The organism is Burkholderia cepacia ATCC 25416 (assembly GCF_001411495.1).
Lineage (GTDB): Bacteria > Pseudomonadota > Gammaproteobacteria > Burkholderiales > Burkholderiaceae > Burkholderia > Burkholderia cepacia.
The window spans coordinates 1,804,386-1,914,876 of the sequence record NZ_CP012981.1 but is presented as its reverse complement, the minus strand read 5'-3'; the positions used below and the strand labels follow the sequence as shown (position 1 = coordinate 1,914,876).

The 110,491-nt window shown below is 66.9% G+C and carries 111 protein-coding genes, 6 tRNA genes and 3 pseudogenes (2 of these 120 only partly in view); 69 read left to right on the top strand and 51 right to left on the bottom strand.

Annotation, left to right across the window (positions count from 1 at the left end; genetic code table 11):
• Positions 1-142 carry the 3' portion of a GlsB/YeaQ/YmgE family stress response membrane protein gene (locus tag APZ15_RS08745; protein ID WP_027788093.1) on the top strand. The gene continues 113 nt to the left of window position 1, outside the view, so the window shows 142 of its 255 coding nt (coding positions 114-255); its start codon lies beyond the left edge, outside the window; its stop codon occupies positions 140-142.
• Positions 143-221: 79 nt separating this feature from the next.
• Here APZ15_RS08745 and APZ15_RS42110 read toward each other — a convergent pair whose 3' ends face one another.
• The 3 genes from APZ15_RS42110 to APZ15_RS08730 form a co-directional block, all read right to left on the bottom strand.
• Complete coding sequence (locus APZ15_RS42110) at positions 222-833, bottom strand: hypothetical protein (protein ID WP_027788094.1); 612 nt, start codon at positions 831-833, stop codon at positions 222-224.
• Complete coding sequence (locus APZ15_RS08735; RefSeq protein WP_027788095.1) at positions 821-3,184, bottom strand: TonB-dependent receptor; 2,364 nt, start codon at positions 3,182-3,184, stop codon at positions 821-823. Before APZ15_RS08735 ends, APZ15_RS42110 begins: the two co-directional genes overlap by 13 nt.
• A gap of 126 nt (positions 3,185-3,310) precedes the next feature.
• Entirely contained in the window at positions 3,311-3,700 is a 390-nt protein-coding gene (locus APZ15_RS08730) for a DUF2946 domain-containing protein (RefSeq protein ID WP_027788096.1), read from the bottom strand.
• Positions 3,701-3,940: 240 nt separating this feature from the next.
• Here APZ15_RS08730 and APZ15_RS41695 point away from each other — a divergent pair, with 240 nt between their 5' ends.
• Positions 3,941-4,045 carry a chorismate mutase gene (locus APZ15_RS41695; RefSeq protein WP_162269111.1) on the top strand — a complete coding sequence of 35 codons (105 nt, stop codon included), beginning with the start codon at positions 3,941-3,943 and terminating at the stop codon, positions 4,043-4,045.
• Positions 4,046-4,268: 223 nt separating this feature from the next.
• Positions 4,269-4,862 carry a chorismate mutase gene (locus tag APZ15_RS08720; protein WP_027788097.1) on the top strand — a complete coding sequence of 198 codons (594 nt, stop codon included), beginning with the start codon at positions 4,269-4,271 and terminating at the stop codon, positions 4,860-4,862.
• Between the two features lie 18 nt (positions 4,863-4,880).
• Here the strand turns inward: APZ15_RS08720 and APZ15_RS08715 are convergent, their stop codons facing one another.
• Positions 4,881-6,020: an exonuclease domain-containing protein gene (locus tag APZ15_RS08715; protein WP_027788098.1), complete on the bottom strand. Its 1,140-nt coding sequence runs from the start codon at positions 6,018-6,020 to the stop codon at positions 4,881-4,883.
• Positions 6,021-6,161: 141 nt separating this feature from the next.
• A complete protein-coding gene (locus APZ15_RS08710) occupies positions 6,162-6,365 on the bottom strand; it encodes a cold-shock protein (protein ID WP_011351289.1) in 204 nt (67 codons plus the stop codon).
• A gap of 398 nt (positions 6,366-6,763) precedes the next feature.
• Between APZ15_RS08710 and APZ15_RS08705 the strand changes: the two genes are divergently transcribed.
• Positions 6,764-7,030, top strand: coding sequence for a hypothetical protein (locus tag APZ15_RS08705; protein ID WP_027788099.1), 267 nt, complete (start codon positions 6,764-6,766; stop codon positions 7,028-7,030).
• Positions 7,031-7,528: 498 nt separating this feature from the next.
• On the top strand, positions 7,529-8,674 hold the full coding sequence (locus APZ15_RS08700; RefSeq protein ID WP_027788100.1) for a porin: 1,146 nt from the start codon (positions 7,529-7,531) through the stop codon (positions 8,672-8,674).
• A gap of 83 nt (positions 8,675-8,757) precedes the next feature.
• On the opposite strand, the gene greB is transcribed toward APZ15_RS08700, so the two are convergent.
• Entirely contained in the window at positions 8,758-9,321 is a 564-nt protein-coding gene (gene greB, locus APZ15_RS08695; RefSeq protein WP_027788101.1) for a transcription elongation factor GreB, read from the bottom strand.
• Between the two features lie 129 nt (positions 9,322-9,450).
• Between greB and APZ15_RS08690 the strand changes: the two genes are divergently transcribed.
• From APZ15_RS08690 to APZ15_RS08680, 3 genes are all read left to right on the top strand, one after another.
• Positions 9,451-9,527: transfer RNA gene (locus tag APZ15_RS08690), tRNA-Arg, on the top strand.
• Positions 9,528-9,593: 66 nt separating this feature from the next.
• Positions 9,594-9,670 (top strand) — tRNA-Arg (locus APZ15_RS08685).
• A 60-nt stretch (positions 9,671-9,730) separates the two neighbouring features.
• A tRNA-Arg gene (locus tag APZ15_RS08680) sits at positions 9,731-9,807 on the top strand.
• A gap of 187 nt (positions 9,808-9,994) precedes the next feature.
• Here the strand turns inward: APZ15_RS08680 and APZ15_RS08675 are convergent.
• From APZ15_RS08675 to APZ15_RS08660, 4 genes are all read right to left on the bottom strand, one after another.
• Positions 9,995-12,361 carry a RelA/SpoT family protein gene (locus APZ15_RS08675; RefSeq protein ID WP_021164124.1) on the bottom strand — a complete coding sequence of 789 codons (2,367 nt, stop codon included), beginning with the start codon at positions 12,359-12,361 and terminating at the stop codon, positions 9,995-9,997.
• A 63-nt stretch (positions 12,362-12,424) separates the two neighbouring features.
• Entirely contained in the window at positions 12,425-12,628 is a 204-nt protein-coding gene (rpoZ, locus tag APZ15_RS08670) for a DNA-directed RNA polymerase subunit omega (protein ID WP_006025620.1), read from the bottom strand.
• A gap of 58 nt (positions 12,629-12,686) precedes the next feature.
• Positions 12,687-13,370: a guanylate kinase gene (gmk, locus tag APZ15_RS08665; RefSeq protein WP_027788102.1), complete on the bottom strand. Its 684-nt coding sequence runs from the start codon at positions 13,368-13,370 to the stop codon at positions 12,687-12,689.
• Positions 13,371-13,458: 88 nt separating this feature from the next.
• The gene (locus APZ15_RS08660; protein WP_027788103.1) at positions 13,459-14,382 is read right to left on the bottom strand and encodes a YicC/YloC family endoribonuclease; all 924 of its coding nucleotides are present in this window, start codon (positions 14,380-14,382) and stop codon (positions 13,459-13,461) included.
• 173 nt (positions 14,383-14,555) lie between these two features.
• Between APZ15_RS08660 and rph the strand changes: the two genes are divergently transcribed.
• The 9 genes from rph (at position 14,556) to APZ15_RS08615 (ending at position 21,030) form a co-directional block, all read left to right on the top strand.
• Complete coding sequence (gene rph / locus APZ15_RS08655; RefSeq protein WP_027788104.1) at positions 14,556-15,287, top strand: ribonuclease PH; 732 nt, start codon at positions 14,556-14,558, stop codon at positions 15,285-15,287.
• A gap of 1 nt (position 15,288) precedes the next feature.
• Positions 15,289-15,915: an RdgB/HAM1 family non-canonical purine NTP pyrophosphatase gene (gene rdgB / locus APZ15_RS08650; RefSeq protein WP_027788105.1), complete on the top strand. Its 627-nt coding sequence runs from the start codon at positions 15,289-15,291 to the stop codon at positions 15,913-15,915.
• Positions 15,916-15,949: 34 nt separating this feature from the next.
• Complete coding sequence (gene hemW / locus APZ15_RS08645; protein ID WP_027788106.1) at positions 15,950-17,164, top strand: radical SAM family heme chaperone HemW; 1,215 nt, start codon at positions 15,950-15,952, stop codon at positions 17,162-17,164.
• A gap of 44 nt (positions 17,165-17,208) precedes the next feature.
• Positions 17,209-17,296: transfer RNA gene (locus tag APZ15_RS08640), tRNA-Ser, on the top strand.
• A 142-nt stretch (positions 17,297-17,438) separates the two neighbouring features.
• Positions 17,439-17,834, top strand: coding sequence for a hypothetical protein (locus tag APZ15_RS08635; RefSeq protein ID WP_027788107.1), 396 nt, complete (start codon positions 17,439-17,441; stop codon positions 17,832-17,834).
• Between the two features lie 188 nt (positions 17,835-18,022).
• The gene (locus APZ15_RS08630) at positions 18,023-18,316 is read left to right on the top strand and encodes a hypothetical protein (protein WP_027788108.1); all 294 of its coding nucleotides are present in this window, start codon (positions 18,023-18,025) and stop codon (positions 18,314-18,316) included.
• 334 nt (positions 18,317-18,650) lie between these two features.
• Positions 18,651-19,142: an energy transducer TonB family protein gene (locus APZ15_RS08625; protein ID WP_027788109.1), complete on the top strand. Its 492-nt coding sequence runs from the start codon at positions 18,651-18,653 to the stop codon at positions 19,140-19,142.
• A 294-nt stretch (positions 19,143-19,436) separates the two neighbouring features.
• Positions 19,437-20,747, top strand: coding sequence for an MFS transporter (locus APZ15_RS08620; RefSeq protein WP_021164135.1), 1,311 nt, complete (start codon positions 19,437-19,439; stop codon positions 20,745-20,747).
• Positions 20,748-20,850: 103 nt separating this feature from the next.
• Positions 20,851-21,030 carry a hypothetical protein gene (locus APZ15_RS08615; protein ID WP_027788110.1) on the top strand — a complete coding sequence of 60 codons (180 nt, stop codon included), beginning with the start codon at positions 20,851-20,853 and terminating at the stop codon, positions 21,028-21,030.
• A 19-nt stretch (positions 21,031-21,049) separates the two neighbouring features.
• Here the strand turns inward: APZ15_RS08615 and waaC (APZ15_RS08610) are convergent, their stop codons facing one another.
• On the bottom strand, positions 21,050-22,048 hold the full coding sequence (gene waaC / locus APZ15_RS08610) for a lipopolysaccharide heptosyltransferase I (protein ID WP_027788111.1): 999 nt from the start codon (positions 22,046-22,048) through the stop codon (positions 21,050-21,052).
• 170 nt (positions 22,049-22,218) lie between these two features.
• Between waaC (APZ15_RS08610) and APZ15_RS08605 the strand changes: the two genes are divergently transcribed.
• Positions 22,219-23,778 carry a chloride channel protein gene (locus APZ15_RS08605; RefSeq protein ID WP_027788112.1) on the top strand — a complete coding sequence of 520 codons (1,560 nt, stop codon included), beginning with the start codon at positions 22,219-22,221 and terminating at the stop codon, positions 23,776-23,778.
• 117 nt (positions 23,779-23,895) lie between these two features.
• Here APZ15_RS08605 and APZ15_RS08600 read toward each other — a convergent pair whose 3' ends face one another.
• From APZ15_RS08600 to APZ15_RS08580, 5 genes are all read right to left on the bottom strand, one after another.
• On the bottom strand, positions 23,896-24,297 hold the full coding sequence (locus APZ15_RS08600) for a YXWGXW repeat-containing protein (protein WP_027788113.1): 402 nt from the start codon (positions 24,295-24,297) through the stop codon (positions 23,896-23,898).
• 160 nt (positions 24,298-24,457) lie between these two features.
• The gene (minE, locus tag APZ15_RS08595; protein WP_006486661.1) at positions 24,458-24,712 is read right to left on the bottom strand and encodes a cell division topological specificity factor MinE; all 255 of its coding nucleotides are present in this window, start codon (positions 24,710-24,712) and stop codon (positions 24,458-24,460) included.
• Positions 24,713-24,724: 12 nt separating this feature from the next.
• Complete coding sequence (minD, locus tag APZ15_RS08590; RefSeq protein ID WP_027788114.1) at positions 24,725-25,540, bottom strand: septum site-determining protein MinD; 816 nt, start codon at positions 25,538-25,540, stop codon at positions 24,725-24,727.
• Positions 25,541-25,599: 59 nt separating this feature from the next.
• Positions 25,600-26,379 carry a septum site-determining protein MinC gene (gene minC, locus APZ15_RS08585; protein WP_027788115.1) on the bottom strand — a complete coding sequence of 260 codons (780 nt, stop codon included), beginning with the start codon at positions 26,377-26,379 and terminating at the stop codon, positions 25,600-25,602.
• A 169-nt stretch (positions 26,380-26,548) separates the two neighbouring features.
• Positions 26,549-27,190: a GNAT family N-acetyltransferase gene (locus APZ15_RS08580; protein WP_226113008.1), complete on the bottom strand. Its 642-nt coding sequence runs from the start codon at positions 27,188-27,190 to the stop codon at positions 26,549-26,551.
• A 538-nt stretch (positions 27,191-27,728) separates the two neighbouring features.
• Between APZ15_RS08580 and APZ15_RS08575 the strand changes: the two genes are divergently transcribed.
• Positions 27,729-28,889 (top strand): alkane 1-monooxygenase, encoded by a 1,161-nt coding sequence (locus APZ15_RS08575; RefSeq protein WP_027788117.1) that lies wholly within the window; start codon positions 27,729-27,731, stop codon positions 28,887-28,889.
• Here the strand turns inward: APZ15_RS08575 and APZ15_RS38990 are convergent.
• From APZ15_RS38990 to serS, 3 genes and pseudogenes are all read right to left on the bottom strand, one after another.
• Positions 28,889-29,056: pseudogene (locus tag APZ15_RS38990) on the bottom strand (methyl-accepting chemotaxis protein); the annotation flags it as partial. The gene APZ15_RS08575 and the pseudogene APZ15_RS38990 overlap by 1 nt on opposite strands.
• 210 nt (positions 29,057-29,266) lie before the next feature.
• A tRNA-Ser gene (locus tag APZ15_RS08565) sits at positions 29,267-29,357 on the bottom strand.
• A gap of 136 nt (positions 29,358-29,493) precedes the next feature.
• Positions 29,494-30,795 carry a serine--tRNA ligase gene (serS, locus tag APZ15_RS08560; RefSeq protein ID WP_021163430.1) on the bottom strand — a complete coding sequence of 434 codons (1,302 nt, stop codon included), beginning with the start codon at positions 30,793-30,795 and terminating at the stop codon, positions 29,494-29,496.
• A gap of 263 nt (positions 30,796-31,058) precedes the next feature.
• On the opposite strand from serS, the gene APZ15_RS08555 reads away from it, so the two are divergent.
• Positions 31,059-31,325 (top strand): DUF2164 domain-containing protein, encoded by a 267-nt coding sequence (locus APZ15_RS08555; protein ID WP_021163431.1) that lies wholly within the window; start codon positions 31,059-31,061, stop codon positions 31,323-31,325.
• Between the two features lie 39 nt (positions 31,326-31,364).
• On the opposite strand, the gene APZ15_RS08550 is transcribed toward APZ15_RS08555, so the two are convergent.
• From APZ15_RS08550 to APZ15_RS08540, 3 genes are all read right to left on the bottom strand, one after another.
• Positions 31,365-32,675 carry a replication-associated recombination protein A gene (locus tag APZ15_RS08550; protein WP_027788118.1) on the bottom strand — a complete coding sequence of 437 codons (1,311 nt, stop codon included), beginning with the start codon at positions 32,673-32,675 and terminating at the stop codon, positions 31,365-31,367.
• A 201-nt stretch (positions 32,676-32,876) separates the two neighbouring features.
• Entirely contained in the window at positions 32,877-33,566 is a 690-nt protein-coding gene (gene lolA / locus APZ15_RS08545) for an outer membrane lipoprotein chaperone LolA (protein ID WP_027788119.1), read from the bottom strand.
• A 46-nt stretch (positions 33,567-33,612) separates the two neighbouring features.
• Entirely contained in the window at positions 33,613-35,922 is a 2,310-nt protein-coding gene (locus APZ15_RS08540; protein WP_021163434.1) for a DNA translocase FtsK, read from the bottom strand.
• Between the two features lie 413 nt (positions 35,923-36,335).
• On the opposite strand from APZ15_RS08540, the gene trxB reads away from it, so the two are divergent.
• From trxB to APZ15_RS08525, 3 genes are all read left to right on the top strand, one after another.
• The gene (gene trxB / locus APZ15_RS08535) at positions 36,336-37,298 is read left to right on the top strand and encodes a thioredoxin-disulfide reductase (protein WP_021163435.1); all 963 of its coding nucleotides are present in this window, start codon (positions 36,336-36,338) and stop codon (positions 37,296-37,298) included.
• Between the two features lie 136 nt (positions 37,299-37,434).
• Positions 37,435-38,214: a Smr/MutS family protein gene (locus APZ15_RS08530; RefSeq protein WP_027788120.1), complete on the top strand. Its 780-nt coding sequence runs from the start codon at positions 37,435-37,437 to the stop codon at positions 38,212-38,214.
• Positions 38,201-38,824 carry a trimeric intracellular cation channel family protein gene (locus APZ15_RS08525; RefSeq protein WP_027788121.1) on the top strand — a complete coding sequence of 208 codons (624 nt, stop codon included), beginning with the start codon at positions 38,201-38,203 and terminating at the stop codon, positions 38,822-38,824. The genes APZ15_RS08530 and APZ15_RS08525 overlap by 14 nt, the downstream gene beginning before the upstream one ends.
• An 89-nt stretch (positions 38,825-38,913) precedes the next feature.
• Here the strand turns inward: APZ15_RS08525 and APZ15_RS08520 are convergent, their stop codons facing one another.
• The 4 genes from APZ15_RS08520 to APZ15_RS08505 form a co-directional block, all read right to left on the bottom strand.
• On the bottom strand, positions 38,914-40,032 hold the full coding sequence (locus APZ15_RS08520) for an ABC transporter ATP-binding protein (protein ID WP_021163438.1): 1,119 nt from the start codon (positions 40,030-40,032) through the stop codon (positions 38,914-38,916).
• A gap of 112 nt (positions 40,033-40,144) precedes the next feature.
• Positions 40,145-41,002 carry a carbohydrate ABC transporter permease gene (locus APZ15_RS08515; RefSeq protein ID WP_006476648.1) on the bottom strand — a complete coding sequence of 286 codons (858 nt, stop codon included), beginning with the start codon at positions 41,000-41,002 and terminating at the stop codon, positions 40,145-40,147.
• Entirely contained in the window at positions 40,992-41,930 is a 939-nt protein-coding gene (locus APZ15_RS08510) for a carbohydrate ABC transporter permease (RefSeq protein WP_027788122.1), read from the bottom strand. Before APZ15_RS08510 ends, APZ15_RS08515 begins: the two co-directional genes overlap by 11 nt.
• A 137-nt stretch (positions 41,931-42,067) precedes the next feature.
• Entirely contained in the window at positions 42,068-43,315 is a 1,248-nt protein-coding gene (locus APZ15_RS08505; RefSeq protein ID WP_027788123.1) for an ABC transporter substrate-binding protein, read from the bottom strand.
• 432 nt (positions 43,316-43,747) lie between these two features.
• Between APZ15_RS08505 and zwf the strand changes: the two genes are divergently transcribed.
• From zwf to APZ15_RS08490, 3 genes are all read left to right on the top strand, one after another.
• Positions 43,748-45,217 carry a glucose-6-phosphate dehydrogenase gene (gene zwf / locus APZ15_RS08500; RefSeq protein WP_027788124.1) on the top strand — a complete coding sequence of 490 codons (1,470 nt, stop codon included), beginning with the start codon at positions 43,748-43,750 and terminating at the stop codon, positions 45,215-45,217.
• Between the two features lie 87 nt (positions 45,218-45,304).
• Entirely contained in the window at positions 45,305-45,985 is a 681-nt protein-coding gene (gene pgl / locus APZ15_RS08495) for a 6-phosphogluconolactonase (RefSeq protein ID WP_027788125.1), read from the top strand.
• Positions 45,963-47,891, top strand: coding sequence for a bifunctional transcriptional regulator/glucokinase (locus APZ15_RS08490; protein ID WP_027788126.1), 1,929 nt, complete (start codon positions 45,963-45,965; stop codon positions 47,889-47,891). Before pgl ends, APZ15_RS08490 begins: the two co-directional genes overlap by 23 nt.
• A gap of 99 nt (positions 47,892-47,990) precedes the next feature.
• Here APZ15_RS08490 and APZ15_RS08485 read toward each other — a convergent pair whose 3' ends face one another.
• A complete protein-coding gene (locus APZ15_RS08485) occupies positions 47,991-49,208 on the bottom strand; it encodes a Bcr/CflA family multidrug efflux MFS transporter (RefSeq protein ID WP_027788127.1) in 1,218 nt (405 codons plus the stop codon).
• A 255-nt stretch (positions 49,209-49,463) separates the two neighbouring features.
• On the opposite strand from APZ15_RS08485, the gene APZ15_RS08480 reads away from it, so the two are divergent.
• The 9 genes and pseudogenes from APZ15_RS08480 to APZ15_RS08440 all read left to right on the top strand — a co-directional run bounded on the left by APZ15_RS08480 (position 49,464) and on the right by APZ15_RS08440 (position 57,084).
• Entirely contained in the window at positions 49,464-49,916 is a 453-nt protein-coding gene (locus tag APZ15_RS08480; protein ID WP_027788128.1) for a hypothetical protein, read from the top strand.
• A gap of 191 nt (positions 49,917-50,107) precedes the next feature.
• Entirely contained in the window at positions 50,108-51,391 is a 1,284-nt protein-coding gene (gene hemL / locus APZ15_RS08475; RefSeq protein ID WP_014897811.1) for a glutamate-1-semialdehyde 2,1-aminomutase, read from the top strand.
• A gap of 15 nt (positions 51,392-51,406) precedes the next feature.
• On the top strand, positions 51,407-52,528 hold the full coding sequence (gene ribD, locus APZ15_RS08470) for a bifunctional diaminohydroxyphosphoribosylaminopyrimidine deaminase/5-amino-6-(5-phosphoribosylamino)uracil reductase RibD (RefSeq protein ID WP_027788129.1): 1,122 nt from the start codon (positions 51,407-51,409) through the stop codon (positions 52,526-52,528).
• 40 nt (positions 52,529-52,568) lie between these two features.
• Positions 52,569-52,814 (top strand): annotated as a pseudogene (locus APZ15_RS08465) (riboflavin synthase family protein); the annotation flags it as partial.
• 146 nt (positions 52,815-52,960) lie between these two features.
• Entirely contained in the window at positions 52,961-53,479 is a 519-nt protein-coding gene (locus APZ15_RS08460) for a DUF1993 domain-containing protein (RefSeq protein ID WP_027788130.1), read from the top strand.
• Between the two features lie 186 nt (positions 53,480-53,665).
• The gene (gene ribBA / locus APZ15_RS08455) at positions 53,666-54,808 is read left to right on the top strand and encodes a bifunctional 3,4-dihydroxy-2-butanone-4-phosphate synthase/GTP cyclohydrolase II (protein WP_027788131.1); all 1,143 of its coding nucleotides are present in this window, start codon (positions 53,666-53,668) and stop codon (positions 54,806-54,808) included.
• 53 nt (positions 54,809-54,861) lie between these two features.
• On the top strand, positions 54,862-55,380 hold the full coding sequence (gene ribH / locus APZ15_RS08450; protein ID WP_011351235.1) for a 6,7-dimethyl-8-ribityllumazine synthase: 519 nt from the start codon (positions 54,862-54,864) through the stop codon (positions 55,378-55,380).
• The gene (gene nusB / locus APZ15_RS08445; RefSeq protein ID WP_027788132.1) at positions 55,377-55,814 is read left to right on the top strand and encodes a transcription antitermination factor NusB; all 438 of its coding nucleotides are present in this window, start codon (positions 55,377-55,379) and stop codon (positions 55,812-55,814) included. Before ribH ends, nusB begins: the two co-directional genes overlap by 4 nt.
• Positions 55,815-55,887: 73 nt before the next feature.
• Positions 55,888-57,084: a pyridoxal phosphate-dependent aminotransferase gene (locus tag APZ15_RS08440; protein ID WP_027788133.1), complete on the top strand. Its 1,197-nt coding sequence runs from the start codon at positions 55,888-55,890 to the stop codon at positions 57,082-57,084.
• Positions 57,085-57,212: 128 nt separating this feature from the next.
• On the opposite strand, the gene APZ15_RS08435 is transcribed toward APZ15_RS08440, so the two are convergent.
• A complete protein-coding gene (locus APZ15_RS08435; RefSeq protein WP_027788134.1) occupies positions 57,213-58,322 on the bottom strand; it encodes a lytic transglycosylase domain-containing protein in 1,110 nt (369 codons plus the stop codon).
• Positions 58,323-58,752: 430 nt separating this feature from the next.
• Positions 58,753-58,947 (bottom strand): hypothetical protein, encoded by a 195-nt coding sequence (locus APZ15_RS40800; RefSeq protein WP_124535574.1) that lies wholly within the window; start codon positions 58,945-58,947, stop codon positions 58,753-58,755.
• Here APZ15_RS40800 and APZ15_RS08430 point away from each other — a divergent pair.
• Entirely contained in the window at positions 58,919-60,475 is a 1,557-nt protein-coding gene (locus APZ15_RS08430; RefSeq protein WP_027788135.1) for a UbiD family decarboxylase, read from the top strand. The two genes, APZ15_RS40800 and APZ15_RS08430, sit on opposite strands and share 29 nt — an antisense overlap.
• Positions 60,476-60,533: 58 nt before the next feature.
• Complete coding sequence (locus tag APZ15_RS08425) at positions 60,534-61,202, top strand: LysE family translocator (RefSeq protein ID WP_027788136.1); 669 nt, start codon at positions 60,534-60,536, stop codon at positions 61,200-61,202.
• A gap of 124 nt (positions 61,203-61,326) precedes the next feature.
• On the opposite strand, the gene APZ15_RS08420 is transcribed toward APZ15_RS08425, so the two are convergent.
• Complete coding sequence (locus tag APZ15_RS08420) at positions 61,327-61,629, bottom strand: hypothetical protein (protein WP_021157078.1); 303 nt, start codon at positions 61,627-61,629, stop codon at positions 61,327-61,329.
• Between the two features lie 527 nt (positions 61,630-62,156).
• On the opposite strand from APZ15_RS08420, the gene APZ15_RS08415 reads away from it, so the two are divergent.
• On the top strand, positions 62,157-63,086 hold the full coding sequence (locus APZ15_RS08415; protein WP_027788137.1) for a Rossmann-like and DUF2520 domain-containing protein: 930 nt from the start codon (positions 62,157-62,159) through the stop codon (positions 63,084-63,086).
• A gap of 75 nt (positions 63,087-63,161) precedes the next feature.
• Complete coding sequence (locus APZ15_RS08410; protein WP_027788138.1) at positions 63,162-63,725, top strand: YggT family protein; 564 nt, start codon at positions 63,162-63,164, stop codon at positions 63,723-63,725.
• A gap of 12 nt (positions 63,726-63,737) precedes the next feature.
• Here APZ15_RS08410 and APZ15_RS08405 read toward each other — a convergent pair whose 3' ends face one another.
• The 5 genes from APZ15_RS08405 to APZ15_RS08385 all read right to left on the bottom strand — a co-directional run bounded on the left by APZ15_RS08405 (position 63,738) and on the right by APZ15_RS08385 (position 66,721).
• Positions 63,738-64,088: a DUF190 domain-containing protein gene (locus APZ15_RS08405; RefSeq protein WP_027788139.1), complete on the bottom strand. Its 351-nt coding sequence runs from the start codon at positions 64,086-64,088 to the stop codon at positions 63,738-63,740.
• Between the two features lie 23 nt (positions 64,089-64,111).
• Positions 64,112-64,498 carry a fluoride efflux transporter CrcB gene (gene crcB, locus APZ15_RS08400; RefSeq protein WP_027788140.1) on the bottom strand — a complete coding sequence of 129 codons (387 nt, stop codon included), beginning with the start codon at positions 64,496-64,498 and terminating at the stop codon, positions 64,112-64,114.
• Positions 64,499-64,682: 184 nt separating this feature from the next.
• Positions 64,683-65,555 carry an SIR2 family NAD-dependent protein deacylase gene (locus tag APZ15_RS08395; RefSeq protein ID WP_027788141.1) on the bottom strand — a complete coding sequence of 291 codons (873 nt, stop codon included), beginning with the start codon at positions 65,553-65,555 and terminating at the stop codon, positions 64,683-64,685.
• 189 nt (positions 65,556-65,744) lie between these two features.
• Positions 65,745-66,125, bottom strand: a complete 381-nt coding sequence (locus APZ15_RS08390; RefSeq protein WP_027788142.1) for a TIR domain-containing protein — start codon at positions 66,123-66,125, stop codon at positions 65,745-65,747.
• Positions 66,122-66,721 carry an NUDIX domain-containing protein gene (locus tag APZ15_RS08385; protein ID WP_027788143.1) on the bottom strand — a complete coding sequence of 200 codons (600 nt, stop codon included), beginning with the start codon at positions 66,719-66,721 and terminating at the stop codon, positions 66,122-66,124. Before APZ15_RS08385 ends, APZ15_RS08390 begins: the two co-directional genes overlap by 4 nt.
• Before the next feature lie 81 nt (positions 66,722-66,802).
• Between APZ15_RS08385 and APZ15_RS08380 the strand changes: the two genes are divergently transcribed.
• The 3 genes from APZ15_RS08380 to APZ15_RS08370 all read left to right on the top strand — a co-directional run bounded on the left by APZ15_RS08380 (position 66,803) and on the right by APZ15_RS08370 (position 68,859).
• Positions 66,803-67,558: a DeoR/GlpR family DNA-binding transcription regulator gene (locus APZ15_RS08380; RefSeq protein WP_027788144.1), complete on the top strand. Its 756-nt coding sequence runs from the start codon at positions 66,803-66,805 to the stop codon at positions 67,556-67,558.
• A gap of 150 nt (positions 67,559-67,708) precedes the next feature.
• Positions 67,709-68,320 (top strand): chromate transporter, encoded by a 612-nt coding sequence (locus APZ15_RS08375; protein WP_027788145.1) that lies wholly within the window; start codon positions 67,709-67,711, stop codon positions 68,318-68,320.
• Entirely contained in the window at positions 68,317-68,859 is a 543-nt protein-coding gene (locus APZ15_RS08370; RefSeq protein WP_027788146.1) for a chromate transporter, read from the top strand. Before APZ15_RS08375 ends, APZ15_RS08370 begins: the two co-directional genes overlap by 4 nt.
• 83 nt (positions 68,860-68,942) lie before the next feature.
• On the opposite strand, the gene scpB is transcribed toward APZ15_RS08370, so the two are convergent.
• The 3 genes from scpB to APZ15_RS08355 all read right to left on the bottom strand — a co-directional run bounded on the left by scpB (position 68,943) and on the right by APZ15_RS08355 (position 72,356).
• A complete protein-coding gene (gene scpB, locus APZ15_RS08365) occupies positions 68,943-69,752 on the bottom strand; it encodes a methylmalonyl-CoA decarboxylase (RefSeq protein ID WP_027788147.1) in 810 nt (269 codons plus the stop codon).
• A complete protein-coding gene (locus tag APZ15_RS08360) occupies positions 69,749-70,972 on the bottom strand; it encodes a CaiB/BaiF CoA transferase family protein (protein WP_027788148.1) in 1,224 nt (407 codons plus the stop codon). Before APZ15_RS08360 ends, scpB begins: the two co-directional genes overlap by 4 nt.
• Positions 70,973-71,033: 61 nt before the next feature.
• Positions 71,034-72,356: an MFS transporter gene (locus APZ15_RS08355; protein ID WP_021157066.1), complete on the bottom strand. Its 1,323-nt coding sequence runs from the start codon at positions 72,354-72,356 to the stop codon at positions 71,034-71,036.
• 170 nt (positions 72,357-72,526) lie between these two features.
• Between APZ15_RS08355 and APZ15_RS08350 the strand changes: the two genes are divergently transcribed.
• The 3 genes from APZ15_RS08350 (at position 72,527) to APZ15_RS08340 (ending at position 74,672) form a co-directional block, all read left to right on the top strand.
• On the top strand, positions 72,527-73,456 hold the full coding sequence (locus APZ15_RS08350; RefSeq protein WP_021157065.1) for a LysR substrate-binding domain-containing protein: 930 nt from the start codon (positions 72,527-72,529) through the stop codon (positions 73,454-73,456).
• Between the two features lie 123 nt (positions 73,457-73,579).
• Positions 73,580-73,921 (top strand): DMT family transporter, encoded by a 342-nt coding sequence (locus APZ15_RS08345; RefSeq protein WP_027788149.1) that lies wholly within the window; start codon positions 73,580-73,582, stop codon positions 73,919-73,921.
• A 124-nt stretch (positions 73,922-74,045) separates the two neighbouring features.
• The gene (locus APZ15_RS08340; RefSeq protein ID WP_027788150.1) at positions 74,046-74,672 is read left to right on the top strand and encodes a LysE/ArgO family amino acid transporter; all 627 of its coding nucleotides are present in this window, start codon (positions 74,046-74,048) and stop codon (positions 74,670-74,672) included.
• 11 nt (positions 74,673-74,683) lie between these two features.
• On the opposite strand, the gene APZ15_RS08335 is transcribed toward APZ15_RS08340, so the two are convergent.
• From APZ15_RS08335 to APZ15_RS08325, 3 genes are all read right to left on the bottom strand, one after another.
• On the bottom strand, positions 74,684-75,844 hold the full coding sequence (locus APZ15_RS08335; RefSeq protein ID WP_027788151.1) for an enolase C-terminal domain-like protein: 1,161 nt from the start codon (positions 75,842-75,844) through the stop codon (positions 74,684-74,686).
• Positions 75,845-76,214: 370 nt separating this feature from the next.
• Positions 76,215-76,559, bottom strand: a complete 345-nt coding sequence (locus APZ15_RS08330; RefSeq protein ID WP_027788152.1) for a cupin domain-containing protein — start codon at positions 76,557-76,559, stop codon at positions 76,215-76,217.
• 235 nt (positions 76,560-76,794) lie between these two features.
• Positions 76,795-77,700, bottom strand: coding sequence for an Imm71 family immunity protein (locus APZ15_RS08325; RefSeq protein WP_027788153.1), 906 nt, complete (start codon positions 77,698-77,700; stop codon positions 76,795-76,797).
• Positions 77,701-77,955: 255 nt separating this feature from the next.
• Here APZ15_RS08325 and APZ15_RS08320 point away from each other — a divergent pair.
• Both APZ15_RS08320 and trmB read left to right on the top strand, forming a co-directional pair.
• Positions 77,956-78,030 (top strand) — tRNA-Gly (locus APZ15_RS08320).
• A gap of 133 nt (positions 78,031-78,163) precedes the next feature.
• The gene (gene trmB, locus APZ15_RS08315) at positions 78,164-78,931 is read left to right on the top strand and encodes a tRNA (guanosine(46)-N7)-methyltransferase TrmB (protein ID WP_027788154.1); all 768 of its coding nucleotides are present in this window, start codon (positions 78,164-78,166) and stop codon (positions 78,929-78,931) included.
• A gap of 111 nt (positions 78,932-79,042) precedes the next feature.
• Here trmB and APZ15_RS08310 read toward each other — a convergent pair whose 3' ends face one another.
• From APZ15_RS08310 to APZ15_RS08300, 3 genes are all read right to left on the bottom strand, one after another.
• Complete coding sequence (locus APZ15_RS08310; protein WP_027788155.1) at positions 79,043-79,873, bottom strand: undecaprenyl-diphosphate phosphatase; 831 nt, start codon at positions 79,871-79,873, stop codon at positions 79,043-79,045.
• Positions 79,874-79,954: 81 nt separating this feature from the next.
• Positions 79,955-80,536, bottom strand: a complete 582-nt coding sequence (locus tag APZ15_RS08305; protein WP_027788156.1) for a DUF1439 domain-containing protein — start codon at positions 80,534-80,536, stop codon at positions 79,955-79,957.
• On the bottom strand, positions 80,533-80,850 hold the full coding sequence (locus tag APZ15_RS08300) for a YkgJ family cysteine cluster protein (protein WP_034195806.1): 318 nt from the start codon (positions 80,848-80,850) through the stop codon (positions 80,533-80,535). The genes APZ15_RS08305 and APZ15_RS08300 overlap by 4 nt, the downstream gene beginning before the upstream one ends.
• Before the next feature lie 173 nt (positions 80,851-81,023).
• On the opposite strand from APZ15_RS08300, the gene hemN reads away from it, so the two are divergent.
• From hemN to ureG, 16 genes are all read left to right on the top strand, one after another.
• Positions 81,024-82,415, top strand: a complete 1,392-nt coding sequence (gene hemN / locus APZ15_RS08295; protein WP_027788157.1) for an oxygen-independent coproporphyrinogen III oxidase — start codon at positions 81,024-81,026, stop codon at positions 82,413-82,415.
• Positions 82,416-82,485: 70 nt separating this feature from the next.
• A complete protein-coding gene (locus tag APZ15_RS08290) occupies positions 82,486-82,743 on the top strand; it encodes a hypothetical protein (RefSeq protein WP_021157053.1) in 258 nt (85 codons plus the stop codon).
• Positions 82,744-82,847: 104 nt separating this feature from the next.
• On the top strand, positions 82,848-83,504 hold the full coding sequence (locus tag APZ15_RS08285; RefSeq protein ID WP_027788158.1) for a protein-L-isoaspartate O-methyltransferase family protein: 657 nt from the start codon (positions 82,848-82,850) through the stop codon (positions 83,502-83,504).
• A gap of 14 nt (positions 83,505-83,518) precedes the next feature.
• On the top strand, positions 83,519-83,842 hold the full coding sequence (locus APZ15_RS08280) for a rhodanese-like domain-containing protein (protein ID WP_011351193.1): 324 nt from the start codon (positions 83,519-83,521) through the stop codon (positions 83,840-83,842).
• 437 nt (positions 83,843-84,279) lie between these two features.
• Positions 84,280-85,587, top strand: a complete 1,308-nt coding sequence (gene urtA, locus APZ15_RS08275; RefSeq protein ID WP_027788159.1) for an urea ABC transporter substrate-binding protein — start codon at positions 84,280-84,282, stop codon at positions 85,585-85,587.
• 139 nt (positions 85,588-85,726) lie between these two features.
• Entirely contained in the window at positions 85,727-87,346 is a 1,620-nt protein-coding gene (gene urtB / locus APZ15_RS08270; protein ID WP_027788160.1) for an urea ABC transporter permease subunit UrtB, read from the top strand.
• A 1-nt stretch (position 87,347) separates the two neighbouring features.
• Positions 87,348-88,535 carry an urea ABC transporter permease subunit UrtC gene (gene urtC / locus APZ15_RS08265; protein WP_021161913.1) on the top strand — a complete coding sequence of 396 codons (1,188 nt, stop codon included), beginning with the start codon at positions 87,348-87,350 and terminating at the stop codon, positions 88,533-88,535.
• Positions 88,532-89,389, top strand: coding sequence for an urea ABC transporter ATP-binding protein UrtD (gene urtD / locus APZ15_RS08260; protein WP_027788161.1), 858 nt, complete (start codon positions 88,532-88,534; stop codon positions 89,387-89,389). Before urtC ends, urtD begins: the two co-directional genes overlap by 4 nt.
• Before the next feature lie 4 nt (positions 89,390-89,393).
• A complete protein-coding gene (gene urtE / locus APZ15_RS08255; RefSeq protein ID WP_027788162.1) occupies positions 89,394-90,086 on the top strand; it encodes an urea ABC transporter ATP-binding subunit UrtE in 693 nt (230 codons plus the stop codon).
• A gap of 164 nt (positions 90,087-90,250) precedes the next feature.
• Entirely contained in the window at positions 90,251-91,126 is an 876-nt protein-coding gene (locus APZ15_RS08250) for an urease accessory protein UreD (protein ID WP_027788163.1), read from the top strand.
• A gap of 236 nt (positions 91,127-91,362) precedes the next feature.
• Positions 91,363-91,665: an urease subunit gamma gene (locus tag APZ15_RS08245; protein WP_027788164.1), complete on the top strand. Its 303-nt coding sequence runs from the start codon at positions 91,363-91,365 to the stop codon at positions 91,663-91,665.
• A gap of 8 nt (positions 91,666-91,673) precedes the next feature.
• A complete protein-coding gene (locus APZ15_RS08240) occupies positions 91,674-91,979 on the top strand; it encodes an urease subunit beta (RefSeq protein WP_021161917.1) in 306 nt (101 codons plus the stop codon).
• Positions 91,980-92,007: 28 nt separating this feature from the next.
• Positions 92,008-93,714, top strand: coding sequence for an urease subunit alpha (gene ureC / locus APZ15_RS08235; protein WP_027788165.1), 1,707 nt, complete (start codon positions 92,008-92,010; stop codon positions 93,712-93,714).
• A gap of 24 nt (positions 93,715-93,738) precedes the next feature.
• Positions 93,739-94,416, top strand: a complete 678-nt coding sequence (gene ureE, locus APZ15_RS08230) for an urease accessory protein UreE (RefSeq protein ID WP_027788166.1) — start codon at positions 93,739-93,741, stop codon at positions 94,414-94,416.
• Positions 94,403-95,083 (top strand): urease accessory protein UreF, encoded by a 681-nt coding sequence (locus APZ15_RS08225; RefSeq protein ID WP_027788167.1) that lies wholly within the window; start codon positions 94,403-94,405, stop codon positions 95,081-95,083. Before ureE ends, APZ15_RS08225 begins: the two co-directional genes overlap by 14 nt.
• Before the next feature lie 14 nt (positions 95,084-95,097).
• A complete protein-coding gene (gene ureG / locus APZ15_RS08220; protein ID WP_027788168.1) occupies positions 95,098-95,745 on the top strand; it encodes an urease accessory protein UreG in 648 nt (215 codons plus the stop codon).
• Between the two features lie 63 nt (positions 95,746-95,808).
• Here ureG and waaA read toward each other — a convergent pair whose 3' ends face one another.
• From waaA to APZ15_RS42105, 4 genes and pseudogenes are all read right to left on the bottom strand, one after another.
• A complete protein-coding gene (waaA, locus tag APZ15_RS08215) occupies positions 95,809-97,167 on the bottom strand; it encodes a lipid IV(A) 3-deoxy-D-manno-octulosonic acid transferase (RefSeq protein ID WP_027788169.1) in 1,359 nt (452 codons plus the stop codon).
• A gap of 37 nt (positions 97,168-97,204) precedes the next feature.
• Positions 97,205-98,089: a Kdo hydroxylase family protein gene (locus tag APZ15_RS08210; protein WP_021161704.1), complete on the bottom strand. Its 885-nt coding sequence runs from the start codon at positions 98,087-98,089 to the stop codon at positions 97,205-97,207.
• Between the two features lie 57 nt (positions 98,090-98,146).
• Complete coding sequence (gene waaC / locus APZ15_RS08205) at positions 98,147-99,142, bottom strand: lipopolysaccharide heptosyltransferase I (RefSeq protein WP_027788170.1); 996 nt, start codon at positions 99,140-99,142, stop codon at positions 98,147-98,149.
• Between the two features lie 112 nt (positions 99,143-99,254).
• A pseudogene (locus APZ15_RS42105) lies at positions 99,255-100,040 on the bottom strand (transposase family protein); the annotation flags it as partial.
• Between the two features lie 251 nt (positions 100,041-100,291).
• On the opposite strand from APZ15_RS42105, the gene APZ15_RS08190 reads away from it, so the two are divergent.
• Positions 100,292-101,941: an FAD-dependent oxidoreductase gene (locus APZ15_RS08190; protein WP_080982150.1), complete on the top strand. Its 1,650-nt coding sequence runs from the start codon at positions 100,292-100,294 to the stop codon at positions 101,939-101,941.
• 168 nt (positions 101,942-102,109) lie between these two features.
• Entirely contained in the window at positions 102,110-102,316 is a 207-nt protein-coding gene (locus tag APZ15_RS38975; RefSeq protein WP_080982151.1) for a hypothetical protein, read from the top strand.
• A 2-nt stretch (positions 102,317-102,318) separates the two neighbouring features.
• On the opposite strand, the gene APZ15_RS08180 is transcribed toward APZ15_RS38975, so the two are convergent.
• The 3 genes from APZ15_RS08180 to APZ15_RS08165 all read right to left on the bottom strand — a co-directional run bounded on the left by APZ15_RS08180 (position 102,319) and on the right by APZ15_RS08165 (position 106,811).
• Positions 102,319-103,365 carry an acyltransferase family protein gene (locus tag APZ15_RS08180; RefSeq protein WP_027788172.1) on the bottom strand — a complete coding sequence of 349 codons (1,047 nt, stop codon included), beginning with the start codon at positions 103,363-103,365 and terminating at the stop codon, positions 102,319-102,321.
• Positions 103,366-103,618: 253 nt separating this feature from the next.
• The gene (locus APZ15_RS08175) at positions 103,619-104,497 is read right to left on the bottom strand and encodes a class I SAM-dependent methyltransferase (protein ID WP_027788173.1); all 879 of its coding nucleotides are present in this window, start codon (positions 104,495-104,497) and stop codon (positions 103,619-103,621) included.
• 919 nt (positions 104,498-105,416) lie between these two features.
• Positions 105,417-106,811: a phosphomannomutase/phosphoglucomutase gene (locus APZ15_RS08165; protein WP_027788174.1), complete on the bottom strand. Its 1,395-nt coding sequence runs from the start codon at positions 106,809-106,811 to the stop codon at positions 105,417-105,419.
• Positions 106,812-107,074: 263 nt separating this feature from the next.
• Here APZ15_RS08165 and APZ15_RS08160 point away from each other — a divergent pair, with 263 nt between their 5' ends.
• The 4 genes in view from APZ15_RS08160 to galE are tightly spaced (at most 51 nt apart) and all read left to right on the top strand, a layout consistent with a single transcriptional unit that may run on beyond the window.
• The gene (locus APZ15_RS08160; RefSeq protein WP_027788175.1) at positions 107,075-108,331 is read left to right on the top strand and encodes a lipopolysaccharide biosynthesis protein; all 1,257 of its coding nucleotides are present in this window, start codon (positions 107,075-107,077) and stop codon (positions 108,329-108,331) included.
• On the top strand, positions 108,328-109,152 hold the full coding sequence (locus APZ15_RS08155) for a glycosyltransferase (protein WP_027788176.1): 825 nt from the start codon (positions 108,328-108,330) through the stop codon (positions 109,150-109,152). The genes APZ15_RS08160 and APZ15_RS08155 overlap by 4 nt, the downstream gene beginning before the upstream one ends.
• A gap of 51 nt (positions 109,153-109,203) precedes the next feature.
• A complete protein-coding gene (locus APZ15_RS08150) occupies positions 109,204-110,340 on the top strand; it encodes a glycosyltransferase family 4 protein (RefSeq protein WP_027788177.1) in 1,137 nt (378 codons plus the stop codon).
• A 15-nt stretch (positions 110,341-110,355) separates the two neighbouring features.
• Positions 110,356-110,491, top strand: the beginning of a protein-coding gene (gene galE / locus APZ15_RS08145; RefSeq protein ID WP_027788178.1) for a UDP-glucose 4-epimerase GalE. 887 nt of this gene lie beyond the right edge of the window; 136 of the gene's 1,023 nt are visible here — the first part of the coding sequence; it begins with the start codon at positions 110,356-110,358; its stop codon lies off the right edge, out of view.

Sequence of the window (110,491 nt, the reverse complement as noted above, 5' to 3'; positions counted from 1 at the left end):
CGTCGGAGCAGTGATCGGCGGCTGGCTCGCCGGGCTGCTCGGCATCAGCATCGGCAGCGGTTTCATCGGATCGGTGATCGTCGCGGTCGTCGGTGCGGTGATCCTGCTGTTCGTGATCCGGCTATTCAAGCGAGCGGCCTGACGCTTCTCTCCACGCGCCTTCGGGCGCGTTTTCGCATCAGGCCGGCGCGCGGCCCGTTCGCCGCGCGCCACCGGCCCGTTCAGCGCCTGGCGCGCTGCAACCCGCCGTCGAGCACGTCAGCCGTCAGCAATCCGCTGCGCGCTTCGCGTGCGCCATCGCGCCCGATCCATACGGTGCGCGGCATCTCCCCTCTCCATCCCGCATCGAGCGCCGCGCTCAGCCGCTCGGGCATCGGCTCGGCGTTCGCGTACTGCACGACCTGCGGCAGATGCATCTGCGCGAGTGCCCGGGAGATCGCCACGCCGTTGTCGTCGTACACATCCATTGCGACCATCGCGAGCTGCATGTCCGGACTCGTAGCGATCTTCGGACGATTCTCGGCGCTCGTGTAGATCGGCTCCGGCATCGCGTTGACGGTGACGGGTGCGGACAGCGTGCGGCCGGCGGCGTCGGAATGCGCGACGACGACATGCGCGCCTTCGACCCACGCGCCCCACAGCCGGTGATGCGTGTCGAATGCCGCCCCCGTCGCGAGCGGCTGCTTCTGCTGCGCGGGCGCAGCCTGCATGCTCATGTGCGCGGCGCGCGAATCGGCGGCCTTCGGCACGACGTGGGTGTCGTGCGCCCCGGCAGTCGACAGCAACGCGCACCACAGCGCGCCGCCTGCCGCGAGCGATTTCACAGTGACCATTTCAGTTCTCCGTAGAAAGTACGGCCCGGATATGGGTGGAACACGTAGTAGCGGTGGTCCGTCAGGTTGTCGATGCCGACCGACGCGGTCCAGTGACGGTCGAAGCGGTAGCGCGCCTTCAGGTCGACGATCGTGAACGAGCTCGTCCCGCCGTAGACGTCCGGGTTCACGTCGCTGTTGTCGAGCGTGTTGAACTGGCGGCCCGAATAGCGCACGCCGACGCTCGCGAGCCAGTGTTCGTCGAAGCGATACGACGCGAGCAGGTTTGCACGCATGCGCGGAATACGCGGAAAGCGCGACCCGACGTACGCGGGATTCGCGGCATCGGCGAGGATCTGCGCGTTGCTCGCCGACACGTTCGCGTCGAGACTGAGGCCGCGCAGCCCGACGTTCTCGCCGCTGAACGCAAGTTCGACACCGCGCACACGCACGCGATCGACGTTCGAGATGTTGGTCACCGTCGTCGCACCCGACACCGTCGTCTGGCTGTAGATCGAATCGCGCAGATCGCTCTGGAACACGCTGGCACGCACGACGCCGACACCCACGTCGCGCTCGGCCGCGAAGTCCCAGTCGATCGCCTTTTCCGGCCGCAGGTTCGGGTTGTTGTTGACGATTGCGTTGTTCGAGATCGTGCCCTGGAACAGTTCGCCGACCGTCGGGTAACGCGTGCCCGTCGCGAACGACAGCCGGAAGCGCCAGACGTCGGTCGCATCCCATTGCAACGCGACTTTCGGCGACAGCGCATTCGCGCTGCGATCCGCATAACCGAGCGTGCCGCTCGCGTTGCCGAGCGCGCCGCCGTACGCATCCCAGCGTTCGTAGCGCAGCCCCAGCGTCGCGAGCCAGCCCGGTGCGAAGCGCCACGCATCCTGCCCGAACAGCGCCTGCGTGCGCGTGTCGCCCCGATAGGTGCTCGCGAGCGACGTGGTCGGCCCGGCCAGCCAGTCGGCCGTGTTGTACGTGACGTTGCGCAGGAAGTAGTTGTCGTAGTGATAGCCGAACGTGAACGTGTGGCCCTTCACTTCCGGCGCCTCGGCCTTCAGGTCGAGCGTGTGCCAGCCGGTGCCGTCCCCCTGGAACAGCGTGCCTGCACCGCCCTGCACGGTCGACGCCGAGCGCTGCACGTCGCGCGACACGTCGTACGCGGACACGACGCCCGACAGGCGCCAGCCTGAATCGAGCCGGCCGTTCAGCCCGAGCGCGTACAGCCAGTTCTCCTGGTCGCCGCGCTGCGGCGCGAAGGCATTCGGCGCAACGGTCATGTTCTGGCCACCGATCGACACGTTGCCGCCGTAAACCGGATTGCCGGCCGCATCGCGCAGGAAGGTTTCGCCGTGCTGCCGGTAATGGTTCTCCCAATGCCCGAGCGTGAGCGTCGCATCGATTCGGTCGGTGAACGCGTAGCCCATCCGGATCGTCTCGTTGAGCTGTTCGGTCCGCTCGATCGTCTGCGCGCCGACGATCGTCCGCGGCTTGCCGTTGGGCCCGATGTCGGTCGCGGCGCCGCTCACGGGCACGGCGGCGCCGAGCTTCGGGTTGTACGCCGAATTGGGGCTCGCATATTGCATCGGCTGACCGTTGTTCTCGAGCCGGTCGAGCGACAGCGCGAACCAGAACCGCCCGACGCGGTTGGCGATCCGTGCGGTCTGGTGATTGCCGCCGAGGCTGTCCGCGAATCCGTAGCCGTCGTGGTAGCGCTGCGTAAAGAACTGCGTCGACAGCGACGCCTCGAGCTTTTCCGGCCGGCGTGTCGTGAGCAGCACGGTCGAGCCGATCGAGTTGCCCGGGTACAGCGCGGAAAAAGGGCCATAGAGCACGTCGACGCGCGCGATATCGTCAGGCGGAATCAGCGACCAGCGCGGTGGGTACGCGTAGCTCGAGCCGAGCAGGTTCGACAGCAGCACACCATCGGCGTAGACGAGCCCGCGCGCGCTCTGCAGTTCGTTGAAGTCGCGACCGGCGAACACGCTGTTGCGGTCGCCGATATAGCGCTTGCGGACCATCAGGTTCGGTGCGTACTTGAGCGCGTCCTCGGTGGTGACGTTGGTATGCGATTCGATCTGCTCGCGCGTGATCGATGTGACGACGGCCGGCATATCCGGATCGACCGGTTGCCGCTGCGCGGTCACGCTGACCGCGGTCAGCGTACTGCCGGCCGGCACCGGCGAAACGGCTGCAGCGGTGGATGCCGGCGCGACGGTATCGGCGGGACGCTCGACACCACGGCGGGCAGTGTCGACACGCGTATCGTCAGTTGAAGCCGCATGGGCGACAGGCCACGCGAAAGCGGCCGCGCATGCGAGCGCGAGCCGCCCGCGCGACGGCCGCGCGGCGAAGGAGGAGGACATGAGGGGATTCCTGAAAACGTGATCGAACGCCGCCGGACACGAGCGCGCGCACCACGCACGGACGGCGCGGCACGCGGCCCGGCCGCGAGCGGCACGCGCGCCACCGGGGCGCGCGGACGACATCAATCAGATCGGAGCGTTTTCAGGCGGCGCGCGGGGCTGCGCGAGACGGATACCCTTGCGGGGGCAATCGGGAATGACGGGTGCTGCCGCGCGGTAGGCGAACGTCCGCACGAAACCCGGCAGCGCGGGCAGGCTCGTACCGAGCGCCACGTTCGCCGCGAAGCCGGGGCAGTACACGCAGTGCGGCACGCCGGCATGGTCGAACGACGGCGCATCGTGATCGCCTCCGGCCTGCGCGAGCACGATCTGGCGGGCGCCCGCTGCACTGCACAACTCGAGCGTGAACTCGCCGGAGCCGCTCGAGGCGAGACGCGCATAGCCGACGACGGGCGACAGTACGTTCAGTACCAGCGCCAGCCATACGAGGCCGATCCATCGCGTCGTTCGTTTCATCGCGGTGCAGGAAAAAGTGCGCGCAAGTATAACAAGCGGCCCGATTGTTGCCGATTCCGCACGACTCGATAGTCGGCATCGCAGCGCGCGTCCGAGCGCATGTGCCGTTAATACAACAGAGACAAAATCTAACGATTCGCCACTGGCATAAATCCAAGCGCGAGGATGATAATCGTCGAACCTGCTGGAGAAATGACCATGGACGAAAGACCAACTCGCATGCCACCGCCGGAGCAAGTGATGAGCCCGGATCCGGAACCCGTCGGCGTGGAATTCCTCGCCGAATTGCCTGACCACGTACGGGCATTCTTCGACGAGCAGCACAAGCTGTACTCGCCGAAGTGAACGCCTGTTCGGTTCTGTAACCGCCACGTGTCGATCATCGCTATCGTGCGGTTCATCATTGCGCATCGCGCGCAACTCGCCTCGCACCCGGGCCGCAACAGCCTGACGGTGCCGGATCAGCTCGCCTGCTGATTCCTCTGTCGCGTCGCTACGCCGCGCGACTGTCTTCGTCTATCCTTCTGGTTTTCCACGTCCGGCCCGCCCGGCTCTCCCGATCGTTCCGATGAAGCAAGCCATTCGTGCCAGCGTCGCTGTCGCCGCGCTCGGCGTCGCCCTCTTTTCGTCCCCGCGCATCGCCGTTGCAGACGGCGACGACACCGCCCTCACCAACATCGTCGCACTCGCGTCGCAGCGACTCGCGCTCGCTGAGCCGGTGGCTCGATGGAAATGGGCGAATCACAAGGCAATCGAGGACCGCCCGCGCGAAGCGGCGCTGCTCGAATCGGTCGGGAAGCGCGCGGCACAGGCCGGCGTCGATCCCGCGTTCGCGCGGACGTTCTTCGAGGATCAGATCGCGGCGAGCAAGGATGTGCAGAACGCCCTGTTCGCAACCTGGCGCACGACGCGGCCGCCAGAAGGCACACCGCCCGATCTCGCGACCAGCACGCGCCCGGCGCTCGACCGGCTGACGCAGAAAATGCTCACGGGGCTCACGCAGGTTGCACCGCTGCGCGATGCGCCTGATTGTCAGGCACGGCTCGCCCGCAGCATCGCGAACTGGAAGACACTCACGCGCTACGACTCCACGCAGACGCAGGCGCTCGACACCGCGTTGTCGCACGTTTGCTCGGCCGGCGGCGCAAGCGCGATCGGCTGATACGGCGGTCGCGCCGGGTCAACCCGCTTGGCCCGCAGGCGTGAGTGCGGCGAGCGGAATCAGTTGCAGGCCGCGCGCGAGATGCGTCTGCAGCAGGCGGTGGGTGAAGGGTTCGAATGCGCCGGCTGCCCCGTCGGCCGCGAGCCGCGCGGCCGCGTCGAGCGATTCCGCGACGCCGAGATAGCGCCAGCCATCGATCACATGAAACAGGCGGCGCTCGCCGCTTGCCTCGAACGCAACGGCGCCTTCGAACGGCCAGGGTGCATTGCCGGTACGGGCGGTGTCGGCCGCAGGGCGCCGGTTGTACGACGGACGCAGCCCGGCGATCCATTGCGCTTCCGCGAGCATCGCCCCCAGTTCGTTACCCGTCTCGCGCCATTCAACGCGCCGTACCTGCTGCGCAAGCCGCATTTCCTTCGACGACCGACGCTCTCCCGTCAACAACGCGCGCAGCCGCTGCCGCACGCGTACGCTGCGGCCGACGTACAGTGGCGCGTCGCCCTCCCCGAACAGTGCGTACGCCCCGCACCCGGCCGGCGCGGTATCGAGCCAGGCTTCGGTCAGGTCGCCGCCCAGACGGAAGTGGCGCGTCGTGCGCGCGATCTGATCGCGCAGCCGGTCGAGTGGCACGATGTCGTGCAACTGGCGCCAGAACTGCCACAGGAGGTCGGCATCCGCCAATGCCCGGTGGCGCGCAGCCGGCACGAGGCCGTGGCGTTCGATCAGCGCGTCGAGCCCGTGCCTCGTTTCACGCGGGAACAGCGCACGCGACAGCCGCACTGTACACAGCACGTCGGGATTGAACGCGAACCCGGCGCGCTCGAATTCGGCCCGCAGGAAACCGCGGTCGAAGCTCGCGTTGTGCGCGACGAAAAGCTTGCCGTCGAGCCGCTCGAACAAGGCCGGCGCCAGCGATGCGAACGAAGGCGCGTCGCGCACCATCTCGTCCGAAATACCCGTCAGTTGCTGGATGAACGGCGGAATCGACTGCCCCGGATTGACGAGCGTCGTCCACGTCGACACGCCGAGCGGGCCGATTTCGACCACGCCGATTTCGGTGATGCGGTGTTCGGCGGGCGAGCCGCCCGTGGTTTCAAGGTCGACGAAAACGAGCGGCTGTTCGCTGGCCGGATCGGACGGACGGGGGAAATCGGACATGAAAAGACTGGGAAACGATGCTTCCGTGAGTATGCACCGGCATCCCTGTTCGCGGCCAGCCCGAACCGTATTGCTCCGTCCCCGGAAAATGAAAAGCCCCCGCCATGCGGGGGCCGGACGTGATCGGCAATGCGTGGCGCGTCAGACGGCCTGGATATTCGCTGCCTGCTTGCCTTTCGGCCCGACTTTTACGTCGAACGAAACACGCTGGTTTTCCTTCAGCGTCTTGAAGCCGTCCATCTTGATTTCGGAAAAGTGCGCAAACAAATCTTCACCACCATTGTCCGACGTAATAAAGCCGAAACCTTTAGCATCGTTAAACCATTTCACGATACCGGTATCCATGTCTTCGTTCCCCACTCGATTAGATCAAAGAAGCTATTTTTATAGCCGTTTCCCGAAATCCCGAAACATCGCGCCAGCAACTGCACCAGCACCAGCACGCCGCCCGAGGACGGAGTGCTGACTTTATAAATTGGACAATCCGGGTGCGTCAAGAAAATTTTTGATGCTCGTTTTATCAAAATAGTGCTAATGGCATTGGAATCGGTACACCATCGCCTTTTATTAATTGATTCGAGTCAAAAACCTGTCAACATTACCGGGGCGGGAGCTCCGATAATCTTGGCCACGAAATTTCTACCGGGGACAAATCGCCTCGGTAAAATCCTCGGGTTTTTTCCGGGTTGCAGAAATGCGGGGACATTGCGATGCTCATCCAATGCGGAAGGAAGGAGAAGGTCATGTGGCTGGACGGAATCAAGCGCTTCGCGAGCCGGCTTGGGCGCGTACGCCGCAAGTCCCGCGCCCTGGCAGAGTCCGCGCGCGAAGCGCCGTGCGACACCGAGTTCGATACGACCTGGCACGGCGATCACTGGCAGAACCTGCTTGCATCGCCCCTCGATGCCCGTCACTACGTGATGGAAGACTGGACATACACGCCGCCCCCGAACGAAGCCAAGGAGGCCGCGCCTGCGGCCAAGCGCAAGCGGCGCTCGTACACGCAGTAGTGCGCAGCGGCGGGGCAAAAAAAAGCGCGACTGGGAAGTCGCGCCGACAAAGGTTTGGAGATCTTTTCCGTCAACGAAAAAGTCTGCTTCGGAAAGCAGAGATCGCAGTATAGCGAGAGAACAACCTTTCATTATCCATGCTCCACACAAACCTCTATTGCCGATGTGTCAATAATCGCGCTATGACCGCCGTCGCCTGCTGGTGATTACCTGTCGCGATCGCGCAACGTCCGTTACGCAGTCCTGAGCGCCATTTTCTTTCGCTGCATCGCCGCAAACCCTTGCTGGACAACCGTTTGCGCTCCCCCCTAGATCTTTGCGGATTCCAAAATACATTATTGCTTAAAGCGCGCCCCACCCCCGCTCCACGCACTCCTTACACTGCAGATGGCTTTTTGAAAAGCGCACCGCCGCTCTGCCGGACCGGCCGCAGCGTCAAGCACAACATGCCAGTCCGCAGCAGGTTCGATCGACATCATCCTGTTTGGAGACAGATCCATGAAAAAAACTCTGATCGTCACCGCGTTGTCGGGTGTATTCGTTATGGCAGCCCATGCCCAGAGCAGCGTGACGCTCTATGGCCTGATCGACGCCGGCATCACCTACACGAACAATCAGCACGGCCACAGCGCCTGGCAGGAAACGAGCGGTTCGGTCAACGGCAGCCGCTGGGGCTTGCGCGGCACCGAAGATCTCGGCGGCGGCATGAAAGCGATCTTCACGCTGGAAAATGGTTTCGGCATCAATAACGGCGCGCTGAAGCAGAACGGCCGCGAATTCGGCCGGCAAGCGTTTGTCGGTCTCGCACTCAACAGCTACGGCTCGCTGACGCTGGGCCGGCAGTACGACAGCGTCGTCGACTATCTCGGGCCGCTGTCGCTGACCGGCACCCAGTACGGCGGCACGCAGTTCGCTCACCCGTTCGACAACGACAACCTGAACAACTCGTTCCGGATCAACAACTCGGTCAAATATCAGAGCGCGAACTACGGCGGACTCAAGTTCGGTGCGTTGTACGGGTTCTCGAACTCGACGTCTTTCGCGAACAACCGCGCCTATAGCGGCGGCGTGTCGTACAGCTACCTGGGCTTCAACTTCGCCGCGGCCTACTTGCAGTTGAACAGCGATGTGAACGCGCTCGCGCAGGCCGCGACCGACCCGGGCGCGGTGACCGGCGACTGGACCTTCGCCTCGCGCGTGCAACGCACCTGGGGCGCCGGCCTGAACTACGGGTTCGGCCCGGCCACGGTCGGCTTCGTGTTCACGCAGACGCGCCTCACCGGCATCCGCGCAATCAGCGCGGGGCAGTCCGGCGTGTCCGGTGGCATCACGGGCCTCGGCGGAACCGCGCGCTTCAGCAACTACGAACTCAACGGCCGCTACGCGCTGACGCCGGCGCTGTCGCTTGCCGGCTCCTACACGTACACGCAGGGCCGCCTGGCCGGCGACAAGCCGACCTGGCACCAGTTCAACCTGCAAGCCGACTATGCGCTGTCGAAGCGCACCGACGTCTACCTGCAGGGCGAGTTCCAGAAGGTCAACAACGACGGCCTCGACCTCGGCGCCAACATCAACGGGCTGGGCGCCGCGTCATCGACCAACAAGCAGATCGCGGTCACGGCCGGCATGCGCCATCGCTTCTGAGCGACCGGCACATCCGCTGCATGCCGGATGACGAAGCGCCCCGTCGGGGCGCTTTTTCTTTGCCGGACTGCGCCGGGTATCGCTCAGGCGTTGTCCCGCGGCGGGTAGCGAACGTCGAGCACGTCGATCGGCTGCGGGCCGGCCGGCGTCATCAGCATGACGGTATCGCCGATCTTCGCCTTGATCAGCGCACGCGCAACCGGGGAAATCCAGCTGACGCAGCCGCGATCCAGATCGACCTCGTCGATCCCGACGATCGTGATCGTATGATCCTGGCCGTCCGGCGTCTCGTAATCGACCGTTGCACCGAAAAACACCTGGTCGACATTCTCCTGCCGGCTCGCATCGACGACTTCGGCAAGATCGAGCCGCTTCGTCAGGAAGCGGATGCGGCGATCGATCTCGCGAAGCCGTCGCTTGCCGTAGATGTAGTCGCCGTTTTCCGACCGGTCGCCGTTCGACGCGGCCCAGGACACGAGCCGCACGACCTCGGGACGCTCGACGTCGATCAGGTTCAGCAGTTCGTCCCTCAGCCGCTTGTGGCCGGCGGGCGTGATGTAGTTCTTCGCGCCCGCCGGGATCGCGGGCTGGGCCTGGTCGAGATCGTCGTCGTCGCCGTCCGACTCTTTGACAAACGCCTTGTTCATGATGCGGATTCAACGTGGATGACTGATGCTCCAAGGGTACACGATGGGGGCCCCGGCAAGGTCGCGTAGAACAATTCGCGAATAAGGCTTCCCTTTTTATACAACCCTGCTATAATTTCGCTTCTGCGTGCGGCTGTAGCTCAGTTGGATAGAGTACTTGGCTACGAACCAAGGGGTCGTGGGTTCGAATCCTGCCAGCCGCGCCACTTTTTCGAGGGCCTTCCGAACCGAAGGCCCTTTCAGTTCGAAGCAGTAGAAGTTTTGTTTTGCGTGCGGCTGTAGCTCAGTTGGATAGAGTACTTGGCTACGAACCAAGGGGTCGTGGGTTCGAATCCTGCCAGCCGCGCCACTTTTTTGGGGGCCTTCCCATCGCAGAAGGTTCCGACAGTCAAGCAGTACCGTTTTGCGTGCGGCTGTAGCTCAGTTGGATAGAGTACTTGGCTACGAACCAAGGGGTCGTGGGTTCGAATCCTGCCAGCCGCGCCACCTTAAAAGGGCTTTCCTCCGGGAAAGCCCTTTTTCTTTTCCGCCTCCCCTTCCCTTGCTCACGACACGGCCCGCTTACAGGCGCCCTTGTCCAGCCACGCCGCACGTTCGCTCTTCGTACCGCACAAATGAAAACGGCGGCCATATTGGCCGCCGTCGATCAATCGCCCGCTTGTGCTGGCAAGCGTCAATAATCCTGCCGTTCGCGCTCGATCCGCATGCCGCCGTCATGGCGCGCATGCGCGCCGTCGTCGGTCGAACGCTCGCGCATGATCCGCATCACGTCCGGATTGGTCCGCACGCGCCGCATCACGTTCGCGAGATGCACGCGGTCGCTGACCTGGATCACGAAGCGCAGTACCGTCGATTCGTGCGTCAGATCCTCGTCCATCGCGATATGCACGATGTTCGCGTCGGCCGACGTGATGTCCGCCGCCACGCGCGCAAAGATACCCTTGGTGTTCTTCACGAGCGCCTTCACCGCGACATCGAACAGGCGGCCCGGCTGCGGCGCCCATTCGACGTCGATCCAGCGGCCCGGATCGCGGCGGTGAATCCGCTGCGCCACGCGGCAATCGGTCGTATGAATCGCCATCCCCAAGCCGATGCCGATGTAACCCATGATCGCGTCGCCCGGAATCGGCCGGCAGCACGCGGACAACTGCACGGACATCCCTTCGGTACCGGTAATCACGACCGGAGGCGCATGGTGCGCGGGATGCCGCTCGGACTTCGGCAGATCGTCGTCCGCGTCGCGGCCGCTCATCAGCACCTCGATGCGCTTGGCCATCACCGCGGCAACGCGACGGCCGAGGCCGATGTCCGCGAAGATTTCCTGACGGCTCTTGTTGCCCGTCCACTGCACGAGCTTCTCCCACACCTCCGGCTCGACATCGGCCAGCGCGAGACCATAGCCTTTCAGGCTCTGGTCGACCAGCCGCTCGCCAAGCTGCACCGACTCGTTCAGGCGCATCGTCTTCAGGTAGTGACGGATCGCCGAACGCGCCTTGCCGGTACGCACGAAGCCGAGCCATGCGGGGTTCGGCTTCGAATACGGCGCGGTGATCACCTCGACGATGTCGCCGCTCTTCAGCTCGGTGCGCAGCGGCAGCAGTTCGTTGTTGATCTTCACGGCCACGCACTGGTTGCCGAGATCGCTGTGGATCGAATACGCGAAATCGAGCGCCGTCGCGCCGCGCGGCAGCGCCATGATCTTCGACTTCGGTGTGAACACGTAGACCGCATCGGGGAACAGGTCGATCTTCACGTGCTCGAGGAATTCGCTCGAATCGCCGGCTTCGCTCTGGATGTCGAGCAACGACTTCAGCCACTGGTGGGCGCGCTTCTGCACGTCACTGAGATCGGCGCTGCCGTTCTTGTACAGCCAATGCGCGGCGACGCCCGCTTCGGCAATCTCATGCATCTTGCGCGTGCGCACCTGAAACTCGATCGGTGCGCCGAACGGACCGACGAGCGTCGTGTGCAGCGACTGATAGCCGTTGATCTTCGGGATCGCGATGTAGTCCTTGAACTTGCCGGGCACGGGCTTGTACAGCGCGTGCAGCGCGCCGATGCACGTGTAGCAGTCGAGCGGGCTGTCGACGACGACGCGAAAACCGTACACGTCGAGCACCTGCGAGAACGACAGCTGCTTGTCGCGCATCTTGCGGTACACGCTGTAGATGGTCTTTTCGCGGCCGGTGATCTCGGCGTCGATCTTCGCGTCGGCCATCGCGCGCTGCGCGGCCTCGAGAATCTTGCTGATCACTTCGCGGCGGTTGCCGCGCGCCGCCTTGACGGCCTTCTCGAGCGTCGCGTAGCGATGCGGGTTGAAGTTCGCGAAGCTCATGTCCTGCAGCTCGCGATACGTGTTGTTCAACCCGAGGCGGTGCGCGATCGGCGCGTAGATATCGAGCGTCTCGCGCGCGACGCGGCGGCGCTTTTCCATCGGCACCGCGCCGAGCGTGCGCATGTTGTGCAGGCGGTCGGCGAGCTTGACGAGAATGACGCGCACGTCGCGTGCCATCGCGAGCAGCATCTTGCGGAAGTTTTCCGCCTGCGCTTCCTCGCGGCTGCGGAACTCCATCTTGTCGAGCTTCGACAGGCCGTCGACCAGTTCGGCGACCTTCGGGCCGAACCGTTCGGCCAGTTCGCTCTTGGTCACGCCCTGGTCTTCCATCACGTCGTGCAGGAGCGCTGCCATGACGGCCTGTGCGTCGAGCTTCCAGCCGGCACAGATTTCCGCGACGGCGACGGGATGGGTGATGTAGGGTTCGCCGCTCTGGCGATATTGACCGAGGTGGGCTTCGTCGCTGAAGTGGAACGCCGCCTTGACCTCTTTGATTTCTTCCGGAGCGAGATACTCGGCCAGCACGGCCGTCAGTTTCGCGATCGAAACGACGCCGTGCTTGCGCGGCTGCTCCGGTGTGGCGGTCGGCCCGAACAGATGCCGGAAGGACTGTTCGAGGACCGCGTCGATGTACTGGCGCGCAGGCGACTGGGCCGTGGCTTCGGTGGTCGAATCCGCGGAGGCGGACGATGGGGTGGTGCTCATATTCGCCTCCAGGTCGAGTCGTTGCGCGCGTGGATTACATGGCTGGAACGGGCCGGATGCGCGTTACACCGGCACCTTCTTCAGCATCTCGACGCCGACCTGGCCGGCAGCGATTTCGCGCAGCGCGACGACGGTCGGCTTGTCGCGGCTTTCGATCTTCGGCGTATGGCCTTGCGCGAGCTGCCGCGCGCGATAGGTGGCGGCGAGCGCCAGTTCGAAGCGGTTCGGGATTTGCTTCAGGCAGTCTTCGACGGTAATGCGAGCCATGTTGGTAATTCCTTCTGAATATAGTCCTTATTCTACCTTATGTCCCTCGTCCCCCGCGTCATTCCGCGTGGGGCAGATGGATGCCGAGCTCGATGAACAGCTCCGTGTGTCGCGCGTACTGCGAAGCAAAGCGCAGGCGCGTGGCGGCGACGATGCATTCGAGCTCCGCGAGCGCACGCTCGAAATTCTCGTTGATCACCACGTATTCCGCTTCCGACGCGTGCGCGATCTCGCTGCCGGCGGCGAGCAGGCGGCGCGTGATCACGTTCGGTTCGTCCTGGCCGCGCTTCTTCAGGCGCTCCTCGAGCGCGTCGAGCGACGGCGGCAGGATGAAGATGCCGACCGCGTTGCGGAACTGCTTCTTCACCTGCAGCGCGCCCTGCCAGTCGATCTCGAGCAGCACGTCGTGGCCGTTCTTCATCTGCTCTTCGATCCAGACGCGCGACGTGCCGTAGTAGTTGCCGTGCACTTCCGCGCTCTCGAGGAATTCGTGCGCCGCGTGACGCGCGCGGAAATCCTCGACCGTCGTGAAGTGATAGTGCCGGCCGTCCTGCTCGCCCGGGCGCGGCTTGCGCGTCGTGTACGAGATCGACAGGCAGATGTCGTTGTCCTTCGACAGCAGCGCATTCACGAGCGTCGACTTGCCGGCGCCCGACGGCGCGACGACCATGAACAGGTTGCCGGGATAGACGCCGCCGTGCAGCGAATGCGACGCGTGGACGTCGCGATGGGAATCGGTCATGACAGCCTCCGCCGGGCAGCCCCAAGGAGGCTGGCCGCCCCCTCGGGGGGCAGCGAACATAGTGAGCGTGGGGGTCGTTTCATCTCTGTTACTCCAGGTTTTGCACTTGCTCGCGCATCTGCTCGATCAACAGCTTGAGCGCCATCGATGCGTCGGCCAGTTCCTTCGCCGCCGCCTTCGAGCCGAGCGTGTTTGCTTCTCGATTCAGTTCCTGCATCATGAAGTCGAGACGCTTGCCGACGCGGCCGCCCTTCTCGATCACATGACGCGTTTCGTTCAGGTGCGCGGTGAGACGCGACAGCTCTTCCGCGATGTCGATCCGGATCCCGTACATCGTCACTTCCTGACGAATGCGCTCCGCGGCCTCCTCGCGCGTGACGATCGTCGCGCTGCCTTCGGGCGCCGCGATGCCAAGCGCTTCCTGCAACCGTTCGACGATCTTCTGCTGATGCTTCGCGATCAGCTCCGGCACGAGCGGCGTGATGCGCGCGACGATCGCTTCCATCTCGGTGACGTTCGACAGCAGCATCGTCGCCAGTTGCGCGCCTTCGCGCGAACGCACGACGACGAGTTCGCCGATCGCCTCCTTGCCGCACGCGAGCACCGCGTCGCGGATCGCTTCCCCCGACACGCCGCTTTCGGCGATCACGCCGGGCCAGCGCAGGATCTCGCCCGCGCGCAGGCGGCCGACGCCCGGGAACGTGTCCAGCACCGAGCGCTCGAGCTCGGCGAGCTGGCCGAGCGCCGACTGGTTCAGCGCGCCGGCGCCGATGCTCTGCTCGCCGCGCTGCAGGTTGATGCGGATGTCGACCTTGCCGCGCGACAGCTTGTTCATCAGCATTTCGCGCAGCGCGGGTTCGCACGCGCGCACGTCGTCCGGCATCCGGAAATTCAGGTCGAGGAAGCGCGAGTTCACGGTGCGCAGTTCGACCGACACGCTGGTGCCGCCGTTACCGGTGGCCGTCGCGAGTTCGCGTGTCGCGCTCGCGTAGCCCGTCATGCTGTAGATCATGGTTCGTCTCGCCGTCTGGGTGCCCTCGCGGGCGGGGATATGTCGAGGCGCCCGGCGCATCGGAAAGCGCGGGGCGGGAAGCGCGCATTATCCCATTTTTGGGAACCACCCCGCCGGGCAAGCCCGCCGTTCGGCGCTAAAATCGGGGTTTCCTCTCGTTCCGCGATTCCCACATGACGTCCTCCGTTTCCCGCCCGAGCGGCCGCCGCGCCGACGAACTGCGCAAGGTCGCCCTCACGCGCCACTACACGAAACACGCCGAAGGCTCGGTGCTGGTCGAATTCGGCGACACCAAGGTGCTCTGCACCGCGAGCGTCTCCGAACGCGTGCCCGATTTCCTGCGCGACCGCGGGCAAGGCTGGCTGACCGCCGAATACGGCATGCTGCCGCGCGCGACGCACACGCGCAGCGACCGCGAAGCCGCACGCGGCAAGCAGACCGGCCGCACGCAGGAAATTCAGCGCCTGATCGGCCGCGCGCTGCGCGCCGTGTTCGACCTCGAGGCGCTCGGCCCGCGCACGATCCACATCGACTGCGACGTGATCCAGGCCGACGGCGGCACGCGCACGGCGAGCATCACCGGCGCGTTCGTCGCCGCACACGACGCCGTGTCGACGCTGATCGCGGCCGGCAAGCTCACGCGCTCGCCGATCACCGACCACGTCGCCGCGATCTCGGTCGGCGTGTACGAGGGCGCGCCCGTGCTCGACCTCGATTACGCGGAAGATTCGCGCTGCGATACCGACATGAACGTCGTGATGACGGGCGCCGGCGGCTTCGTCGAAGTCCAGGGCACGGCGGAAGGCGTGCCGTTCTCGCGCGCCGAGATGAACGCGCTGCTCGACCTCGCGCAAGGCGGGATCGCCGGGCTCGTGCAGCTTCAGAAAGACGTGCTGGGCGCCTGACATGCCGGACGACCACACCATCGCACCGCTGTCGCGCATCGTCCTCGCGTCGAACAACGCCGGCAAGCTGCGCGAATTCACCGCGCTGTTCTCGACGGTCGGCATCGAGATCGTCCCGCAGGGCGACCTCGCGGTGCCCGAGGCGGAGGAGCCGTTCGGCACCTTCATCGAGAACGCGCTGACGAAGGCGCGTCACGCGTCGCGGCTCACCGGGCTGCCGGCGATCGCCGACGATTCGGGCCTGTGCGTGCGCGTGCTGCGCGGCGCGCCGGGCGTCTATTCGGCGCGTTATGCGCAGCGCGCGGGCCGCGACAAGGGCGATGCGGCGAACAACGCGTATCTCGTCGAGCAGCTTCGCGGCGTCGACGACCGGCGCGCATACTACTGCTGCGTGCTCGCGCTCGTGCGCCATGCGGACGACCCCGAGCCGCTGTTCGCCGAAGGACGCTGGGCGGGCGAGATCGTCGACACCCCGCGCGGCGAGCACGGATTCGGCTATGACCCGTATTTCTATCTGCCTTCGCTCGGCGCGACGGCCGCCGAACTCGAACCGGCCGTGAAGAACACGCACAGCCACCGCGCGCTGGCGCTGAAGGCGCTGCTGGCGCGGCTCGCGGAGGAGGCATGAGCATGCCCGATACCCCTTCGCTGCGGGAGGTTGCATGAGCCAGGCCGCGGAAACCGGCGCACGCGTCGTCGCGACCTTCACGTCGCCCGGCCAGGTACGGCTCACGTCGCTGCCGCCGCTCGCGCTGTACGTGCATTTCCCGTGGTGCGTGCGCAAGTGCCCGTACTGCGATTTCAACTCGCACGAGTGGAAAGGCGAACGGTTTCCGGAAACCGAGTATCTCGACGCGCTGCGCGCCGATCTCGAGCAGGCGCTGCCGCTCGTGTGGGGCCGGCAGGTGCATACGGTGTTCATCGGCGGCGGCACGCCGAGCCTGCTGTCGGCCGCCGGCCTCGACCGGATGCTGTCCGACGTGCGCGCGCTGCTGCCGCTCGACGCCGATGCCGAGATCACGCTCGAGGCGAATCCGGGCACGTTCGAGGCCGCGAAGTTCGCGCAGTTCCGCGCGAGCGGCGTGAACCGCCTGTCGGTCGGCATCCAGAGCTTCAACGAAACGCACCTGAAGGCGCTCGGCCGGATTCACGACACCGCGCAGGCTCGCGCGGCCGTCGAGATCGCCGCGAAGAACTTCGACAACTTCAACCTCGACCTGATGTTCGCGCTGCCGAACCAGACGCTCGACGAATGCCGTACCGACATCGAAACCGCACTGTCGTACGCGCCGCCGCATCTGTCGCTGTATCACCTGACGCTCGAGCCGAATACCCTGTTCGCGAAGTTTCCGCCGGTCGTCCCCGATGACGACGCGTCGGCCGACATGCAGGAATGGATTCACGCACGTACGGCCGAGGCCGGTTACGGGCGCTACGAAGTGTCCGCGTATGCGAAGCCGAATCATCAGTGCAAGCACAACCTGAACTACTGGCGTTTCGGCGACTATCTCGGGATCGGTGCGGGCGCGCACACGAAGCTGTCGTTCCCGAACCGGATCCTGCGGCAGGCACGCTACAAGCATCCTGCGACCTTCATCGAGCAGGCGATGGCCGGCACGGCCGTGCAGGAAGAACGTGAAGTCGGCGCGCGCGACCTGCCGTTCGAGTTCATGCTGAACACGCTGCGGCTCGTCGAGGGCTTCCCCGTGCACAGCTTCGCCGAGCGCACCGGCCTGCCGATGAGCACGATCGAGCCGGCACTGCAGGAAGCGGAACGGCGCGGACTGATCGCACGCGATTTCGCGCAGATCGCGCCGACGCCGCTCGGCCAGCGTTTCCTCAACGACCTGCAGGAATTGTTCCTGCGCGACGATTGAGGGCATGAAGATCGCGGCATTTCGGTTACAATGCCGCCTCGTGTGGAAGCGTGGCCGAGCGGTTTAAGGCACCGGTCTTGAAAACCGGCGACGGGAAACTGTCCGTGAGTTCGAATCTCACCGCTTCCGCCAGGAAGTTTGCCAAACCCCGTCCATTCAGCGAATGACGGGGTTTTTTGTTGGTTCTCGTACGGCTTTCCCCCACGTTCCGACGCGTCCCGCCGGATGCCGTTACAATCCGGCGCTCCGATTCGCGAAACGGGAAACCCACGTCATGAAGCCCCTCATCGTCTCGTCGCTCGTCGCCTTGCTCGCGGCCGTCAGCACGCACGCGGCAGCCGACACCGCGTCCGGCAGCGACGCGCAAGCGTCGTGCGCGATCGCATACGTGTCCGGCGTCGGCGGCTCGCCGCGCGGCCTGAGCGAATACCTCGCGAGCCCGTCGCCGTACAACTACCTGAAAGACAACGACCTCCAGTGCAAGGTGGGAGACGACGGACGCACGTCGAACTGCACCGGCGTGACCTACCTGCGCAACGAACAGGTGAGCGTGTACGACGATTCCGATCCGGCGACGCTCACCGTCGTGGCACGCGTGGAGCTCGACCACGGCCAGAAATACCCGGTGATCATCGTCGTGCAGCGCAAGGACGCCCGCTGCAAACAATGATGCAGCGCCGCGCGCGAACCCGTTCGTCGAAACGGCACGGGCAGCAGCCCGTCATCGCGCCGCAGCGCGCCGGAAGCCTCCCGGCCAGCCGCTCGATCACCTAGAATTCGATCAACACGGCGACACAACCGCCGCCGCGTACTCGATGCCGCGCGCGCCACCCCTGCGTGCGGTACACGGAGATCGCCATGACCGAACTGTCGATACCGACGGAACACGTCGATTACGAAGGCTTCGAGGTCCATGTCGTGCCGGCTGCCGTGCCCGGCAGCGACACGCGCTATACCTACACCGGCTACGTATGCCATCCCGGCGCGAATCCCGCGTTACCCGGCCACGCGGTACCGTTCCATGCGGACGGCGAGGAAAGCTTCGCCAGCCTCGATGAAGCCGTCCACGAAGCCGTGCATGTCGGCAAGAGCATCATCGACGGCACGCACCCCGACCTGTCGGTCCTGTCACTCGTCACGCACGGTTTCTGAACCGGGCGGCACGCGTCGCTGACGATTGCGCGGGCATCCGCCGCGGTGCTGCCCGCGGCGACGGATGCGCGCTGCCGAACCATCTCCAAGCGCCTGCGCGCCGGTCGCGTTCCTCGCCTTGCTTTCAACCGTGCAACACGCGCACCGGGATGCGGACGTGCGGCAGCCGCGCGAGCGTGCCGTCACATGTCACGTCACATCGCGATACGCGGGCGCACGCTGCCTCGCCATCAGCGATCGCGACACCCGGCATCGCCCGTTATGTGTTTCTCCCGATGCCGGCTCGCGCCCGTGCGCCTATCATTTTTTTATAGTCACTTCTGGCTAGCCTCCCATGCGCCCCCTTTCCCGTTCGCGCGTCGACCGGCTGCGTGCAGTTGCACTGGCCGTCGTCGCCATGCTCGCGGCGTGCACGATCACGCCGCCTCCGTCGCTGCACTCGATCCTGACGATTCCGTCGATCACACGCAGTGGCAGCCTCGACCAATACCGCGTCGAAGTCGCGCAGCGTGTCGCCGAACGCAATCCGTCCGGCCTGCTGCACGGCACGCCGCAGGCCATGCTCCGTTCGCTCGTCGTCGTGGCCTTCACCGTCGATGGCAGCGGCCGGCTCGTCAACGCGTCCGTCTATCGCAGCAACGGCGACAGCGAAGCGGAAGCGCTCGCGCTCGCGTCGCTGCGCCGCTCGGCGCCGCTGCCGCCGCCACCGTCGCGGCTGCTCGACGGCAACGGCCGGCTCGAAATGATGGAAGGCTGGCTCTTCAACGACGACGGCCACTTCCAGCTGCAAAGCACCGCGTCGGCGCAGGCGCAATCGATCGACTGACCGGCCGCCGCACCGCGATTGCCGGTGCGCGGCAGCGCTGGCTATAATTTTCCGCAATCGCGCGGCCATCACGCCGCGCGCGCGTTCGTGCGCCCCACCCGGCATGCGAGCCGACCACGCCGGCACCGGGCGGCGGCGACGTACCCGTCTCCATCGTCGACCGGCGGGTGACGTCCGCGCCATGGCGCGCGTCCACGCCGCTACCGCATCATCCGCTCGGCTGCTCCCCGGCAGGCGTCCGCCTGTCCGACCGCACGCCCAGCCGACCGCCCTAACGACAAAACGGAGACATCCATGTCCGCATCCCCCCCGACCGTTGCACACGCAACCGGTTCGGCCGGCGCCGTCAGCCACCGGCGCATCGTGTTCGCGAGCTTCATCGGCACCGCGATCGAGTTCTACGATTTCTATGTGTACGCAACGGCTGCCGCGCTCGTCATCGGCCCCGTATTCTTTCCACACGGCTCCGCGACCGCACAGGCGCTGTCCGCGTTCGTCACGTTCGGCATCGCATTCATCGCGCGCCCGATCGGCTCGTTCCTGTTCGGGCACTTCGGCGACCGCATCGGGCGCAAATCGACGCTCGTCGCGTCGCTGCTCGTGATGGGCGTATCCACCACCGCAATCGGCTTCGTGCCCGGCTACGACGCGATCGGCACGCTCGCGCCGGTGCTGCTGTGCGTGCTGCGCTTCGGCCAGGGGATCGGCCTCGGCGGCGAATGGGGCGGCGCCGCGCTGCTCGCGACCGAGCATGCGCCACAGGGCAAGCGCGGCTGGTTCGGCATGTTCCCGCAGCTCGGGCCCTCGGTCGGCTTCCTGATGTCGAACGGCCTGTTCTTCGCGCTCGCGTTGTCGCTGTCGGACGAGCAGTTCCGCAGTTGGGGCTGGCGCATCCCGTTCCTGGTCAGCGCGGTGCTCGTCGCGCTCGGCCTGTACGTGCGACTCAAGATCACCGAAACGCCCGCGTTCCAGGCCGCACTCGATCGCAACGAGCGCGTACGCGTGCCGGTCGCAACCCTCGTCACGCAACACTGGCAGCCGACGCTGCTCGGCGCGCTCGCGATGGTCGTCTGCTACACGCTGTTCTATATCTCGACGGTGTTCTCGCTGTCATACGGCGTGTCGGCACTGCATATTCCGCGCCAGAGCTTCCTCGGCCTGCTGTGTTTCGCGGTCGTGTTCATGGGACTCGCGACGCCGCTGTCCGCGTGGGCATCCGATCGCTTCGGCCGCAAACCGGTACTCGTCGTGGGCGCGATCGCCGCGCTGCTGTCGGGTTTCGCGATGGAACCGCTGCTCGGCAGCGGCTCGATGCCGCTCGTCGCGCTGTTCCTGACGATCGAGCTGTTCCTGATGGGCGTGACGTTCGCGCCGATGGGCGCGCTGCTGCCAGAACTGTTCCCGACCAACGTCCGCTATACGGGTGCGGGAGTCGCGTACAACCTCGGCGGGATCCTCGGCGCGTCGATCGCGCCGTACATCGCGCAACTGCTGGCGGCGCGCGGCGGGCTGTCGTGGGTCGGCGGGTATGTATCGGTTGCGGCGGCCATCAGCCTGATCGGCGTGCTGCTGATGCGCGAAACGCGCGACGCGTCGCTCGTCTGAGTCTCCGGGGCGACCCGGGTTGCGCGGTGGCCGGCGCTGCCTATACTCGATCCCGGGTGCGCCGCCGCGCGCCCCCGGATCCCGCCCCGAAGGAGCCGCCGCCATGAACATCCGCCTCGGCAATGCCGATCTCGTCCTGATCCTCGCGCTTGCGCTCGGTGGCGCGCTCCTGCTCGCGCTGCGCTTCCGGCCGAAGACGTGGCGCGGCCTCGTGTTCGAGGCGCTGCTTGCGAACCTGGCGGCGATCACCGCCGTCGTCACGGTCGAGGCGCTGCTCGCCTGAACCGGCCCGCCCCGCTTCGTCAGGCGGTCAGTCGCGCGCGCAGCGCGCCGTAGGCCGGGCAGACCGTATCGATCGCGTCCAGCGCCTCCTCGACCGACGGCATCGCGCCCGGCTCGCCGATGGACAGGGCATTCGGCGCGCCGCCGATCCCGCAATGGTGCCGCGACGTCGCGACGAAAATCATCACGGTCGGCCGCTGCAACGCGTGCGCCATGTGCACGAACCCCGTATCGACTCCCACCACGAGCGCAGCCCGGCCAAGCGCCGCACCGAGTTCGCGCACCGTCATCGCGGGCAGCACGACCGCCCCCGGCGCGCGCGCGGCGATGTCCTGCGCGTCGTCATGCTCGGCAGCCGATCCCCACGGCAACAGCACGCGCACGCCGCGCGCCATCATCTGCGTGGCGAGCGCGGCCCAGTGATCGGCCGGCCATTTCTTGTCGGGGTTGGACGTTGCATGGAACAACAGCATGAACGGTGCGCCGTCGGTCACGGCCGTCGGCAGGTTCGCGTCCTGCGGCGGGACGATGCCGTACGTGGCGACACCCTCGGGCGCGTAACCGAGCGCCTCGCCCGCGCTCACGCGCATCCCGTGCCACGCATCGCAATCCGGCCGCGGGCCGAAGCGATGCGAATACGCGAAGCGTGCGCCCGTTTCGCCGAGATCCTGCGTCTGGTAGCCGACGCGGCGCGCGGCGCGCGCCAGCAGCGAAATGATCGCGCTCTTGTAGACGCCGTGCAGGTCGATCACCGCATCGTAGCGGTGCGCCCGCAGCGCGCTGATCGACGCCGAGATCGCCTTCAGGTCGCCGCGATTGCGCATCTTCTTGAAACGGCGCAGCGGCGCGCAAAGGACATGGCTGACGCCCGGATGCCAGCGCACGACCTCCGCGCACGATTCGTCCACCGCCCAGTCGACCGTTACGCCGGGAAAGGCGCGATGCAGATCCGCGACGACAGGCAGCGTCTGGACGACATCGCCGAGCGACGTCACTTTCACGATGAGGATGCGTTTCACGTTTGCGGGGAAGAGCGAGCCATTTGGGGATGCTAACGACGGATACCCGCCGCGAACATTACTCTTGAATTACATTTGCAACGAAATGCTACAAGCTTGCGAAACCCTGTCGCCCACTTTGCGGCCCCGGTTCCTTTTTATAATGTCTCCTTTGCCCGATGGCCCCGCCGATGCCACGCCCCGCTCTTGCCGCCCTTCCCGCCCTGTTTCCCGCCCTCACCCGACGCTCGCTGAGAATCTGGCGCCAGTACGGCGTTTTCTGGCTCGGCGCGATCGTCGTCGGCCTCGCGGCCGTGCTCTACGCGCGACTGATCGACTGGGGCTACGAAAGCTTCCGCACGATGCGCGATCACGCCGCGTGGCTGCCGCTGCTGCTGACGCCGGCAATCGCCGCTGTGTCGGTATGGATCACGCGCCGCTTCTTCCGCGGCGCCGAGGGCAGCGGCATCCCGCAGGTGATCGCGACGCTGCATGCGCGCCCGAGCGCGTTCGGCTCCCGGCTGCTGACGCTGCGCATCCTGTTCGGCAAGGTGTTGGTGTCGTTCCTCGGCATCCTGGGCGGCTTCACGATCGGCCGCGAAGGGCCAACCGTGCAGGTCGGCGCGGCGCTGATGTTCAACCTGCGGCGCTTCTACCCCCGCTCGAACGCGCAGATCGAACGCCAGCTGGTGCTCGCCGGCGCGGCGGCCGGGCTGTCGGCCGCGTTCAATACGCCGCTCGCCGGGATCGTGTTCGCGATCGAGGAGCTGACGCGCAGCTTCTCCGCGCGCGCCAGCGGCGTGCTGATCACCGCGATCATACTCGCCGGCGTCGTCGCGCTCGGCCTGAACGGCAACTACACGTATTTCGGTACGATCGATGCCGGCCCCCATTTCCCGAAACTGCTGGCGCTCGCGGTGCTGGTCACCGCGATCGTGACGGGAATCGCGGGCGGGCTGTTCTGCTGGCTGCTGCTCAACACGGGACGCTGGCTGCCCGCGCGGCTGCTGGGCCTGTATCGCGAGCGGCCGATCGCGTTCGCCGCGCTGTGCGGCTTCGCGATCGCCGTCGTCGGCCTCGTATCGGGCGGCACGACCTTCGGCAGCGGCTATGCCGAAGCACGCGGCCTGCTCGACGGCAGCCAGCATCTGTCGGTGTTCTACCCGTTCCTGAAAATGGTGTCGATGGTCGCCTCGTACCTGCCGGGCATCCCCGGCGGGATCTTCGCCCCGTCGCTGTCGATCGGCGCAGGGTTCGGCAACCTGCTGCACGTCGTGTTCAGCAACATGAGCCTGCCGATGCTGATCGCGCTCGCGATGGTGGGCTATATGGCGGCCGTCACGCAGTCGCCGATCACGTCGTTCGTGATCGTGATGGAGATGATCAACGGTCACGCACTCGTGATTTCGCTGATGGCCACCGCGTTGGTGTCGAGCCGCGTATCGCGCTTCTTCGCGCCGCCGCTCTACGAAACGCTCGCGCTGCGCTATCTCGCGCCGCCCGTCGCGGCCGCGGAACCGGCCGCGGCAGCCGCGGCGAGCACGACGGTGGCAACCGGCATCACCGAGCCGCAGGATGCGGCCGCCGCGCCCGCCGACCCGCTCGACACGCTGCGCGACGAAGGTGGTGAAGTACCGCCCGCCGCCGCACCGACCGAAGGCGCCGCCGATGCGCCGGCGCCGCACGACAACGAGCCGGCCGCGGCCGGGACCAACGGCGCGGCGCAGCCCGGCCCGCGCGACGCTCAGTAGATCACGACGGGTGCCGGCCGGTAGTACACGGGCCGCGCCGGCACGACGATGCACCCGGCCAGCGTGATCGCGACGAGCGCGATGGCGATTGCGGTTCTTTTCATCGCCCGCCCCCCATCACGCCCAGTGGCCACGGGTCCAGAACCAGTTCGGACCGCGCTGGTCCCAATGGCCCGGCACCCATTGCATGCCGACGCGCTCGGCCTCCCAGTGGCCGCCGATCCACACGTAGCGGCCATGCTCCCAGTGCCAGTGCCCGCGATCCCACACATAGCCCACGCGCGCGGCCGGCACGACCTCGTAGCGCACCGGCGGCGGCGCATTCGGCGCGACGATGACGACTTCCTCGGTGCGCACGGCGACCGGCTCGGCGACGACCACGCGGCCCTGCGGCGCGATCACGGGTGTGCCGACGAGAATCTCGTCCGCATGCGCGGCAAGCGGCGCGACGACGGCTGACAGGCTCGCGGCAAGCACGGCGAGCGAAACGATACGACGTTGAACAGTAGAGACAGCCATCACAACCTCCAGGTTGAACAAGTTACGCGAGCGTATTCGTTCAATGCGGGAGGACCGATAACGGCCGACAGACGCCGTGTTACGGCGTGCCCGAAAGTGCAACAGGGCGTAAGACGCGCACGGCGGCGAGTGCCGCCGTGCGGAGGGACGCGGATAGAACTCAGGCCTGCGGGATCTCGATCTTCACTTCGAGGACTTCGAGATCGTCCTGGCGCTCGAGGCTCACGCGGATGTCATCGTTCGAAATATGGACGTACTTCGAGATGACCGCGACCAGTTCCTTCTGCAGCGCCGGCAGGTAATCCGCCGGCGGGCGGCCGCCGACGCGCTCGTGCGCGATGATGAGCTGCAGGCGCTCCTTCGCGACCGATGCGGACTTCTTCTTCTCACCGAGGAGAAACGAAAGGATGGACATTGGCGGCCTCCGTTACTTGCTGCCGAAGAGGCGCTGCAGCAGGCCCGGCTTCTGGTAATCGGTGAAGCGCAGCGGCTTGTCTTCACCGAGGAAGCGCGCGACGACGTCCTTGTACGCTTCCGCCACGTCGGTGCCGTCGATATGCACGGCCGGCAAGCCCTGGTTCGACGCATGCAGGACGGCTTCCGACTCGGGCACCACGCCGATCAGCTTGATGCGCAGGATCTCGCTGATGTCCTCGAGCGACAGCATCTCGCCTTCGCTGACGCGCTTCGGGCTGTAGCGCGTGATCAGCAGGTGTTCCTTGATCGGATCCTTGCCTTCGGTCGCACGCTTCGTCTTCGACGACAGGATGCCGAGAATGCGGTCGGAGTCGCGCACCGACGACACTTCCGGGTTCGTGACGATCAGCGCTTCATCCGCGAAGTACATCGCGTGCAGCGCGCCCGCCTCGATGCCGGCCGGCGAATCGCAGACGATGTATTCGAAGTCCATCGCGGTGAGGTCGTTCAGCACCTTCTCGACGCCTTCGCGCGTGAGCGCATCCTTGTCGCGCGTCTGCGACGCCGGCAGGATGAACAGGTTCTCGCACTTCTTGTCCTTGATCAGCGCCTGGTTCAGGTTCGCTTCGCCCTGGATCACGTTCACGAGGTCGTACACCACGCGGCGCTCGCAGCCCATGATGAGATCGAGGTTGCGCAGGCCGACGTCGAAGTCGATCACGGCCGTCTTGTGGCCGCGCAGCGCGAGACCGGACGCAAAGCTCGCGCTCGTCGTCGTCTTGCCCACGCCGCCCTTGCCCGAGGTCACCACGATGATTTTTGCCATTTACCCAATACCCTGTGTTCGTCAATGAGAGCCGATCGATCCGGAGCGCACCGCGTGTATTACGTCAGGCGCAGCGGTTCAATCATCAGTTTTTCCTCTTCGAGCCGGATCTGCACCGCTTTCCCCAGTACATCGGCGGGCAACGGGTTCTCGGTTGTTCGATAGATACCCGCGATCGAAATCAGTTCCGGCTCGAGACACGTGCAGAAAATGCGCGCGTCGTGATTGCCGTGCACGCCCGCGAGTGCGCGGCCGCGCAACGGCGCGTAGATGTGGATATTGCCTTCCGCGATGATCTCCGCGCCGTGACTGACCGGCGCGAGCACCACGAGGTCTCCTTTCGCGTAAATCTGCTGCCCCGAACGCAACGGCCGGTCGATCACGAGCGTCTGGCCGCCCGGCTGGTTCGACACCGGCACCGACCCGGACGCCTGCTCGGGCGCCGCCGCGGCTGCTGCTGCGACGACGGCCTCGGCGACCGGCGACGCCTCCGCACCCTCGGCCGGTTTCGCGGCCGGCGCGCGGCGATCGCGCGCCTCGAGCAACGGCAGACCGGCTTCCCCCGCCCAGCCCTGCGTGGCCAGCGCGACGACACCCACCGGGCGCATCCGCACGTCGTTCAGCATCTGGCGGATGTCCGCCAGCGCGACGCGTTCGCCGTCCGCCAGGCGGCGGACGTCGATCGCGACGACATCGTCGGCGAAAAACTCGGGAGTCGCTTCGAAGCGCTTGACCAGTTCGGTACGCAACGCATCGAGATCGGTCGTCTTCACGGTGAACAGCAACGTGTCGACCGATCCGCTGCGCAGCTCGAAGAATGGCGATTTTTTAAGCGACATGGACACTCTGCAAAAATTTTTTGCGTATTTTACAGGCGTCCACGCGCGCGGCCATTATTTTTGGGGAACCGGGTTGCAGCGGCCCGGGCGGGCGCGCAACCGGAAAGCGGGCTGGCAAGCGGGCGACCGGACCTTCATCGCGCCGCGCGGCCCGCGTTCTGACGTCGCGTCAGTGCTTCACCTGCGACACGTACAGCGATTTCATCGCGCCGGGCATCCGCGCGATCGGCGCGTGTTCGCCGGTGTTGCCGAAACCCGCGCGCTCGTAGAAGCGGATCGCGTTGCGGTTCGCATCGGCAATCCACGCGTAGACGTCCTGGGCGCCGCGCTCGGCGAGCCAGGCGGTGGCCGTCTCCAGCAGCAGCACGCCGCCGCGCAGATGGCGCACCGCGTGCGCGACCCACAGCTCGCTGACGAACGCACGCCGATCGGGCGTATTGTCGAAATACGCGCCAATCATGCCGGCCGGATGGCCTTCGGTATACAGCAGGAAAGTCGTCGACTCGTCGGACACGGCGCGCTGCGCGGCAATCGCCGACGCTGCGTCCGTTTCGACGTTCAGCAATTCGGCCTCCGGCGCTTCGCCGGGCGCGTAGGGCTCGCGCAGCGATGCAGCGCGGAGTTCGCGATACACGCCGCCCTGGTCGGCAACGATACGACGAACGGTCAAGGTCGAACTCATGCAGGCACAGCCCCCTTCGGACAGCAAGCTACTAGCTTCAACCGAAAGCGGGGCATGAGTCAAATCGTAATTTTCAAATGGCAGCGCGAATCGAAAGGCGGCAGGCACTGCGGGCGGCCATGCGGCCAGCCCGTGTGCAGGTGCAGCATCGGCGCATCGACGCGGCAAACGGATGACCACCGTGACGGCTTCATTCGACGCCTGGCAGCAGTCGCCTTGCGGCAAGAGGCAGTCGCAGGTCGGGCCCCGTGAATTTCATCATGAAGGGCGTAATGATTCGTAATATTGGTAACGCCGAAGCAAGCGACATGGGTCGCCATCCCGCTCCGCATATTGCGATGCAACATTTGTTGCGAACCTGCAGCGTCGGCGCCAATCCTCGTCACGGCACGCCATCCGTCTGACAAACCTGCCGCCCGCGCGGGCCGATCCGGTCATTCCCGCATGTTTCAATCGGCGTGTGCGGGCCCTTCCCTGCCTGCGCCGCACGCGCGCCGCCGTTTGGAGCCGCACGCCTAGTGCCGGAGTTTGGCAAGCGTGCGCATGGGTCGTATAACAGGCAGAGCCGGACGACGATCCGGTTCAACCGCGCGTGCGTCGCGGGCCAACGAGAATTCGAACAACCGTACAGGCGGCCGCCTTCGGGCCGGCCGGCAGGAGGGAGACAATGGCAATGACCGACGGATCGGCTTCGGGCTGGTCGGATGGCAAGCGTTACCTGTGGCTGCTCGGCGCGCTGACGATCACGCTGCCGATTCTCGCCGCCCAGCTCGCGCTGTCGACGGGCCTGCACGTGTTCTGGTGGTTCGGCCCCCTGTTCGCGTTCGGCGTGATCCCGATCCTCGACACGCTGATCGGCGACGATCGCGACAATCCGCCCGAGGCCGTGGTGCCGCACCTCGAACGGGAGCGCTACTACCGGCTGATCGTCTATCTCGCGACCCTCGTCGAATACGTCGCGTTCTTCGCATGCGTATGGATCGTCGGCACGCACGCGCTCGCCTGGTACGACTACGTCGGCTTCGCGCTGTCGCTCGGCGCCGCGACGGGCATCTCGATCAACACCGCGCATGAACTCGGGCACAAGACCGACCGCTTCGAGCGCTGGCTCGCGAAGATCACGCTCGCGCCGGTCGCATACGGCCATTTCTACGTCGAGCACAATCGCGGTCACCATGTACGTGTCGCGACGGCCGAGGATCCGGCGAGCGCGCGCTACGGCGAATCGTTCTGGGCCTTCCTTCCGCGCACCGTGACCGGCAGCATCCGCTCCGCGTGGCGGCTCGAGAAGGCCCGCCTCGAACGGCTCGGGCATTCGCCGTGGACCTGGCGCAACGAGGTGCTGCACGCATGGGCGATGACCGTCGTCGTGTGGGGCATCGCGATCGCGATGGCCGGCAAGGTCGTGATCCCGTTCCTCGTGATCCAGGCCGTCTACGGCGCGTCGCTGCTCGAAGTCGTGAACTACGTCGAGCACTACGGGCTCGGCCGCCGCAAGCTGCCGAACGGCCGCTACGAACGCTGCACGCCGCAGCATTCGTGGAACAGCAATCACGTCGTCACCAACCTGTTCCTGTACCAGTTGCAGCGGCACGCCGACCATCACGCGAATCCGACGCGCTCGTATCAGGCGCTGCGCCACTTCGACGATTCGCCGCAACTGCCGGCCGGCTACGCGACGATGATCCTGTTCGCGTACGTGCCGCCGCTCTGGTATCGCGTGATGAACCCGCGGGTGGTCGCGCACTACGGCGGCAACATGGCGCAATCGAACATCAAGCCGTCGATCCGCGCCCGGGTGCTCGCGCAATATCCGGCCACAGTTTGACTCTGCTCCTGCGACGCGGACGAGATCTCGCCGACGATCGTCGTGACGCGCTGCACCGCATCGACGATCTCGTGAATCGACTCGCCCGCTCGGCCGATCAGCACGGCGCCTTCGTCAACCCGCTGCGTCGACTGCTCGATGAGCCCCTTGATCTCCTTCGCGGCGGCGACACGCGTCCCCCCGCGATCCGGACAGACTGAACTGCCGACGCTGCCCACTGCGCAGCAAGACGTATGGAACACGGTCGCTATCGCATTCGGCACATTCCGATGCATCGATGGTCGATGCTGTTGCCACCGCAACGCCTTGCGACACACGATTTAGCAAGCCCAAAACGAAAAACCCCTTGATCCTTCCGGATCAAGGGGTTCGTATTTTGGCGGAGAGGGTGGGATTCGAACCCACGGTACGGGGAAACCGTACGCCTGATTTCGAGTCAGGTACATTCGACCACTCTGCCACCTCTCCTTCCTTGCTGCTTTACTGCATTTCGCGTTTGGTCGTTTCCGCGAAAGAAAAGATTATAGAACGATCTCTTCGAATCTCACAAGCCCTTTTTGCAAATTTTTTTGCGAGGGCTTGAAGCGATCGCCGGCGCGCGACCTTACGACGCCTGTGCCGGCGCGTCGATACGCTCGATGCCGCCCATGTACGGACGCAGCACTTCCGGCACCGTGACCGAGCCGTCCGCGTTCTGGTAGTTCTCCAGCACCGCGACGAGCGTGCGGCCGACCGCAAGGCCCGAACCGTTGAGCGTATGCACGAGTTCCGGCTTGCCCTGTGCGTTGCGGAAACGCGCCTGCATCCGGCGCGCCTGGAACGCCTCGGTGTTCGAGCAACTCGAGATCTCGCGATAGGTGTTCTGCGCAGGCAGCCACACTTCGAGGTCGAACGTCTTCGCGGCCGAGAAGCCCATGTCGCCCGTGCACAGCGTGATCACGCGGTACGGCAGGCCGAGCTTCTGCAGGATCGCTTCCGCATGGCCGACCATCTCGTCGAGCGCCGCGTACGACGCATCCGGCGCGACGACCTGCACCATCTCGACCTTGTCGAACTGGTGCTGGCGGATCATCCCGCGCGTGTCGCGGCCATACGAACCGGCTTCCGAGCGGAAGCACGGCGAATGCGCGGTCAGCTTGATCGGCAGCGCGGAGCCTTCGACGATCGACTCGCGCACGGTGTTCGTCAGCGAGATTTCCGACGTGGAGATCAGGTATTGCGTGACCTTGTTCTCCTCGCCGCCCTTCTCGACGCGGAACATGTCGTCCGCGAACTTCGGCAGCTGGCCCGTACCGTACAGGATCTCGGGGTTCACGATGTACGGCGTATAGGCTTCGGTGTAGCCGTGCTGCTGCGTATGCGTGTCGATCATGAACTGCGCGAGCGCGCGGTGCAGGCGCGCGATCGAGCCGCGCAGCATCGTGAAGCGCGCGCCGGCGAGCTTTGCACCGGTCTCGAAATCGAGGCCGAGCGGCGTGCCGACGTCGACGTGATCCTTCACCTCGAAGTCGAACTGGCGCGGCGTGCCCCAGCGGCGCACCTCGACGTTGTCGGCTTCGTCCTTGCCGACCGGCACGCTTTCATGCGCGACGTTCGGCATACCGAGCATCAGGTCGGACAGGCGCGCCTGGATGTCGCCGAGCTTGGCTTCCCCCGCCTTCATTTCGTCGCCGATCCCGCCGACCTCGGCCATCACGGCCGACGTGTCCTCGCCCTTGCCCTTCATCGCACCGATCTGCTTCGACAGGCTGTTGCGGCGCGCCTGGAGCTCTTCGGTGCGGGTCTGGATCGCGCGGCGTTCCGCTTCGAGGGCGGAGAACGCGGCGATGTCGAGGGTGTAGCCGCGATCGGCGAGGCGCTTCGCGACGCCGTCGAGGTCTTTGCGCAGCAACTGGATGTCGAGCATGGGAGGACTTGGAGAATCGTTGTGTAAGACGGGAATTCTAACGCACCGCAGGGCCGCCAAGGCACTGGACGGACGGACTATGCTGCAAACGGGCGATGACCGTGGCGCGATGGCCATGGCAGTATCGCGTTGCCGGCCCGCCCGTCGGCACCCGCGAAATCGCGCGGCATCGAAGCGCCGCGGATCGCGAAACGCCCGCGCGGGCCCGCGGCGGCGCATCGAGCAAGGCGCCCGCCCCACGTCACAGCACCCCAAGGAAGCCGATGGCCATCGAACTGGACAAGGAAATACGCGACCGCGCGATCGCGTCACTGCAACGCTATTTCACAGAAAACATGGATGAGCCGATCGGCAATATCCAGGCCGGCGCGCTGCTGCACTTCTTCGTCGAGGAGATCGGCCCGGTGATCTACAACCTCGCGATCGCCGACGCGCAGTCGAGCCTGCACACGCGCATCGCCGAACTCGACATCGAATGCCATCAGGAGCCGTTCGACTACTGGAAGAAGCAGCCGGCACGCAAGCGCTGACGCGAGCCACGAGCATGCCGGCCGCCCCGGGCCGCGCCGTCAGTCCTTCTTGCCGGCTTCGCGATCGAGTTCGCGCAGCCACGCAAGCTTGTCGGCGATCTTCGATTCGAGCCCGCGCGGCACCGGCTTGTACCAGCGCGGTTCGCGCATCCCGTCCGGCAGGTACGTCTCGCCGGCCGCGTACGCATTCGGCTCGTCGTGCGCGTAGCGATAGGCGTGACCGTAGCCGAGTTCCTTCATCAGCTTGGTCGGCGCGTTGCGCAGGTGCACGGGCACCTCGCGCGACTTGTCCTGCTTCACGAACGCCATCGCCTGGTTGAACGCGTTGTAGCCCGCGTTGCTCTTCGCCGCGCACGCGAGATAGATCACCGCCTGCCCGAGTGCGAGCTCGCCTTCCGGCGAGCCGAGCCGCTCGTAGGTTTCGGCCGCGTCGTTCGCCACCTGCAGCGCGCGCGGATCGGCCAGGCCGATGTCTTCCCACGCCATCCGCACGATCCGCCGCGCGAGGTACTTCGGATCCGCGCCGCCGTCGATCATCCGGCAGAACCAGTACAGCGCGCCGTCCGGGCTCGAACCGCGCACCGACTTGTGCAGCGCCGAGATCTGGTCGTAGAAGTTGTCGCCGCCCTTGTCGAAGCGCCGCGCGTTCAGCGTCATCGCGCTGCTGACGAAATCGGCGTCGATCGTCGCGACGCCGGCCGACGTGGCCGCCGTCTGCGCCTGCTCGAGCAGGTTCAGGAAACGCCGCGCGTCGCCGTCCGCATAGCCGACCAGCGTATCGATCGCCTTGTCGTCGAACGCGAGGCCGTCGAGCGCGATTTCCTGTGCGCGCTTCAGCAACTGGCGCATCTCGTCGTCGTCCAGCGACTTCAGCACGTACACCTGCGCACGCGACAGCAACGCCGAATTGACCTCGAAGCTCGGGTTCTCGGTCGTGGCACCAATGAAGGTCACGAGCCCCGACTCGACGAACGGCAGCAACGCGTCCTGCTGCCCCTTGTTGAAGCGGTGGATCTCGTCGACGAACAGGATCGTGTGGCGGCCGGTGCGGTTCAGCGTGTCCTTCGCCTGCTCCATCGACTCGCGGATGTCCTTCACGCCGCCGAGCACCGCGGACAGCGCGATGAATTCGCAGTCGAACGCGAGCGCGGTGAGCCGCGCGAGCGTCGTCTTGCCGACGCCGGGCGGCCCCCACAGGATCATCGAATGCGGCTTGCCCGATTCGAACGCGAGCCGCAGCGGCTTGCCTTCGCCCAGCAAATGCGTCTGGCCGATCACCTCGGCGAGCGTCTTCGGCCGCAGCGCCTCGGCGAGCGGCCGGCGCGGCTCGACTTGAAACAGATCGGACATGAACCCTCGCTCCACATCAAACAGTCGCGGCCGAACCGGCCGCCGGACCCGACATTATGACAGCCGCGCGACGGCACCGCCGTGCCTGCCGCCCGCGCCCGGTGCCCGCGCCTAGTGCCCGCGCCCGGTGCCCGCGCCCGAAAACAACACGGGCCTGCCGTCGCCGGCAGGCCCGTTGCGAACAAACGGCGTGCGGCGCCGTCAGCCGGTAATCACGTCGGCGCCCTTCGGCACGACGAACTTGAACGTATCGCCCTTCAGCGGCGGATTCGTCTGGATGTTCGTAAACGTCAGCAGCGTGACGTTGCCGAACACGTCGTGCAGCTCCATCGCGGCGAGCGTGCCGTTGCGAAAGCCGATGCCGATCCGCTGGAACTGCGTGTCCTGCGCCTTCGGCAGCATCTCGAGCCACTCGATGCCGCCCTTCTCGCCGGCATCGCGCAGCGTGTAGTTCTTGTCGAGATCGTTGCTGCCGAACAGGATCGCGGCCGGGCTCGCGCCCAGCGCGCCGTTCAGCTTGCGCTCGGTCACCTGGTTCAGGTCGCGGTCATACACGTAGAGCTTCTCGCCGTCGGCCTGCAGCACCTGCTGGTAAGGCTTCTGGTACGTCCAGATGAACTTGCCTGGGCGCGCGAACACGAATGTGCCGCTCGAATTGTCGGTGGGCTTCGGCACGGCCTGCGCGGCGCTCGCGCCCTTCGCCGGCGCCTTGACGATCTGCTGCGTGAAGTCGCCCTTCGCCGAACGCACCTGCGACACGAACGCCTTCAGTTGCTCGGTGCCGCCCGCGAACGCGTGCGTCGCCGCGAGCATCAGCGATGCGCCGGCGAGCGCCGCGCCGAGCCAGCGCCGCGTCGAACGGAGGGACATTGCGAACGAATGTTGCTGCATATTGCGGTTTTCTCCCTGGGTGGCCGGCGCCGCGAACGCCGCGGACTCATTCCGCGTCGCGCGCCGGCACAAGAATTTCGCGGTTGCCGCTCGACGACATCGCCGACACGAGCCCCGACTGCTCCATCTGCTCGAGCAGCCGCGCCGCGCGGTTATAGCCGATCCGCAGGTGCCGCTGCACGAGCGAGATCGACGCGCGGCGGTTCTTGATGACGATCTCGACCGCCTGGTCGTACAGCGGATCAGACTCGCCGCCGCCTTCGCCGGTTCCCGCGCCGGCCGAGCCCTCGTCGCCGTCGGCGGTGCCGCCTTCGAGCAGGCCCTCGACGTAGTTCGGCTCGCCCTGCTCCTTGAGCTTCTCGACGACGCGGTGCACTTCGTCGTCGGCGACGAACGCGCCGTGCACGCGCACCGGCAGCCCGCTGCCCGGCGGCAGGTACAGCATGTCGCCCATCCCGAGCAGCGATTCGGCGCCCATCTGGTCGAGAATCGTGCGCGAGTCGATCTTCGACGACACCTGGAATGCGATCCGGGTCGGCACGTTCGCCTTGATGAGGCCCGTGATCACGTCGACCGACGGACGCTGCGTCGCGAGGATCAGGTGGATGCCGGCCGCGCGCGCCTTCTGCGCGATCCGTGCAATCAGTTCCTCGACCTTCTTGCCGACGACCATCATCAGGTCGGCCAGCTCGTCGATCACCACGACGATGTTCGGCAGGCGGCCGAGCGGCTCGGGATCTTCCGGCGTCAGGCTGAACGGATTCGGCAGCTTCTCCTCGCGCTTCGCGGCCTCGTCGATCTTGTTGTTGTAGCCCGCGAGGTTGCGCACGCCGAGCTTGCTCATCAGCTTGTAGCGGCGCTCCATCTCCGCGACCGTCCAGTTCAGCGCGTGGCCGGCCTGGCGCATGTCGGTGACGACCGGGCACAACAGGTGCGGAATGCCTTCGTAGACGCTCATTTCGAGCATCTTCGGATCGATCAGGATCAGGCGCACCTGCTCGGCGGTCGCTTTATACAGCAGCGACAGGATCATCGCGTTGATCCCGACCGACTTGCCCGAGCCGGTCGTACCGGCGACCAGCAGGTGCGGCATCTTCGCGAGATCCGCGCACACCGGCTTGCCGCCGATGTCCTTGCCGAGGCTGAGCGTGAGCGCCGACGATGCGGCCGCGTACACCTCGGAACCGATGATCTCGGACAGGTGCACCGTCTGGCGGCGCTGGTTCGGCAGCTCGAGCGCCATGTAGTTCTTGCCGGGAATCGTCTCGACGACGCGGATCGACACGAGCGACAGCGAGCGCGCGAGATCCTTCGCGAGGTTGACGATCTGGCTGCCCTTCACGCCGGTGGCCGGCTCGATCTCGTAGCGCGTGACGACCGGGCCCGGATACGCGGCCACGACGCTCGCCTCGACGCCGAAATCCTTCAGCTTCTTCTCGATCAGGCGCGACGTGAATTCGAGGGTATCGGCCGAAATCGCCTCCTGCGCCTTCGGCGCGGGGTCGAGCAGCGACACCGGCGGCAGCGTCGAATCGCCCGGCAGGTCGGTGAAGAGCGGCACCTGGCGCTCGCGCTCGACGCGCTCGGACTTCGCCGGCGTGACGACCGGCGGCACGATCGTCACGGGCTCGTGATCCTCGATGCGCACGCGTTCCTCTTCGACCTTGCCTTCGCGGCGCACGGCCGCGGCCTCGCCGAGCTTGCGGTCGCGCTCGGCCTCGCGGCGCAGCTTCGCGACATTGACGGCGGACAGGATCGCGCCGCCGACGCGCTCGGCGACCGACAGCCACGAGAAGCGGAAATACAGCGACAGGCCGATCGCGAGCAGGATCAGCAACAGCAGCGTGCCGCCGGTGAAGCCGAACGCGTGCGACATCGCGCCCGCCACGGCCTCGCCGATCACGCCGCCCGGCGCGCGCGGCAACTGCACCTTCAGCGACCACATGCGCAGCGCCTCGATGCCGTCGCACGCCAGCACGACGAGCACGAACGCGAAGATTTCGGTGAGCCAGCCGATCGGCCGCTCGGGTTCGTCCACGACCGCCTCGTGACGCGTGATGCGGCGGTAGTTGACGGCGATGCGCCGCGCGAGCGGCACGATCAGCCAGTAGGCCGACAGGCCGAACAGCAGCAGGATGATGTCGGCCGTCCAGGCGCCGACGCGGCCGGCCCAGTTCGAGATGTGGTCCACCTGGGCGGCGTGCGTCCAGCTCGGATCGCGCCGGCTGTAGCTCAGCAGGGCCATCACCAGAAATGCGCAGAGCGCGACCTGGAGAATCCAGCGGATCTCCGTGAGGAGCTTCGACATCCGGTGCGGCAACGCCTGTGCCTGGGCGGAATAAGGAGCTTTTGCCATGAATCCGTATAAAGAGGACGGGCTGCGCGCCCGCCTGTCGTTCGATCCCGCATATTGTAAGCGCTGCACCGGGCCGCCAAGTGTAAATGACGGTTACATAACAGGGCCGGGGTACGGCCGGCGCGGCGCATGCTCTCCGCGGCGGCCCTTTCCGCCCTTTCACTCCGGTGCACGGTCCGGCCGGCCGCCCGCAGCCGCGCCGCCCCGGGCGGGTGCCTCGCCCCGCCCGCCCCGCATGCGCGACCGTTGCGCCGCGAGACACTATCGCCGCGATTGAAACTCTCGTTCGGCAACGCAGCAACGGGGCCTTTATAATGCGCGTCTGATACCCATCTATGACGGCATCCCGGTCAACCCGGATCGTACGGCGAGCCCTACCCCGCCCGCCGCAGCCGACTTTTACGGATTCGCACATGTCCACGCCCAAACACGCCAAAGTCCTGATTCTCGGTTCCGGCCCCGCCGGCTACACGGCTGCCGTCTACGCGGCACGTGCCAACCTGTCCCCGGTGCTGATCACCGGCATCGCGCAGGGCGGCCAGCTGATGACCACGACCGACGTCGAAAACTGGCCGGCAGACGCGAAAGGCGTGCAGGGTCCGGAGCTGATGGCGCGCTTCCTCGAGCACGCCGAGCGCTTCAACACCGAAATCGTGTTCGACCACATCCACACCGCGAAGCTGCACGAGCAGCCGATCCGCCTGATCGGCGACTCGGGCGAATACACGTGCGACTCGCTGATCATCGCGACCGGCGCGTCCGCGCAGTATCTCGGCCTGCCGTCCGAAGAACACTTCATGGGCAAGGGCGTGTCGGCCTGCGCGACCTGCGACGGCTTCTTCTATCGCGGCCAGGAAGTCGCGGTGATCGGCGGCGGCAACACGGCCGTCGAGGAAGCGCTCTACCTGACGGGCATCGCGAAGAAGGTCACGGTGATCCACCGCCGCGACAAGTTCCGCGCGGAGCCGATCCTGATCGACCGCCTGCTGGAAAAGGAAAAGGAAGGCGCCGTCGTGATCAAGTGGGATCACGTGCTCGACGAAGTGACGGGCGAGGATTCGGGCGTCACGGGCCTGCGCATCAAGAACGTGAAGACCGGTGCGACGGAAGACCTCAGCGTGCAGGGCGTGTTCGTCGCGATCGGCCACAAGCCGAACACCGACCTGTTCCAGGGCCAGCTCGAGATGAAGGACGGCTACATCCTGACGAAGAGCGGCCTGCACGGCAACGCGACGTCGACGAGCGTGCCGGGCGTGTTCGCCGCCGGCGACGTGCAGGACAACGTGTACCGCCAGGCAATCACCAGCGCGGGCACGGGCTGCATGGCCGCGCTCGACGCGCAGCGCTACCTCGAAAGCCTGCACGACAAGAAGTAAGCCGCGAGACCGCTCGCGCCGGGCGCTACAATGGCGTCCGCTGCCGCGAAGCGGGCTCGACCGGAAAGCCGCTGCCGCCGTGCAGCGGCTTTTTTTTGCCCGCGCGCCCGAACGCGCCTGCCCTGTGTACCGAATCATGGCGAAGAACCAGCCCCATCCGAGCGATCCCGCGAAGCGGCAGATCGCCGCCCGTCCCGCGAACCCCGCGCCCGTCGCGCCGGCGCCCGCGCCCGATCCCGCCGCATTGCGCGGCCAGGGGCTCGCGGGCCTCGGCGCATTGCGCAAGTCGCTGCAAGGCGAAGCCGATCGCCGCGAACGCCAACGCGTCGAAACGGCCAAGGCCGAGCGCAAGGCGGAAGCCGACGCGAACCTGTTCCGCAACGAGATCGGCGCGATCCAGCCGCTCAATGCCCCGCCGCGCGCGGCAGCCGGCCGCACGCCGCCCGACCCGGTGCCGAAGCAGACGCAGCGCGACGAGGAAGCCGTGCTGAACGCGACGCTGTCCGACGAATTCGATCCCGAGACGCTGCTCGACAGCGACGACTCGCTGTATTACCACCGCCCCGGCATCAGCCGCGACGTCGTGCGCAAGCTGAGGAGCGGCGCGTGGATCGTGCAGGCGCAGATCGACCTGCACGGGATGCGGCGCGACGAGGCGCGCGACGCGCTCGCCGAGTTCATCCGCGAAGCCGGCAAGAAAGGGCTGCGCTGCCTGCGCGTGATCCACGGCAAGGGGCTCGGCTCGATCGGCAAGGAACCCGTGCTGAAGGGCAAGGTGCGCGCGTGGCTCGTGCAGAAGGAAGAAGTGATCGCGTTCTGCGAGGCGCGCGGCCACGACGGCGGCGCGGGCGCGGTGCTGGTCCTGCTGCAGCCGTTCGCGGCACCCGCCGACCGGGGGCCGCGTGCCGCATCCTAGGCTGACGCTCGCGATCGCGGTACTGGAGGCGATCGCCACGCTGGCCTTTGCGATCTCGGGCTTCATCGAGGCGCGCAAGAACCGTCTCGACTCGGTCGGCACGTTCGTCGTGGCGCTCGCCACCGCGTTCGGCGGCGGCACGCTGCGCGACATCCTGCTCGAGCGCCGCCCGTTCTACTGGGTCGTGCACGACGACTACGTGATCGCGATCTTCGTGCTCGCGCTGTTCGCGCCGTTCGTGCTGCGCATGCTGTCGCGGCTGTCGGCCGAGCGGCTGCTGCTCGTCGCCGATGCGATCGGGCTCGGGATCTTCAGCATCTCGGGCACGGCGATCGCGCTCGATGCCGAGATGCCGCGCTTCATCGCGGTGATGATGGGCGTGATCACCGGCGTGGTCGGCGGGATCATCCGCGACGTGCTGTGCAACGACATCCCGCTGATCCTGCGCGATTCGCGGCCGTACGCGACCTGTGCGTTCGTCGGCTGCTGGTTCTACCTGCTGCTCGTGTGGCTGCAGTTCGATTCCGTGTACAGCGTGCTGCTCGCGACCGGCTTCATCCTCGTCGCGCGGCTCGCGACCTTCAAGTTCGACGTGCGGCTGCCGCACTGAGCGCCGCCGCAACGCCGGACGCATCGCCAGAAACAAAAGGGGCCGCTCACGTCGAGACGGCCCCTTCTTCGTTCAGCGCGAACGCTGCCTCACGCGATCCGCTCTTCCGACGCCGGATCGAACAGCACGGCCTTCGACACGTCGAACAGCAGCGACTGCGTCTGCCCCGGCTGCGGGTTCGCGGCCGGATGCACGCGGCTCACGATCCGCTTGCCGTTCACCTGTGCGAACACGTGCGTGTCCGGCCCGGTCGGCTCGGTCACGTCGACGCGCACGTCGATCGGCTGCAGCTTCGACGCCTCGCCGTGGTGTGCGTTGCGCGCATCGGTGATGCGCTCCGGACGCAGCCCGAGGATCACCTCGCGGCCGACGTGGCCGTTCATCCGCTTCGCGTCGAACGGCAGGTTCAGCGCGCTGCGCGCGAGGCCCGTGTCGATCTCGAGCGCGATCCCGCTGCCCTGCTCGACCAGCTTGCCGTTGATGAAGTTCATCGGCGGCGCGCCGATGAAGCCCGCGACGAACAGGTTCGACGGCGAATCGTAGATCTCCTGCGGCGCGCCGAACTGCTGGACCACGCCGTCCTTCATCACCGCGATCCGGTCGCCGAGCGTCATCGCCTCGATCTGGTCGTGCGTCACGTAGACGATCGTCGTGCCGAGGCGCTGGTGCAGCAGCTTGATTTCCGCGCGCATCTCGATGCGCAGCTTCGCGTCGAGGTTCGACAGCGGCTCGTCGAACAGGAACAGCGACGGATCGCGGGCGAGCGCGCGGCCCATCGCGACACGCTGGCGCTGACCGCCGGACAGCTGGCCCGGCTTGCGGTCGAGCAGGTGCTGGATCTGCAGCATCTGCGACACGCGGTCGACGATCTGCTGCTGTTCGCTCTTCGGCACCTTGCGGATGTTCAGGCCGAACGAGATGTTCTCGCGCACCGTCATCGACGGGTACAGCGCGTAAGACTGGAACACCATCGCGATGTCGCGATCCTTCGGCGACAGGTCGTTGACGACCTTGCCGTCGATGCAGATCTCGCCGCTCGTGACCGTCTCGAGCCCGGCGATCATGTTGAGCAGCGTCGATTTCCCGCAGCCCGAGCCGCCGACCAGGATCAGGAACTGTCCGTCCTCGATCTCGATGTCGACACCCTTCAGGACCGGCACCCCGTTCGGGTAGGTCTTGTACACGTCACGGATGGAAAGGCTTGCCATGCTGTGAATCCTCTGTCTCGTCTCGCGCGGCGCACTCCGGCGCCGCGTCGGGTTCGTTTCGATGCGCCGCGCGCGAGGCGCGGCCGGTTCGTCGTATCGGATGAAGCCGCGCTTACCCCTTCACCGCGCCCGCCGTCAGCCCGCGCACGAAATAGCGGCCGGCGACGATGTAGACGAGCAGCGTCGGCAGCGCGGCGATGATCGCGCCGGCCATGTCGACGTTGTACTCCTTCACGCCCGTCGACGTGTTGACGAGGTTGTTCAGCGCAACCGTGATCGGCATCGAATCGACGCCGGAGAACACGATCCCGAACAGGAAGTCGTTCCAGATCTGCGTGAACTGCCAGATCAGGCACACCATGAAGATCGGCAGCGACACCGGCAGCAGGATCTTCGTGAAGATCGTGAAGAAGCCCGCGCCGTCGATGCGCGCGGCCTTCACGAGTTCGGCCGGCACGCTCACGTAGAAATTGCGGAAGAACATCGTCGTGAACGCGATCCCGTACACGACGTGCACGAACACGAGGCCCGGAATCGTGTTGGCGAGGCCGAGCATCCCCTGCAGGCGCGCCATCGGCAGCAGGATCACCTGGAACGGGATGAAGCAGCCGACCAGCATCATCGTGAACAGCGCGTCGGCGCCGCGAAAGCGCCAGTGCGTGAGCACGTAGCCGTTGAACGCGCCGATCAGCGACGAGATCAGCACAGCCGGAATCACCATCTGCAGCGAGTTCAGGAAGAACGGCTTCATCCCGTCGCAGCGCACGCCGGTACAGGCGCCGCTCCATGCCTTCACCCACGGGTCGACGGTCCAGCTGGTGGGCGGCGTCAGCAGGTTGCCGGTACGCAGCTGGTCGAGATCCTTGAACGACGTCGACAGCATCACGTAGATCGGGAACAGGAAATACAGCGCGAACAGGATCAGTGCCGCGTAGATCACTGCCCGGCTGATCGTCATCTTAGGCTGCATTGCGGGTGCTCCTCGATTCCATATACATCAGCGGCACCAGCACCGCGACCACGGTCGCGAGCATCATCACCGAGGATGCCGCGCCGAGCCCGAGCTGGCCGCGGTTGAACGAAAACGTGTACATGAACATGGCCGGCAGCGACGACGACGTGCCCGGCCCGCCCGCCGTCAGCGCGACGACGAGGTCGAAGGTCTTGATCGTGATGTGGCAGAGGATCAGCAGCACCGAGAAGAACACCGGGCGCATGCTCGGGATCACGATCTTGCGGTAGATGGTCGGCAGCGTCGCGCCGTCCACCTGCGCGGCCTTGAAGATCTCGCTGTCGACGCCGCGCAGCCCCGCGAGGAACAGCGCCATCACGAAGCCGGTCGACTGCCACACGGCCGCGATGACCACGCAGAAGATCGCCTTGTCCGGATCGTCGAGCCAGCCGAACGAGAAGCTCGTCCAGCCCCAGTCGTGCATCACCTTCTCGAGGCCGAGGCCCGGGTTCAGGATCCACTGCCACGCGGTACCCGTGACGATGAACGACAGCGCCATCGGGTACAGGAAGATCGCGCGCAGCGCGCCTTCGTTGCGGATCCGCTGGTCGAGCAGGATCGCGAGGAACAGCCCGAGCGCGACGCAGATCGCGATGAACGGAATCCCGAACCACGCGAGGTTCGCGGCGGACGTCCACCACACGTCGTTCTGGAACAGGTCCGTGTAACGGCCGAAGCCGTCGAATTCGTAGTTCGGCAACAGCCGCGAATTGGTCAGCGACAGATAGCCGGTAATCAGGATGAAGCCGTAGATGAACACCACGGCGATCGCGACGCTCGGCGCAAGCACGAGCTTCGGGATCCAGCGATCGGCGAAGGCCGACATCGGCGACGTACGCCGTGCGGCGGCAGCGCCGGATCCGTTTCCGCTAAGAGGGGCAGCCACTTGATTCGACTCCTGGAACGAGGGCGGCGCAGGCCGGGCCGGCGCCGGTACGGCACGGGCCCGCGGGCGAGCCCGTTTGCTGCACATGCAAAAACGCCCGGCCGAGATAGCGTGTCCGGCCGGGCGCCTGTCGCGCGTTACTTGACCTTCGCGGCCTTCGCGAGCGCGGCGACCGCGCTCTTCGAATCCTGCTGCGAGTTCATGAACTTCGTCACGACGTCCGTGATCGCGCCGGCGGTCGCATCGCTCTGCGCCATCCCGTGTGCGAGCGACGGCACGAAGCCGCCCGACTTGATCGCGGTCTGCTCGTCGGCGTACGACTTCTTCGCGCAGTCGTCGAACTTGTCCATCTTCACGCCGAGGCGCACGGGCACCGAACCCTTCAGCAGGCTGAACTGCTCCTGGAAGTCCGGCGTCATGATCGTCTTCGCGAGCGCGAGCTGGCCCGGCGTCGCGGCCTTCTCGCCCTTCTGCTGGAAGAACACGAACGAGTCGACGTTGAACGTATACGCATTCGCCGTGCCCGGCACCGCCGCGCAGATGTAGTCCTTGCCCGCCTTCTTGCCGGCGTTCTCGAACTCGCCCTTCGCCCAATCGCCCATGAACTGCATGCCGGCCTTGCCGTTGATGACCATCGCGGTCGCGAGGTTCCAGTCGCGGCCGTTACGGCCGGTATCGAAGTAACCCTGGATCTTGCGCACCGTGTCGAACACGGACAGCATCTGCGGCGACGTCAGCGTCGCCTGGTCGAGGTCGACCAGCGCCTTCTTGTAGAACGCCGGGCCCTGCGACAGCACGACGTCTTCCCACAGCGTCAGGTCCTGCCACGGCTGGCCGCCCATCGCGACCGGCTGGATACCCGCGGCCTTCAGCTTGTCGGCCACCGCGAAGAATTCAGGCCAGGTGGTCGGCACCTTCGCGCCGACCTTGTCGAGCGCGGCCTTGTTGATGTACAGCCAGTTCACGCGGTGCACCGAGAACGGCGCCGCGACGGTGTGGCCCTTGTACTTGATGATCTTGTCGATTTCCGGCGGCAGGTTCTGCTTCCAGTCGCCGGCAGCGGAATCGATGTTGACGAGCACGCCCTGGTCGGCCCAGTCCTGGATCAGCGGACCCTTGATCTGCGCGGCCGACGGTGCGTCGCCGCTGATCACCTTGGTCTTCAGCGCGGTCATCGCCGCTGCGCCCGCGCCGCCCGCGACCGCGAAGTCCTTCCACACGTAGCCCTGCTTCTGCAGGTCGTCCTTCAGCACGCCGACGGCCTTCGACTCGCCGCCCGAGGTCCACCAGTGCAGCACCGTTACGTTCTCGGCTGCCTGCGCCGCCACGGCGCCAGCCATCAGACCTGCCGCGCAGAGCGCGCCCATGATCGAGCGAACTTTCATTACTTATCTCCTCCAGACTGAATCAACTCGTGAGGTTCCCTGACCGGGAACCGGCTTCTTGATAAACGACGGGGAAATCGAGCCGCGGGACGCATGCAGCGTACGGGGCCGATGACCGGCCGGGCTCTTACAGAAAGCGTGAATCGAGATTCAACGGCGTGTCTCCTCTTTGTGTTTCTGGCCCGCCGCGATGCTGCGGCGCGAGCCCGGGGCCGACGGCGCGCCGACGATGCGCGCCGTCAATGTCCGATAACATTCGGCACAAGGCGTTCCCGAAGGCGAAGCTCGCGCAGTTCATCGACCGCACTTCTTTTTTTCTTCACCCAGGTGCTACCCCTTGCGGCGGATTGTAGTTAAACTACAATTCAGTGTCAAAAATATTTTTATCGCACTACGGATCGCTTCCCAGCACCCCCAACACGGCGGAGACACATGCATACCGATTCCAGCTTTACCTTCGTACTTTTCGGCGGCACCGGCGATCTGTCGATGCGCAAGATCCTGCCCGCGCTGTTCGAAGCGCACCGTGCGAACATGCTGGCGGAGAGCGGCCGGATCGTCGCCGTGGCGCGTCACGAATCGGATCGCGCGGGTTATCTCGAGTGGGTCGACACGCACGTGAAGCCGCACGCGGAGAAAGCCGCCGGCAAGGCGCTCGACGAAACCGCGTGGAAGTCCTTCCTCGATCGCATCGAGTACGTGAAGCTCGACCTCGGCCGCGCGGAAGACTACGTCGTGCTGCGCGACGCGATCGCATCGCTGCCCGGCATCCGCGTGTTCTATCTCGCGACGGGCCCGTCGCTGTTCGTGCCGATCTGCAAGGCGCTCGCGTCGGTCGGCCTGAACGAAGGCTCGCGCATCGTGCTCGAAAAGCCGCTCGGCTACGACCTGAAGTCGTCGAATGCGATCAACGACGCGGTCGGCGAGATCTTCGCGGAAGGCCAGATCTACCGGATCGACCACTACCTCGGCAAGGAACCCGTGCAGAACCTGCTCGCGCTGCGCTTCGGCAATGCGCTGTTCGAGCCGCTGTGGCGCCGCGAATGGGTGGAGAGCATCCAGATCACGATCGCCGAGGAGCTCGGCGTCGAGGCACGCGGCGATTTCTACGACAATACGGGCGCGCTGCGCGACATGGTGCAGAACCACCTGCTGCAGTTGCTGTCGATCGTCGCGATGGAGCCGCCGCATTCGATGGATTCGGATTCGGTGCGCGACGAGAAGCTGCGCGTGCTGCGCGCGCTGAAGCCGGTCGATCCGCGCGACATCGGCAAGGTGGCCGTGCGCGGCCAGTATCATGCGGGCGTGATCAAGGGCGCGCAGGTGCCCGCCTACGCGACCGAGCCGGGCGTGAAGCCCGACAGCCAGACCGAAACCTTCGTCGCGCTGAAGGTCGAGATCGAGAACTGGCGCTGGGCCGGCGTGCCGTTCTTCCTGCGCACCGGCAAGCGTCTGGCCGACCGCGTCGCGGAGATCGTCGTCAATTTCCGCCCGGTGCCGCACTCGGCGCTTGGGCCCACCGCGTTGCGTCCCGGTTCGAACCGCCTCGTGATCCGGCTGCAGCCGAACGAGACGATCCGCCTGTACTGCCTCGCCAAGCAGCCGGGCGAAGGGATGAACCTCGCGAGCGTGCACCTCGACCTCGCGTTCGACCAGTTCTTCAAGGAAGGGCAAATGGAGGCGTACCAGCGCCTGCTGCTCGACGTGATCAACGGCCGTCTCGCCCTCTTCGTGCGCCGCGACGAACAGGAAGCCGCATGGCGCTGGGTCGAACCGATCCTGAACGAATGGGCCCGCACGCTGAAGCCGCCGAAGCCGTACGCGGCGGGCACGTGGGGACCGGCCGCGGCGAGCGCGATGCTCGCGCAGCACGACACCTGCTGGCTCGAAGAAGAGAACTGATGTAAACGTCACCGCGCACGCCTTCGTACGCGGCGACGTGCCCCACGATTCGTACGATTTGAACAGACAAAGCAGTCCGGAGGAGATGTGATCGAGATCCACGCTTTCGACACCCAGGAAGCGCAAAGCGAAGCGCTCGCGCGCGCCGTCGGCGATGCGCTGCGCGCCGCGCTCGCCGGCCCCGCGCGCCCGACGCTCGCGGTGTCCGGCGGCACGAGCCCGCGCCCGTTCCTGCACACGCTGTCGCACGCGGCGCTCGACTGGGCCGGCGTCGACGTGACGCTGGTCGACGACCGCTGGGTGCCGGAGGACGACGCGGCCAGCAACGCGCGCCTGGTGCGCGACACGCTGCTGCAGCACGCGGCGGCCCCTGCCCGCTTCCTGCCGCTCGTCGACACGCGCAGCGCGCTCGACGCGCATGTCGCCGCGCTGAACGCGAACGCCGACTACCGCGTGCCGACCGTCGCGGTGCTCGGCATGGGCGAGGACGGCCATACCGCGTCGATCTTCGCCGATGCGCCCGAATGGGATCACGCGATCGCGACGCCCGAGCGGTTCGTCGCCGTGCATCCCGGCGCCGCGCCGCATGCGCGCGTGAGCTTCTCGCTCGATGCGCTCAAGCGCGTCGACCGGCTGTTCCTGCTGATCGCGGGCGAACGCAAGCGCGCGGTGCTCGACGCCGCGGCCGCATCGCTGCAGAAGAACGCGATTTCCCAACTGGCCAACGACAAGGGGACCCAGCTCGATGTCTACTGGTGCGCAAAGTAAGGCCGTTGTCGCGGGCCAGCATGCCGACGGCCCGCGCCTGCTCGCGGACGTCGGCGGCACCAACGCGCGTTTCGCGCTGGAAACCGGGCCGGGCGACATCACGCAGATCCGCGTGTATCCCGGCGCCGACTATCCGACGCTCACCGACGCGATCCGCAAATACCTGAAGGACGTGAAGATCAGCCGCGTGAACCACGCGGCGATCGCGATCGCCAATCCGGTCGACGGCGACCAGGTCACGATGACCAACCACGACTGGAGCTTCTCGATCGAGGCGACGCGCCGCGCGCTCGGCTTCGACACGCTGCTCGTCGTCAACGATTTCACCGCGCTGGCCATGGCGCTGCCGGGCCTGACCGACGCGCAGCGCGTGCAGGTCGGCGGCGGCACGCGCCGCCAGAACAGCGTGATCGGGCTGCTCGGGCCCGGCACCGGGCTCGGCGTGTCGGGGCTGATTCCGGCCGACGACCGCTGGATCGCGCTCGGCAGCGAGGGCGGCCACGCGTCGTTCGCGCCGCAGGACGAGCGCGAGGATCTGGTGCTGCAGTACGCGCGCAAGAAGTTTCCGCACGTGTCGTTCGAACGCGTATGTGCGGGCCCCGGCATGGAGATCATCTATCGCGCGCTCGCCGCGCGCGACAAGAAGCGCGTCGCCGCGACCGTCGACACGGTCGAGATCGTCGAGCGCGCGCATGCGGGCGACGCGCTCGCGCTCGAGACAGTCGAATGCTTCTGCGGGATTCTCGGCGCGTTCGCGGGCAGCGTCGCGCTGACGCTCGGCGCGCTCGGCGGCGTGTACATCGGCGGCGGCGTCGCGCTGAAGCTCGGCGAGCTGTTCACGCGCTCGTCGTTCCGCGCGCGCTTCGAGGCGAAGGGCCGCTTCACGCACTATCTCGAGAACATCCCGACCTACCTGATCACCGCCGAATACCCTGCGTTCCTCGGCGTATCCGCGATCCTCGCGGAGCAGTTGTCGAACCGCTCGGGCGGTGCGTCGTCGGCCGTGTTCGAACGGATCCGCCAGATGCGCGACGCGCTGACGCCGGCCGAGCGCCGCGTCGCCGATCTCGCGCTGAACCATCCGCGCTCGATCATCAACGACCCGATCGTCGACATCGCGCGCAAGGCCGACGTGAGCCAGCCGACGGTGATCCGCTTCTGCCGCTCGCTCGGCTGCCAGGGCTTGTCCGACTTCAAGCTGAAGCTCGCCACCGGCCTCACCGGCACGATCCCGATGAGCCACAGCCAGGTGCATCTCGGCGACACGGCCACCGACTTCGGCGCAAAGGTGCTCGACAACACGGTGTCGGCGATCCTGCAGCTGCGCGAGCACCTGAACTTCGAGCACGTCGAGAACGCGATCGAGATCCTGAACGGCGCGCGGCGCATCGAGTTCTACGGGCTCGGCAACTCGAACATCGTCGCGCAGGACGCGCACTACAAGTTCTTCCGCTTCGGGATCCCGACGATCGCGTACGGCGACCTGTACATGCAGGCCGCATCGGCCGCGCTGCTCGGCAAGGGCGACGTGATCGTCGCGGTGTCGAAGTCGGGACGCGCGCCCGAGCTGCTGCGCGTGCTCGACGTCGCGATGCAGGCCGGCGCGAAGGTGATCGCGATCACGTCGAGCAACACGCCGCTCGCGAAGCGCGCGACCGTCGCGCTCGAGACCGACCACATCGAGATGCGCGAATCGCAGCTGTCGATGATCTCGCGGATCCTGCATCTGCTGATGATCGACATCCTCGCGGTCGGCGTCGCGATCCGCCGGGCGTCGACGAACGGCGAACTGCCCGAGGCCGTCGCCCAGGCAAAGGCACGCGCGAGCGACGACGAAACGGCCGACGTGCTCGACTGGCTGAGCCATGGCGCGTCGCCGGCGGCGAAGGACGTCGCGCGGGATTGACGCACGGCGCGGCGCAAGCCGCTTCCTGCCCCCCAACGAAAAACGCCACCGGCGCATCGCGCGCGGTGGCGTTTTTCATGGCGCCGCCCGGCTGGAGGATCACGCCCCCGCTTTCACCGGCCGCCCGTGCCAGCGCAGCACGAGACAGCGCCCGGCGAAACACAGCACGCCCGTAACACCGATCGTCACCCCCATCGCGAACGGCGTGCCGTCCGCGAGCGCGCCGATCGCCACGCTCGCGATCGCGCCGAGCGCCAGCTGCATCGCGCCGAACACGGCCGCCGACGCGCCCGCATTGTGCGGATAACGATGCATGAGGTCGGTCGTGCAGTTCGCGGACAGGATCCCGACCACGCCGACGACGAAGAACAGGCACACGACGATCGACCATAGCCCGCCCCACCCGGTCAGCGCGACGAGCGCGACCGCGAGCGACGCGATGCAGCTCACCAGCGACGCGGCCGCGATGATGCGCAGCGAACCGACGCGGCCGACCAGCCGCGTGTTCGTGAAGTTGCCGATCATGATGCCGACCACGTTCAGGCCGAACAGCAGCCCGTAGTGCTGCGGCGACACGTGGAAATACTCGATGTACACGAACGGCGTCGCGGTGATGTACGAGAACATCGACGCGAACGCCATCCCGCCGCAAAGCATGTGCCCCCATGCGACGGGATCGGACAGGATGCGCCCGTACGACGCGAACGACGCGAGCACGGCCGCGCTCTTGCGCCGCTCCTTCGGCCAGGTTTCGGGCACGCGCAGGTACGCGGTCGCCGCGCACACCGCGCCGAACACGGCCAGCACGACGAACACGCCGCGCCAGCCCGAGAAACGCAGGATCTGCCCGCCGATCAGCGGCGCGAGCAGCGGCCCGACCGCGGTGACGATCGCGACCATCGACAGCACCTTCGCCGCGTCGGTCGGCTCGTGCGCGTCGCGCGCGATCGCACGTGACAGCACCGACGCCGCGCCGGCGCCGAGCGCCTGCAGGAAGCGCACGAGGATCAGCATGTCGATCGAGTTCGACACGAAGCAGCCGATGCTCGCGAGCGTAAATAGCGCGATGCCGCCGAGCAGCACGGGACGGCGGCCCCACGTATCGGACAGCGGGCCGTACAGCAGCATGCCGATCGAGAAGCCGGCCATGAAGCTCGTCAGCGTGCGCTGCGCGGCGCCGGGGCTGACGGAGAAGCCGTCGGCGATCGACGGCAGGCTCGGCAGGTACATGTCGGTAGCGATCGGCCCGCAGGCGGCGAGCGCGCCGAGCAACAGGATCAGCCGGGCATCGGGCCGGCGCCGGACGACGTGAGACATGGGTATCCGGAATGAAGCGCCGCGCGCATCGGGGCGCGCGTGGTGGTGAAGACGGGAGACCGCGCCGCGAACGGCGCGCTCGGGCCCATGATTGTACGCGCAACTTTTTTTAGTGCCGCCGGCCCGGAGCGCGACCGGCGGAAAAAACACCGGCACGGCGCCCGCCGCGCGGGATCGCGAGCAAGGATTCGATTAAGCTTGCAGCGCCTCGCTGCCAATTGTCTGATCCATTCAATTCGACACACGACCGAACCGATGACCGCTTTCCTGTTGATCTGGAGCCCCAAGAAATGGCCGTGGCCCGAACTGCCCGACGTCGCCGCGCGCGTGAAGGCCGGCGAGGCCGTGCATGACGTGTGGGGCTGCGGCTTCGCGCGCGGCGTCCTGCCGGGCGACCGCGTGTTCCTGCACCGTGTCGCGAAGGAACCCAAGGGCGTGTTCGGCTCCGGCTACGTGACGCGCGCGCCGTACGAGGTACCCGATCCGGCGACGAAGCGTGGCTACCGGCTGTGCATCGACTTCGTATACGACTGGCTGGTCGATGCGCACCAGGACGTCGTGATCCCACGCGATGCGCTGCGCGTGCATCCGTATTCCGTGCAGACCTGGGATGCGCAAAGCTCCGGCACCGTGATCAAGCCGATGGTCGAAGGCCCGCTCGAGAAACGCTGGGCCGAGCTGACCGGCAAGCGCAAACCGCCGCGATAACCGAAGCGGCCGCCGCGCCGCATCTGCCCCTCCTTTCCGGCCCAGGCCCGCGCAACCCCGCACGCGCCGAAAGGCCGCGGACCGCGCCGCGGGCCCGCCGCGCGCGTCTCCGGTACAATCGGACGATCGTTCCGCCCAGGCGCCGCGGCCCGTGCACAGGCCCCCGCGCCCTTCTCTCGCAGGTTTCGCTCATGTCCAACAATCAGATCCTCTTCGAACGCGCCCAGAAGACCATTCCCGGCGGCGTCAACTCGCCGGTGCGCGCATTCCGTTCGGTCGGCGGCACGCCGCGCTTCGTCGCGCGCGCGCAAGGCCCGTATTTCTGGGATGCCGACGGCAAGCAGTACATCGACTACATCGGCTCGTGGGGCCCGATGATCGTCGGCCACGTCCATCCTGAAGTGCTGTCGGCCGTGCAGAACGTGCTCGCCGACGGCTTCTCGTTCGGCGCGCCGACCGAAGCCGAGATCGAGATCGCCGAGGAAATCTGCAAGCTCGTGCCGTCGATCGAGCAGGTGCGGATGGTGTCGAGCGGCACCGAGGCCACGATGAGCGCGCTGCGCCTCGCGCGCGGCTTCACGGGCCGCAGCCGGATCGTCAAGTTCGAGGGCTGCTACCACGGCCACGCGGACAGCCTGCTCGTGAAGGCCGGCTCGGGCCTGCTGACGTTCGGCAACCCGACGTCGGCCGGCGTGCCCGCCGACATCGCGAAGCACACGACCGTCCTCGAATACAACAACGTCGCCGCGCTCGAGGAAGCGTTCGGCGCGTTCGGCGACGAGATCGCCGCCGTGATCGTCGAGCCGGTCGCGGGCAACATGAACCTCGTGCGCGGCACGCCGGAATTCCTCAACGCGCTGCGCGCACTGTGCACGAAGCACGGCGCCGTGCTGATCTTCGACGAGGTGATGTGCGGGTTCCGCGTCGCGCTCGGCGGCGCGCAGGCGTACTACGGGATCACGGCCGACCTCACCTGCCTCGGCAAGGTGATCGGCGGCGGGATGCCGGCTGCCGCGTTCGGCGGCCGCCGCGACATCATGGCCCACCTCGCGCCGCTCGGCGGCGTCTACCAGGCCGGCACGCTGTCGGGCAACCCGATCGCGGTCGCCGCGGGGCTGAAGACGCTGCAGCTGATCCAGGCGCCGGGCTTCTACGACGCGCTCACCGCGCAGACGAAGCGTCTCGCCGACGGCCTCGCGGCCGAAGCGCGTGCGGCCGGCGTGCCGTTCGCGGCCGACTCGATCGGCGCGATGTTCGGCCTCTACTTCGCCGAACGCGTGCCGACCAGCTTCGCCGAAGTCACGAAGAGCGACACCGAGCGCTTCAACCGCTTCTTCCACCTGATGCTCGACGAAGGCGTGTATTTCGCGCCGTCCGCGTACGAGGCCGGCTTCGTGTCGAGCACGCACGACGACGCGGTGATCGACGCGACGCTCGCGGCCGCGCGCCGCGCCTTCGCGGCACTCGCTGCCTGACCCGGGGCCGCGCGCATGTTCTCGGATATCGATTTCGCCCACATGCAGCGTGCGCTCGCGCTCGCCGCGCGCGGCATGTATACGACGGCGCCGAACCCGCGTGTCGGCTGCGTGATCGTCAAGGACGGCGACGTGATCGGCGAAGGCTTCACGCAGCCGGCCGGCCAGGATCACGCTGAGGTCCAGGCGCTGAAGGACGCGCGCGCGCGCGGCTACGACGTCGCGGGCTCGACCGTCTACGTCACGCTCGAACCGTGCAGCCATTTCGGCCGCACGCCGCCGTGCGCGAACGCGCTGATCGACGCGCGCGTCGCGAAGGTCGTCGCCGCGATGGAAGACCCGAACCCGCAGGTATCGGGGCGCGGCCTCGGGATGCTGCGCGACGCCGGCATCGACGTACGCTGCGGGCTGCTCGCGCATGAAGCCGGCGAACTGAACATCGGCTTCGTGTCGCGGATGACACGCGGCCGCCCGTGGGTGCGGATGAAGACCGCCGCGTCGCTCGACGGCCGCACCGCGCTGCCGTCCGGCGAAAGCCAGTGGATCACCGGCGAGGCCGCGCGCCTCGACGGGCATGCGTGGCGCGCGCGCGCCTGCGCGATCCTGACCGGCATCGGCACCGTGCGCGAGGACAACCCGCTGCTGACCGTGCGCGGGATCGACACGCCGCGCCAGCCGCAGCGCATCCTGGTCGACAGCCGCCTCGACCTGCCGCTCGACGCGCGGCTGCTCGAAGGCGCTCCGCTGCTGATCTTCTGCGGCCGGCTCGACGCCGCGGGCGAAGTGCGGGCGAAGGTGCTGAAGGCGCGCGGCGCGGAAATCGTGCCGCTCGCGAATGCGCACGGCAAGGTCGACCTGCCCGCGATGCTGGCGGCGCTCGGCGCACGCGGCGTCAACGAGCTGCACGTCGAGGCCGGCCACAAGCTGAACGGCTCGCTGCTGCGCGAACAGTGCGTCGACGAGTTGCTCGTCTATCTCGCACCGAGCCTGCTGGGCGCCGATGCGGCCGGCATGTTCGACCTCGCCGCGCCGGCGAGCCTCGACGCACGCACGCGGCTGTCGTTCCACGGGGTCGAGCGGGTCGGCGACGATCTGCGGATCCTCGCGCGCTTCACGCCGACGGACGCCGCGCACTGAACGGGATCGTCGCGATGTTCACCGGAATTGTCGCGGCCGTATCGAATCGATCCGGCCGCTCGGCGCGTCGGCCGACGCCGGCGTGCGCCTGACCGAGCTGGCCGGCGGCCTCGACCTCGCCGATGTCGCGCTGGGCGACAGCATTGCGATCCAGGGCGCGTGCATGACGGTGATCGACAGGAGCGACACCGCGTTCGACGTCGACGTGTCGCGCGAAAGCCTGAACCGTACGGTCGGCCTCGCCCAGCCCGGCGAAGTGAACCTCGAGAAGGCGCTGCGCGCGCACCGGCCCGCCCGCCGGCTCCATCGGCCGAACGGCCAACGACGCGCACGGGTCATGCGGTCGCGCTAAGATGCGTCGACAGCGGTCTCGATACCGCAATGCACGACGCGCCGCGTAGCGGCCGCCCTCTTCCTCAAGGAGTCGCCCCCATGTCCATCTCGATGTACCAGGCTTCGCTGCCCGTGCTGATCCGCGGCCTGACCAATCTTCAGCACATTCTCGGCAAGGCGCAGGCGCATGCGGCCGAAAAGCAGATCGATCCGTCGGTGTTCGTCGGCGCCCGCCTGTACCCGGACATGCTGCCGCTCGTCCGCCAGGTCTATATTGCGACCGACACGGCCAAGGGCTGCGCCGCCCGCCTCGCCGGCGCCGAGATCCCGAGCTATCCGGACGTCGAGCAGACCTTCGACGAACTGCACGCACGCATCCAGAAGACGATCGACTACCTGAAAAGCTTCGACGCCGCGCAGATCGACGGCAGCGAGACGCGCCAGATCGTGCTGAAGATGCGCGTCGGCCCGATCGAGTTCACCGGCCAGTCGTACCTGCTGAATTTCGTGCTGCCCAATTTCTTCTTCCACGTGACGACCGCGTACGACATCCTGCGCCACAGCGGCGTCGAGCTCGGCAAGCTCGACTACCTGGGCGGGCGCGACCAGCACGCCTGACGCGCGGCCGGGCAAGGCCCGGCCTACCACCGCGCGTGCAGGCAACCTGCGGCGGGCCCGGCCAGGCCTGCCGCGCAGGCCGGCCGCGGCGCTTTCCGGAGCGCTTGCCGGCGGCGCGCGGCCCCTGCCAGCCGAAACGCCGCCCGGCTGGCGTAAAATACGCACTTTCCTCTTTCTCGCCCCCTTATGACGCTCGCCTCCACGCTCGACATCATCGCCGAGCTGAAAGCCGGCCGGATGGTGATCCTGGTCGACGAAGAAGACCGCGAAAACGAGGGCGACCTCGTGATCGCCGCCGAATTCGTCACACCGGAAGCGATCAACTTCATGGCCAAGTACGGCCGCGGCCTGGTTTGCCTGACGCTGACGCAGGAACGCTGCAAGCAGCTGCACCTGCCGCTGATGACCTACCGCAACGGCACGCAGTACGGCACCGCGTTCACGGTCAGCATCGAAGCGGCCGAAGGCGTGACGACCGGCATCTCGGCCGCCGACCGTGCGCACACGATCGCCACGGCGGTCGCGCACGACGTGCGCCCCGAGCACATCGTGCAGCCGGGCCACGTGTTCCCGATCATGGCGCAGCCGGGCGGCGTGCTCGTGCGCGCGGGCCACACCGAGGCCGGTTGCGACTTCACCGCGCTCGCCGGCCTCACGCCGGCCGCGGTGATCTGCGAGATCATCAAGGACGACGGCACGATGGCGCGCCTGCCCGACCTGATCGAATTCGCGCAGGAGCACAACCTGAAGATCGGCACGATCGCCGACCTGATCCAGTACCGCAGCCGCACCGAGTCGATCATCGAGCGGATCGCCGAGCGTACGATGCAGACCGCGCACGGCACGTTCCGCGCGGTGCTGTACCGCGACCAGCCGAGCGGCTCGCCGCACATCGCGCTGGTGCGCGGTGCGCCCGCGCCCGACGTCGATACGCCGGTGCGCGTGCACGAGCCGCTGTCGGTGCTCGACCTGCTCGAAACGGGCGTGTCGACGCACTCGTGGACGCTCGACGCCGCGATGCGCGAGATCGCGGAGCGCGACCTCGGCGTGATCGTGCTGCTCAACTGCGGTGACACGAAGGAACACCTGATCGACGTCTTCAAGGCGTTCGACGAGGAAGAAAAGGCCGCTGTGCTGAAGCGCCGGCCGGTCGATTTCAAGACGTTCGGCATCGGCGCGCAGATCCTGCGCGATGTCGGCGTCGGCAAGATGCAGGTGCTGTCGAATCCGCGCAAGCTGGGCAGCATGTCCGGCTACGGCCTGGAAGTCACGGGCTTCATTCCGATGCCCGGCGGCGAAGCCAAGTCCTGCCCGGCGTCCAACGCGTAACCCGCCACGGCGCTTTCGCCCTATAACCGTTCATCCACACCACGGACAAGATCATGGAAATCGGACAATACCAACCGAATCTCGAAGGCGACGGCCTGCGGATCGGCATCGTGCAATCGCGCTTCAACGAGCCGGTGTGCAACGGCCTCGCCGACGCGTGCGTCGAGGAACTGGAACGCCTCGGCGTCACCGGTGAAGACGTGCTGCTCGTGTCGGTGCCCGGCGCGCTGGAAATCCCGCTCGCGCTGCAGAAGCTCGCGGAAAGCGGCCAGTTCGACGCGCTGATCGCGCTCGGCGCGGTGATTCGCGGCGAGACCTACCACTTCGAACTCGTGTCGAACGAGAGCGGCGCGGGCATCACCCGCATCGGCCTCGACTTCAACCTGCCGATCGCCAACGCGGTCCTGACGACCGAAAACGACGAGCAGGCCGTCGCGCGCATGACCGAAAAGGGTCGTGACGCCGCACGCGTCGCCGTCGAGATGGCCAACCTGACGATGGCGCTCGACCAGCTCGGCGATGACGACGAGGACGAAGAAGAAGACGAAGACGACGAAGAGGAGCGCGCATGAAGAAGAGCGCCCGCCGACAATCGCGCGAGCTGGCGACGCAGGGGCTGTACCAGTGGCTGCTGTCGAACGCGTCCTCCGGCGAGATCGACGCGCAACTGCGCGGCGCGCTCGGTTACGACAAGGCTGACAAGGAGCTGCTCGACGCGATCCTGCACGGCGTGATCCGCGAGCACACCACGCTCGTCGAAGCGCTGACGCCGTCGCTCGACCGCCCGATCGACCAGTTGTCGCCGGTCGAACGCGCGGTGCTGCTCATCGCGACGTTCGAGCTCACGCACCACGTCGAAACGCCGTACCGCGTGATCATCAACGAAGCCGTCGAACTCGCGAAGACGTTCGGCGGCTCCGACGGCTACAAGTACGTGAACGGCGTGCTCGACAAGCTCGCCGCGAAGCTGCGCCCCGCCGAAACGCAGGCGCGCCGCAACGGCTGATACCGTTTGGTCCGGAACGGGCGCGCATGCGCCCGTTTTTTCTTTCGTCACGCCCCCTCCCCCTGCCCGCCCGATGAATACCGCCACCGATTCGCTCGTCAAGCTCGCCGCACGCGTCGACGCGATCCAGCCCTTCTACGTGATGGAACTGATGAAGGAGGCACAGCGTCTCGAGTCCTCCGGGCGCGATGTTATCCACATGGGCATCGGCGAGCCGGATTTCACCGCGCCGGAGCCGGTCGTCGAAGCGGCTGCGGCCGCGCTGCGCCGCGGCGTCACGCAATATACGAGCGCGCTCGGCATTGCACCGCTGCGCGAGGCGATCGCCGCGCACTACGCGCGTGCCTACGGCCTCACGATCAGCCCGGAGCGGATCGTCGTGACGGCCGGCGCGTCGGCTGCGCTGCTGCTCGCGTGCCTCGCGCTCGTCGGGCGTGACGACGAGGTGCTGATGCCCGACCCGTCGTATCCGTGCAACCGGCACTTCGTCGCGGCGGCCGAAGGCCGCGCGGTGCTCGTGCCGAGCGGCCCGGACGCGCGCTTCCAGCTCACCGAGGACGACGTCCGCACGCGCTGGGGCGACCGCACTCGCGGTGTGCTGCTCGCATCGCCGTCGAACCCGACCGGCACGTCGCTCGAACCGGACGAGCTGAAACGGATCGTCGAAGCCGTGCGCGCACGCGGCGGTTTCACGATCGTCGACGAGATCTACCAGGGGCTCAGCTACGACGCGGCGCCCGTGTCGGCGCTTTCATTCGGCGACGACGTCGTCACCGTGAACAGCTTCTCCAAGTATTTCAGCATGACGGGCTGGCGGCTCGGCTGGCTGGTCGTGCCGCCCGCGCTGGTCGGCACGTTCGAGAAGCTGGCGCAGAACCTGTTCATCTGCCCGTCCGCACTCGCGCAGCACGCGGCGCTCGCCTGCTTCGAGCCCGCCGCACTCGACATCTACGAAGCGCGCCGGCTCGAATTCAAGCGCCGCCGCGATTTCATCGCACCGGCGCTCGAACGGCTCGGCTTCACGGTGCCCGTGATGCCGGACGGCGCGTTCTATGTGTATGCGCACTGCGGCGGCGTCGCCCACCCGGCGGCCGGCGACAGCGCCGCGCTCACGACGGCAATGCTGCACGACGCGGGCGTCGTGCTGGTGCCCGGCATGGACTTCGGTGTCCATGCGCCGCGCGACTATATCCGCCTGTCCTATGCGACGGCCTACTCGCGGCTCGAGGAAGCGGTCGAACGGCTCGCGACGTTGTTCGGGCAGCACTGAGCCACGACTGGGCCTCGGCCGGCACGCCGGCGGCTTCTCGCGCCGCAAAAAGCAAAAGGCACCCTGATCGGGTGCCTTTTTCATGTCCTGCCGGCCGAAGCCGTGCAGTGCTGCGCTACCGTCGTGCGTTACGCGCCGAGCTCCGAATGGTCGCCGTGCGACTTCGCGGTATCGACGCTCGCGTCGTCCTGCGGCGCGGCTTCCTTCGATGCCGTCGACTTCGCCGACGTCGTGGTTTCGAGCGTCGCATGCACGCGCTTCGCGCCGCCCGCTGCCGCCGTCACGGCGGCGGCCGTGACGATCGGCTTCGCCGGCGCCTGCGGCGCGTTGACCGGCACGCTGCGGCCGTGCGACACGTCGCGCAGGCGACCGCGCTCGGCCATCACCTTCGCGCCGTATGCGGTGTCGTCCGGGTTCGTCGAGCCGTTGTACAGGCGCAGGCCGTTCGCGAGCGAGCCGCCACGTGCAATGCAGTCCTTCAGCACGAGCGCGCCGACCTGGAGGTTCGCGAGCGGCTGCAGTGCGGTATCGGTGCCGCCGAAATACTCGAACTTGTCGGAATGAACCTTCGACATGACCTGCATCAGGCCCTTCGCGCCGACGCCGCTTTCGGCATACGGGTTGAAGCCCGATTCGATCGCCATCACGGACAGCAGCAGCAGCGGATCGAGGCCGACGTCACGGCCGGTCTGGAACGCAGCCTTGACGAGCTGGCCGAGCGGCTCCTGCGCGACGCGGTAACGGCGCGACAGGTAGGTCGCGACCAGCGCCTGCTCGCGATTCGACGCGAGCGCACGGTCGTCACGCGCATCGGCCGCCACGCGCTGGGTCGGGATCAGCTTCGCCAGCGCGACGGGCGACGGGCCGTTGCGGGCCGGATCGGATGCATCGCCCTGCGCGTTGGCTTCCGGTGCGACGTCGAGGCCGACCGCAAGCGCGTCCGTTTCAGGGCTGTCTTCCTGCTGCGGCTGCGCGCCGGCGGGCGCGAAGTTCGGCAGCGGATGGCCGGTCAGCAGACGGGCCGGGCCGGCTTGCACGGCCGCGGATACGACCGGCATCAGCTTCGCGGCGAGCGTGCCGCGCACGGTTGGCAGCAGCCACAGTGCGAGTGCAACCGCGACCGCGAGACAGCCGACAACGCTGAATAGATGGTGACTGACACGCGTCCCGCGACGCAGCATGCTGCGCACGAATTGCGCATGCTGCTCACTAGGACGCCACGATAACCAAGCGTTCATTCAGATCATCTCCCATGAACATGACTCGTGCGGCTCGCTCAGCTCGATGGCGAGACAGGTAACGCGCCGCGGAATCACGACGCCGCACGCCTTGGTTGGGACGTGCAGACATCGGGGAAACGGTATAAGTACCGTTCGAGGCCACGGTGTAAGAGGGCCGGCACCTTCGCACACTGGGCGAGGCGGGCATACGCGGTGGCACCCACGCAAAAAACCAGCGTCTGGTGGCGCTGGCTGAGACTACGACTAAGGCCGTCGGATACGCCGTGCAGGTATCGGCGGACGGTGACGCGCTGCGTCAAAGATCGGTGATTGGCGGCTCGAAGCCTTTTACCCTGCAGCCAATGTGAGCGGATTCTAGCAGGGTTTTATAGATCGTCAACACTATAAAACCTTGAAATTATAACAAAAAGTAATTTACGGACACTCTTCAGATCGCGAGCCCCGTGCCGTAGGGGGTTTGCGCGCGGTCGACTTTTTTCTCCGCCGGGCGGGCATGCGGCGGCGCGGGTAAAATCGTCGGTCGATTCGGGGCCGCAGCCGGCCGCTGCGCCCGCCCATCGCTGCCCGCCACCCGGGTGGCCCGGACCATCTTCATGAAATACAAAGACTTACGCGATTTCATCCAGCGCCTCGAGGCGCTCGGCGAACTGCGGCGCGTCACGCAGCCCGTGTCGCCCGTGCTGGAAATGACCGAGCTGTGCGACCGCGTGCTGCGCGCCGGCGGCCCTGCGCTGCTGTTCAACGCACCGACCGGCTACGATTTCCCGGTGCTCGGCAACCTGTTCGGCACGCCGCGCCGCGTCGCGCTCGGGATGGGCGTCGACGCGGGCGACGACGCCGCGCTCGATTCGCTGCGCGATCTCGGGCGCCTGCTGTCCGCGCTGAAGGAACCCGATCCGCCGAAGAGCCTGAAGGATGCCGGCAAGCTGCTGTCGCTCGCGAAGGCCGTGTGGGACATGGCGCCGAAGTCGGTGTCGTCGCCGCCCTGCCAGGAGATCGTCTGGGAAGGCGCCGACGTCGACCTGAACAGGCTGCCGATCCAGACCTGCTGGCCCGGCGACGCGGGGCCGCTCGTCACGTGGGGCCTGACGGTCACGCGCGGGCCGAACAAGTCGCGGCAGAACCTCGGGATCTACCGGCAGCAACTGATCGGCCGCAACAAGCTGATCATGCGCTGGCTCGCGCATCGCGGCGGCGCGCTCGACTTCCGCGAATTCGCGCTGCGCAACCCCGGCAAGCCGTATCCGGTCGCGGTCGTCCTCGGCGCCGATCCGGCCACGACGCTCGGCGCGGTGACGCCCGTGCCCGATTCGCTGTCCGAGTACCAGTTCGCCGGCCTGCTGCGCGGCAGCCGCACGGAGCTCGCGAAGTGCCTGACGCCCGGCGTCGACACGCTGCAGGTGCCCGCGCGCGCGGAGATCGTGCTCGAAGGCTTCATTTATCCGCAGGAAGGCACCCCCGCCCCCGCTCCGGCCGGGGCACCGCCGCGCCCGGCCGGCAACGCGTCGGCCGCGTACGAGCACGCGCTCGAAGGGCCGTACGGCGACCACACCGGCTATTACAACGAGCAGGAGTGGTTCCCCGTGTTCACCGTCGAGCGCATCACGATGCGCCGCGACGCGATCTACCACTCGACCTACACGGGCAAGCCGCCCGACGAGCCCGCGGTGCTCGGCGTCGCGCTCAACGAGGTGTTCGTGCCGCTGCTGCAGAAGCAGTTCACGGAGATCACCGACTTCTACCTGCCGCCCGAAGGCTGCAGCTACCGGATGGCCATCGTCCAGATGAAGAAGAGCTACGCGGGCCACGCGAAGCGCGTGATGTTCGGCGTGTGGAGCTTCCTGCGGCAGTTCATGTACACGAAGTTCATCGTGGTCGTCGACGAGGACGTGAACATCCGCGACTGGAAGGAGGTGATCTGGGCGATCACGACGCGCGTCGACCCCGTGCGCGACACCGTGATGGTCGACAGCACGCCGATCGACTATCTCGACTTCGCATCGCCGGTGGCCGGCCTCGGTTCGAAGATGGGGCTCGACGCGACCAACAAGTGGCCGGGCGAGACCAGCCGCGAATGGGGCCGCCCGATCGAGATGGATGCCGCCGTGAAGACGCGCGTCGACCGGCTCTGGCAGGAGATCGGACTCTGACGCCACGCGGCCGGCGCCCGCCGGCCCGTGGATTGCCATTGCAACAAGAACAACGAAGATGACCTTTCCGCCCGCCTCCATGCTGTCCGACGGCTTCTTTCTGTCGCTGTCGCTCTGTCTCGACATCGGCCTCGTGAACGTCGCGATGCTGTCGCTGACGCTGTCACACGGCTTCCGGCCGGGCTTCTGGCTCGGCATCGGATCGTGCGTCGGCGATCTCGTCTATGCGGCGCTCGCGCTCGCCGGGATGGCCGTGCTGCTGCAGTTCGAGCCGGTGCGCTGGATCGTGTGGATCGGCGGCGGCGCGGTGCTGCTGTTCCTCACGTGGAAGATGGCGCGGGAAGCGCTGGCGCCGGCCAAGGCGGCGGGCGACGATGCCGAGGAGACGCCGCAGCCGCGCGCGAGCGCGCGGCGCAGCTTCCTGCGCGGCATGCTGCTCGCGATGTCGTCGCCGAGCGCGATCCTGTGGTTCGCGGCGGTCGGCGGCGCGCTGATCGCGAAAGCCGGCGCGACCACGCCGGCCACCGCATCGGTGTTCCTGTCGGGCTTTTTCCTCGGCGGCCTCGCATGGACGCTCTTCATGTGCACGCTCGCGAGCCAGGGCCGCAAGCGCGCGGGCGCGGGGCTGATGCGCGCGTGCCACATCGCGTCGGCGCTGCTGTTCGCGTATTTCTCGTATAGCGTGATCGTCGGCGGCTACCGCGACCTGATCGTGAACGCGGTGTAATCGCAGCCGGCCTGCACGGGCCGCTCACCGAGGCCGGGCGGCGGCCCGAAAAGAAAAACGGCGCAGCGCCCCGCTCGGGACGCTGCGCCGTTTTGCCACGCGCGGTCAGGCCGCGCGGGACGAATCAGCGACGCCAGCCGTGATGGCCCCAGCCGCCGTAACCATGGCGCCAGTACGGGCGACCGTAGTAGCCACCATAGCCGCCGACGACCACGGCGGGCGGCGGCGCGTAGTAAGCCGGCGCCGGCGCGTAATAGACGGGCGGAGGCGGCGGCGCGTAGTACACGGGCGGCGGCGGTGCATAGACGGGATACGCGGGTGCGACCGGGATACCGATGCCGACCCCGATCGACACGTGAGCCTGCGCAGCGCTTGCGGCACCCAGGCCCAGCGCGGCGGCGGCGATGAACGGAATGAGCTTTTTCACTTCGATTCTCCTGCTGGAGCGGTATTTTATGCGCCCCTGTCGGCAACGGCGGGCATGCACGTCGCATGGAAGCAATGTAGCGAAAACGCGCTCCTCACGTATCGGGCATTTGTTGCAAATTGCAATCGCACGCGGCCGGAACCGCCGTGCGGCGCGGCTCGCAGCACCTTCGGCGACCCTTGCGAGCCGCGCGGTTCCGTCCGACGAGTCGGGTCGCAACATCATGGCCGGTCAGTCTTACCGGATACGGCGCGTGCGGCGGGCGCGCGATCGTAATGAACGATTACAAATTTGAGACAAGATGCCGACGTTTCAAGCCGGACGCGGGTGCGATATGTTTCGGGGTCGGATTCCATGATCGTGAATCGACCGTGGCGCCGTGCGCCGATACACGCGTCGATAAATGCGTCGCTCGCGCCGCGTAGCGGCCGGCCACGCACGTGTCCGCACGGAAGTTGCCCTTTCGCGGCCCCGCCGTCATTCCTGCGATACTGGCGGTTGCTTCGTTTTCGCTTACGTTCGCTGCCATGTCCGTCCCCGACACACCCCGCCTCGGCTTCATCGGCGCCGGCCGTCTCGCACGCTGTGTCGCGCAGCGCTTCGCGCAGGCCGGCTTTCCGGTCGTCGCGATCGCGAGCCGCACGCCCGCGTCGGCCGCGGCCCTCGCCGCGCGCATCGACGGCTGCCAGGCGGTCGACACGCCGCAGCAGGTCGCCGATGCCGCCGACCTGATCTTCCTGACGGTACCCGACGACCATCTCGCGTCCGCCGCCGCGGCGCTGCGCTTCGACGCATCGCGCGCCGCGCGGCAGGCCGTCGTTCACTGCAGCGGCGCGTCGGCCGTCGCGCTGCTCGATCCGGCGAAGCAGCAGGGCACGGCCACCGGCGGCTTCCATCCGCTCTACCTGTTCGGCGGCACCGACGCCGACCTCGCCCGCATCGACGGCTGCTCGGTCACGATCGAAGCCGACGGCGCGCTGCATGCGACGCTGATGCGACTTGCCGCCGCACTCGGCTGCCATCCGCTGTCGATTCCGGCCGGCGGCCGGATGCTTTATCACGCGGCCGCGCACTACGCGGCGAGCTTCGCGCTGTGCGGGCTCGCGGAAGCGGTCGAGCTGTGGCGCGGCCTCGGTTTCGACGAGGAAGCCGCGTTGCGCGCGCTGCTGCCGATGCTGGCCGGTACGATCGAGACCGCACGCGACAAGGGGCTCGCGAACGCGCTCTCGGGCCCCGTGTCGCGCGGCGATACGGGCATCGTCGAACGCCAGTTGGCACTGCTTGAAACGCTCGGCGGCGATCACGCGACGCTGTACGCGTTGCTGACGCGCCGCGCGGTCGCGCTCGCGGCGCAGCGCGCGGCGCCGCCGGCGTCGCTGCCGGCACTCGCCGAAGCCGTCGAAACGTCGCTCGCGCGCACGGCCGCGCACCCCTCCCCGTCGCGAGACGAGGCGTGATAAGGTGTCGGCCGATGCGCCGCCATCCGGCGTTGGCGGCCGCACGCTACTGACCGTATAAAAAGGATGCCAACGATGTTCGGCGAGATCGCCCGTTTTCTGCTCAATACCATCTTCACGCTGTTCGGCGCCGCGCTGATCCTGCGCGTCTGGATGCAGGCCGTCCGCGTGCCGCCGTACAACCCCGTCACGCAGGCCGTGCTGCAGGCGACCAACTGGCTCGTGCTGCCGCTGCGCCGCGTGATCGCGGGCGTGCGCGGCATCGACTGGGCCAGCGTCGTCGCCGCCCTCCTCACCGCGCTCGTCTATGTCGTGCTGATGGTCGTGATGGCCGGCTTCGACCCGGCCGCGGTGATCGCGACGCTCGTCGTGGTCGCGCTGCTCACCGTCGTGAAGTGGGCGCTCAATCTCGTGATCTGGATGACGATCCTGATGGCGCTGCTGTCGTGGCTCAACCCGCGCTCGCCGGCCATGCCGATCCTCTACCAGCTCACCGCGCCGTTCCTGAACCCGCTGCGCCGCGTGATCCCGAATCTCGGCGGCATCGACCTGTCGCCGATCCTGCTGTTCGTGATCGTGCAGGTGCTGCTGATGATCGTCACGCGCGCCGCCGTGTCGCTGACGATGTTCGGCATCTGACGCCGTCGCACCCTACACCGCCGGCCCCTGCGCCGGCGGTGCGCCGAGCGTGTCGATCACGCCGAATTGCGCCGGCATCATCGCGTAGCACACGCGCACCTTTTCCTGCGACAGCCTCGCGAGCAAGCGCTGTGCCTCGTCCTCGGTGACGATGAATTCGACCTCGATCGCGAGCGACCCCTGCAGTTCGAAGAAGCGGTCCTCGTGCAGCACGCGATGCTGGCCGAAGCCGGCCATCGCGCGAAACGCGGAACCGCCGGCGACGCCCATCCGGTTCGCCTCCTCCAGCAGCCATTCCCACAGCGGCTTCCAGTGCAGCCGGTGCTGCTCGTGCACGTAGAAGCGCAAGAAGATCCTGTCCATCGCTCCCTCCGATGGCGGCACGCTCAGGCCGCCGCGAGCCATGCGCGCGCGGTCCACATGCCGAGCGCCGTCAGCGCGAACGATCCAGTCAAGTGTAGGGCAGCCACCGCAAACGCCCATCCGAATTCGCCCTGCAACGCATGCGTCATCACTTCGACCGAATAGGTCGAGAACGTCGTGAGGCCGCCGAGAAAGCCCGTGATCACGAACAGCCGCCACTCGGGCGGCAACCCGACGCGGGTCGTGAACACGACGGCGGCGATGCCGATCACGTAGCCGCCGATCAGGTTCGCGGCGAGCGTGCCCAGCGGCACGGCGGGAAAGAATTCGTTGAGCGCGAGGCTCAGGAACCAGCGCAGCAATGCGCCGAGCCCGGCGCCGACGAAGATCGCGACGATCGAATAGAACAAGGGCGCTCCCGTTCGATGAAGCGGCTGGATTCAGCCGCCGGCCCCGGTCGCCCGGGATGATGTCCGGGCCGCACGCGGGCGGCACCGGCTGAACTGTATGCGGATTCGCGTCGCGCCTGCAACGGCCGCCGCCGCCGGGATGCCCGCCCGTTCGCGTGGCGGGTACCCGCGCGTTCACACACGGTCACGCGCGTTGCCAGGCGGCGTCGAGCGCGCCCAGCGTCGCCAGCGCGCCGCCCTTCAGGCCGATCACGTCCGCCCGGCGCGCATGCGCTTCGCGCGCGTTGATGCGGATCACGTCGGCGCCGAGCCGTTCGCTCAGCAGGCGCACGGTCGGGATCGCGGTGCCCGCGCCGATCTCGACCACGGCGACACGCCCGGCCCGCGAGATCCAGTCTTCCAGCGCGCGTTCCTGCGCGTCGTAGCGCGCACCGAGCCAGCCGGTGTCGCCGAACATCAGGATGTTCGGCCGCGCGAGGCCGCCGCAGCGCGGGCAGCGCGGCATTTCGCCGACGAGGCGGCAGGTGGTTTCGTCGACGTCCGGCACGAACGGCGCCGCATCCCACGTGTCGTCCGAGCAGGGGCGCAGGCACTGCATGGCGTGGATCGAACCGTGGATCTCGACGATCCGCGCCGGATCGAAGCCGGCTTTCTGGAACTGGCCGTCGACGTTGCTCGTCAGGACGAAGCCGCCGTTCGGCATCGCGTCGATCCAGCGGCGCAGGATCGCGAAGCCCGCATGCGGCACCGTCGCACGGTAGAGCGCGAGGCGGTGCCCGTAGAAGCCCCATGCGAGCGGCGCACGCGCGCGGAACGCGTGCGGCGATGCGATCTCGTGGAATTCGAAGCGCTCGTGGCGCAGCGCCGGATACGCGCGCCAGAACCCGTCCGTGCCGCGAAAATCGGGCAGCCCGGAATCGACGCCGATACCGGCGCCGGCCGTCACGAGCAATGCGTCGGCGCGCGCGAGCGCGGCAACAGCGGAAGCGACGAGATCGGCGGGCAGTTGCGCGGCGGCAGTCGCGGCAGTGAAATCGGCGGAATCGGAGAGCGGCATGACGGGGCGTCGGTGGCGTCGGACGGTGCGCGGGTGGCGTCGCGATCATACGCCGGTTCGCGCGCGGCGCGGCATGCATGACATGCACGATGCAACGGCATGACGCGACGCTCGCCCGGCCGCGGGCGGTGCGGGCGAGCGACGCGCGGAGCCGCCTGCATCGCCATGGCCGGGCGCCTCCCCGCCTGTTCAGCGATCCGGATCGTCCTGCACGACCGGAATGTCGTCGACCGAGAAGTAGACGGCCTTGCCGAGCTGCCGCGCGAAGGCGACATCCGCGTCGGCGCCGCGCGACGCGCCGTCGATCCGCCATACCGCATCGCAGCGGCGCAGCAGCCGGTGCGCGGCCGGATACAGGAACGCCTCGCTGACTGCATCGCCGACCTGTCGCGACCCGGCCGCGACGGCGAGCGGCAGCGACACCCACTCGCCGATCATCGGCACATGCCCGCGGCGATACACGGCGAGCGCCGCCTCCTCCAGCCGGTGCAGGTTCGCGGCGATGCGCGCGGGGTCGCCGTCCGTGCCGCTGCGGTAAGGGCCGGCGACCAGCACGAGCAGCGGCGTCATGCCGTGCGCGCGCCGGCGGTTTCCCGCAGCGCGACGTACTGGAGCAGCATGATCGTCTTCGCATCGACGATCTCGCCGCGCTCGACCGCATCCAGCGCCGCCTGCAGCGGCATCTCGACGACCTCGAGATCCTCGCCCTCCTCCGCGACGCCGCCGCCGTCGCCGGTGCGCAGCGACGCATCGTATTCACCGACGAAGAAATGCAGCTTCTCCGTCACCGAGCCCGGGCTCATGAACGCCTCGAACACCTTGCGCACGCCGCGCACGCGGTAACCGGTCTCCTCCTCGGCCTCCGCGCGGATGCGCGCTTCGGGCGTCGCGTCGTCGAGCAGGCCGGCGGCGGCCTCGAGCAGCATGCCGTCGTGTCCGCCGACGAACGCCGGCATCCGGAACTGCCGCGTCAGCAGCACGTCGCCGGTATCGGCATTGCGCAGCAGGATGGTCGCGCCATTGCCGCGATCGTAGGTCTCGCGGTTCAGGCGCTGCCACGTTCCGTCGCGGCGCAGGAAATCGAACGTCACCTTCTTCAGCACATACCAGTCATCGGACAGCACCGTCGTATCGACGATGCGGACACGGTCCCGCGTTGCAGCCATCGCAGCCTCCGGTTCGACAAAAGACGGCGCCCATGGTAACGTGCAGATTCGTGCAATTTCAAGAGAATTCGTGCAAACCCGATGCTGACGACACAACGCAAGAAAGCGATCCTCGACGCACTCGCGCGCGACGGCCAGGTGCTGGCGGTCGAGCTGAGCGCGCAATTCGGCGTATCCGAAGACACCGTCCGCCGCGACCTGCGCGAGCTCGCGGCCGAGGGCCTGCTGCAGCGCGTGCATGGCGGTGCGCTGCCGGCGTCGCCGGCCGTTGCGCCGTTCGCGCAGCGCGAAACGCTCGAGACGGCGGAAAAGCGGCGCATCGCGCGCCGCGCCGCGGAGATGATCGCGCCCGGACAGGTGGTGATCGTCGATGGCGGCACCACCTCGGCGCTGCTCGTCAGCCAGTTGCCGGCCGACCTGCGCGCGACGGTCGTCACGCACAGCCCGAGTGTCGCGGTGGCGCTCGCCGCGCATCCGTCGATCGAGGTGATCCTGATCGGCGGGCGGCTCTACAAGCATTCGATCGTCGCCGTCGGCGCGGCGGCCATGGAAGGCATTGCGCGCATCCACGCGGATCTTTATTTCATGGGCGTGACGGGCGTGCATCCGGTTGCGGGGCTCAGCACCGGCGATTTCGAGGAAGCGGCGATCAAGCGCGCACTGGCCGAACGCGCGGCCGAGACCGTCGTGCTCGCGTCGCAGTCGAAGCTGCGCGCGGCGTCGCAGTTCGTGATCGGCGAGCTCACGCTGGCGCACACCGTGGTGGTCGAAAAGGAAACCGACGTCGCGTTGACGAAGCCGATCGAAGCAGCGGGCGTGACGGTCGTGCGCGCGTAGCGTCGGTTGTGGCCGTGCCGGATGGGCCGGATATGTCCTTCGTATCACCTGCGTGCTTTCATCACGCCAACCCCTCGCCGATGTCAGCGTGCTGACAGCGTCCGCTTGCTAACATGGGCGCCCGCCCAATCGCCACGCACCGCACGCCCGATGCCACCGCCCTCCGCCACCTCCTCGTCGGCGCCGCCCGCAGGCAATGCGCCGCCGCCCGGCGTCCTCGCACTGTTCATTGCGTTCTCGCAGATCGGCCTGACCAGCTTCGGCGGCGGGCTCAGCGGCCGGATGATGCGCGACTTCGTGTACGAGCGCCGCTGGCTCGACGAGGAGGCGTTCCTCAACGGTCTCGCGCTGTCGCAGGCGCTGCCGGGCGTCAACGTGAAGAACCTCGCGATCTGGATCGGCTACCGGCTCGCCGGATGGCGCGGCGCCGTGGCCGGCTTCACCGGCATCATCGCGCCGCCGGCCGTGCTGATCGTGTTGTTCGGCATCGCGTTCTCGACCCTCACGCGCTTCCCGCTCACGCACGTCGCGCTCGCCGGCGCGGCGGCCGCGGCGATCGGGCTGTCGATCTCGATGGCGATCACCGCCGTGCGTCGGTTGCCGCGCCGCGCGCTGCCGTTCGCGGTGACGGCGCTCACCTTCATGTCGGTTGCGGTGCTGCACTGGCCGCTGGTGTGGACCGTGCTGGTCGGCGGCACGCTGAGCGTCGCGCTCGAATACCGCCGCGCGGCCGCCACACCGACCGGGCGCGACACACGATGACCGCATCGCAACGCTACGCCGCGCTGTTCGGCGTGTTCGCGCCGCTGTCGATCGCGACGATCGGCGGCGGGCAGGCGATCATCGCCGACATCCAGCGGCAGGTGGTCGACGTGCATCACTGGATGACCGCCACGCAATTCGTGAACGATTTCGCGATCGCGCGAATGGCGCCGGGCCCCGGCTCGCTGCTGGCGACGCTGATCGGCTGGCAGGTGGCCGGTTTCTGGGGCGCGGTGATCGCGACGCTCGCGCTGTTCGGCCCGACGGCGTTCCTGATCTACGGCGTCGCGCATCTGTGGCGGCGGCACCAGGGCGCGCGCTGGCAGATCGCGCTCGAGGCCGGCCTGCGCCCGGTCGCGGCCGGCATGATCCTCGCGTCGGTGTGGGTGCTGCTGCAGGCGCTCGACGGCGGCTGGGCCGCGCGCGCGATCGCGGTCGCGTCGACGCTGTGCGTGATGTATACGCGCGTCCATGCGCTGTTGTTGATCGCCATCGGCGCGCTGCTGCTCGTCGGCGTGCATGCGATCGGCGGCGCGTAACGCACGCCGCCTCGCACCGCGGAACCGCTCGGGCACGTGAACGCAGGGAGCCTGTTCACGCCAATGGCGGGCCTGCGCCGGCCCTACCCGCCGCGAAACACCGGCGCGCGCCGCTCCGCAAACGCGCGCAGCCCCTCGTCGAAGTCCTCGCCTTCGCACGCGTGCCGGCGCAACTCGGCGATCCGTTCGAACGCATCGGCCGGCAACGGCCGCGCGTCCTGCAGCACGCGCAACTGCTCCTTCACCGCGTGCACCGCGAGCGGCGCCTTCGCGGCGATCGTGCGCGCGACGTCGAGCGCCGCATCGTCGACACCGCCTGCTTCCGCCAGCCGGTTCACGAGCCCGTGATGCGCGGCGCGTTCCGCATCGAGCGGCTGCGCGCAGAAGAACATCTCCTTCAGCACGTGGATCGGCAGGTTGTCGTGGAAGCGCAGCAGGCCGCTCGTCGAATACGGCAGGCCGATGTTCGCGGGCGTCATCGCAAAACGCGCATCGCGCGCCGCGACCACCAGGTCGCAGCTCATCACGAGATCGACCGCCCCGCCCCACGCCGACCCCGACACCGCCGCGATCACCGCACCCGGATAAGTCCGCACGCGCCGCAGCGCCCGTTCGAGCGGCTTGCCGTACGCGAGCGGATCGCGATCGTCGGCCAGCTCGCGCAGATCGTGCCCCGCGCTCCACACGTCGCCGCTGCCGTCGTTCGACAGGATCACGACGGGCGGAGGACGGTGTTCGGCCAGCGCATCGAGGCGCGCGACGAGCGCATCGAGCAACGGCGCGTCGAGCGCATGCCGTCGCGCCGGATTCGCGAACCGCACGCGCGCGATCCGTTCGCCGACCATGTCGACCGTCACGCGCGATGCGCCATCGTGTTTCGTCGTGTCGCTCATTGCACGGCCTCCGCCACCGCTTCCGCCTGGAAGATCGCGCGCCCGGCCAGCAGCGTGTCGATCGCGTCGTCGTCGTAGCCCGCTTCGCGCAGCACGTCGACCGTGTGCTCGCCGAGCAGCGGCGGCGCATGACGCGTGCGCGGCGCCGGCACCTCGCCCCCCATCCCGCCGAGCGGCGTGACGACCTGGCGCAGCGTGCCGAGCGTCGGATGCACGACCGGTTCGACCAGCCCGCAATGCGCGAGCTGCGGATCGTTGAACACTTCGTCGAGCGTATTGATCGGCCCCGCCGGCAGCCCGGCATCGACGAAGCGTTGCGTCCATTCGCGCTTGCCGCGCGTGCGCAACCGGCCTTCAAGCAGCGCTTTCAGTTCGTCACGGTGCGCGACACGCGCATCGTTGGTCGCGAAGCGCGGATCGTCCGGCAGTTCGGGCAGATCCAGCAACTGGCACAGCCGCAGCCACATGTCGGTCGTGATCGGCGCAAGGTTGAGCGGCCCGTCGGCCGTCTCGAACACGCCGTACGGCGCGATCACAGCATGCGCATTGCCGGTGCGGCGCGGCACGTCGCCGAGGCTCAGGTAGCGTTGCCCGTGCACGCTCAGCAGCGACACGAGGCTTTCGAGCAGCGACGTGCCGACATGCTGCCCGCGCCCCGTGCGCTCGCGCTCGAACAGCGCCGCCATCACGCCGGTCGCGACCCACATCCCCGAGCTGAGATCGCCGATCGCGGTGCCCGTGCGGGTCGGCTCGCCGTCGGGAAAACCGGTGAGGCTCATCAGCCCCGCGTAGCCCTGCGCGATCTGGTCGAAGCCCGGCCAGTCGCGCAACGGGCCGCGCGGGCCGAACGCGGTGACGCTGCCCATCACGAGCCGCGGATCGCGCGCGCTCAGCGCGGCGTAACCGAGCCCCATCGCGTCCATCGTGCCGGCCTTGAAATTCTCGATCACGACGTCGGCCTGCGCGATCAGCCGGCGCACGACGTCGAGGCCGGCCGGCTGCCGGAAATCCACGCAGATGCCGCGCTTGTTGCGGTTGCAGGACAGGTAGTACGTGCTCACGCCGCGATCGAACGGCCCCCACGCGCGGCTCATGTCGCCGTGCGGCCCCGACTCGACCTTGATCACGTCGGCGCCGAGATCGGCGAGCACCATCGAGCAGAACGGCCCCGACAGCGCGCGGCTCAGATCGACGACCCTGATTCCTTGTAATGCCTGCATTCCGGACTCCTGATATTGATGACTGGGTGTGGCTTGTTTCCGAACGATCGCGGCGCACCGCTCATTCGGGCAGCGTCTGATGGCGCGTTTCGACCGCGAACGGCAGGATCAGGATGCCGAGCCCGAACGCGGCCGCGGTCCATGCGACCGGCACGCCGAGCGATCCGTAACCGTGAATCGCGGCGCCGAGCAGGAAGTTCACGCCTGCGCCGATGAAGCGGCCGACCGATGCGTTGAACGCGAACGCGGTGGCACGCACGCGTGTCGGGTACTGCTCGGGCAGCCACAACGAGAAGATCGCGAAATTGCCGCCGAAGAAACCGAGGAACGCGAGCGACACCATGAATGCCGCGAGCCCGTTCGGCTGGTAGAACGCCCAGCCGAACGCGAACACGATCGAACCGGCCATGCCCGCGAAATACACACCGAGCGCCGTGCGCCGGCCAAGCCGTTCGGAGAGCCACGGCGCAACCAGGCAACCGGCGATCGTCGCGCACGACAGGATCGCCGCGCCGATCGACGCGAGCCGCAGCGCGCCGATGTGATCGATGCCCGCGCGCGCCGCCAGCGTCGTGACCGCGCTCGCCTCGTACACGGAGCCGGCCCACAGCCCGACGATCGCGACGCCGACCAGGCTCGCGCTCGTCAGCGTGCGGCGCAGGAAGGCCGGCGCGAAGATCTCGCGCAGCGGATGCGCGCGCCGCGCGTCGGCCACGTCGCCGTCGCGCGCGTCGTGCCGGCGCCACTGGCCGGGCTCCTTCACGCGCATCACGGTGAACACCGCGAGCAGCGCGGGCGCGAGCCCGCACAGGAACATCGCGCGCCACCCGTAGGTCGCGCCGATCGTGTAGTTCAGGCACGCCGCGATGAAGAAGCCGAAGTAGTAACCCGTCTGCAGGTAGCCGGCGCCCATCTTGCGGCGATCTTCCGGCCAGCTCTCGGCCACGTAGGTGCCCGCGAGCGCCCATTCGCCGCCGACGCCGATCCCGGCGATCAAACGGCACGCGGCCAGTGCCCACACGTCGTGCACGAACGCGGCCGCGCCGGTGAACACCGAGTAGATCAGGATGCTCGCGGCGAGCGTGCGCACGCGGCCGAAGCGGTCGGCGAGCGGCCCCCAGATGAACGACAGCCCCCAGCCGATCAGGAACAGCGCGAACAGGATCGAGCCGTACATCCCGAGATTCGCGGGCGTCGCCGCGATGCCGGACGCCGGCAGCAGTTCGGTCAGCGCGGGAATCAGCACGAGCGCGTAGATCACCGAATCCACGCCGTCGAGCACCCAGCCCGCATACACGGCCCAGAAGCCCTTGACCTGCTCGCGCGTGAGCGGCGTGCGCCGCGGCTTCGCGCCGGCCGCCGGCGCGTCGATCGCCTTGAACATCTTCGTCTCCTTGCCGGCGGGGCCGGCACTTTTGCCGCGTCCGGTCCGGGATGGCCGGCAGGCTGGCTCTTGTGTGAGACGAGTATAGAAACCCCATCGATCGGGGAAAAATATGATATTCATCTTGCTCGATCGGATTGGCTTATGGCTTGAATCGGGAGACGACGGCGATGGACTTGAGGCAGTTGCGCTATTTCGTGAAGGTCGTCGAATGCGGCAACGTCACGCATGCGAGCGAGGCGCTGCATGTCGCGCAGCCGGCGGTGAGCCAGCAGATGCGCAATCTCGAACAGGATCTCGGGATGCAGCTGCTCGAACGCAGCGTGCGCGGAGTCGCGCCGACCGCCGCCGGCCGCACGCTGTACCGGCACGCGCTCGAACTGCTGCGCCAGGCCGACGGCACGCGCGAGCTGCTGCGCCGCGACGCCGACACGCCGCAGGGCCGCGTGACGGTCGGGATGCCGTCGAGCACCGCGCGCGTGCTGGCCATTCCGCTCGCCCGCGCGGTGCGCGACCGCTACCCGGGCATCATGCTGGAACTGATCGAGGCGCCGAGCGCCGATCTCGACACGCTGCTCGAACGCGCGCGGCTCGATCTCGCGATCGTCGTCGACGCGGTCGAGACGCGCGGCATCGCGATCCACCGGCTGCTGACGGAAACGCTGTACCTGATCACGTGGCCCGAATTCCCGGTGCCGGACGATCCCGTGCCGCTCGACGCGATCGCGCGGATGCCGCTCGTCCTGCCGAGCGCGCCGAACACGATCCGCAACCGTGTCGAATGGGCGATGCGCGAGGCCGGGCTGTCGTACGAGATCGGCTTCGAGGCGAGCTCGACCGGGCTGCTGTTCGCGGCCGTGATGGCGCAGCTCGGCGTGACGATCCTGCCGTGGACGGCCGCGCACGTCGAGATCGAGGAGCGCAAGCTCAAGCTGTCGACGGTCGCGCATCGGCTGTTCGCGCGCGACCTGTCGCTGTGCTGGCACGATACGGCGCTCGTCAGCAACGCGGTGCAGAAGGTGAAAGCCGAGATCGTCCGGCTGTTCGACACGCTCGGGCAGCGGCCGGAGTGGGCGGCCGGCAACACCGACCGCGCATGACTGGCGCGGCGCATGCCTTGTATTGCCCCGCCGCGCGTACTAAGCTGCTTTCGTTCTGGGTACCGCTGACACCTCCACTTCTCCTCGCCGCTCGGTATAAGCGTCGGGGGAAGGAGGCCGTTCGTGTCCCCGCTCCAGTCTGCCTGGCTTCTGCTGGGCGTCAGTGTCCTCGCCGAAGTGCTCGGCTCCGTCGGCCTCAAATACTCGGCCGGCTTTTCCCGCCCGCTCCCGTCCGCGCTCACCGTCGTCTGTTATGCCTGCGCCGTCTGGCTGATGGCGCTCGCGACGAAGCGGCTCGAAATGGGGCTCGCGTACGCGAGCTGGGCTGCCGCCAGCACCGCGGCCACAGCCGTGATCGGCATCGTCTGCTTCGACGAAGCGGTGTCGTCGCTGAAGCTCGCCGGCATCGCGCTGACCGTTTGTGCGCTCGTCGCGCTCAACCTCGGCGAGGCGGCGACGCACTGACCGGTGGCCTGCCGGTCGTCGACGCATGGGCGCCAGGTGGCATTGACACCGCCCCCGCGCGCCCCTTAACGTTTCGTTCATCGTAACCATCACCGGTTCAGCTTAAGAGGTTGTCGGCCCGCTCGTGCTCGACACCTCCGCCTTCATCGAAGGCCTGCTGCTTGGCGCCGGCCTGTTCACGTCGGTCGGCCCCAAGGACGCCTTCGTCATCAAGCGCTCGATCTCGAGCCCCCATCTCCTCTCCATCGCCCTCGTCTGCGCAGGCAGCGACGCGCTGCTGATCGCGCTCGGCGCGCAGGGGTTGTCGGCACTGCTGTCGCGGCATCCCGGTGTGGCATCGGCCGCGCTGTGGGCCGGTATCGCCTATCTCGCCGGTTATGGCCTGCTCGCGCTGCGCTCGGCGATCCGGCGGCGGCAGCCGGAGCACGTCGACGGCTCACACGCGCGCCACGCCCCCGCGCTGTCGCGCACGCTGCTCGCGACGGCCGCCGTGTCGCTGCTCAATCCGTATGCGTGGATCGATACCGTGCTGCTGCTCGGCACCGTGATCGTGAGTCACGCGCCCGCCGAACGCGCGCCGTTCGCGTTCGGCGCGATGGCGGCTTCGCTCGCGTGGTTCCTGATGCTCGCCTATGGCGCACGCGCGTGTCGTGCGTGGTTTGCCCGTACGCTGGCGTGGCGCGTGCTCGATTTGTTCGTCGCGACGATGATGCTCGGCTTCGCGGTGCGTTTCGCGATCGATGCGCTTTAGCGCTTCGGGTGTCAACGGCCAGATACCGCGCGAAACGCGCGATGCGCGTCGGCATGCAGTTCGAAACCGATGCCCGGCGCCTGCGGCGTGCGCGCAAAACTTGCGTCGACGGTTTCGCCATCGGCGAGCCCGCTGAACGGATCGAACGCGAACGGATTGACTTCCGCACCGCCGAGCCCGAGCGCTGCGACGACATGCAGCGAGAACAGGTGGCCGCCATGTGGCCAGAACGCGTCGCGCCGCCAGCCGCGCGATGCGAAGTGCTCGACGATCTGCAGGTATCCCGGCAGCCCGTAGCAATGCACCGGGTCGAACACGAGCACGTCGCGGTCGGGACGCAGGCCGCCGTAGCGGTCGAGCAGCTTCGCTTCCGCGAGCGAGAACAGCGCTTCGCCGGCCGCGATCGGCGGGGCGTAGCGCGTGGCGACGCCTGCCTGGAGCGGCAGGTCGAGCGGATCGCAGATGTCCTCGAACCACCAGAGGCCGAACGGCTCGAGCATCGCAGCGGCAATATCGACGGTCGTCGCGTCGTACGTGTTCATCGCGTCGACCGCGAGATGCGAACTGTCCGCCAACTGCGTGGCGGCCGCTTCGATGCGCCTGCTGTCCTGAGCGACGTCCGCGCCACCGATCTTGATCTTCGCGTGCGTGTAGCCAAGGTCGGCAATGCGGCGCATCTCGTCCGACAGGCGCGCGAGATCGTCGTGCGGATAACGATAGCCGCCGCCCGCGTACACACGCACGCGCGGTGCCGCCGTGCGTCCAAGCCGGTCGGCCAGAAAGCGATTGAGCGGCAGGTCGGCGATTTTCGCGGCGGCGTCCCAGATCGCCATGTCGAGCGTGCCGATCGCCACGCAGCGTTCGCCGTGTCCGCCGGGCTTTTCGCCGGCCATCATCGCGCGCCACGCGCGGAACGGGTCGAGGTTCGTGCCGGCTTCGTCGGCGAGCGCGTCGGCGGCGGCCAGCAGGCGCGGCGCGAACCGTTCGCGGATCAGGCCTCCCTGCGCGAAGCGGCCGACCGATGCGTAGCCGTAGCCCGTCACGGGGCGGCCGTCACGCACGACGTCGGTGGTGAGCGCGACGACACTCGTCGTCAGGCCGCCGGATGGAATGGCCGGGTCGGCATAGCGGGAGACGGGAATCGTGCGTTCGCGGATGTCGGTGATACGCATGGTCGGGATTCCGGGGGTGGCGACCGGCGCAAGCGAACGAGGTACGCGATGCGACCGGAACGGTGGGCGGATCGCTGCATCATAGGGGTTTGGGCGATGACGCGCAGGCCGGCGCGGCGATCGCCTTTTCGAATCGGCCGGCGCACCGGCTGGACGGAATGCGCCGGTGTGTGCCGGCTTGAGCGAGCACGCGGTCGACCGCGTCGCCGGGGCTGGCGCTTTGACCGCGCCCCTCGATACGAATGCCCCGGCCCACCGCGCACACCGCATCGGCCACGCTGTCGCGCGAAAACGTGCAGTCGCCCGGAGGGCGCGAACCTCGAAGGTATCCGGACGACGACGGTATGCGTGGTCGAATTTTCAGGCCCGCTCAGGCAAAGACGAAGTACTTGCGCACCGTCTCCACCACTTCCCAGGTCCCCTTCATGCCGGGTTCGATCACGAACACGTCGCCGGCTTTCAGGTGCACCGACTCCTCGCCTTCCGGTGTGATGATGCAGTAGCCATCGAGGAAGTGGCAGTACTCCCATTTTTCGTAGTTCACCTCGAACTTGCCCGGCGTGCAGATCCAGGTACCCATGATCTTGCTGCCGTCCTTGGAGAGGTACGCGTTGAGGTTCACGGTGTGCGGATCGCCGCCGATACGCTTCCACTTGGTCGCGTCAAGGACCGGCGTCGGGCAGGTTTCGCGCAAAACGGTGATGAAATCGGACATGTCAGCTCCAGACTAACGTTCGTGTAAGAGGCTTGTCACGTTAGTGCGAAAGCGTGGTCGGGACTTGCATGCTTCCGACACCGACTCGTCTATTTTCGACACCGGCCCGCGGGCACACGCACGGCCGGCGCGTTTCGTTCGGCGTTGGCGCTGCGGTGCTGCCTGACGATGCGGTCGGGCTTTGTCAGTAACCGGTGCGCGGACAAGGCTCTCCTGGCAGACCCCGTAGCGTCGGTCAGGCGACAGGCTTGGGGAAGTAAGTTTCCTCCTCCGCCGGAATGCTGCCGTCCCGGTAACGCTTGTCTTCCCAAAGCAGCCGCCAGCGCACCTCATGCTCGTCGTTCGTACCTTCCAACAGGTACTTGTGGGCAACACTGCCTTTGAGGAAGTAACTCGGACAGCCCACCTTGCCGGACGCAAACCACGGCTCCCAGATCCCCTCGACAGGAATCTCCTGGTCGCTGCAAACCTCGCCGCTTGCGGATTCGTTCTTCGGTGGACAGGGAGGAAGCGATGCAGGATAGGTACGACCGGGTGGCCAATATCGCCAAGCAGGAAGGGGCGCGTTTTCGAACATGGATTCATAGGTCCAGTGCTCAAATACGCGGGTCCCGCCATCCGCACGTGCTCCGTATGCAAGCATCCCGGTATAACCGAATCCGACCGTGCACTTGAGCGCGTAGCAAATCAATCTCTCGATCCATACCCCCTCCACGAACCCGGTGGCATACACCAGGTCCGAAAAACTGGTGTCCTTCAGTCCCAGCGAATGAAAAAACGGATCGTATTTACGACCGATTTCAAGCGCACTCCGTCCAAACAACAGGTCGCCACCGTGCTGGCTTCCTCTAACCAACGCGTCGTATGCGGCTCGTTTGTCGAGACCTCGGCGCAGTGCATCGATGCCCAGATCCATGCGCACCAGTGCCCCCGAGAAATCATGCGTGTAGGCTTCCTCAAGCTCGACCTGATTTGGGCTCGGTGTGTCCAGTTGTTTGGCGTACGCGCCGAGAAAGTCCCGATAAAGTCCAACGGCGTATTCCAGGAACGTGACACTCGTCCATTTCTTGAGCAGATAAAAAGCCTTTGCCCGCGCATCCTGTTCCTGCTCGGGGGTCATGGTCAAAATATTCAACATCATTGAACCTGTTCGTCCGTCGATTGTTTGCCGCCATCGGCTATGCGGCACATCCATTGGGCCGTTGAAATTCGGCTCCGATGCTACAGCGCGCCGAAGGGATGTGCCTTCAGCCTGGACGGTAGATCCCGTGGATAGCGCGGGCTCACCCGCCACTGCGCGCGACGCCGCCGGTCCGGCATCGAGCCCTGTCAGTTGCTCTGCGCCAAACCACCCGCTTGCCATCCCGACCCGAACCCCTGTAGAATTGCGCGTTCTGCGGGCGTCGTATAATGGCCATTACCTCAGCTTCCCAAGCTGATGACGTGGGTTCGATTCCCATCGCCCGCTCCACTTTCCGGCTGCATCGCAGCCTGCGCAAAAGCCGCCTCGTCGAAGGCGGCTTTTTTGTACCATGTGCCGGTTCACCCGGCGCACTGCTGCGCGCAACGGGCCCTCGCCCGCAACCGAGCCTTTCTCTGTACCGATGATGCACGACGATCCGAACGAAGCCGGCCTGCCGCCGCACGACGACGCCATTCCCGACGAAGCCGCCGAAGGCGCCGACACCGTCAATCCGCTGCACCACCGCCGCATCCGCAGCTTCGTGACGCGCGCCGGCCGCGTGTCGACCGGCCAGCGCCGCGCGCTCGACGAACTCGGCCCGCGCTTCGTGGTGCCGTATGCGCCGGAGCTGCCCGACTGGAATGCGGTGTTCGGCCGCAGCGCGCCGCGCATCCTCGAGATCGGCTTCGGGATGGGCGCGTCGACCGCGGAAATCGCCGCGAACCGCCCCGGCGACGACTTCCTCGGCGTCGAAGTGCACGAGCCGGGCGTCGGCGCGCTGCTGAAGCTGATCGGCGAGCAGGATCTGCCGAACATCCGCATCATCCAGCACGACGCGGTCGAAGTGCTCGAGCACATGCTTGCGCCGGAAAGTCTCGACGGCGTGCACATCTTCTTCCCCGACCCGTGGCACAAGGCGCGCCATCACAAGCGCCGGCTGATCCAGCCGCCGCTCGTCGCGCATCTCGCGTCGCGCCTGAAGCCCGGCGCGTACATTCACTGCGCGACCGACTGGCAGAACTACGCTGAACAGATGCTGGAAGTGCTCGGCGCGGAACCGACGCTCGAAAACACCGCCGCCGACTACGCGCCGCGCCCCGACTACCGCCCGGTCACGAAGTTCGAACGGCGCGGGCTGCGCCTCGGCCACGGCGTGTGGGACCTGGTGTTCCGCAAGCGCGCAGGCTGAGCACTCCCGCTGCTGCGGCGGATGCCGCCCGGATCCGGATAAAAAAAGCCCGATCGGTTATCTGCCGATCGGGCTTTTCTCATTGGAAGCGCGCCCGCCTCCGTGTCCGCGTCACGCCCAGTTCAGCCAGCCGCTGTACCCGACCAGCAGTACGAACAGCCCGAACGCGATCCGGTACCACGCGAACACCGTGAAATCGTGCGTCGCGACGTAGCGCAGCAGCCAGCGCACGCACACGAACGCGCTGACGAACGCGGCGACGAGGCCAAGCGCGAACAGGCCGAGCGAATCGACGGTGAACGCCTGCCAGTCCTTGACGGTTTCATAGAGCGTCGCGCCGAAGATGATCGGAATCGCGAGGAAGAACGAGAATTCGGTGGCGACGCGCCGGTCGAGACCGAACAGCATCCCGCCGATGATCGTCGAGCCCGAGCGCGACATGCCGGGAATCAGCGCGAAGCACTGCGCGATGCCGACCTTGAGCGCATCGAGCGGGGTCAGCGCGTCGACCGACACCACGCGCGGCGGCTCGCTGCGTTCGCGCTGCCGGGCCTCGGCCCACAGGATGATCGCCCCGCCCACGACGAGCGCGAACGCGACGGGTACCGGCGAGAACAGCACGGCCTTGATCTTCTTCTCGAGCAGGAGGCCGAGTGCGATCGCGGGAATCGTCGCGATCACGACGTTCAGCGTGAAGCGCCGCGCATCGGGCCGGCTGGGCAGCCCGGATACGATGGACACGATCCGTTGCCGGTATTCCCAGCAGACCGCGAGAATCGCCCCGAACTGGATCACGACGTCGAAGGTCTTCGCGTGCGAATCGTTGAAATTCAGGAAGCTGCCCGCGACGATCAGGTGACCGGTGCTCGACACCGGCAGGAATTCCGTCAGCCCCTCGACGACGCCGAGGATCAAAGCCTTGCAGATCAGGATCCAGTCCATCCGTGGCCCAACTCCGAAATGGTCGAATGAATGGGCCACTCTTCCGCGCGCGGCCCCCCTCCGGCCGGGCGCGGTTCGTCGTCACTTTTCGACGATCGCCACGCGTATGCCGTTTGTAAGAATCGTAATTGTACCGGGTTCGTAGTTCACCCCGGCAAATTGCAGCTGTTCGGGCTTGAACGTGTAGATCGGATAGTTGGTCAGCAACTGCGTCGCGAGCAGGCCCGCGGCCGCGCCGACCTGTTGCGCGTACATCTGCGCGTCGCCGTCGAGCGCGAGGCTGTCGACGGCCGGCGACTTCAGCACCACCGAACGGCTCGGTGCGTCGTAAGCAAGCTGGCCCGACACGGTGAACTTGCCGCTGACGGGCGCGCGCAGGAACGGGCTCGCGAAATGCGCGTCGAGCTGCACGGCGACGCGGTTCTGGTCGGGCAGCAGGTTGACGGCCGGGTTCGCGAGCGACACGTCGACGACCTGCGCGACCGTCTTCTGGTACGGGAACTTGCGGGCGACAGCCTTCTGCACGTCGCCGCGCGAGAACGTGTAGTGATCGGGGATGAACGGGAAGGTCGACGCGCACGCGGCGAGCGACAGCGTCACGCCGACGGCGCCGACGGTTGCGGCGAGGAAACGGCGCCGGCCCGGCGCGCAAGGTGCGGTCATGCTGAACACTCTCCTGGTTGCGACGGCCGCGTCGCGGCCTCGAGACGCGTGAGCCACGCGAGCGCGTCGTCGCGCGACGCGCCGCACATGTCCGCGGCCGGCTGCAGCCCGGAACAGCACGCGGGCCGCTCGGGGCGGCCGAAGATCCGGCAGCGCAGGTCGTCGCCGAGCTGCACGCAGCGCACACCGGCCGGCTTGCCGTCGGGCATGCCCGGAATCGGGCTGGAAATCGACGGCGCGATGCAGCACGCGCCGCAGCCCTCGCGGCACGCATGCGGCGGCGGGACATCGGCAGGCGCCGGGCGGACAGGCATTTCGACGGACACTCGGCTCTCTCGAACGAACAACAAAAAAACGGTGCGGCAACCGGACGCGGTGCCGGCAGCCCCACCCCGCATTGTGCCATCGCCGGCTGCGACGTTATTACACAATGCAGCCCAATCGCGCGTTTATATACTCGAAAGCATCTAAAAAGCGCGAGACCACCATGCGTTCCGGTTCTGCCGACTCAATGTTCCGTCCCGATTTGCTCGCGAAATACGGCGCGAACGGGCCGCGCTATACGTCGTACCCCACCGCGCTGCAGTTCCGCGACGATTTCGACCCGGCCGACTACCTGCGCGCAGCGAGCGACCCCGGCGCCTCGTCGAGCGAGCTGTCGCTGTACTTCCACATCCCGTTCTGCAATACCGCGTGCTTCTACTGCGGCTGCAACAAGATCGCGACCAACAACCGCCGCCGCGCGCGCCCGTATCTCGAGCAGCTCAAGCGCGAGATGGCGCTGCAGGCCGCGCTGTTCGATCCCGCGCGCCCGGTCACGCAGCTGCACTGGGGCGGCGGCACGCCCACCTTCCTGTCCGACGACGAAACGGCCGAGCTGATGGCGGCCACGCGCGAGCACTTCGCGCTCGCGCCGGATGCCGACGCCGAATTCTCGATCGAGATCGATCCGCGCACGGTCACGCCCGCCACGCTCGTCCACCTGCGCAATATCGGCTTCAACCGGCTGAGCCTCGGCGTGCAGGATTTCGACCCGGCCGTGCAACAGGCGATCAACCGTGTCCAGCCGCGCGCGATGACGGCCGACCTGCTCTCCGCCGCGCGCACGACGGGGTTTCATTCGGTGAGCGTCGACCTGATCTACGGGCTGCCGCACCAGACCGTTGCCGTCTTCGCGCGCACGCTGGAAACGATCATCGAACTCGCGCCCGACCGGCTGTCGGTATTCGGCTACGCGCACATGCCGCACCTGTTCAAGATGCAGCGGCAGATCGACGATGCGACGCTGCCGCCGCCCGAAACGCGCATCGCGCTGCTCGGCCTCGCGATCGACATGCTGACGTCGGCCGGCTACGTGTACATCGGGATGGATCACTTCGCTCGGCCGTCCGACGAGCTCGTGCGCGCGCAGCGCAACGGCACGCTGCAACGCAACTTCCAGGGCTACAGCACGCGCGCGGATACCGACCTCGTCGGTTTCGGCGTGTCGTCGATCGGCAAGGTCGGCGACGTCTACGCGCAGAACGCGAAGGACCTGCCCGCCTACGGCGCCGCGCTCGACGCGGGCCGGCTGCCGATCGCGCGCGGCGTGCGGCTCACGCCCGACGACCGGCTGCGCCGCGACGTGATCACGCAGCTGATGTGCAACCTCGAACTGCCGTTCTCGCATGTCGAGGCCGCACACGGCATCCGCTTCGCCGATCATTTCGCGCGCGAGCTCGACGCGCTGCGCCCGTTCGAGCGCGACGGGCTGCTGACGATCGCGGGCGACCGCCTGACGATCCATCCGGCCGGCCGGATGGTCGTGCGCAACATCGCGATGGCGTTCGACGCGTATCTCGGGCAAACGCAGCAGCAGCGGTATTCACGCACGGTCTAGGGTCGGCCGGGCGCATGCGGACGGCCGGTTTGATACAGTGTGGGGCTTACGCCCCGCCAGAATCCGCACGATGCGCACCACCAAAGCGACCCACGCGGTCGAACGCCTGAAGACCCGCTCCGGCAACCCGCATTTCGCGGCCGTCGCAATGGCGGGCGGCCTGTTCTATCTCGTCGACCGCTCGGGCGGCACCGCCGAGAAGCGCTGCGAGCCGCTGCCGCTCGACGAGTTCGTCAAGTTCGTCGACGAATTCGGCCCCAAAAAACCGCGCAAGGCGAGCAAGCTCGACCTCGCATTCGAGGCGCAGATCAGGAAGAGCAAGGGGTAAAGGTCTGTTGCAGGCCGCCTGAAGGCTTTGCAGCCGCCCCGTTTGGTACAATCACGAAGTTTCTCTATCCCCGCTGATGGCCGACCAGGCTGCGTGACCACACCATGAATATCGAAAACGCGCGTTTCAACATGATCGAACAACAGATCCGGCCGTGGGACGTGCTGGATCTCGACGTCCTGGGCCTGCTGTCGATCGTCAAGCGTGAAAACTACGTTCCGGCCGAATACCGCGATCTCGCGTTCGCCGACCTCGAACTGCCGCTGCCGGGCGGCACCAGCAAGATGCTGTTCCCGCGCGTCGAAGCGCGCGTGCTGCAGGAGCTGGCCGTCAAGAAGCACGAGAACGTGCTCTTGATCGGCGCCGGTTCGGGCTACCTGGCCGCGCTGTTCGCGCATCGCGCCCGGCACGTGACGGCCGTCGAGATCGATCCGGCCATCGCGAAGTTCGCGGAAGACAACCTGCGCAACGACGGCGTGACCAACGCGGAAGTCGTCCTCGGCGACGGTTCGCGCGGCTGGGCCGGCAAGGCGCCGTACGACGTGATCTGCGTCGCGGGCGGCCTGCCCGTCGTGCCGCAGGAAATGCTCGAGCAACTGAAGGTCGGCGGCCGCCTGTCGGCATTCGTCGGCGGCCGTCCGGTGATGAAGGCGCAGATCATCACGCGCATCGACGACAAGCAGTACCGCGTCGCCGACGTGTTCGAAACCTACATCGACCACCTCGTCAACGCGATCGAGCCGTCGCGCTTCAAGTTCTGAGCGGCGGAGCCTCCATGCAGATCCTGACCGCCGCGATGCTCGCGGAATGGCTCGGCGACAAGGCGCGCCCCGCGCCGGTCGTGCTCGACGTGCGCGAACCGTGGGAAATCGCGACCGCGCACATCGCCGGCAGCGTGTCGATCCCGATGCAGCAGATTCCCGCGCGCAGCGAAGAACTCGACGACGAAGCGGAAATCGTCTGCGTGTGCCATCACGGGATGCGCAGCGCGCAGGTCGCGATGTTCCTCGAGTCGCGCGGCTTCACGAAGCTGTACAACCTGCAAGGCGGGATCGACGCGTGGTCGCGCGACGTCGATCCGTCCGTACCGCGCTACTGATCCCGCCGGTGGCGCATCGCGCGCCGCCGCACCGGCCGGCACATCGCCGCCGGTCATACCGACCCGCCGAACGGGCGCGCATGGCGCGCCCGTTTTTCTTTCCCGCTCCGGTTCGTCTCGGCGTCATCCGACCTGCGACGGCACCGCGCCGCGCCCGCCCCACCCCGCTTGCCGCGAAGTCATGGTGCACGACCGTTCCCGCACCGCACGCAGGCACCGGAACGGGGAACCCCGACCGTGCACCATTTCCGCCCGCGCCCCTGCACCGCGACGGACCGCGCATGCTGCACGACGCGTCATGTGCCCCGCCGCGACGCCCCGCCCTGCCCCGCGCAGGCACGCCGGGCGTGCATCCGCACGACTGGCACATGCCTTGCGTTATCCGTTGGCCGACGCCGTCAAGGCGCACGCATATCCAACACGTCAAGGGGAACCCGATGAAACGTCGCAGTCTGTTGAAGTTCGGTTCGATGGCCGGCGCGCTTGCGCTCGCGGGCAAGAGCCCGTTCGCGCACGCGGCCGATGCGGGCACCGGCCCGATCAAGGTCGGCATCCTGCACTCGCTGTCGGGCACGATGGCGATCTCGGAGACGTCGCTGAAGGACACCGCGCTGATGACGATCGCCGACATCAACAAGAGCGGCGGCGTGATGGGCCGCAAGCTCGAGCCCGTGGTGGTCGATCCCGCGTCGAACTGGCCGCTGTTCGCCGAGAAGGCGCGCCAGCTGCTCACGCAGGACAAGGTCGCGTGCGTGTTCGGCTGCTGGACGTCGGTGTCGCGCAAGTCGGTGCTGCCGGTGTTCGAGGAGCTGAACGGGCTGCTCTACTACCCGGTGCAGTACGAAGGCGAGGAAATGTCGCGCAACGTGTTCTATACGGGCGCGGCGCCGAACCAGCAGGCGATCCCGGCCGTCGAGTACCTGATGGGCGCGGAAGGCGGCGGCGCGAAGCGCTTCTTCCTGCTCGGCACCGATTACGTGTATCCGCGCACGACCAACAAGATCCTGCGCGCGTTCCTGAAATCGAAGGGCGTGAAGGACGCCGACATTCAGGAGGTCTACACGCCGTTCGGCCACAGCGATTACCAGACCATCGTCGCGAACATCAAGAACTTCTCGCAGGGCGGCAAGACGACCGTGATCTCGACGATCAACGGCGACTCGAACGTGCCGTTCTACAAGGAGCTCGGCAACCAGGGGATCAAGGCGACCGACGTGCCGGTCGTCGCGTTCTCGGTCGGCGAGGAGGAACTGCGCGGGATCGACACGAAGCCGCTCGTCGGCCACCTCGCCGCATGGAATTACTTCATGTCGGTGAAGAACCCGACCAACACGAAGTTCAAGGACCAGTTCGCCGCATGGGTGAAGGCGAACAACCTGCCGGGCGGCGCGAAGCGCGTGACCAACGACCCGATGGAGGCGACCTATGTGGGCATCCACATGTGGAAGCAGGCCGTCGAGAAGGCGAAGAGCACCGACGTCGACAAGGTGCGCGTCGCGATGATCGGCCAGACGGTCGCCGCGCCGTCGGGCTTCACGCTCGCGATGGACGGCAACCATCACCTGCACAAGCCGGTGATGATCGGTGAGATCCGCGGCGACGGGCAGTTCAACGTCGTGTGGAAGACGAAGACGGCCGTGCGCGCGCAACCGTGGAGCCCGTACATCGCGGGTAACCAGGGCAAGCCGGACATCGTCACGTCGATCCCGGCGTTCCTGCGCCGGCAGCGCACGGCGCTCGCCTGACGCGACGCGGGGCGTCGCGCACCGGCGCGATGCTCCGCCCGCTTGCAGGCGCCGCCGTACCGGGCGCGCTTGCCGACGCACCGCAAGCGCCCGCGCATCGCCGCCCGCATCCGCCTTCCACGTCCGACAGGATTTCCCGATGCCTACACGCTTTCGCCGAGCCGCCGTCGCGATCGTCGCGTGCGCCGCCCTCGCGGGCGGGCTGCCGCGCGCCGCATTCGCGCTGACGGCTGCCGATACCGCCGCGCTCGCCGGCGACGACTTCGACGCGAAGACGGCCGCGGTCGAACGGCTCGCCGCCGATCCCGATCCGCGCGCCGTCGCGTTGCTCAACGCGCTGTCGAACGGCGACGCGCTCGCGACCGGCGACGGCCGCCTGCTGATCCAGTCCGGCGACACCGCACACGACGCGCTCTCGCAGGCCGCGACGCCGGCCGGCGACGCGCAGCCCGTGATGCTGAACAACCTGCTGCGCACGAAAATCGCGGGCGCGCTGTCGGGGCTCGCGCTCGCGTCGCCCGACGTCGCCGCGCGCCGCGACGCGATCGATGCGCTGCTGAAGTCGCCCGACCCGGCACTCAAGCCGATGATCGACCGAGCGCGCGCAAAGGAAACGGATCCCACGCTGAAGCGCCGCCTCGATGCATTGTGGGCGATCGCCGCGCTGCACGACGCCGATCCGGCGAAGCGCCTCGAAGCCGTGCAGGTGGTGGCCGCGCGCCGCGATCTCGACATGATCGAGCAGTTGCGCCCGCTCGTCGCGAAGAATGCCGACGGCAGCTACGCGGAGCCCGACGCGCGTGTGCGCGACGCCGCCCAGCAAGGGCTCGACGCATTGCACTCGCTGCAGCGCCGCGGCGAGATCGCGGGCACGCTGTTCGCGGGGCTGTCGCTCGGCAGCGTGCTGCTGCTCGCCGCGCTCGGCCTCGCGATCACGTACGGGCTGATCGGCGTGATCAACATGGCGCACGGCGAATTCCTGATGATCGGTGCGTACGCAACCTATGTCGTGCAGACGCTGATCCAGCGCTACGCACCCGGCGCGTTCGACTGGTATCCGCTCGTCGCCGTGCCGGTGTCGTTCGTGACGGCCGCGTTGGTCGGCATCGTGCTCGAACGGCTCGTGCTGCGGCACCTGTACGGCCGCCCGCTCGAGACCCTGCTCGCCACCTTCGGCGTGAGCCTGATCCTGATCCAGGCGACGCGGATGCTGTTCGGCGCGCAGAACGTGCAGGTCGTGAACCCGTCGTGGATGAGCGGCGGCGTGACGGTGATGCAGAACCTGATCCTGCCGTACAACCGCCTCGTGATCCTCGCGTTCGCGCTCGCGGTGGTGTTCGTCGCGTGGGCCGTGCTGACGAAGACGCGCCTTGGCCTGTTCGTGCGCGCCGTCACGCAGAACCGCCGGATGGCTGCGTGCGTCGGCGTGAAGACCGCACGCGTCGACGCGTACGCTTTCGCGTTCGGCGCCGGCATCGCGGGCCTCGGCGGCTGCGCGCTGTCGCAAATCGGCAATGTCGGCCCGGATCTCGGCCAGAACTACATCATCGATTCGTTCATGGCCGTCGTGCTCGGCGGCGTCGGGCAGATCGCCGGCACCGTGCTCGGCGGCTTCGGGCTCGGTCTCGTCAGCAAGGCGATCGAGCCGTTCTGGGGCGCCGTGCTCGCGAAGATCGCGGTGCTCGTGATGATCGTGCTGTTCATCCAGAAGCGTCCGCAGGGCATGTTCGCCCCGAAGGGCCGCAGCGCGGAGGCGTGACATGACTTCAATCACCGATTCGTTGTCGAAGCCGCTCGCCGACGCGCCGAAGCCCGCTGCCGCCGCCCGTGCGGAGAACGGTTTCGCGCTCGGCCTGCCGCCCCGCCCCGCGCTGCTGTCGCGCCGCGCGTGGCTCGCGCTGATCGCGCTGTGCATCGCGATCGGCATCGGCGTGCCGCTCGCCGCGCTGGTCGCGCCCGAGTCGAGCGCGTTCCATCTGTCCGCGTATGCGATGACGCTCGCCGGCAAGCTGATGTGCTACGCGATCGCCGCGCTCGCGCTCGATCTCGTGTGGGGCTACTGCGGCATCCTGAGCCTCGGCCACGGCCTCTTCTTCGCGCTCGGCGGTTATGCGATCGGCATGTACCTGATGCGCGAGATCGGCCGCGACGGCAAGTACGGCAGCGACCTGCCCGACTTCATGGTGTTCCTCGACTGGCACCAGCTGCCCTGGTACTGGAGCGGCACGCAGCATCTCGCCTGGGCGCTCGCGCTCGTCGTGCTCGTGCCGGCCGTGCTCGCCTGGGTGTTCGGCTTCTTCACGTTCCGCTCGCGCGTGAAAGGCGTGTACCTGTCGATCATCACGCAGGCGCTGACGTTCGCCGCGATGCTGCTGTTCTTTCGCAACGAGACGGGCTTCGGCGGCAACAACGGCTTCACCGACTTCAAGCGCATCGCGGGCTTCGCGATCACGTCGCCCGGTACGCGCACGGTGCTGTTGCTGCTGACGTTCGCGACGCTCGTGCTCGCGTTCATCGCCGCGCGCGCGATCGTCACCAGCAAGCTCGGGCGCGTGGTCACCGCGGTGCGCGACGGCGAGACGCGGCTGATGTTCCTCGGCTACAGCCCGCTCGCGTACAAGCTGTTCGTGTGGACCGTGTCGGCCGTGCTGTGCGGTATCGCGGGCGCGCTGTACGTGCCGCAGGTCGGCATCATCAATCCCGGCGAGATGTCGCCCGGCAACTCGATCGAGATGGCGATCTGGGTCGCGGTGGGCGGCCGCGGCACGCTGATCGGGCCGATCGTCGGCGCGTTCGCGGTGAACGGCGCGAAGAGCCTCTTTACCGCCTACTTCGCCGAATACTGGCTGTTCTTCCTCGGCCTGATCTTCGTGCTCGTGCCGCTGCTGCTGCCGCGCGGGATCATGGGCCTCGTCGAAACCGTGCTCGCGAAGGGGAAACGCGCATGAACGGAACGGCCCTCTACCAGTTCACGCCGCCGCCCGAGGACGAGCTGCTCGCCGTCAGCGGCACCGCATCGATGGGGCGCGTGGTGCCGCCGGGCATCGACACGTCGCACGGCACGATCCTCTACCTCGAGGATATCGAGGTGAGCTTCGACGGCTTCCGCGCGCTGAAGAAGCTGTCGCTCGCGATCGACGCGGGCGAGCTGCGCTGCGTGATCGGCCCGAACGGTGCGGGCAAGACGACGATGATGGACGTGATCACCGGCAAGACGCGCCCCGATGCGGGCAAGGTGTTTCTCGGCCAGACCATCGACCTCGCGCGAATGAACGAGCCGGAAATCGCGCGCGCGGGCATCGGCCGCAAGTTCCAGAAGCCGACCGTGTTCGAGCAGCATCCGGTGTGGGAAAACCTCGAACTCGCGATGCAGACCGACAAGGGCTGGCTCGCGTCGCTGCGCGCGCGGCTCGACCGCACCGCGCAGGCGAAGATCGAGGAGACGCTCGCGCTGATCGGCCTCGAAAGCGACGCGTATCGCGCGGCGGGCGAGCTGTCGCACGGGCAGAAGCAGCGGCTCGAGATCGGCATGCTGCTGATGCAGCGCCCTGCGCTGTTGCTGCTCGACGAACCGGCGGCCGGGATGACCGACCACGAGACGATGGAGCTCGCCGAGCTGCTGAACACGCTGCGCGGCACCTGCTCGATGATGGTCGTCGAGCACGACATGGAATTCGTCGCGGCACTCGCCGGCGACACGGGCCGCGTGACGGTGATGGCCGAAGGCGCGGTCCTCGCGCAAGGCACCCTCGACCAGGTCAAGCGCGACGACGCGGTGATCGAGTCTTATCTCGGACGTTGATGCAATGCTGAAGATCGAAGCACTGAACCAGTACTACGGCGGCAGCCATATCCTGCGCAACGTGAGCCTCGCCGCCGACGACGGCAAGCTCACCGTGCTGCTCGGCCGCAACGGCGTCGGCAAGAGCACGCTGCTGCGCTGCCTGATGGGCGTCGTCGCCGCGAAAAGCGGCAGCGTGTCGTGGCGCGGCACCGCGCTCGGTGCAATGCCGCCGTACGCGCGCGTCGCGGCCGGGCTCGCGTACGTGCCGCAGGGCCGCGACATCTTTCCGCGGCTCACCGTCGAGGAGAACCTGCTCGTCGGCGCGGCGAGCCGGAAAGCACCGTCGAAGGTGCCCGATCGCATCTACGACCTGTTCCCGGTGCTGAAGGACATGCGCACGCGGCGCGGCGGCGACCTGTCGGGCGGCCAGCAGCAGCAGCTCGCGATCGGCCGCGCGCTGATGAGCGAACCGCAGTTGCTGATCCTCGACGAGCCGACCGAAGGCATCCAGCCGTCGATCATCCAGGATATCGGCCGCACGCTGCGCCAGCTCGTCGACGAAGCGAAGATGACCGTGCTGCTCGTCGAGCAGTATTACGACTTCGCCCAGTCGATCGCCGACCGCTACTGGGTGATGAGCCGCGGCGAGATCGTCGCGGGCGGCGACGCGCGGGACATGGAAGCGAACGGCGTGCGCGAGCTGATCGCCGTGTAGCGGCGCACGATTGCGCCGCTGCGCGGTGCCGGCGATCGATGCACGTCATGCGATCGCCGGCGTCATCGCCTCTCCGCTTCACCGCGTTCAGCAACCGGAACACCCAGGCGTATAGTGTTGCGGTAGCATCCTCGATCCCTGCGCCCGTCCCCTGCTTCCCGCCGATGTCTGCCCCCGATTCCCACGCCCCGCTGTCCCGCCCTGCCGTCGCCAAGTCGTGGCGCGGCCGCCTCGAACTCGGCTTCGAGCGGCACGGCACACGCACGACGCTCGCCCACCGGCTGCACGACGGCCCGTTGCGCGTGCAGCGGCCGCTGTATCCGGAAGGCGACGCGATCTGCCATGCGGTGATCGTCCACCCGCCGGGCGGCGTCGCCGGCGGCGACCGGCTCGACATCGACATCGCGCTCGGCAGCGGCACGCACGCGGTGCTGACGACGCCCGGCGCGACCAAGTGGTACAAGTCGAACGGCCTCGACGCGACGCAGCGCATCGGCATCACGGTCGGCGACCACGCGAAACTCGACTGGCTGCCGCAGAACAACCTGTTCTTCGACGCGGCGCATGCGTCGCTCGCTTTCACGGTGAGGCTCGGCACGGGGGCAAGCGCGATCGGCTGGGACGCGACGCAGCTCGGCCGGCAGGCGGCCGGCGAAACCTGGTCGGCCGGCCGCATCGTGTCGAGCGCGGCGCTCGTCGATGCCGACGGTCGGCCGCTGTGGACCGAACGCGCGCTGCTCGACGCGCACGATCCGCTGCGCGGTGCGCTGCAGGGCCTCGCCGGCTTTCCGGTATACGGCACGTTGTGGGCCGCCGGTGCCGCATGCGACGCCGCGCTCGCCGAATCGCTCGCCGCGCGGATGCCGTTCGATGCCACGCTGCGCGCGAGCGCGACCTGCGTGACGCCCGGCGTCGTGCTGGTGCGCGCGCTGTCGACGTCGATGGAAGCGCTGCAACGCCACTTCACCGACTGCTGGCTGCATCTGCGGCCGATCGTGCACGGCGTCGACGCACGGCCGCTGCGCCTCTGGCAAACCTGAGCACGGTCGCGCCACGCACCGTTTCGATGCAGCGCCGCGGCCGGCGCTGCACGTTGCCCATGCATCGCGCACCAGAAGCGCGCATCGCGCCGCGTTCCATGCACATGGCACGCGCCTTGCTGCTTACATAACCGATACACGACGCACGCAAAACGGCGCGGTGCTACGATGACCCGCGCGTCCGCCCCGTCGCCCACGCACCGATAAAAATTACGTTTTACTGAACGTTTGCCTTCATGAAACTGACTCCCCGAGAGATGGACAAGCTGCTGATCTTCACGGCGGCGCTGCTGGCCGAGCGCCGTCGCGCACGCGGCCTGAAGCTCAACTATCCGGAGGCAGTCGCCTTCATCACCGCCGCGCTGATGGAAGCCGCGCGCGACGGCAGGACGGTCGCCGAGGTGATGCATTACGGCACGACGCTGCTCACGCGCGACGACGTGATGGACGGCGTGCCGGAGATGATTCCCGACATCCAGGTCGAGGCGACCTTCCCCGACGGCACGAAGCTCGTGACCGTCCATCACCCGATTCCGTGAGGCCCCGCATGATCCCCGGCGAAATCCTCACCGACGACGGCGAACACGAACTGAACGCAGGCCGCGCGACGCTCGCGCTCGTCGTCGCGAACACCGGCGACCGCCCGGTGCAGGTCGGCTCGCACTACCACTTCTTCGAAGTCAACGACGCGCTGTCGTTCGATCGCGCGGCCGCGCGCGGCTTCCGCCTGAACATCGCGGCCGGCACCGCCGTGCGCTTCGAGCCGGGCCAGACGCGCACCGTCGAGCTGGTCGCACTCGCGGGCGATCGTGCCGTCTACGGTTTTCAGGGCAAGGTGATGGGGCCGCTGTAAGCCGCGCCCCGCTCTTCAGGAACAGCACATGACATTACGCTTGAGCCGCCGCGCGTACGCGGAAATGTTCGGGCCGACGACGGGCGACCGCGTCCGGCTCGCCGATACCGAACTGCTGATCGAGATCGAACGCGATTACACGACCTACGGCGAGGAAGTGAAATTCGGCGGCGGGAAGGTGATCCGCGACGGCATGGGCCAGTCGCAGCGCGTGGCCGCCGACGTGCCCGACACGATCATCACGAACGCGGTGATCCTCGATCACTGGGGCATCGTGAAGGCCGACATCGCGATCAAGCACGGCCGCATCGCCGCGATCGGCAAGGCCGGCAATCCCGACATCCAGCCGGGCGTGACGATCGCGATCGGCGCGGCCACCGAGGTGATCGCCGGCGAAGGGCTGATCGTGACGGCCGGCGGCATCGACACGCACATCCACTTCATCAGCCCGCAGCAGATCGACGAGGCGCTCGCGTCGGGCGTGACGACGATGCTCGGCGGCGGCACGGGGCCGGCCACCGGCACCAACGCGACGACCTGCACGCCGGGCCCGTGGCACATGGAGCGGATGCTGCAGGCCGCCGACGGCTGGCCGATCAACCTCGGCTTCCTCGGCAAGGGCAACGCGAGCCTGCCGCAGCCGCTCGTCGAGCAGATCGCGGCCGGCGCGATCGGGCTGAAGCTGCACGAGGACTGGGGCACGACACCCGCCGCGATCGACAACTGCCTGTCGGTGGCCGACGACACCGACACGCAGGTCGCGATCCACACCGACACGCTGAACGAAGGCGGCTTCGTCGAATCGACGGTCGCCGCGTTCAAGGGCCGCACGATCCACACGTACCACACCGAAGGCGCGGGCGGCGGCCATGCGCCCGACATCCTGAAGGTGTGCGGCGAGTCGAACGTGCTGCCGTCGTCGACCAACCCGACGCGCCCGTACACGATCAACACGCTCGACGAGCATCTCGACATGCTGATGGTGTGCCACCACCTCGATCCGTCGATCGCCGAGGATCTCGCGTTCGCCGAATCGCGGATCCGCCGCGAGACGATCGCGGCCGAGGACATCCTGCACGATCTCGGCGCGCTGTCGATGCTGTCGTCCGACTCGCAGGCGATGGGCCGCGTCGGCGAAGTGATCATCCGCACCTGGCAGACCGCGCACAAGATGAAGGTGCAGCGCGGCGCGCTGCCGGAAGACGGCGCACGCAACGACAACTTCCGCGCGAAGCGCTACGTCGCGAAGTACACGATCAACCCGGCGCTCACGCACGGCATCGCGCACGAAGTCGGTTCGATCGAACCCGGCAAGTGGGCCGACCTCGTGCTGTGGGAGCCGGCGTTCTTCGGGATCAAGCCGTCCATGATCCTGAAGGGCGGGATGATCGCCATGGCGCAGATGGGCGACCCGAACGCGTCGATTCCGACGCCGCAGCCGGTCCACTATCGCGAGATGTTCGCGACGCGCGGCGGTGCGCTCGCGCGCACGTCGCTGACCTTCGTGTCGCAGATGGCGGCCGATGCCGGTATCGCGGAACGCTACGGCCTCGCGAAGCGGATCGTGCCCGTGCGCAACTGCCGCAACGTGACGAAGGCCGACATGATCCACAACGCATGGCGCCCGTCGATCAGCGTCGATCCCGAAACCTACGACGTGATCGCCGACGGCCAGCTGCTGACCTGCGAGCCGGCCACGGTGCTGCCGATGGCGCAGCGTTATTTCCTGTTCTGATTGCCGGTTTCCGGTTCCTGTTTCATGCGCACCCTCGACAAACGTATCGCCCCGAACGTGAAACTCGCCGCGTCGCTCGTCGCGCGCGCGCCGACGCTCACGCTCGCCTATGACGCCCGCTGCAAGAGCCGCCTCGCGGCGACGCTCGACACCGGCGAAGATGTCGCCGTGCTGCTGCCGCGCGGCACGATCCTGCGCGACGGCGACGTGCTCGTCGCCGACGACGGCGCGCTCGTGCGCATCGCCGCGGCCGCCGAAACCGTGCTGCGCGTGCGCGCCGCCGATCCGCTCACGCTGATGCGTGCCGCGTACCACCTCGGCAACCGTCATACGCCGGTCGAGATCGGCGACGGCTACCTGAAGCTCGAGGCCGACCCGGTGCTCGCGGACATGCTGCGCCGGCTCGGCACGCAGGTCGAGGAAACGCAAGCGCCGTTCCAGCCGGAAGCCGGCGCGTACGGCGGCGGACACAAGCACGGGCACGATGCGACGTTCGCCGAGGATTACGCGCTTGCGCAGCAGGTGTTCGGCGAGCATCACGGCCACTCGCACTCGCACTCGCACTCGCACTCGCACGATCACGATCACGATCACGATCACGATCACGATCACGATCACGATCACGATCACGATCACGATCACGATCACGATCATCAGCATGGTCCCGGATGCACGCACGGCCACGGCCATGACCACCACTGAACTCGTCGCGCTGCTGCATCTCGCGTCGCCGGCGCTGCCGATCGGCGCGTACAGCTATTCGCAGGGCCTCGAAGCCGCGCTCGACGCGAACCTGATCCACGACGCCGATTCCGCGCGCGACTGGATCGCCAGCGGCCTGACCGACGTGCTCGCGCACGGCGAGCTGCCGTTCCTCGCGCACCAGCTCGCACGCTGGCACGCGCACGACACGCACGCGCTCGTCACCGAAAATGCATGGTTCGTCGCGAGCCGCGAATCGGCGGAACTGCGCCGCGAGACCGAACAGATGGGCTGGTCGCTCGCGCAACTGTGCGCGTCGCTCGAATGGGGCGATGCCGCGCGCCGCGCGACGCTCGCGGCGATGTCGCCGATCGCGCTGCCGACCGCGTTCGCCTACGCGGCCGCCGCGCACGACGCGAGCGCCGACGCCGTGCTCGCCGCGTACGCATTCGGCTGGGTCGAGAACCAGACGTCCGCCGCGCTGAAGGCCGTGCCGCTCGGCCAGCTCGCCGGGCAACGCATCATCGTCGCGCTGCGCGGCGCGATCGACGCGGCCGTACGCCGCGCGCTCGCGACGCCGCCCGACGCCGTCAACACGTTCGCGCCGCAGCTCGGCATCCTGTCCGCACGGCACGAAACCCAGTATTCGCGGTTGTTCCGCTCCTGAACACGACACACGCCATGAACGCACCCGCTCCGTCCCCCGCCCGCCGCACGAAGAAACTGCCGCCGCTGCGCGTCGGCATCGGCGGCCCCGTCGGCTCCGGCAAGACCACGCTGCTCGAAATGCTGTGCAAGGCGATGCGCGAGCGCTACGACCTCGTCGCGATCACCAACGACATCTATACGAAGGAAGACCAGCGGCTGCTGACGGTTGCCGGCGCGCTGCCCGAGGAGCGCATCATGGGCGTCGAGACGGGCGGCTGCCCGCACACGGCGATCCGCGAGGATGCGTCGATCAACCTCGAGGCCGTCGACCGGATGCTGTCGCGCTTTCCCGACGCCGACATCGTGTTCATCGAATCGGGCGGCGACAATCTCGCGGCGACCTTCAGCCCCGAGCTGTCGGACCTGACGATCTACGTGATCGACGTCGCGGGCGGCGAGAAGATTCCGCGCAAGGGCGGCCCCGGCATCACGAAGTCCGACCTGCTCGTGATCAACAAGACGGACCTCGCGCCGCTGGTCGGCGCGAACCTCGACGTGATGGCGTCCGACACGAAGAAGATGCGCGGCGAGCGGCCCTACGTGATGACGAACCTGAAGGCGCTCGAAGGCGTCGCGGACGTGATCGCGTTCATCGAGAAGAAGGGTTTGCTGACGGTGTGAGCGGCGTGGCGGCGCCCTGCGACGCCGCCTCGCGTGCCGGGGCGGCATCGCGCCGCCCGCCGTCTATGCGTCGTCGGCAGCGTCCTGCACGCCCGGCAGCGCATGCGCGCCGGCTTCGGCGGGCGGCAGCAGTGCCGCGAGCACGTCGACCGTGCGCGCGGTCGCGCCGCGGTGACGCGCAGCGAACGCCGCGCCGGCCGCACCCATCGCGATGCGCCGCGCGTTGTCGGCAAACAGCGCGTCGAGCACGTGCGCGAGATCGAGCGGATCCTCGACCTGCAGTGCCGCGCCGGCCGCGACCGCGTCGGCGGTCGCCTGCGTGAAGTTGAATACGTGCTTCCCGATCAGTACCGGTACGCCGACCGCGCACGCTTCGATCAGGTTCTGTCCGCCGAGCGGCAGCAGGCTGCCGCCGATGAACGCGATGTCGGCGGCCGCGTAATACGCGCCGAGCTCGCCCATCGAATCGCCGAGCAGCACCGTCACGTCGTCCGGCAGCGGCTCGGCGGCCGGACGGCCGGCTGCGAGTGCCGCCGCGTCGGCCGCCCATGCGGAGCGTCGCACGCACTTGAGCCCGTTGCGCCCGACGAGCGCCTCGACCTCCGCGAAACGTTGCGGATGACGCGGCACGAGCACCAGCAGCGCGCCGGGCGTACGCATCGCGGCGAACGCCTGCAGCACCAGCGCCTCCTCGTTCTCGCGCGTGCTCGCGGCGACCCACACCGGCCGCGCGCCGATCGCGTCGCGCCACGCATGGCCGCGCGCCGCCAGTTCCGGCGGCGTCGTCATGTCGAACTTCAGGTTGCCGAGCACGGTCACGTTGCGCGCGCCGAGCGACGTCAGCCGCTCCGCATCGGCCGGGCTCTGCGCGAGCACGCGCGAGAAGCCGCCGAACACGTCGCGCGTCGCCGCGCCGAACTTCGCCGCGCGCCGGAACGAACGCGCGGACATCCGCGCATTGGTCAGCACCAGCGGCACGTCCGCGCGGCGGCACTCGTCGATCAGCGTGGGCCACACCTCGGTTTCCATCACGAGGCCGAGCGTCGGCCGCCACGCGCGCAGGAAGCGCCGCACCGCGCCGGGCATGTCGTACGGCAGGTAACAGCGCAGCACGCGATCGCCGAAGATCTGTTCGCCGGTCGCGCGGCCGCTCGGCGTCATGTGCGTGAGCAGGATGCGCGCATCGGGACGCGCGCGCATCAGCGCGTCGATCAGCGGCTGCGCGGCGCGCGTCTCGCCGACCGACACCGCATGCACCCAGATCAGCGGCGCGCGGTCGTCGCGCGAGCGGCCCGCCACGTGGCCGAAACGTTCGGCGATGTGCTCGCGATAGCCGCGCTCCTTGCGCGAGCGCACGTAGAGCCGGATGACCGCGGCCGGCGCGACGAGCCACCACAGCGCGCGATAGATCACCCGCAGCATGCGGCGGCCCTCGTGTTGCGTCGAAGCAGGTGCGCGCTCAAACCAGCGCCCTGCCCTTCAGGCGTTCGAGAATGCCGAGCGGCGCGCATTCGCGGCGAACCATCGCGTCGACCGGCAGGAAGAACGTCTGTTCGAGCATGAACTGGCCGGACATCACAGCGTGCGAAGTCTGATCCGAGAAACATATCCACACGCAACCCGGCGGAAACGGCATCGTCTCCTGCGGGCTGGTCTTCTGGTAGTCGAGATCGGCCTTCATGCTGTCGTGCAGGTTCAGCATCAGGTGGTCGTACGCGCTGCGCGGCGACTTCGTCACGTGCAGCAGGTTCAGCAGCCACGCGGCGCCCGGCAGCTGCGGCTTGATGCGCGGCAGGAAGCGCTTCGCGACGTCCTCGAACGGCTCGCCGACGCGCCACACGCGCGGCACGCCCGCCGGGTTCACGTTCGTGAACACGCGCAGGATGCGCTCGCCGTAGTTGGGCCGCGACGGGAACGCGTCGACGTGCAGCCGGCTGTCGTCCTTGCGCCAGGATGTCTGGCGCGTCTCGACCTGCATCAGCCGCAGGCTCGTCGGCGCGACGCGCAGCTTGCCGCGGTATTCGGGAAACAGGCCGTCGACGAGCGTGCCGGCCTGCTGCTGGAAACGCGCGACGAGCGCGCGCACCGCCGACTGCGTGACGCTGTCGCCGAGCACGCCGGCGAGCGCGCCGCCGTTCGGCGCGAGGCTGATGTTCTTGCGTTTCGGGTCGGCGAGCGCCGGATCGAGCAGCGCTTCCTCGCCGCCTTCGATCGCGAAGCGCAGGTGCGGGAAATACAGCACCTTGCCTTCCTCGACGGCGGCCAGCAGCTGCTCGCGCGGCGCCGACAGGTTGTGTCCGCTCCAGTCGGCGGACGGGACTTCGATGATCTGGGATTCGCTCATGATCGGTTCGCTTGGGTTCGCGCGGATGCGTGCGGGTTCGTGCGTATGGCGCGGGCGTTACAGGAGACCGAAGCCCGCGAGCGCCGACTTCACCTGCGCGATCGACGGGGGTTGCCCCGCCGTGCCGAGATTGACGACGTTCGGCGACCAGTAGCCGCCGGTCCGCCAGGCCGTCGCGAAATTGTACAGTTCGACCGTCGGACGCTTCAGCGCCGCCGCGATGTGAACCAGACCTGTATCAACCCCGACGGTGGCGGCCGCTCCGTCGATCAGGCCGACCACGGCCGGCAGCGACAGCTTCGGCGGCACGATCGCCGCCGCGCCGAATTCCTTCGCGAGCCGCTCGCTGGTCGCGCGCTCCGCGTCGTTGCCCCACGGCAGCACGAGCGACGCGCCGCGCCGCACGAGCGCCTGGCCGAGCTCGATCCACGCGGCATCCGGCCACTGCTTGTCGGCACGCGACGTCGCGTGGACGAACACCACGTACGGCACCGGCAGGTTCAGGCCGAGCGCGGCCACCGCGAGCGCCGCCGCGCGCGTATCGAGGCCGAAGTCGACCGGATCGGCCGGCGTCGGCGCCGGGTCGCCCAGCGCGGCCGCGACGAGTTGCCGCGAGCGCTCGACGACGTGCGTGCGCGGCGCGATCGGCACACGCTTGCGGTAGAAGAAACGCACGGGCCACTCGTAGCCGGCGCCGTCGGTGCGGTTGCCGAGCCCGACGAGCGGGCCGCGCGCCCAGCTCGCGACCCAGGCCGTCTTGATGAGACCCTGGCAATCGATCACGAGGTCGTACTGCTCGGCCGCGAGGCGCTGGCGGAACGCGCGGATCTCGCGCCACGTGGCGCCCGAGAACGGCTTCTTGCGCCAGCGGCGCAACGAAAACGGCAGCACGTTGCGCACGCCGTCGACGAGCTTCACAAGGTCGACGAAGCCTTCCTCGACGAGCCAGTCGATCTGCGCATCGGGGTGGCGGCGCCGGATATCGGCGATCACCGGCATGTTGTGCACGACGTCGCCCAGCGACGACACGCGCACGATCAGGATCTTTTGCACGCTGAAAAAACGCCGGCTGGCAGCCGGCGACAGGCATAAAGACGCGATTTTATCGCGCCCGAGGGGCCGATCAGGCGAAAAACTGAGGTCGGACTGAATTAGTGGCAGTCAACCGGTTCACGAGCAGTTGATAGCCCAACGCACAGTGGTTACGACGCGCGCTCGGTGTGGCGAATCAGACCTGCTAGTGCCCTGCGAGTCGCGACAGCGCGAATCAAGGCCTGCGTGACCAGATGTTTCGTCATCCGCTCGCTCTTCGCGTAACCGGCGATTTCACCGCGGTGCAGGTACCTCTGGCCGGCAGGACACAACCAACCCTCATCGATCGCAAAAGAGGTGACGTCACCACACCAGACTTGATTGGGCACCGTCACCGAGACATCCTGGTTCAGCGGATTCGACGCGACAGGCAGGTCGTGCTTCGAATTCGTCGTGGCCTTGATCCGGCGCTTCTGCTTGCGGCGCTATCCCGATTTTCTGCACCGCCTCCTGACCCGGTGCAAGCCGATTCGCACGCCACGCTCCTCCAGATGTCGCCGCAGGCGCTCCGGCCTGAAACTTTCCCGGATTCGCCGGTGGACCGTGAGCACCTCCGCTTCCAGGGCGGGGTTCCTGCCACGTGCTTTCGGGTGACTTGCGCTTGCGCCACACATGGTGGCCGCTCATCGGTACGCCCGGCACTCGGCACATTGGCGGCACGGGGTAGTCTCGTCGCATTTGTTCAATCCGCACCTCACCTCGACGCCTTTGCGAAGTACGTCGCGAACCTTTTGAAGAGAGCGCGCTCCGTTCTGACCTCGACCAGCCAACGCCTGGCCTGTGCCGGCTCGGCCTCCATTTCTGTCAGTGGCTTCCGGTGTCGATCGATGACATCTTTCAGCTTGCCGGCCTTCGTCGCCCCCGCCCCCGGTTTGTCAGCATCTTGATCTGACCCTCGCCATCTCCTGCCCCGTTTCGCCGCTCCTCGCGCGGCAAGGATCCGCAGGGTTCCAGTCGATAGTTTTGTGTCATCCGCAAGTGATAAACTCCGCGAACCTTTCGTAATACATCGTAACGTTTTTAATACGTCGTAATATTAAAGGCGCTCGCCGAGCCTGGTTCCTCGTCGCTCGATTCATCTAACCCTGTTTCTCTAACACTCGCGGTCACATGTTCGTAGTATTCGATAATGTTGCAAGCAGATTGCTGCTGGTCGGTTCGGTGCTCATTCTCGCGGCGTGCGGCCACGGTACCGACGAGGAACCACAAGGGACGCCCGCTCCGCCCGTCGCCATGCCGGTGCCCGCGCCAGGATCCGACCCTGCGGATGTCCTCGTCTACGGTGCGACGCCGGGCGGTATATCCGCGGCACTGGAAGCCGCGAAACTGAAAAAGCGGGTCGTCATTCTGGAACCGACGAAACACGTCGGTGGGATGACGACGAGCGGGATCGGCGTGACAGACGCCTATCCCCAGGATCGTCTATGGGCAATGGGCGGTTTCGCGCATCGTTTCGTCGACACGGTAAACACGCGCTACGGGAAGACCTGGACGATGGGCGGCATATTTCACGAGCCGCATGTCGCCGAGAGCATTCTGCTGCAGATGCTTGCCGACGCCCCGTCCGTTTCCGTCGAATACGGTGCCGAACTGGCGAGCGTTCAAACCAATAATCACGAAATCAAGGTCGTCCAGACGAGCAACGGACATAGTTACGCGGCGAAGATGTTCATCGATGCGAGCTACGAAGGCGATTTGCTCGAGAAGGCCGGCGTCGACCATACGCTCGGGCGCGAAGCGAAATCACAATATGGCGAACCCCTCGCCGGCGTTGGCCCCATTTCCATCAAGGACGGCGCGCGCGTGGATCCCTACGTTGTGCCAGGTCAACCGAACAGCGGATTGCTTCCGCATGTGGCGCCCAACAATCTCGGCGCACCGGGCACGGCAGACTCGGCCGTGCAGGCATATGGCTATCGGCTTTGCCTCACTGCGGATAAGGGAAACCAGATTCCCGTCGTCAAACCGGCCAACTACGATCCCAAGGAATTCGAACTGCTGGGGCGCGTCGCCCTGGCTCACCCGGAAATCGTCAAGACGTTCAACTACATCGCGAACGTTCCGATTCCCAACAACAAGTTCGACGTCAATAGCCTCGGCCTGCTCTCTACGGACGAGATCGAGGGAAGCGCGGAGTATGCCAATGCGAATGCGAACGGTCGTCGCCAAATCGAGGCGGAGCACAAGCGTTATACGCTGGCGCTCCTGACGTTTCTCGCGACGGATCCCCGCATTCCGCCAAACGTACGCGATGACGTTCGCTCGTGGGGATTCTGCAAGGACGAGTTCCAGGATAACGGCGGGTTCCCATGGCGCCTTTACGTACGGGAAAGTCGCCGGATGGTCGGTAGCTATGTGATGACACAGCACGATCTGTACACGGAAACCAGGATCCCGGATCCCATCGGTCTTGGTGCATTCCCAATCGATCAGCATACGGTCAATCGCATTGCGGTAGACGGACAGGTCGGTACCGAAGGTGCCATTTGGCAGCCGCTGCCGCGTCCGTACCCGATCTCGTATCGATCGATCGTCCCCAAGTACAGCGAGATCCGGAATTTGCTCGTGCCGGTTGCACTGTCCGCGTCGCACGTCGCGTATTCATCGATACGCGTCGAGCCGACATTCATGATTACCGGTCAGGCGGCCGGAGCCGCCGCAGCGCTCGCCATAGATTCGCGAAGCAGTGTTCAAAACATCGACTATGCAAAGCTGTCCGCGACACTGATGAGCGAAGGCGCGGTGTTGGCGAACAGATAACGCCGACGGGACAGCATGGCTGCTTGTACTTTCTGAGGTTCCCGATGGAATTCTTGGTCGCCTTCACTGACTCAACCGAGAAAGTAGTCGACCTTGAACAATCCTTGAAGGCATATACAGCAAGGCTGCAAGGTCGAGACGATACGGGAGTTGCAGTGAACGGGCATATTGGCGCGTAAAACCTGCAACTCTTTACAAGGCGACTACAAGGACGTTGCCATCGACGGCAAACTCGATCGGAGCCGGCTCAAGGGCGCGCTGGGTGACGCGATCCACGCAGTGCCGTGCGGCGCCAAGCACAACCTGCGGATGGTCCTGCGCAAGCTGATCCACGATGGACGTCTTACGCTGCCCAGTTTCCGCCAGACACATTAAATTCACCTGGTGCCTGATTGGCTCATGCTCGGTGCGCCGCCAGACACGACGCCACCTTTTGCGCGAACCACATTTCTGCAAGGGTCAACTATCTGCCTGTTCAAGTATTCGAGCGCCGCCGATAAAGCCACGGCCAAGGGGAGCGTGAACCAGAACAACGTCCAGCCAGTTGCCTTCGTAGAAAGAAGGAGCTGGATGGCGAAGGCAGCCTGATAGTGGATGAGATAGATCGGATAAGACAGACCTCCGATATTTCGATCAATCCATCTGAAATAGCGCCCTTCCGTCGCGGATGCGATGAAGAAGAATGCCACCGCGAATCCCGCCAGATTCAGGTAGTAAGGGATTCCTGCGGCATCGAGCGGGAGGAAATGCAGCGCGCATATAAATCCTGCGTACAGGAGCGTAGCGGTAACCGAGGCATACGTAGTGACGGAAGCCCGACATGCCTTGACTGCGAAATAGAGGCATATTCCGATGCCGTACGGAAGTGCAGCCGCAGGTATCGCATATATCCGCTCGTTCACGTCATGAGCCATCGCAACATGGAACAACACGCCGACAAGCAGGCACAGCACGCCGGTTTTGATGTTGCGCGCAGCACCCAATGCGAGCACCACGTACATGGCAAATTCAACGGCTAGCGCCCATGCCGGCGGCACGACGTGCGATACGCTCGGCTTGCCGGGCAGGGGGAAATCCGGGCGCCAGTACCAGTTCATGGCCAAGCAAGCCCACGATCGCAGCGAATCGGGCAGCAGAAAATTTCGGTGATATGCCTCCGCAAGCGTGGGCTCAAGGGCAATCAGCAAGACCGACATGCCAGCTGCAATCCAGTACATCGGATAGAGCCTCAGGAAGCGGTTCAGGAAGAATCGAAAGAATCCCGATGACCCGAACCCATAATTGCGATGGAGCGTTGCGGTCATCAGATAGCCACTGATCACGAAGAACGTCGACACAGCATAGGTTGCCGTGAGATCAGTCCATCGCCCAAGATGAGCAGCCGTGACGATCAGCGCAAGAAAAGTGCGGAGTGCTCCGAGCATGTTGACGGGTCGAATCGGGAAGGGGCGCAATCGCATGTTGCGGGTTGCGCCAATTTTCTCACATCGCGAATCGCCCCTGGTTCGCTCGTAGTGCGCTGACCACAATCGGCCGCAGAACCGTTTCGGCATACCGTCTCGTTCGGTTGCGTGCTGAATCACGAGACGTGGCCGTATCAAGGGGCCCGATCAGACACTGGCGAGCGGCGGGATGCTTACGCCGATTTTCTCCCCGCCGGACATTTGGTTTCGTAAATTAATTACGCCCAATGAATCGCCTCGCTGCAAGCTTTAGCCTAAGGTCGAGGTTATATAACTTCCGTCGAATTTGATTCTTGACCAGCCGTAGGCCACCCTCTTTCCAGATTTTCTCGGACGGCAGATTGAGATTGTGCGGCCTCCGGATTCGCCGGGCCGGCTTCTCGATGATCATGAACTGATCATCCCCCCGGTCGGACAATTCGTAGTTTGAGTTCCTCATGAACTCTTCAACCGGACTGAAATCCCATAAATGCCATACAAACTCGGCGTTATGTTCAACGACCTCAAATCCGGCATATTCAACGATCTGACGCATTTCGTGTTTCGTGAATTCACGGAAGTGCCAGTCATACATCAATGGCGCTTGTTGCATCATCGCCCGCTGAATTGCCCATAGGCTGGTCGCATTCGGAGTTGAGATCAGCGCACGCCCCCCAACTCGAAGAACCCTGTAAACCTCATCGAGGAAAAAGAATATTCCGTTCAGCGTCGTAGCCTGCCGATAAGAAATGTCCGAAATATGCTCGATGACTTCGGTACAGATTACGTTGTCGACTGAATTATCGGCAAAAGGAAGCGGATCATATCGCAGATCGCTTTCTGTACCGCGGACGGTTGAGCCTGGAAAGAACGACCATATCACTTTGGAGCTCAAGTATTCGAGGCTACCGATTTCGACACAATACCCTCGGTGAAGCTCGAACGCTTTCATGTATTCGACCGTCAGCGCGAAACGCCTCGTATCGAAATGAAGACCTCCGCCGCCGACGCCGAGGCGTCGGCCCTCCTCGTCGACGCGCCTCGTCGCTTCGGTGATTGTCTCCTGATTTATATATGGCGAATCAAACCTCATTCCTGCGGCAATGGTTTCCATATGTCAATGCTCTGTTGACAGCTGGTGGGAATGTTCGGTCAGGACATTGTATAGCATCCTCCGCTATTTCCGGATTGCACCAACCAACGCAGTGATGATAGGGCGCAAACCCGTCTCTGCGTTAGCCGCCTTATCGGCATATTCCATCGATCGGATGAGTCAGATATTCGGAATAGCCATGAACGCCAGCGCGGAAGCCTTTAGGCTCGTCGAATACACAGATTTTCCCGTATTTGCGCGCTATCTGGCCCGCTTGGATTCTGGATCCGATATGAACCTATATAAATGAAGTCGATGATTTGGGTGTGCATCCGACAGGCGAAGCTGCACTCGACTACCCAATGTCTGGGCAGCAACACGAAACGCGAAGCTGTCCGGGATCATTGCACTGGGTTGAGCTTTGCATTCATCGCACACGCGCAGCTGTTCTCGCAGGTCACGCACCATCTGAAGCAAGGTTCGTAACACGCTCCGGCGTGAGCTGACGTTCGCCGACACCGAGCAAGCAGCCAAGGCCGCATGCAACCCGGTGCCACCGGCGCAGCGTTCACAGCAAGCGCAAGACAAGGTGGTCAACCGCAACGCCCGTCCACCGCTTCTCCACGCTGATGGCTGAGCTGGGCGGCAGCGTGCGCCACATCTGTCGCCCCCCGGACCGGGCGCCGACCTTCGACATTGCCACCACGCCCAACGCAACGCACTCGATCTGATCAGGCAGGCCTGGCCGTAGACAGAAACCGGGACCTCAAAATCACATCGAATGCTTGCGGCACAAGGACAAACCCGCCCCGTTGCGACTGGAATTGCAGTCTAGCCGCACACAGCGCGAAAAGCGGCCTCACGCGATGCGCGCGCGCCGCTTTTCGGACCCAGCCCTGGGGGCGTTTAGCACCAGTGGCGGCCGCGCCGCCACCGGCACTCAGAACGGCAGCTTGACGTCCGGCTTCGCGGCCGTCAGCACGCGGCGGAAGTCTTCCTGGATGCGCTCGAGCCCTTCCTGCGTCTCGGCCTCGAAACGCATCACGACGACCGGCGTCGTGTTCGACGAACGCGCGAGGCCGAAGCCGTCCGGGTACTCGACACGCAGGCCGTCGATCGTCACGACTTCCTCGGCGCCGTCGAACTTCGCCTCTTTCTGCAGCTTGTCGATCAGGCGGAAGTTCTCGCCTTCGTCGAGCCAGAGCTGCAGCTCGGGCGTGCTCATCGCGTCCGGCAGGCTGTTGAGCAGCGCGCTCGGGTCGGCCGTCTTCGCGAGGATCTCGAGCAGGCGTGCGCCCGTGTAGAGGCCGTCGTCGAAGCCGTACCAGCGATCCTTGAAGAACACGTGGCCGCTCATTTCACCGGCGAGCGGCGCACCCGTCTCGCGCAGCTTCGCCTTCACGAGCGAGTGGCCCGTCTTCCACATCAGCGGCTCGCCGCCCTTCGCTTTCACCCATTGCGCGAGGTGGCGCGTGCACTTCACGTCATAGATGATCTGCGCACCCGGGTTGCGCGACAGCACTTCTTCCGCGAACAGCATCAGCTGGCGGTCCGGATAGATGATCTGGCCGTCCTTCGTGACGACGCCCAGGCGGTCGCCGTCGCCGTCGAACGCGAAGCCGATCTCGGCGTCGGTGTCCTTGAGCGCCTGGATCACGTCCTGCAGGTTTTCCGGGTGGGCGGGATCGGGGTGGTGGTTCGGGAACGTGCCGTCGATGTCGGTGAAGCGCTCGACGAGCTCGCAGCCGAGCGCCTTGAACAGGCGCGTCGCGAGCGGGCCGGCCACGCCGTTGCCGGCGTCGACGACGAGCTTCATCGGACGGGCCGGCTTGATGTCGCCGACGATGCGCGCGATGTATTGGTCGGCCACGTCGAACTGTTCGTACGAGCCGCTGCCCGTTTCGAAGCGCTCGTCGACGATGCGGCGGTATAGCGCCTGGATCTGCTCGCCGTAGATCGCGGCGCCGCGCAGCACCATCTTGAAGCCGTTGTAGTCGGGCGGGTTGTGGCTGCCCGTGACGACGATGCACGAATCGACGAGGCGCTCGCCGCCCTTCAGCGCGAGCGGCACGTTCGCCGCGAAATAGCCGACCGGCGTGGGCACCATGCCGACGTCGACGACGTCGACGCCCGCCGCACGCAGGCCGTCGGCAAGCGCGCCGACGAGCTCCGGCCCGGACAGGCGGCCGTCGCGCGCGACGACGACCGCATCGCCGCCCTGCGCACGCACTTCGCTGCCGAATGCGCGGCCGATCCCGCGCGCCGTGTCGGTGTCGAGCGTCTTGCCGACCACGCCACGGATGTCATATGCCTTGAAGATGGATTGGGAGATCATCGATTCACTTCTCTCAGTTGCGTGCATGGAAAATTGTCTGGCTTGCCTGGCCGCCGCTCGCCGGTGCCGCGCATGATACATGCCCGCCCGGCGAGGAGCGCACCCGCTGGCGCAGAACGGCGGAAGCCACCCCGATCCCACTTATAATCGCGGGTTTTGATGACGCGCATGCCGCCCATTTTAATGCCTAGCCGTCCCGCCGCCGCCGACCTGCAGCCTTCGGGCGCCCTGCCGGCCCCCTTGCGCGCACGCCGCCACAGCGCATGCTGAAGCGCTTCGGCAACCCGGACGTCGCGAAGGCCGTCGCGAATCTCGTCTGGCTGGGGCTCGAACGGCTCACGCAGATCGGCGTCGCGATCGCGATCAGCGGCCTGCTGGCCCGTTATTTCGGGCCGGATGTGTTCGGCAAATGGCAGTATGCGAATACGCTCCTCCTGGTACTGGCGCCGCTCACCTGGGTGTGCGGCGCGGAAATCCTCGTCCCGACCATCGTCCAGCGCCCGCCCGCCCAGCTCGGCGCGGTACTCGGCAGCGCATTCGCGCTGCGCATCGCCGTCTCCGCCGCCGCGCTCGTCGCGACCTGGATCGCGATCGCCGCGGGCGCCTTCGATCCGCTGGTCGGTGCGATGCTCGCGGGCCTGGCGGTCACGATGGTGTTCCGCGAGCCGTTCGTCGGCGTCATCAACGCGTGGCTGCAGAGCATGACCTACAGCAAGCCGCAGCTCGTCACCAGCATGGTCACCGCGCTGGCGAAGGCGCTGCTCGTCTGGCTGCTCGTCCGTGCGGCCGCGGGCCCGGCCCGCTTCGCATGGCTGTGGGCGCTCGAGGCCGCCGCCATCGGTTTCGCGCTGATGCTGTACTACCGGCATCGTAACGGCGGCTCGCTCGGCTGGACGTTCGACAAGCCGCTGTTCAGGCACTTTGCGACGGCCGGCACCGTGTTCTGGCTCGGCCTCATCTGCATGTACCTGTTCCTGAAGCTCGACCGCCTGATGCTCGAGCGTCACGTGTCGTTCGCCGATCTCGGCCGCTACTCGGCCGCGCAGCAGCTCAACGAGAACTGGATCACGCTCGCGCTGATGCTCGCGCAAACGATCGCGCCCGCCTTCGTCTATCGCGTGCAGGACGTCGCGCGGCTGCGCCGCAACATCGTCCGGCTGATCGCGATGACGGCCTGCCTGATGACGGCCGGCGCGCTCGTGCTCGACGCCGCCGCCCCGCTGATCGTCGGCAAGGTGTTCGGCCGCGGCTACGAGGCATCGGTCGACATCTTCCGCTGGGCGGTCTGGCTGTCGGTGCCGGCCGGCATCGAGGCGATAGGCAATCTTATCGTTCTCAAATATCAAGCAAAATTCGTGTTGCTGTCGAAATGGCTGCTCGCGCTCGCGATCGCCGCGCTCGTCAACCTGTTCGCGATCCCGCGGCTCGGCCTGTACGGCGCGCTCGTCGGGCTGGCGGCCGGCTATCTGGCCGCCGCCGCCGTCAACTTTTATTACATCCGTTTCAAGCTGCGACCATGACGTCCCCTGATTGCCCGACCCCGCTCGACGACGTGGCCGTGCTGATGCCGGCCTACAACGGGCACGACGACGTCGTCCGGACCCTCGCATCGTTTCGCGAGGACACGCCCGTGCACGTGCTGGTCGTCGATGACGGCAGCACGCCGCCGATCGTCGCGCCCGACCTGCCCGGCCTCACGATCGACGTGCTGCGCATGCCGGAGAACGGCGGCATCGAGCGCGCGCTCGCGGCCGGCATCGACGCGCTCGCCGCGCGCGGCTTCCGCTTCGCGGCGCGCATCGACGCGGGCGATCTCGCTGCGCCGCAGCGCCTCGCGAAAGAGCGCGCGTATCTCGGCGCCCACCCGCGCGTGGCCTGCGTCGGCATGTGGACGCAGGTCGTGTCGCGCGCCGGCGAACCGCGCTTCATGCTGACGCCACCCGCCGATCCGCGCACGCTGCGCCGCACGCGCTTTCTGCGCTCGCCGCTCGTGCATCCGTCGGTCATGCTGCGCATCGACGCCGTGCGCGAAGTGGGGAACTATCGTGCGAAATACCGTGCGGCCGAGGATCTCGATCTTTTTTTGCGGTTAATGCAACGCTACGATTGCGCGAACCTGCCGGAACTCGGCCTCTATTACGAACTGAACGAGGGCGGGATCAGTGCGACCAAGCGCCGGCGCCAGCTGGTGTCGACGCTCACGCTGCTGTTGAGCCACTTCAACGCGCTGAACCCGTACGACTGGGCCGGCCTCGCCAAGAACCTGCTGCATTTCGTGACGCCGTACCGTACGTTGCAGCGGATCAAGCAGACGCTGTTCGCCGCCCGGCCGTCCGCCTGACGCGCTGCCGGCGTTTTCGGCCATTTCGACGCTTTATTTTTTCTTTTTTTCATGTCCGCCACCTCCCCGCTGCGCATCGCGCTCGTCTGCAACACGGCCTGGGCGATCTACACGTATCGCCACGGGCTGATCCGTGCGCTCGTCGCGCGCGGCGCCGACGTCATCGTGATCGCACCGCACGACCGCACGGTGCCCCTGCTCGAGCAGATGGGCTGCCGCTACGTGGCGCTCGCGGTCGCGTCGAAAGGCACGAGCCCGCGCGAGGATCTCGGCACGCTTGCCGCACTGTTCCGTCATTACCGCGCGCTGCGGCCCGATCTCGTGTTTCACTACACGATCAAGCCGAACATCTACGGCTCGGTCGCCGCGTGGCTCGCGCGCGTGCCGTCGATCGCGGTGACGACCGGGCTCGGTTACGTCTTCATCCAGAAGAGCCGCGCGGCGAGCGTCGCGAAGCGCCTGTACCGGTTCGCGTTCCGCTTCCCGCGTGAAGTGTGGTTCCTGAACCGCGACGATCTCGCCACCTTCACCGACGAGCAGTTGCTCGCGCATCCCGATCGCGCGCGGCTGCTGCACGGCGAAGGCGTCGATCTCGAACAGTTCGCGCCGGTGCCGCTGCCGGCCGGCAGCGCCCCCGTCTTCATCCTGATCGGCCGCCTGCTGTGGGACAAGGGCGTGCGCGAATACGTGGAGGCTGCGCGCGTCGTGCGCGAGCGCTTCCCGAACGCGCGCTTCCAGCTGCTCGGGCCGCTCGGCGTCGACAATCCGAGCGCGATCGGCCGCGCGGATGTCGATGCGTGGGTCGGCGAAGGCGTCGTCGAGTATCTCGGCGAAGCGCACGACGTGCGCCCCCATATCGCGGCGGCCGACTGCGTCGTGCTGCCGTCGTACCGCGAAGGCGTGCCGCGCACGCTGATGGAAGCATCGGCGATGGGGCGCCCGATCGTCGCGACCGACGTGCCGGGCTGCCGCGACGTCGTCGCCGACGGCGACACGGGCTTCCTGTGCCGCGCACGCGACAGCGCGAGCCTCGCGGAGCAGCTGCTCCGCATGATCGAACTCGGAACGGCCGGACGCGACGCGATGGGCGCGCGCGGCCGGCAGAAGGTCGTGGCGGAATTCGACGAACAGCAGGTCGTCGAACGCTACCGGCGAACCATCCATTCGCTAACCGGCATCACCCTCTGAAGGAGCGCATCTGCAATGACCGCTAAAGGCACCATCCTCGTTACCGGCGGTGCGGGCTACATCGGCTCGCACACGGCCGTCGAGTTGCTCGACAACGGCTACGATGTCGTGATCGTCGACAACCTCGTCAACAGCAAGGCCGAATCCGTGC

What these genes read in the sequence shown, in the direction of transcription:
- APZ15_RS08180 (WP_027788172.1), bottom strand. Translation starts at nt 103,365, where the DNA reads ATGCTCGGAGCACTCCGCACTTTTCTTGCGCTGATCGTCACGGCTGCT.
- urtD (WP_027788161.1), top strand. Translation starts at nt 88,532, where the DNA reads ATGAACGGAACGGCCCTCTACCAGTTCACGCCGCCGCCCGAGGACGAG.
- ribD (WP_027788129.1), top strand. Translation starts at nt 51,407, where the DNA reads ATGTTCTCGGATATCGATTTCGCCCACATGCAGCGTGCGCTCGCGCTC.
- APZ15_RS08660 (WP_027788103.1), bottom strand. Translation starts at nt 14,382, where the DNA reads ATGATCTACAGCATGACGGGCTACGCGAGCGCGACACGCGAACTCGCG.
- APZ15_RS08635 (WP_027788107.1), top strand. Translation starts at nt 17,439, where the DNA reads ATGAAGCCCCTCATCGTCTCGTCGCTCGTCGCCTTGCTCGCGGCCGTC.
- lolA (WP_027788119.1), bottom strand. Translation starts at nt 33,566, where the DNA reads ATGCAGCAACATTCGTTCGCAATGTCCCTCCGTTCGACGCGGCGCTGG.
- APZ15_RS08385 (WP_027788143.1), bottom strand. Translation starts at nt 66,721, where the DNA reads ATGGCTGCAACGCGGGACCGTGTCCGCATCGTCGATACGACGGTGCTG.
- APZ15_RS08505 (WP_027788123.1), bottom strand. Translation starts at nt 43,315, where the DNA reads ATGAAAGTTCGCTCGATCATGGGCGCGCTCTGCGCGGCAGGTCTGATG.
- APZ15_RS08395 (WP_027788141.1), bottom strand. Translation starts at nt 65,555, where the DNA reads ATGCCGCTCTCCGATTCCGCCGATTTCACTGCCGCGACTGCCGCCGCG.
- trxB (WP_021163435.1), top strand. Translation starts at nt 36,336, where the DNA reads ATGTCCACGCCCAAACACGCCAAAGTCCTGATTCTCGGTTCCGGCCCC.
- waaA (WP_027788169.1), bottom strand. Translation starts at nt 97,167, where the DNA reads ATGCTGCGGGTGATCTATCGCGCGCTGTGGTGGCTCGTCGCGCCGGCC.
- APZ15_RS08600 (WP_027788113.1), bottom strand. Translation starts at nt 24,297, where the DNA reads ATGGCTGTCTCTACTGTTCAACGTCGTATCGTTTCGCTCGCCGTGCTT.
- APZ15_RS08335 (WP_027788151.1), bottom strand. Translation starts at nt 75,844, where the DNA reads ATGCGTATCACCGACATCCGCGAACGCACGATTCCCGTCTCCCGCTAT.
- hemW (WP_027788106.1), top strand. Translation starts at nt 15,950, where the DNA reads ATGAGCCAGGCCGCGGAAACCGGCGCACGCGTCGTCGCGACCTTCACG.
- nusB (WP_027788132.1), top strand. Translation starts at nt 55,377, where the DNA reads ATGAAGAAGAGCGCCCGCCGACAATCGCGCGAGCTGGCGACGCAGGGG.
- APZ15_RS08480 (WP_027788128.1), top strand. Translation starts at nt 49,464, where the DNA reads ATGACCGCTTTCCTGTTGATCTGGAGCCCCAAGAAATGGCCGTGGCCC.
- APZ15_RS08675 (WP_021164124.1), bottom strand. Translation starts at nt 12,361, where the DNA reads ATGAGCACCACCCCATCGTCCGCCTCCGCGGATTCGACCACCGAAGCC.
- APZ15_RS08550 (WP_027788118.1), bottom strand. Translation starts at nt 32,675, where the DNA reads ATGTCCGATCTGTTTCAAGTCGAGCCGCGCCGGCCGCTCGCCGAGGCG.
- minE (WP_006486661.1), bottom strand. Translation starts at nt 24,712, where the DNA reads ATGTCCATCCTTTCGTTTCTCCTCGGTGAGAAGAAGAAGTCCGCATCG.
- APZ15_RS08155 (WP_027788176.1), top strand. Translation starts at nt 108,328, where the DNA reads ATGACGTCCCCTGATTGCCCGACCCCGCTCGACGACGTGGCCGTGCTG.
- APZ15_RS08540 (WP_021163434.1), bottom strand. Translation starts at nt 35,922, where the DNA reads ATGGCAAAAGCTCCTTATTCCGCCCAGGCACAGGCGTTGCCGCACCGG.
- trmB (WP_027788154.1), top strand. Translation starts at nt 78,164, where the DNA reads ATGATGCACGACGATCCGAACGAAGCCGGCCTGCCGCCGCACGACGAC.
- gmk (WP_027788102.1), bottom strand. Translation starts at nt 13,370, where the DNA reads ATGACCGATTCCCATCGCGACGTCCACGCGTCGCATTCGCTGCACGGC.
- APZ15_RS08190 (WP_080982150.1), top strand. Translation starts at nt 100,292, where the DNA reads ATGTTCGTAGTATTCGATAATGTTGCAAGCAGATTGCTGCTGGTCGGT.
- APZ15_RS08515 (WP_006476648.1), bottom strand. Translation starts at nt 41,002, where the DNA reads ATGCAGCCTAAGATGACGATCAGCCGGGCAGTGATCTACGCGGCACTG.
- minD (WP_027788114.1), bottom strand. Translation starts at nt 25,540, where the DNA reads ATGGCAAAAATCATCGTGGTGACCTCGGGCAAGGGCGGCGTGGGCAAG.
- APZ15_RS08520 (WP_021163438.1), bottom strand. Translation starts at nt 40,032, where the DNA reads ATGGCAAGCCTTTCCATCCGTGACGTGTACAAGACCTACCCGAACGGG.
- minC (WP_027788115.1), bottom strand. Translation starts at nt 26,379, where the DNA reads ATGTCGCTTAAAAAATCGCCATTCTTCGAGCTGCGCAGCGGATCGGTC.
- APZ15_RS08240 (WP_021161917.1), top strand. Translation starts at nt 91,674, where the DNA reads ATGATCCCCGGCGAAATCCTCACCGACGACGGCGAACACGAACTGAAC.
- APZ15_RS08325 (WP_027788153.1), bottom strand. Translation starts at nt 77,700, where the DNA reads ATGATGTTGAATATTTTGACCATGACCCCCGAGCAGGAACAGGATGCG.
- APZ15_RS08285 (WP_027788158.1), top strand. Translation starts at nt 82,848, where the DNA reads ATGAATATCGAAAACGCGCGTTTCAACATGATCGAACAACAGATCCGG.
- APZ15_RS08410 (WP_027788138.1), top strand. Translation starts at nt 63,162, where the DNA reads ATGTTCGGCGAGATCGCCCGTTTTCTGCTCAATACCATCTTCACGCTG.
- APZ15_RS08625 (WP_027788109.1), top strand. Translation starts at nt 18,651, where the DNA reads ATGCGCCCCCTTTCCCGTTCGCGCGTCGACCGGCTGCGTGCAGTTGCA.
- APZ15_RS08175 (WP_027788173.1), bottom strand. Translation starts at nt 104,497, where the DNA reads ATGGAAACCATTGCCGCAGGAATGAGGTTTGATTCGCCATATATAAAT.
- APZ15_RS41695 (WP_162269111.1), top strand. Translation starts at nt 3,941, where the DNA reads ATGAGCCCGGATCCGGAACCCGTCGGCGTGGAATTCCTCGCCGAATTG.
- zwf (WP_027788124.1), top strand. Translation starts at nt 43,748, where the DNA reads ATGCATACCGATTCCAGCTTTACCTTCGTACTTTTCGGCGGCACCGGC.
- APZ15_RS42110 (WP_027788094.1), bottom strand. Translation starts at nt 833, where the DNA reads ATGGTCACTGTGAAATCGCTCGCGGCAGGCGGCGCGCTGTGGTGCGCG.
- APZ15_RS08305 (WP_027788156.1), bottom strand. Translation starts at nt 80,536, where the DNA reads ATGACCGCACCTTGCGCGCCGGGCCGGCGCCGTTTCCTCGCCGCAACC.
- ribH (WP_011351235.1), top strand. Translation starts at nt 54,862, where the DNA reads ATGGAAATCGGACAATACCAACCGAATCTCGAAGGCGACGGCCTGCGG.
- APZ15_RS08605 (WP_027788112.1), top strand. Translation starts at nt 22,219, where the DNA reads ATGCCACGCCCCGCTCTTGCCGCCCTTCCCGCCCTGTTTCCCGCCCTC.
- hemN (WP_027788157.1), top strand. Translation starts at nt 81,024, where the DNA reads ATGCGTTCCGGTTCTGCCGACTCAATGTTCCGTCCCGATTTGCTCGCG.
- APZ15_RS08390 (WP_027788142.1), bottom strand. Translation starts at nt 66,125, where the DNA reads ATGACGCCGCTGCTCGTGCTGGTCGCCGGCCCTTACCGCAGCGGCACG.
- urtE (WP_027788162.1), top strand. Translation starts at nt 89,394, where the DNA reads ATGCTGAAGATCGAAGCACTGAACCAGTACTACGGCGGCAGCCATATC.
- APZ15_RS08555 (WP_021163431.1), top strand. Translation starts at nt 31,059, where the DNA reads ATGGCCATCGAACTGGACAAGGAAATACGCGACCGCGCGATCGCGTCA.
- APZ15_RS08460 (WP_027788130.1), top strand. Translation starts at nt 52,961, where the DNA reads ATGTCCATCTCGATGTACCAGGCTTCGCTGCCCGTGCTGATCCGCGGC.
- scpB (WP_027788147.1), bottom strand. Translation starts at nt 69,752, where the DNA reads ATGAGCGACACGACGAAACACGATGGCGCATCGCGCGTGACGGTCGAC.
- APZ15_RS08330 (WP_027788152.1), bottom strand. Translation starts at nt 76,559, where the DNA reads ATGTCCGATTTCATCACCGTTTTGCGCGAAACCTGCCCGACGCCGGTC.
- APZ15_RS08430 (WP_027788135.1), top strand. Translation starts at nt 58,919, where the DNA reads ATGAAATACAAAGACTTACGCGATTTCATCCAGCGCCTCGAGGCGCTC.
- APZ15_RS08490 (WP_027788126.1), top strand. Translation starts at nt 45,963, where the DNA reads ATGTCTACTGGTGCGCAAAGTAAGGCCGTTGTCGCGGGCCAGCATGCC.
- APZ15_RS08710 (WP_011351289.1), bottom strand. Translation starts at nt 6,365, where the DNA reads ATGGATACCGGTATCGTGAAATGGTTTAACGATGCTAAAGGTTTCGGC.
- APZ15_RS08440 (WP_027788133.1), top strand. Translation starts at nt 55,888, where the DNA reads ATGAATACCGCCACCGATTCGCTCGTCAAGCTCGCCGCACGCGTCGAC.
- APZ15_RS08375 (WP_027788145.1), top strand. Translation starts at nt 67,709, where the DNA reads ATGCCACCGCCCTCCGCCACCTCCTCGTCGGCGCCGCCCGCAGGCAAT.
- rph (WP_027788104.1), top strand. Translation starts at nt 14,556, where the DNA reads ATGACGTCCTCCGTTTCCCGCCCGAGCGGCCGCCGCGCCGACGAACTG.
- APZ15_RS08615 (WP_027788110.1), top strand. Translation starts at nt 20,851, where the DNA reads ATGAACATCCGCCTCGGCAATGCCGATCTCGTCCTGATCCTCGCGCTT.
- APZ15_RS08435 (WP_027788134.1), bottom strand. Translation starts at nt 58,322, where the DNA reads ATGAACGCTTGGTTATCGTGGCGTCCTAGTGAGCAGCATGCGCAATTC.
- APZ15_RS08355 (WP_021157066.1), bottom strand. Translation starts at nt 72,356, where the DNA reads ATGTTCAAGGCGATCGACGCGCCGGCGGCCGGCGCGAAGCCGCGGCGC.
- APZ15_RS08300 (WP_034195806.1), bottom strand. Translation starts at nt 80,850, where the DNA reads ATGCCTGTCCGCCCGGCGCCTGCCGATGTCCCGCCGCCGCATGCGTGC.
- APZ15_RS08720 (WP_027788097.1), top strand. Translation starts at nt 4,269, where the DNA reads ATGAAGCAAGCCATTCGTGCCAGCGTCGCTGTCGCCGCGCTCGGCGTC.
- APZ15_RS08620 (WP_021164135.1), top strand. Translation starts at nt 19,437, where the DNA reads ATGTCCGCATCCCCCCCGACCGTTGCACACGCAACCGGTTCGGCCGGC.
- APZ15_RS08735 (WP_027788095.1), bottom strand. Translation starts at nt 3,184, where the DNA reads ATGTCCTCCTCCTTCGCCGCGCGGCCGTCGCGCGGGCGGCTCGCGCTC.
- APZ15_RS40800 (WP_124535574.1), bottom strand. Translation starts at nt 58,947, where the DNA reads ATGAAATCGCGTAAGTCTTTGTATTTCATGAAGATGGTCCGGGCCACC.
- APZ15_RS08225 (WP_027788167.1), top strand. Translation starts at nt 94,403, where the DNA reads ATGACCACCACTGAACTCGTCGCGCTGCTGCATCTCGCGTCGCCGGCG.
- APZ15_RS08280 (WP_011351193.1), top strand. Translation starts at nt 83,519, where the DNA reads ATGCAGATCCTGACCGCCGCGATGCTCGCGGAATGGCTCGGCGACAAG.
- urtC (WP_021161913.1), top strand. Translation starts at nt 87,348, where the DNA reads ATGACTTCAATCACCGATTCGTTGTCGAAGCCGCTCGCCGACGCGCCG.
- APZ15_RS08160 (WP_027788175.1), top strand. Translation starts at nt 107,075, where the DNA reads ATGCTGAAGCGCTTCGGCAACCCGGACGTCGCGAAGGCCGTCGCGAAT.
- rpoZ (WP_006025620.1), bottom strand. Translation starts at nt 12,628, where the DNA reads ATGGCTCGCATTACCGTCGAAGACTGCCTGAAGCAAATCCCGAACCGC.
- APZ15_RS08415 (WP_027788137.1), top strand. Translation starts at nt 62,157, where the DNA reads ATGTCCGTCCCCGACACACCCCGCCTCGGCTTCATCGGCGCCGGCCGT.
- APZ15_RS08165 (WP_027788174.1), bottom strand. Translation starts at nt 106,811, where the DNA reads ATGATCTCCCAATCCATCTTCAAGGCATATGACATCCGTGGCGTGGTC.
- APZ15_RS08350 (WP_021157065.1), top strand. Translation starts at nt 72,527, where the DNA reads ATGGACTTGAGGCAGTTGCGCTATTTCGTGAAGGTCGTCGAATGCGGC.
- rdgB (WP_027788105.1), top strand. Translation starts at nt 15,289, where the DNA reads ATGCCGGACGACCACACCATCGCACCGCTGTCGCGCATCGTCCTCGCG.
- ureC (WP_027788165.1), top strand. Translation starts at nt 92,008, where the DNA reads ATGACATTACGCTTGAGCCGCCGCGCGTACGCGGAAATGTTCGGGCCG.
- APZ15_RS08310 (WP_027788155.1), bottom strand. Translation starts at nt 79,873, where the DNA reads ATGGACTGGATCCTGATCTGCAAGGCTTTGATCCTCGGCGTCGTCGAG.
- serS (WP_021163430.1), bottom strand. Translation starts at nt 30,795, where the DNA reads ATGCTCGACATCCAGTTGCTGCGCAAAGACCTCGACGGCGTCGCGAAG.
- APZ15_RS08715 (WP_027788098.1), bottom strand. Translation starts at nt 6,020, where the DNA reads ATGTCCGATTTCCCCCGTCCGTCCGATCCGGCCAGCGAACAGCCGCTC.
- APZ15_RS08630 (WP_027788108.1), top strand. Translation starts at nt 18,023, where the DNA reads ATGACCGAACTGTCGATACCGACGGAACACGTCGATTACGAAGGCTTC.
- APZ15_RS08425 (WP_027788136.1), top strand. Translation starts at nt 60,534, where the DNA reads ATGACCTTTCCGCCCGCCTCCATGCTGTCCGACGGCTTCTTTCTGTCG.
- hemL (WP_014897811.1), top strand. Translation starts at nt 50,108, where the DNA reads ATGTCCAACAATCAGATCCTCTTCGAACGCGCCCAGAAGACCATTCCC.
- ureG (WP_027788168.1), top strand. Translation starts at nt 95,098, where the DNA reads ATGAACGCACCCGCTCCGTCCCCCGCCCGCCGCACGAAGAAACTGCCG.
- APZ15_RS08575 (WP_027788117.1), top strand. Translation starts at nt 27,729, where the DNA reads ATGGCAATGACCGACGGATCGGCTTCGGGCTGGTCGGATGGCAAGCGT.
- urtB (WP_027788160.1), top strand. Translation starts at nt 85,727, where the DNA reads ATGCCTACACGCTTTCGCCGAGCCGCCGTCGCGATCGTCGCGTGCGCC.
- APZ15_RS08700 (WP_027788100.1), top strand. Translation starts at nt 7,529, where the DNA reads ATGAAAAAAACTCTGATCGTCACCGCGTTGTCGGGTGTATTCGTTATG.
- APZ15_RS08405 (WP_027788139.1), bottom strand. Translation starts at nt 64,088, where the DNA reads ATGGACAGGATCTTCTTGCGCTTCTACGTGCACGAGCAGCACCGGCTG.
- APZ15_RS08705 (WP_027788099.1), top strand. Translation starts at nt 6,764, where the DNA reads ATGTGGCTGGACGGAATCAAGCGCTTCGCGAGCCGGCTTGGGCGCGTA.
- ribBA (WP_027788131.1), top strand. Translation starts at nt 53,666, where the DNA reads ATGACGCTCGCCTCCACGCTCGACATCATCGCCGAGCTGAAAGCCGGC.
- ureE (WP_027788166.1), top strand. Translation starts at nt 93,739, where the DNA reads ATGCGCACCCTCGACAAACGTATCGCCCCGAACGTGAAACTCGCCGCG.
- APZ15_RS08290 (WP_021157053.1), top strand. Translation starts at nt 82,486, where the DNA reads ATGCGCACCACCAAAGCGACCCACGCGGTCGAACGCCTGAAGACCCGC.
- APZ15_RS08370 (WP_027788146.1), top strand. Translation starts at nt 68,317, where the DNA reads ATGACCGCATCGCAACGCTACGCCGCGCTGTTCGGCGTGTTCGCGCCG.
- urtA (WP_027788159.1), top strand. Translation starts at nt 84,280, where the DNA reads ATGAAACGTCGCAGTCTGTTGAAGTTCGGTTCGATGGCCGGCGCGCTT.
- APZ15_RS08530 (WP_027788120.1), top strand. Translation starts at nt 37,435, where the DNA reads ATGGCGAAGAACCAGCCCCATCCGAGCGATCCCGCGAAGCGGCAGATC.
- greB (WP_027788101.1), bottom strand. Translation starts at nt 9,321, where the DNA reads ATGAACAAGGCGTTTGTCAAAGAGTCGGACGGCGACGACGACGATCTC.
- APZ15_RS08245 (WP_027788164.1), top strand. Translation starts at nt 91,363, where the DNA reads ATGAAACTGACTCCCCGAGAGATGGACAAGCTGCTGATCTTCACGGCG.
- APZ15_RS08380 (WP_027788144.1), top strand. Translation starts at nt 66,803, where the DNA reads ATGCTGACGACACAACGCAAGAAAGCGATCCTCGACGCACTCGCGCGC.
- APZ15_RS08250 (WP_027788163.1), top strand. Translation starts at nt 90,251, where the DNA reads ATGTCTGCCCCCGATTCCCACGCCCCGCTGTCCCGCCCTGCCGTCGCC.
- APZ15_RS08730 (WP_027788096.1), bottom strand. Translation starts at nt 3,700, where the DNA reads ATGAAACGAACGACGCGATGGATCGGCCTCGTATGGCTGGCGCTGGTA.
- APZ15_RS08210 (WP_021161704.1), bottom strand. Translation starts at nt 98,089, where the DNA reads ATGAGCGAATCCCAGATCATCGAAGTCCCGTCCGCCGACTGGAGCGGA.
- APZ15_RS08150 (WP_027788177.1), top strand. Translation starts at nt 109,204, where the DNA reads ATGTCCGCCACCTCCCCGCTGCGCATCGCGCTCGTCTGCAACACGGCC.
- APZ15_RS08485 (WP_027788127.1), bottom strand. Translation starts at nt 49,208, where the DNA reads ATGTCTCACGTCGTCCGGCGCCGGCCCGATGCCCGGCTGATCCTGTTG.
- APZ15_RS08360 (WP_027788148.1), bottom strand. Translation starts at nt 70,972, where the DNA reads ATGCAGGCATTACAAGGAATCAGGGTCGTCGATCTGAGCCGCGCGCTG.